This is a genomic window from Pseudomonas juntendi, assembly GCF_021560075.1.
In the GTDB taxonomy this organism is placed as follows: Bacteria; Pseudomonadota; Gammaproteobacteria; order Pseudomonadales; family Pseudomonadaceae; genus Aquipseudomonas; species Aquipseudomonas juntendi.
Genome location: NZ_CP091088.1, coordinates 4,769,896 through 4,882,475 on the forward strand (window position 1 = coordinate 4,769,896; position 112,580 = coordinate 4,882,475).

The 112,580-nt window shown below is 62.9% G+C and carries 104 protein-coding genes, 2 tRNA genes and 6 pseudogenes (1 of these 112 running past the window's edge); 52 read left to right on the forward strand and 60 right to left on the reverse strand.

The window, feature by feature from the left end:
• The 5 genes from L1P09_RS22095 to lnt all read left to right on the forward strand — a co-directional run.
• Positions 1-98 carry the 3' portion of a tetratricopeptide repeat protein gene (locus L1P09_RS22095; RefSeq protein WP_029884758.1) on the forward strand. 448 nt of this gene lie to the left of the window's left edge, so 98 of the gene's 546 nt are visible here — the last part of the coding sequence; the start codon falls outside the window, past its left edge; its stop codon occupies positions 96-98.
• A 137-nt stretch (positions 99-235) separates the two neighbouring features.
• Complete coding sequence (locus tag L1P09_RS22100; RefSeq protein ID WP_009685398.1) at positions 236-1,234, forward strand: PhoH family protein; 999 nt, start codon at positions 236-238, stop codon at positions 1,232-1,234.
• A complete protein-coding gene (gene ybeY / locus L1P09_RS22105) occupies positions 1,227-1,700 on the forward strand; it encodes an rRNA maturation RNase YbeY (protein WP_125855116.1) in 474 nt (157 codons plus the stop codon). Before L1P09_RS22100 ends, ybeY begins: the two co-directional genes overlap by 8 nt.
• 25 nt (positions 1,701-1,725) lie before the next feature.
• The gene (locus tag L1P09_RS22110; protein WP_009685396.1) at positions 1,726-2,565 is read left to right on the forward strand and encodes an HlyC/CorC family transporter; all 840 of its coding nucleotides are present in this window, start codon (positions 1,726-1,728) and stop codon (positions 2,563-2,565) included.
• Between the two features lie 8 nt (positions 2,566-2,573).
• The gene (gene lnt / locus L1P09_RS22115) at positions 2,574-4,091 is read left to right on the forward strand and encodes an apolipoprotein N-acyltransferase (RefSeq protein WP_235768120.1); all 1,518 of its coding nucleotides are present in this window, start codon (positions 2,574-2,576) and stop codon (positions 4,089-4,091) included.
• A 152-nt stretch (positions 4,092-4,243) separates the two neighbouring features.
• On the opposite strand, the gene L1P09_RS22120 is transcribed toward lnt, so the two are convergent.
• Both L1P09_RS22120 and L1P09_RS22125 read right to left on the reverse strand, forming a co-directional pair.
• Positions 4,244-5,005, reverse strand: a complete 762-nt coding sequence (locus L1P09_RS22120) for a YdcF family protein (RefSeq protein ID WP_235768121.1) — start codon at positions 5,003-5,005, stop codon at positions 4,244-4,246.
• A gap of 135 nt (positions 5,006-5,140) precedes the next feature.
• Positions 5,141-5,455, reverse strand: coding sequence for a hypothetical protein (locus L1P09_RS22125; protein WP_009685393.1), 315 nt, complete (start codon positions 5,453-5,455; stop codon positions 5,141-5,143).
• Between the two features lie 227 nt (positions 5,456-5,682).
• Here L1P09_RS22125 and leuS point away from each other — a divergent pair, with 227 nt between their 5' ends.
• From leuS to L1P09_RS22150, 5 genes are all read left to right on the forward strand, one after another.
• Entirely contained in the window at positions 5,683-8,289 is a 2,607-nt protein-coding gene (gene leuS / locus L1P09_RS22130) for a leucine--tRNA ligase (RefSeq protein ID WP_235768122.1), read from the forward strand.
• Positions 8,290-8,350: 61 nt separating this feature from the next.
• A complete protein-coding gene (locus tag L1P09_RS22135; protein ID WP_009685391.1) occupies positions 8,351-8,956 on the forward strand; it encodes an LPS-assembly lipoprotein LptE in 606 nt (201 codons plus the stop codon).
• A gap of 39 nt (positions 8,957-8,995) precedes the next feature.
• A complete protein-coding gene (gene holA, locus L1P09_RS22140; protein WP_054905912.1) occupies positions 8,996-10,033 on the forward strand; it encodes a DNA polymerase III subunit delta in 1,038 nt (345 codons plus the stop codon).
• A 171-nt stretch (positions 10,034-10,204) separates the two neighbouring features.
• Complete coding sequence (arfA, locus tag L1P09_RS22145) at positions 10,205-10,369, forward strand: alternative ribosome rescue factor ArfA (protein ID WP_009685838.1); 165 nt, start codon at positions 10,205-10,207, stop codon at positions 10,367-10,369.
• Between the two features lie 60 nt (positions 10,370-10,429).
• A complete protein-coding gene (locus tag L1P09_RS22150; RefSeq protein ID WP_009685837.1) occupies positions 10,430-11,746 on the forward strand; it encodes a lytic murein transglycosylase in 1,317 nt (438 codons plus the stop codon).
• A gap of 92 nt (positions 11,747-11,838) precedes the next feature.
• On the opposite strand, the gene L1P09_RS22155 is transcribed toward L1P09_RS22150, so the two are convergent.
• The 13 genes from L1P09_RS22155 to L1P09_RS22215 form a co-directional block, all read right to left on the reverse strand.
• Positions 11,839-12,777, reverse strand: a complete 939-nt coding sequence (locus L1P09_RS22155; protein WP_232892750.1) for a S66 peptidase family protein — start codon at positions 12,775-12,777, stop codon at positions 11,839-11,841.
• A gap of 108 nt (positions 12,778-12,885) precedes the next feature.
• Positions 12,886-13,902: a lipoyl synthase gene (gene lipA, locus L1P09_RS22160; RefSeq protein WP_232892747.1), complete on the reverse strand. Its 1,017-nt coding sequence runs from the start codon at positions 13,900-13,902 to the stop codon at positions 12,886-12,888.
• A 2-nt stretch (positions 13,903-13,904) separates the two neighbouring features.
• Positions 13,905-14,552, reverse strand: a complete 648-nt coding sequence (lipB, locus tag L1P09_RS22165; RefSeq protein WP_009685833.1) for a lipoyl(octanoyl) transferase LipB — start codon at positions 14,550-14,552, stop codon at positions 13,905-13,907.
• The gene (locus tag L1P09_RS22170) at positions 14,552-14,827 is read right to left on the reverse strand and encodes a DUF493 domain-containing protein (protein ID WP_009685832.1); all 276 of its coding nucleotides are present in this window, start codon (positions 14,825-14,827) and stop codon (positions 14,552-14,554) included. Before L1P09_RS22170 ends, lipB begins: the two co-directional genes overlap by 1 nt.
• 70 nt (positions 14,828-14,897) lie before the next feature.
• Complete coding sequence (locus tag L1P09_RS22175) at positions 14,898-16,058, reverse strand: D-alanyl-D-alanine carboxypeptidase family protein (RefSeq protein WP_009685831.1); 1,161 nt, start codon at positions 16,056-16,058, stop codon at positions 14,898-14,900.
• Between the two features lie 271 nt (positions 16,059-16,329).
• Entirely contained in the window at positions 16,330-17,331 is a 1,002-nt protein-coding gene (locus L1P09_RS22180; RefSeq protein WP_054906037.1) for a septal ring lytic transglycosylase RlpA family protein, read from the reverse strand.
• Positions 17,331-18,341 (reverse strand): lytic murein transglycosylase B, encoded by a 1,011-nt coding sequence (gene mltB / locus L1P09_RS22185; RefSeq protein ID WP_009685829.1) that lies wholly within the window; start codon positions 18,339-18,341, stop codon positions 17,331-17,333. Before mltB ends, L1P09_RS22180 begins: the two co-directional genes overlap by 1 nt.
• Positions 18,342-18,358: 17 nt before the next feature.
• Positions 18,359-19,462 (reverse strand): rod shape-determining protein RodA, encoded by a 1,104-nt coding sequence (gene rodA / locus L1P09_RS22190; RefSeq protein ID WP_235768977.1) that lies wholly within the window; start codon positions 19,460-19,462, stop codon positions 18,359-18,361.
• A 38-nt stretch (positions 19,463-19,500) separates the two neighbouring features.
• Positions 19,501-21,390, reverse strand: coding sequence for a penicillin-binding protein 2 (gene mrdA / locus L1P09_RS22195; RefSeq protein ID WP_235768123.1), 1,890 nt, complete (start codon positions 21,388-21,390; stop codon positions 19,501-19,503).
• A gap of 16 nt (positions 21,391-21,406) precedes the next feature.
• A complete protein-coding gene (rlmH, locus tag L1P09_RS22200; protein WP_054906038.1) occupies positions 21,407-21,874 on the reverse strand; it encodes a 23S rRNA (pseudouridine(1915)-N(3))-methyltransferase RlmH in 468 nt (155 codons plus the stop codon).
• A gap of 10 nt (positions 21,875-21,884) precedes the next feature.
• A complete protein-coding gene (gene rsfS / locus L1P09_RS22205) occupies positions 21,885-22,304 on the reverse strand; it encodes a ribosome silencing factor (RefSeq protein ID WP_009685825.1) in 420 nt (139 codons plus the stop codon).
• A 43-nt stretch (positions 22,305-22,347) separates the two neighbouring features.
• The gene (gene nadD, locus L1P09_RS22210) at positions 22,348-23,007 is read right to left on the reverse strand and encodes a nicotinate-nucleotide adenylyltransferase (RefSeq protein ID WP_054906039.1); all 660 of its coding nucleotides are present in this window, start codon (positions 23,005-23,007) and stop codon (positions 22,348-22,350) included.
• A gap of 1 nt (position 23,008) precedes the next feature.
• Positions 23,009-24,280 (reverse strand): glutamate-5-semialdehyde dehydrogenase, encoded by a 1,272-nt coding sequence (locus tag L1P09_RS22215; protein ID WP_235768124.1) that lies wholly within the window; start codon positions 24,278-24,280, stop codon positions 23,009-23,011.
• 328 nt (positions 24,281-24,608) lie between these two features.
• Between L1P09_RS22215 and L1P09_RS22220 the strand changes: the two genes are divergently transcribed.
• Positions 24,609-25,277 (forward strand): DNA-3-methyladenine glycosylase, encoded by a 669-nt coding sequence (locus tag L1P09_RS22220; protein WP_029885808.1) that lies wholly within the window; start codon positions 24,609-24,611, stop codon positions 25,275-25,277.
• Positions 25,278-25,279: 2 nt separating this feature from the next.
• Positions 25,280-26,596 carry a bifunctional DedA family/phosphatase PAP2 family protein gene (locus tag L1P09_RS22225; protein WP_054906040.1) on the forward strand — a complete coding sequence of 439 codons (1,317 nt, stop codon included), beginning with the start codon at positions 25,280-25,282 and terminating at the stop codon, positions 26,594-26,596.
• 78 nt (positions 26,597-26,674) lie between these two features.
• Here the strand turns inward: L1P09_RS22225 and L1P09_RS22230 are convergent.
• From L1P09_RS22230 to L1P09_RS22240, 3 genes and pseudogenes are all read right to left on the reverse strand, one after another.
• A pseudogene (locus L1P09_RS22230) lies at positions 26,675-27,252 on the reverse strand (LON peptidase substrate-binding domain-containing protein).
• A gap of 9 nt (positions 27,253-27,261) precedes the next feature.
• Complete coding sequence (locus L1P09_RS22235; protein ID WP_009685817.1) at positions 27,262-27,978, reverse strand: LrgB family protein; 717 nt, start codon at positions 27,976-27,978, stop codon at positions 27,262-27,264.
• Positions 27,975-28,337 (reverse strand): CidA/LrgA family protein, encoded by a 363-nt coding sequence (locus L1P09_RS22240; protein ID WP_054906041.1) that lies wholly within the window; start codon positions 28,335-28,337, stop codon positions 27,975-27,977. The genes L1P09_RS22235 and L1P09_RS22240 overlap by 4 nt, the downstream gene beginning before the upstream one ends.
• A gap of 142 nt (positions 28,338-28,479) precedes the next feature.
• Here L1P09_RS22240 and L1P09_RS22245 point away from each other — a divergent pair, with 142 nt between their 5' ends.
• From L1P09_RS22245 to L1P09_RS22285, 9 genes are all read left to right on the forward strand, one after another.
• On the forward strand, positions 28,480-28,935 hold the full coding sequence (locus tag L1P09_RS22245) for a MaoC family dehydratase (protein WP_009685814.1): 456 nt from the start codon (positions 28,480-28,482) through the stop codon (positions 28,933-28,935).
• 502 nt (positions 28,936-29,437) lie between these two features.
• Positions 29,438-30,316 carry a 50S ribosomal protein L11 methyltransferase gene (gene prmA / locus L1P09_RS22250; protein ID WP_235768125.1) on the forward strand — a complete coding sequence of 293 codons (879 nt, stop codon included), beginning with the start codon at positions 29,438-29,440 and terminating at the stop codon, positions 30,314-30,316.
• A 42-nt stretch (positions 30,317-30,358) separates the two neighbouring features.
• A complete protein-coding gene (locus tag L1P09_RS22255) occupies positions 30,359-31,729 on the forward strand; it encodes a DUF3426 domain-containing protein (RefSeq protein ID WP_235768126.1) in 1,371 nt (456 codons plus the stop codon).
• Positions 31,730-31,945: 216 nt separating this feature from the next.
• Entirely contained in the window at positions 31,946-32,959 is a 1,014-nt protein-coding gene (gene dusB, locus L1P09_RS22260) for a tRNA dihydrouridine synthase DusB (RefSeq protein WP_009683257.1), read from the forward strand.
• Positions 32,956-33,276 carry a DNA-binding transcriptional regulator Fis gene (gene fis, locus L1P09_RS22265; RefSeq protein ID WP_003249693.1) on the forward strand — a complete coding sequence of 107 codons (321 nt, stop codon included), beginning with the start codon at positions 32,956-32,958 and terminating at the stop codon, positions 33,274-33,276. The genes dusB and fis overlap by 4 nt, the downstream gene beginning before the upstream one ends.
• 81 nt (positions 33,277-33,357) lie before the next feature.
• Positions 33,358-34,965 (forward strand): bifunctional phosphoribosylaminoimidazolecarboxamide formyltransferase/IMP cyclohydrolase, encoded by a 1,608-nt coding sequence (gene purH, locus L1P09_RS22270; RefSeq protein WP_110676694.1) that lies wholly within the window; start codon positions 33,358-33,360, stop codon positions 34,963-34,965.
• A gap of 145 nt (positions 34,966-35,110) precedes the next feature.
• Positions 35,111-36,406, forward strand: a complete 1,296-nt coding sequence (purD, locus tag L1P09_RS22275; RefSeq protein WP_054913305.1) for a phosphoribosylamine--glycine ligase — start codon at positions 35,111-35,113, stop codon at positions 36,404-36,406.
• Between the two features lie 135 nt (positions 36,407-36,541).
• On the forward strand, positions 36,542-39,313 hold the full coding sequence (locus L1P09_RS22280) for a hybrid sensor histidine kinase/response regulator (RefSeq protein ID WP_054904928.1): 2,772 nt from the start codon (positions 36,542-36,544) through the stop codon (positions 39,311-39,313).
• A 65-nt stretch (positions 39,314-39,378) separates the two neighbouring features.
• The gene (locus L1P09_RS22285) at positions 39,379-39,975 is read left to right on the forward strand and encodes a MarC family protein (protein WP_009683262.1); all 597 of its coding nucleotides are present in this window, start codon (positions 39,379-39,381) and stop codon (positions 39,973-39,975) included.
• Here the strand turns inward: L1P09_RS22285 and L1P09_RS22290 are convergent.
• The 7 genes from L1P09_RS22290 to cobG form a co-directional block, all read right to left on the reverse strand.
• Positions 39,972-40,595 carry a hypothetical protein gene (locus L1P09_RS22290; RefSeq protein WP_054904929.1) on the reverse strand — a complete coding sequence of 208 codons (624 nt, stop codon included), beginning with the start codon at positions 40,593-40,595 and terminating at the stop codon, positions 39,972-39,974. The genes L1P09_RS22285 and L1P09_RS22290 overlap by 4 nt on opposite strands.
• Positions 40,592-41,281: a hypothetical protein gene (locus L1P09_RS22295; RefSeq protein ID WP_082414636.1), complete on the reverse strand. Its 690-nt coding sequence runs from the start codon at positions 41,279-41,281 to the stop codon at positions 40,592-40,594. The genes L1P09_RS22290 and L1P09_RS22295 overlap by 4 nt, the downstream gene beginning before the upstream one ends.
• Positions 41,282-41,342: 61 nt before the next feature.
• Entirely contained in the window at positions 41,343-42,020 is a 678-nt protein-coding gene (locus tag L1P09_RS22300; protein WP_054904930.1) for a hypothetical protein, read from the reverse strand.
• A gap of 92 nt (positions 42,021-42,112) precedes the next feature.
• Positions 42,113-43,810 (reverse strand): precorrin-3B C(17)-methyltransferase, encoded by a 1,698-nt coding sequence (gene cobJ, locus L1P09_RS22305; RefSeq protein ID WP_192441102.1) that lies wholly within the window; start codon positions 43,808-43,810, stop codon positions 42,113-42,115.
• A complete protein-coding gene (locus L1P09_RS22310; protein ID WP_054904932.1) occupies positions 43,798-44,532 on the reverse strand; it encodes a precorrin-2 C(20)-methyltransferase in 735 nt (244 codons plus the stop codon). Before L1P09_RS22310 ends, cobJ begins: the two co-directional genes overlap by 13 nt.
• Entirely contained in the window at positions 44,529-45,155 is a 627-nt protein-coding gene (locus tag L1P09_RS22315; RefSeq protein WP_009683269.1) for a precorrin-8X methylmutase, read from the reverse strand. Before L1P09_RS22315 ends, L1P09_RS22310 begins: the two co-directional genes overlap by 4 nt.
• Positions 45,148-46,479 (reverse strand): precorrin-3B synthase, encoded by a 1,332-nt coding sequence (gene cobG, locus L1P09_RS22320; RefSeq protein WP_290129257.1) that lies wholly within the window; start codon positions 46,477-46,479, stop codon positions 45,148-45,150. The genes L1P09_RS22315 and cobG overlap by 8 nt, the downstream gene beginning before the upstream one ends.
• A 143-nt stretch (positions 46,480-46,622) precedes the next feature.
• Between cobG and cbiE the strand changes: the two genes are divergently transcribed.
• The 17 genes from cbiE (at position 46,623) to L1P09_RS22405 (ending at position 64,227) form a co-directional block, all read left to right on the forward strand.
• Entirely contained in the window at positions 46,623-47,834 is a 1,212-nt protein-coding gene (cbiE, locus tag L1P09_RS22325; RefSeq protein WP_235768128.1) for a precorrin-6y C5,15-methyltransferase (decarboxylating) subunit CbiE, read from the forward strand.
• Positions 47,827-48,921: a cobalt-precorrin-5B (C(1))-methyltransferase gene (locus L1P09_RS22330; RefSeq protein ID WP_115294861.1), complete on the forward strand. Its 1,095-nt coding sequence runs from the start codon at positions 47,827-47,829 to the stop codon at positions 48,919-48,921. Before cbiE ends, L1P09_RS22330 begins: the two co-directional genes overlap by 8 nt.
• Positions 48,918-49,640 carry a cobalt-precorrin-6A reductase gene (locus tag L1P09_RS22335; RefSeq protein ID WP_029885702.1) on the forward strand — a complete coding sequence of 241 codons (723 nt, stop codon included), beginning with the start codon at positions 48,918-48,920 and terminating at the stop codon, positions 49,638-49,640. The genes L1P09_RS22330 and L1P09_RS22335 overlap by 4 nt, the downstream gene beginning before the upstream one ends.
• 94 nt (positions 49,641-49,734) lie before the next feature.
• Positions 49,735-50,172, forward strand: a complete 438-nt coding sequence (locus tag L1P09_RS22340; RefSeq protein ID WP_009683274.1) for an NfeD family protein — start codon at positions 49,735-49,737, stop codon at positions 50,170-50,172.
• Positions 50,173-50,198: 26 nt separating this feature from the next.
• Positions 50,199-51,053, forward strand: a complete 855-nt coding sequence (locus L1P09_RS22345; protein ID WP_009683275.1) for an SPFH domain-containing protein — start codon at positions 50,199-50,201, stop codon at positions 51,051-51,053.
• A 93-nt stretch (positions 51,054-51,146) separates the two neighbouring features.
• Entirely contained in the window at positions 51,147-51,536 is a 390-nt protein-coding gene (locus L1P09_RS22350) for a DUF2946 domain-containing protein (protein ID WP_235768129.1), read from the forward strand.
• A 46-nt stretch (positions 51,537-51,582) separates the two neighbouring features.
• Positions 51,583-52,068 (forward strand): copper chaperone PCu(A)C, encoded by a 486-nt coding sequence (locus L1P09_RS22355; protein WP_235768130.1) that lies wholly within the window; start codon positions 51,583-51,585, stop codon positions 52,066-52,068.
• Positions 52,069-52,090: 22 nt separating this feature from the next.
• Positions 52,091-52,522, forward strand: a complete 432-nt coding sequence (locus L1P09_RS22360; protein ID WP_235768131.1) for a DUF2946 domain-containing protein — start codon at positions 52,091-52,093, stop codon at positions 52,520-52,522.
• 66 nt (positions 52,523-52,588) lie between these two features.
• Positions 52,589-54,619 (forward strand): TonB-dependent copper receptor, encoded by a 2,031-nt coding sequence (locus L1P09_RS22365; RefSeq protein ID WP_173891230.1) that lies wholly within the window; start codon positions 52,589-52,591, stop codon positions 54,617-54,619.
• Between the two features lie 57 nt (positions 54,620-54,676).
• Positions 54,677-56,044 carry a PepSY-associated TM helix domain-containing protein gene (locus L1P09_RS22370; RefSeq protein ID WP_054904941.1) on the forward strand — a complete coding sequence of 456 codons (1,368 nt, stop codon included), beginning with the start codon at positions 54,677-54,679 and terminating at the stop codon, positions 56,042-56,044.
• A 374-nt stretch (positions 56,045-56,418) separates the two neighbouring features.
• Complete coding sequence (gene cycA / locus L1P09_RS22375; protein WP_009683281.1) at positions 56,419-57,825, forward strand: D-serine/D-alanine/glycine transporter; 1,407 nt, start codon at positions 56,419-56,421, stop codon at positions 57,823-57,825.
• Between the two features lie 184 nt (positions 57,826-58,009).
• Entirely contained in the window at positions 58,010-59,275 is a 1,266-nt protein-coding gene (urtA, locus tag L1P09_RS22380) for an urea ABC transporter substrate-binding protein (RefSeq protein ID WP_029885708.1), read from the forward strand.
• Between the two features lie 139 nt (positions 59,276-59,414).
• Positions 59,415-60,902 carry an urea ABC transporter permease subunit UrtB gene (gene urtB / locus L1P09_RS22385; RefSeq protein ID WP_029885709.1) on the forward strand — a complete coding sequence of 496 codons (1,488 nt, stop codon included), beginning with the start codon at positions 59,415-59,417 and terminating at the stop codon, positions 60,900-60,902.
• Positions 60,902-61,981, forward strand: coding sequence for an urea ABC transporter permease subunit UrtC (gene urtC, locus L1P09_RS22390; protein WP_054904942.1), 1,080 nt, complete (start codon positions 60,902-60,904; stop codon positions 61,979-61,981). The genes urtB and urtC overlap by 1 nt, the downstream gene beginning before the upstream one ends.
• Complete coding sequence (gene urtD / locus L1P09_RS22395; protein ID WP_235768132.1) at positions 61,978-62,835, forward strand: urea ABC transporter ATP-binding protein UrtD; 858 nt, start codon at positions 61,978-61,980, stop codon at positions 62,833-62,835. Before urtC ends, urtD begins: the two co-directional genes overlap by 4 nt.
• A 146-nt stretch (positions 62,836-62,981) precedes the next feature.
• Positions 62,982-63,680, forward strand: coding sequence for an urea ABC transporter ATP-binding subunit UrtE (gene urtE / locus L1P09_RS22400; protein WP_232892823.1), 699 nt, complete (start codon positions 62,982-62,984; stop codon positions 63,678-63,680).
• 31 nt (positions 63,681-63,711) lie between these two features.
• The gene (locus L1P09_RS22405) at positions 63,712-64,227 is read left to right on the forward strand and encodes a GNAT family N-acetyltransferase (RefSeq protein WP_029885713.1); all 516 of its coding nucleotides are present in this window, start codon (positions 63,712-63,714) and stop codon (positions 64,225-64,227) included.
• 68 nt (positions 64,228-64,295) lie between these two features.
• Here the strand turns inward: L1P09_RS22405 and L1P09_RS22410 are convergent, their stop codons facing one another.
• Together L1P09_RS22410 and cbpA are read right to left on the reverse strand one after the other, a co-directional pair.
• Positions 64,296-64,601, reverse strand: coding sequence for a chaperone modulator CbpM (locus L1P09_RS22410; RefSeq protein WP_009683288.1), 306 nt, complete (start codon positions 64,599-64,601; stop codon positions 64,296-64,298).
• A gap of 2 nt (positions 64,602-64,603) precedes the next feature.
• Positions 64,604-65,557 (reverse strand): curved DNA-binding protein, encoded by a 954-nt coding sequence (cbpA, locus tag L1P09_RS22415; protein ID WP_054904944.1) that lies wholly within the window; start codon positions 65,555-65,557, stop codon positions 64,604-64,606.
• 175 nt (positions 65,558-65,732) lie between these two features.
• Here cbpA and L1P09_RS22420 point away from each other — a divergent pair, with 175 nt between their 5' ends.
• A complete protein-coding gene (locus L1P09_RS22420) occupies positions 65,733-66,998 on the forward strand; it encodes an Hsp70 family protein (protein WP_235768133.1) in 1,266 nt (421 codons plus the stop codon).
• Positions 66,999-67,132: 134 nt separating this feature from the next.
• Here the strand turns inward: L1P09_RS22420 and L1P09_RS22425 are convergent, their stop codons facing one another.
• The 3 genes from L1P09_RS22425 to L1P09_RS22435 all read right to left on the reverse strand — a co-directional run bounded on the left by L1P09_RS22425 (position 67,133) and on the right by L1P09_RS22435 (position 69,481).
• Positions 67,133-68,140: an AI-2E family transporter gene (locus L1P09_RS22425; protein WP_009683291.1), complete on the reverse strand. Its 1,008-nt coding sequence runs from the start codon at positions 68,138-68,140 to the stop codon at positions 67,133-67,135.
• A 70-nt stretch (positions 68,141-68,210) separates the two neighbouring features.
• Positions 68,211-68,498 carry a PsiF family protein gene (locus tag L1P09_RS22430; RefSeq protein ID WP_029885715.1) on the reverse strand — a complete coding sequence of 96 codons (288 nt, stop codon included), beginning with the start codon at positions 68,496-68,498 and terminating at the stop codon, positions 68,211-68,213.
• A gap of 92 nt (positions 68,499-68,590) precedes the next feature.
• Positions 68,591-69,481, reverse strand: coding sequence for an esterase/lipase family protein (locus L1P09_RS22435; RefSeq protein WP_192441116.1), 891 nt, complete (start codon positions 69,479-69,481; stop codon positions 68,591-68,593).
• Positions 69,482-69,604: 123 nt separating this feature from the next.
• Between L1P09_RS22435 and osmE the strand changes: the two genes are divergently transcribed.
• A complete protein-coding gene (osmE, locus tag L1P09_RS22440; protein WP_009683294.1) occupies positions 69,605-69,946 on the forward strand; it encodes an osmotically-inducible lipoprotein OsmE in 342 nt (113 codons plus the stop codon).
• A 47-nt stretch (positions 69,947-69,993) separates the two neighbouring features.
• Positions 69,994-70,524, forward strand: a complete 531-nt coding sequence (locus L1P09_RS22445; protein WP_009683295.1) for a ferritin-like domain-containing protein — start codon at positions 69,994-69,996, stop codon at positions 70,522-70,524.
• Positions 70,525-70,876: 352 nt separating this feature from the next.
• Here the strand turns inward: L1P09_RS22445 and L1P09_RS22450 are convergent, their stop codons facing one another.
• Positions 70,877-72,943: an AsmA family protein gene (locus tag L1P09_RS22450; RefSeq protein WP_192441118.1), complete on the reverse strand. Its 2,067-nt coding sequence runs from the start codon at positions 72,941-72,943 to the stop codon at positions 70,877-70,879.
• A 336-nt stretch (positions 72,944-73,279) separates the two neighbouring features.
• On the opposite strand from L1P09_RS22450, the gene L1P09_RS22455 reads away from it, so the two are divergent.
• From L1P09_RS22455 to L1P09_RS22465, 3 genes are all read left to right on the forward strand, one after another.
• Positions 73,280-73,687 carry a hypothetical protein gene (locus L1P09_RS22455; protein ID WP_054904947.1) on the forward strand — a complete coding sequence of 136 codons (408 nt, stop codon included), beginning with the start codon at positions 73,280-73,282 and terminating at the stop codon, positions 73,685-73,687.
• Between the two features lie 121 nt (positions 73,688-73,808).
• The gene (locus tag L1P09_RS22460; protein ID WP_009683298.1) at positions 73,809-74,441 is read left to right on the forward strand and encodes a TetR family transcriptional regulator; all 633 of its coding nucleotides are present in this window, start codon (positions 73,809-73,811) and stop codon (positions 74,439-74,441) included.
• 108 nt (positions 74,442-74,549) lie between these two features.
• Complete coding sequence (locus L1P09_RS22465; protein ID WP_235768134.1) at positions 74,550-75,647, forward strand: AGE family epimerase/isomerase; 1,098 nt, start codon at positions 74,550-74,552, stop codon at positions 75,645-75,647.
• 35 nt (positions 75,648-75,682) lie between these two features.
• Here L1P09_RS22465 and L1P09_RS22470 read toward each other — a convergent pair whose 3' ends face one another.
• From L1P09_RS22470 to L1P09_RS22495, 6 genes are all read right to left on the reverse strand, one after another.
• Complete coding sequence (locus tag L1P09_RS22470; RefSeq protein WP_029885720.1) at positions 75,683-76,450, reverse strand: SDR family oxidoreductase; 768 nt, start codon at positions 76,448-76,450, stop codon at positions 75,683-75,685.
• 648 nt (positions 76,451-77,098) lie between these two features.
• A complete protein-coding gene (locus L1P09_RS22475) occupies positions 77,099-77,815 on the reverse strand; it encodes an ABC transporter ATP-binding protein (protein ID WP_009683302.1) in 717 nt (238 codons plus the stop codon).
• Entirely contained in the window at positions 77,812-78,687 is an 876-nt protein-coding gene (locus tag L1P09_RS22480; RefSeq protein ID WP_054904950.1) for an ATP-binding cassette domain-containing protein, read from the reverse strand. Before L1P09_RS22480 ends, L1P09_RS22475 begins: the two co-directional genes overlap by 4 nt.
• Positions 78,684-79,985, reverse strand: coding sequence for a high-affinity branched-chain amino acid ABC transporter permease LivM (gene livM / locus L1P09_RS22485; protein WP_054904951.1), 1,302 nt, complete (start codon positions 79,983-79,985; stop codon positions 78,684-78,686). Before livM ends, L1P09_RS22480 begins: the two co-directional genes overlap by 4 nt.
• Before the next feature lie 2 nt (positions 79,986-79,987).
• A complete protein-coding gene (locus tag L1P09_RS22490) occupies positions 79,988-80,902 on the reverse strand; it encodes an ABC transporter permease subunit (RefSeq protein ID WP_009683306.1) in 915 nt (304 codons plus the stop codon).
• A 158-nt stretch (positions 80,903-81,060) separates the two neighbouring features.
• The gene (locus tag L1P09_RS22495; RefSeq protein WP_235768135.1) at positions 81,061-82,197 is read right to left on the reverse strand and encodes a branched-chain amino acid ABC transporter substrate-binding protein; all 1,137 of its coding nucleotides are present in this window, start codon (positions 82,195-82,197) and stop codon (positions 81,061-81,063) included.
• A 467-nt stretch (positions 82,198-82,664) separates the two neighbouring features.
• Between L1P09_RS22495 and pncB the strand changes: the two genes are divergently transcribed.
• Positions 82,665-83,870, forward strand: coding sequence for a nicotinate phosphoribosyltransferase (pncB, locus tag L1P09_RS22500; RefSeq protein WP_009683308.1), 1,206 nt, complete (start codon positions 82,665-82,667; stop codon positions 83,868-83,870).
• A gap of 3 nt (positions 83,871-83,873) precedes the next feature.
• Positions 83,874-84,701 carry an ammonia-dependent NAD(+) synthetase gene (gene nadE / locus L1P09_RS22505; protein WP_009683309.1) on the forward strand — a complete coding sequence of 276 codons (828 nt, stop codon included), beginning with the start codon at positions 83,874-83,876 and terminating at the stop codon, positions 84,699-84,701.
• A gap of 64 nt (positions 84,702-84,765) precedes the next feature.
• On the opposite strand, the gene azu is transcribed toward nadE, so the two are convergent.
• Positions 84,766-85,215: an azurin gene (gene azu, locus L1P09_RS22510; protein ID WP_029885725.1), complete on the reverse strand. Its 450-nt coding sequence runs from the start codon at positions 85,213-85,215 to the stop codon at positions 84,766-84,768.
• A 349-nt stretch (positions 85,216-85,564) separates the two neighbouring features.
• Between azu and L1P09_RS22515 the strand changes: the two genes are divergently transcribed.
• Positions 85,565-86,152, forward strand: coding sequence for an LOG family protein (locus L1P09_RS22515; protein WP_235768136.1), 588 nt, complete (start codon positions 85,565-85,567; stop codon positions 86,150-86,152).
• Between the two features lie 441 nt (positions 86,153-86,593).
• Here L1P09_RS22515 and L1P09_RS22520 read toward each other — a convergent pair whose 3' ends face one another.
• Both L1P09_RS22520 and L1P09_RS22525 read right to left on the reverse strand, forming a co-directional pair.
• The gene (locus L1P09_RS22520) at positions 86,594-88,897 is read right to left on the reverse strand and encodes a YgiQ family radical SAM protein (RefSeq protein ID WP_054906296.1); all 2,304 of its coding nucleotides are present in this window, start codon (positions 88,895-88,897) and stop codon (positions 86,594-86,596) included.
• Positions 88,898-89,022: 125 nt separating this feature from the next.
• Positions 89,023-89,196: pseudogene (locus L1P09_RS22525) on the reverse strand (DUF3077 domain-containing protein); the annotation flags it as partial.
• Positions 89,197-89,489: 293 nt separating this feature from the next.
• Between L1P09_RS22525 and L1P09_RS22530 the strand changes: the two are divergent.
• Positions 89,490-89,981, forward strand: coding sequence for an ATP-binding cassette domain-containing protein (locus tag L1P09_RS22530; RefSeq protein ID WP_225624748.1), 492 nt, complete (start codon positions 89,490-89,492; stop codon positions 89,979-89,981).
• Positions 89,982-90,096: 115 nt separating this feature from the next.
• Here the strand turns inward: L1P09_RS22530 and dnaB are convergent, their stop codons facing one another.
• The 7 genes from dnaB to rnr all read right to left on the reverse strand — a co-directional run bounded on the left by dnaB (position 90,097) and on the right by rnr (position 97,286).
• Positions 90,097-91,494, reverse strand: coding sequence for a replicative DNA helicase (gene dnaB, locus L1P09_RS22535; RefSeq protein ID WP_009681285.1), 1,398 nt, complete (start codon positions 91,492-91,494; stop codon positions 90,097-90,099).
• A 113-nt stretch (positions 91,495-91,607) separates the two neighbouring features.
• Entirely contained in the window at positions 91,608-92,054 is a 447-nt protein-coding gene (gene rplI, locus L1P09_RS22540; protein WP_003249568.1) for a 50S ribosomal protein L9, read from the reverse strand.
• 20 nt (positions 92,055-92,074) lie between these two features.
• Positions 92,075-92,938, reverse strand: a complete 864-nt coding sequence (locus tag L1P09_RS22545; protein WP_029887882.1) for a hypothetical protein — start codon at positions 92,936-92,938, stop codon at positions 92,075-92,077.
• 33 nt (positions 92,939-92,971) lie between these two features.
• Positions 92,972-93,202 (reverse strand): 30S ribosomal protein S18, encoded by a 231-nt coding sequence (gene rpsR / locus L1P09_RS22550; RefSeq protein WP_003249563.1) that lies wholly within the window; start codon positions 93,200-93,202, stop codon positions 92,972-92,974.
• A gap of 28 nt (positions 93,203-93,230) precedes the next feature.
• A complete protein-coding gene (gene rpsF, locus L1P09_RS22555) occupies positions 93,231-93,656 on the reverse strand; it encodes a 30S ribosomal protein S6 (protein ID WP_003249557.1) in 426 nt (141 codons plus the stop codon).
• A 307-nt stretch (positions 93,657-93,963) separates the two neighbouring features.
• Positions 93,964-94,710 carry a 23S rRNA (guanosine(2251)-2'-O)-methyltransferase RlmB gene (gene rlmB / locus L1P09_RS22560; protein WP_029887883.1) on the reverse strand — a complete coding sequence of 249 codons (747 nt, stop codon included), beginning with the start codon at positions 94,708-94,710 and terminating at the stop codon, positions 93,964-93,966.
• Positions 94,707-97,286 (reverse strand): ribonuclease R, encoded by a 2,580-nt coding sequence (gene rnr / locus L1P09_RS22565; RefSeq protein ID WP_235768138.1) that lies wholly within the window; start codon positions 97,284-97,286, stop codon positions 94,707-94,709. Before rnr ends, rlmB begins: the two co-directional genes overlap by 4 nt.
• A gap of 272 nt (positions 97,287-97,558) precedes the next feature.
• Between rnr and L1P09_RS22570 the strand changes: the two genes are divergently transcribed.
• The 4 genes from L1P09_RS22570 (at position 97,559) to L1P09_RS22585 (ending at position 100,570) form a co-directional block, all read left to right on the forward strand.
• Positions 97,559-97,645, forward strand: a tRNA-Leu gene (locus L1P09_RS22570).
• An 87-nt stretch (positions 97,646-97,732) separates the two neighbouring features.
• Positions 97,733-97,819 (forward strand) — tRNA-Leu (locus L1P09_RS22575).
• Positions 97,820-97,991: 172 nt separating this feature from the next.
• On the forward strand, positions 97,992-99,005 hold the full coding sequence (locus tag L1P09_RS22580; protein WP_009681291.1) for an extracellular solute-binding protein: 1,014 nt from the start codon (positions 97,992-97,994) through the stop codon (positions 99,003-99,005).
• Entirely contained in the window at positions 99,005-100,570 is a 1,566-nt protein-coding gene (locus L1P09_RS22585; RefSeq protein ID WP_009681292.1) for an ABC transporter permease, read from the forward strand. Before L1P09_RS22580 ends, L1P09_RS22585 begins: the two co-directional genes overlap by 1 nt.
• A gap of 64 nt (positions 100,571-100,634) precedes the next feature.
• Here the strand turns inward: L1P09_RS22585 and L1P09_RS22590 are convergent, their stop codons facing one another.
• The 13 genes and pseudogenes from L1P09_RS22590 to L1P09_RS22645 form a co-directional block, all read right to left on the reverse strand.
• Entirely contained in the window at positions 100,635-101,009 is a 375-nt protein-coding gene (locus L1P09_RS22590; protein ID WP_235768139.1) for a hypothetical protein, read from the reverse strand.
• A 155-nt stretch (positions 101,010-101,164) separates the two neighbouring features.
• Positions 101,165-101,542, reverse strand: coding sequence for a hypothetical protein (locus L1P09_RS22595; RefSeq protein WP_033690021.1), 378 nt, complete (start codon positions 101,540-101,542; stop codon positions 101,165-101,167).
• Between the two features lie 80 nt (positions 101,543-101,622).
• A pseudogene (locus L1P09_RS22600) lies at positions 101,623-101,976 on the reverse strand (hypothetical protein); the annotation flags it as partial.
• Positions 101,977-101,985: 9 nt separating this feature from the next.
• Positions 101,986-102,312: pseudogene (locus L1P09_RS22605) on the reverse strand (Hcp family type VI secretion system effector); the annotation flags it as partial.
• A 705-nt stretch (positions 102,313-103,017) separates the two neighbouring features.
• On the reverse strand, positions 103,018-103,392 hold the full coding sequence (locus L1P09_RS22610; RefSeq protein WP_009681296.1) for a hypothetical protein: 375 nt from the start codon (positions 103,390-103,392) through the stop codon (positions 103,018-103,020).
• A complete protein-coding gene (locus L1P09_RS22615; RefSeq protein ID WP_054904833.1) occupies positions 103,389-104,360 on the reverse strand; it encodes a hypothetical protein in 972 nt (323 codons plus the stop codon). Before L1P09_RS22615 ends, L1P09_RS22610 begins: the two co-directional genes overlap by 4 nt.
• A gap of 9 nt (positions 104,361-104,369) precedes the next feature.
• Entirely contained in the window at positions 104,370-104,858 is a 489-nt protein-coding gene (locus L1P09_RS22620; protein WP_029885899.1) for an Hcp family type VI secretion system effector, read from the reverse strand.
• A gap of 249 nt (positions 104,859-105,107) precedes the next feature.
• Complete coding sequence (locus L1P09_RS22625) at positions 105,108-105,560, reverse strand: DUF2867 domain-containing protein (RefSeq protein ID WP_110676628.1); 453 nt, start codon at positions 105,558-105,560, stop codon at positions 105,108-105,110.
• Between the two features lie 186 nt (positions 105,561-105,746).
• Positions 105,747-106,262, reverse strand: a pseudogene (locus L1P09_RS26435) (methyl-accepting chemotaxis protein); the annotation flags it as partial.
• Between the two features lie 342 nt (positions 106,263-106,604).
• A pseudogene (locus L1P09_RS26440) lies at positions 106,605-107,345 on the reverse strand (HAMP domain-containing protein); the annotation flags it as partial.
• 598 nt (positions 107,346-107,943) lie between these two features.
• A complete protein-coding gene (gene ltrA / locus L1P09_RS22635) occupies positions 107,944-109,365 on the reverse strand; it encodes a group II intron reverse transcriptase/maturase (protein ID WP_222186725.1) in 1,422 nt (473 codons plus the stop codon).
• A 484-nt stretch (positions 109,366-109,849) separates the two neighbouring features.
• Positions 109,850-111,142 (reverse strand): adenylosuccinate synthase, encoded by a 1,293-nt coding sequence (locus L1P09_RS22640; protein ID WP_009681301.1) that lies wholly within the window; start codon positions 111,140-111,142, stop codon positions 109,850-109,852.
• A 56-nt stretch (positions 111,143-111,198) separates the two neighbouring features.
• A complete protein-coding gene (locus L1P09_RS22645) occupies positions 111,199-112,386 on the reverse strand; it encodes an ATP phosphoribosyltransferase regulatory subunit (protein ID WP_009681302.1) in 1,188 nt (395 codons plus the stop codon).
• Positions 112,387-112,580: the final 194 nt, after the last annotated feature.

The window sequence follows — 112,580 nt, forward strand, 5'->3', positions numbered from 1 at the left end:
TGGAGCATGCCACCCAGGTGCTCGGCCAGATTTTCCGCAAATACCTGCTGGAACTGCAGAACGCCGAAGGGCGCACGCCGTTCTCACCGTTGCCCTGACCGCCAGTACGCCAGCATGGGTACACGCGCCTTGTGCAGGGCGAACATACCCTTGATCGTTTCAGTGCTTTCGCCACTGCCATTCAAGGGTTATTCTTGAGTTCAACTCCATTGCCGTCGAGCGGCTAAAAACGACCTTGAACGCACCCATAGAACCCCATCGTTTCATCCTCGAACCTTTCGAGGCCAACCGTTTCGCCAACTTGTGCGGCCAGTTCGACGAGCACCTGCGCCTGATCGAACAGCGCCTGGCCATCGAAATCCGCAACCGTGGCAATCAGTTCGAACTGATCGGCGAACCCAAGACAACCTCTGCGGCCGAACAGCTGCTGCGCCGTCTCTACCGTGAGACCAAGGCCACTGACCTGTCGCCGGAAACCGTGCACCTGTACCTGCAGGAGTCGGCCGTCGAGCACATCGACAACCCGGCCGTCAACGAAGTCAGCGTGTCGCTGCGCACCCGCAAGGGCAATATCCGCCCGCGCGGTCTGAACCAGCAGCGCTACGTCAAGGAAATCCTCGCCAACGACATCAACTTCGGCATCGGCCCGGCCGGTACCGGCAAGACGTACCTGGCAGTGGCCTGCGCCGTGGATGCACTGGAGCGCGAGCAGGTGCGCCGTATCCTGCTGGTACGCCCGGCGGTCGAGGCAGGTGAAAAGCTTGGCTTCCTGCCTGGCGACCTGGCGCAGAAGATCGACCCGTACCTGCGCCCGCTGTATGACGCCTTGTACGAAATGCTCGGCTTCGAGCACGTGGCCAAGCTGATCGAGCGCCAGGTCATCGAGATCGCCCCGCTGGCATACATGCGCGGCCGCACCCTGAACAACAGCTTCATCATCCTCGACGAAAGCCAGAACACCACGCTCGAGCAGATGAAGATGTTCCTGACCCGTATTGGCTTCGGCTCTACCGCGGTGATCACCGGCGACATCACCCAGGTCGACCTGCCTCGTGGCACCAAGTCGGGCCTGGCACACGTCATCGAAGTATTGCGGGACGTGCCGGGTATCAGTTTCACCCACTTCCAGCCCAAAGACGTGGTTCGTCATCCACTGGTGCAGCGTATCGTCGAAGCCTATGACCGCTTCGATGCCCGCCAGGCCAAGCCTGAGGCACCCGGCAAAGATGCTTGAACTCGACATTCAACGGGCCACCGATGCCGCTGCCCCGGGCGACGATGACTTCCGCCGTTGGTGTGAGCTGGCCTTGCGCCAGCGCAGCGCCGACTCGGAAATGACCATTCGCCTGGTCGACGAAGCCGAAGGCCGTGAGCTGAACCACACCTACCGGCACAAGGACTACGCGACCAACGTGCTGTCGTTCCCTGCCGATGTACCCGATGATCTGCTCGATATCCCGCTACTGGGCGACCTGGTCATCTGCGTGGCGGTGGTGGAGCGCGAAGCGGCCGAACAAGGCAAGGCGCTGAACGCGCATTGGGCCCACCTGGTCATCCACGGCTGCCTGCACCTGCTTGGCTACGACCACATCGACGATGAGGAAGCCGAGGAGATGGAAGGCCTGGAACGAGAATTGCTGGCAGAACTGGGTCACCCCGACCCCTATGCCGATGATGAAACCGACACCCTCACACACTGATACACGAAGGATCACGAGAACCGCCATGAGCGAAGATCGATCGAGCAACGGGCAGAAGTCCTGGCTGGGTAAACTGACCCAGGCTTTTGCCCATGAGCCGAAAAACCGCCAGGAGCTGCTGGAGCTGCTGCGCGAAGCCCATCAGAACAAACTGCTGGACAGCGAGGCGCTGACCATTGTCGAAGGCGCCATCCAGGTCGCCGACCTGCAGGTGCGCGACATCATGGTCCCGCGCTCGCAGATGATCAGCATCAAGGCCAGCCAGTCGCCGCGCGAATTCCTGCCGGCGGTGATCGACGCCGCGCACTCGCGCTACCCGGTGATCGGCGAAAGCCATGACGATGTGCTCGGGATCCTGCTCGCCAAAGACCTGCTGCCGCTCATACTCAAAGAGAACGGCGACAGCTTCAATATCAAGGACCTGCTGCGCCCGGCCACCTTCGTGCCCGAGTCCAAGCGCCTGAACGTGCTGTTGCGCGAGTTCCGTGCCAACCACAACCACATGGCCGTGGTCATCGACGAATATGGCGGCGTGGCCGGCCTGGTCACCATCGAGGATGTGCTGGAGCAGATCGTTGGCGATATCGAGGACGAGCACGATGTCGAGGAAGACAGCTACATCAAGCCGCTGCCCAGCGGTGACTTCCTGGTCAAGGCGCTGACCCCGATCGAAAACTTCAACGAGTTCTTCGACAGCGAGTTCTCCGATGACGAGTTCGACACCGTCGGCGGCCTGGTGATGAGTGCCTTTGGCCACCTGCCCAAGCGTAACGAAACCACCGAGATCGGCGCCTACAAGTTCCGTATTCTCAACGCCGACAGCCGGCGGATACACTTGCTGCGCCTGACCCCGATCAACCGTTAAGGACAAACATGCGTTGGATCACCCGCCCCGGCTGGCCCGGTAACCTGCTGGCCCTGGCGGCCGGCGCATCCACCCTCCTGGCCCTGGCACCGTTCGATATCTGGCCGCTGGCCTTGCTATCGATCGCCCTGCTCTACCTGGGCCTGCGCGAGCTCAGCCCGCGCCAGGCCATGTGGCGTGGCTGGTGGTTCGGGTTTGGCCTGTACGGCGCGGGCACCTGGTGGATCTACGTCAGCATGACCACCTACGGCGGCGCCTCGCCGTTGCTGGCGATCGTGCTGTTGTTGGCATTTTTTGCCGCCCTGGCATGGTTCTTCGCCCTGCCCACCTGGTTGTGGGCGCGCTGGTTGCGGCGCAACGAAGCGCCGCTGGCCGACGCCTTGTGTTTCGCCGCCCTGTGGCTGCTGCAGGAAGCTTTCCGCGGCTGGTTCCTGACCGGTTTTCCCTGGCTCTACGCCGGCTACAGCCAGCTCGACGGGCCGTTGGCAGGCCTTGCCCCGCTGGGTGGCGTATGGCTGGTTTCCTTCGCCCTGGCCCTCACTGCCGCCCTGCTGTGCAACCTGCACCGCCTGCGCGCGCGCCCTTCGTTCCTGGCCATTGCCGCGGTGCTGTTGCTGGCGCCCTGGGCCCTGGGCCTGGCACTCAAAGGCCATGCCTGGACCAAGCCGGCTGGCGACCCGCTGAAAGTGGCGGCCGTTCAGGGCAACGTCGAACAGGACCTGAAATGGGACCCGGCGCACATCGATGCACAACTGGCGCTGTACCGTGACCTGAGCTTCAGTTCCAAGCCAGTGGACCTGCTGGTGTGGCCCGAAACCGCAGTACCGGTGCTCAAGGACCAGGCCCAGGGCTACATCGATGTGATGGGCCGCTTTGCCGCCGAACGGCATTCGGCGCTGATCACCGGCGTACCGGTACGCGAAGAGGTGCACCACCAGCGCCGCTACTACAACGGTATCACGGTGGCCGGCGAAGGCGATGGCACCTACCTCAAGCAGAAACTGGTGCCGTTTGGCGAGTATGTGCCGCTGCAGGACATGCTGCGTGGCGCCATCGAGTTCTTCAACCTGCCCATGTCGGACTTTGCCCGCGGCCCGGAAGACCAGCCACTGCTGCAGGCCAAGGGTTACCAGATTGCCCCGTACATCTGCTACGAAGTGGTCTACCCGGAATTCGCTGCAGGGCTGGCAGCGCGTAGCGACCTGCTGCTGACCATCAGCAACGACACCTGGTTCGGCACCTCGATCGGCCCGCTGCAGCACCTGCAGATGGCGCAGATGCGTGCGTTGGAAGCCGGCCGCTGGATGATCCGCGCCACCAACAATGGTGTAACCGCGCTGATCGACCCGTTCGGCCGTATCACCACGCAGGTACCACAATTCCAGCAGGCGGTGATGTATGGCGAATTGGTGCCGATGCAGCAGCTCACGCCCTACCTGCAATGGCGTTCGTGGCCGCTGGCGATTGTCTGCGTGCTGCTGCTGGGCTGGGCATTGCTGGCCGGGCGCATAGCCAAAACTGTCTAACCGGCATTACACGGTCCCTGTAGGAGCGGCCTTGCGTCGCGATGGGCTGCAAAGCAGCCCCGGCAATCTTGAGATAGAGCTGAGATCCGGGGCTGCTGCGCAGCCCATCGCGACACAAGGCCGCTCCTACAAGAAACCGCGCAAACCTGAATTCAATAGAACACCCGGTACCCCACCAGCCCCACCACCTCATTAAACAACTGCCCGCTCTGCCACATCGCCCGGCCTTCCGGCAGCAACCCGCCGAACGGCCGCGCATGCTCGCGCCCAAGGAACCCCACCGGCGCCGGCACCACCTCGAACCCCGCCTGTTCAAAGCTCCAGCGCGAGCGCTGCATGTGCCAGGCCTGGGTGACCACCACCACACGGCGAATCCCCAGCGGCTGCAGCACCTTGGCCGACAGCTGGGCGTTCTCCCAGGTCGTGCGGCTGGCCTCTTCGCGCCACCTCACCTCGACCGCGAAATCCTCACGCAGGCGATCGGCCATCAACCGCGCCTCACTCGGCGGCGTGCCATAGTGCAGCCCGCCACTGGTCAGCACCGGCAAACCGGAGGCCTTGGCCAGCCGCGCAGCAAACCGCATGCGCTCCAGCGCCGTGGCCGTGGGCTGGTCACTGCCGCCCCAGGCCGGGTCACCACGTTCACGGCCCGCGCCCAGCACCACGATGGCGTCTGCCCGCCCTGCCAGGCCCGCCCAGTCGCCCACGGCCAGTGGCGGCTCGGTCTCCAGCACGCGGGCCGTTTCCTGCACCACCAGCGGCAAGCTCATCAGCCACAAGCCACCCAGCCCCACGCCAAAACACAGCGCCGCCAGCCGTGGCCGGCGCGCACGCCACCACCATGCGGCAAGCAGCAACAGGAACAAGATGCCCGGCGGCATCAGCCATTGTTTGATGAAAAATCGTATGGGCATCGGCCACACCTCCTTGGCAGGCGTGCAGCCTAAAAGGATCGGCACCGGTCAACAAGGTAGGGCCGGTGCCGATCGAAAGCTGTATGAATGATGAATGACCGTGGCGCGATGGCCTGCGCCGGGCGCCCTGAACGACTAGCGCTGGCGCAGCGTTCTGGAACTGGCCGCGGTGGCAGCGCGCTTCTGGTCCTTGAGCCAGATAATCTTGGCTGATGCCGGCTCCGCTTGTGGGTAACTGCCGACAGCAGCATTACGGCGCCCCGGAAGGGCTTCCAGGTAGGCCTTGATCACTTCGAACTCTGCGTGGCTGAGGCCACGCAACTCCAGCTCGGCTGGCATCTCGTCGCGCAATCGCACAGAGGTCCTGGCGCTTTCGAGTGCCAGGCCAAGCCGGTCGATCAGGCGCTCGTAAAGCTCCGGTCTGATTGCGGGTAGCTGCGTCTCTCCCATCCGTTCACCTCATTGAAGATAAGAATATCTCCCCCCACACCTGAGCTTAGCGTCGTTGCAAAAAGCAGCCGGGCGCAGCGACCAGCGGCCATTCGCAACGAAGGTTTCCCACGATACGCAGCGCTGCTGTATGCTACGGCGTTCACTCTAAATGACACCGGAGTGCCGGACGCAGCGAGGTTCCGCTGCCTGGAACAAGGTCTCTTCCCTCTCAGCAAAAAGTAGCCATGCACGAACAATACACGCCCCGTGATATCGAAGCCGCCGCCCAGAACTTCTGGGACGAGCAACAATCGTTCGCTGTTACCGAACAGCCAGGCAAGGACACCTACTACTGCCTGTCGATGTTCCCGTACCCGAGCGGCAAGCTACACATGGGCCACGTGCGCAACTACACCATCGGTGACGTGATTGCCCGCTACCAGCGCATGCTGGGCAAGAACGTGCTGCAGCCGATGGGCTGGGACGCTTTCGGCATGCCCGCGGAAAACGCGGCGATGAAGAACAACGTCGCCCCGGCCAAGTGGACGTACGAAAACATCGAGTACATGAAGACCCAGCTCAAGAGCCTGGGCCTGGCCATCGACTGGGCACGTGAAGTGACCACCTGCAAGCCTGACTACTACCGTTGGGAGCAGTGGCTGTTCACCCGCCTGTTCGAGAAAGGCATCATCTACCGCAAGAACGGGACCGTGAACTGGGACCCGGCAGACCAGACCGTACTGGCCAACGAGCAGGTCATCGACGGCCGCGGCTGGCGTTCCGGCGCGCTGATCGAAAAGCGCGAAATCCCGATGTACTACTTCCGCATCACCGACTACGCCGACGAGCTGCTGGAAAGCCTCGACGAACTGCCGGGCTGGCCTGAGCAGGTCAAGACCATGCAGCGCAACTGGATCGGCAAGTCACGCGGCATGGAAGTCCAGTTCCCCTACGACCAGGCCAGCATCGGCCACGCCGGCACGCTCAAGGTCTTCACCACCCGCCCCGACACGCTGATGGGTGCCACCTACGTCGCCGTCGCCGCCGAGCACCCGCTGGCCACCCAGGCTGCCCAGGGCAACCCGGCGCTGCAGGCGTTCATCGAAGAATGCAAGGCCGGCAGCGTTGCCGAAGCTGACATGGCCACCCAGGAGAAGAAGGGCATGGCCACTTCCCTGCTGGTGGAGCACCCGCTGACGGGCGAGAAGCTGCCGGTCTGGGTCGCCAACTACGTGCTCATGCACTACGGCGATGGCGCGGTAATGGCGGTGCCGGCTCACGACGAGCGCGACTTCGAGTTCGCCCGCAAGTACAACCTGCCGGTCAAGGCCGTAGTACGCACCAGTGCGGGCGATGAAGTCGGCAACGAGTGGCAGGACGCCTATGGCGAGCACGGCCAACTGATCAACTCCGCCGAGTTCGACGGCCTGGACTTTGCCGGCGCCTTCGACGCCATCGAAGCAGCCCTGATCCGCAAGGACCTGGGCAAATCGCGCACCCAGTTCCGCCTGCGCGACTGGGGTATCAGCCGCCAGCGCTACTGGGGCTGCCCGATCCCGATCATCCACTGCCCGTCCTGCGGCGACGTGCCCGTGCCAGAAGACCAGTTGCCGGTGACCCTGCCGGAGAACGTGGTGCCCGATGGTGCCGGCTCGCCACTGGCGCGCATGCCAGAATTCTACGAGTGCAGCTGCCCGAAATGCGGCGCTGCGGCCAAGCGCGAAACCGACACCATGGACACCTTCGTCGAGTCTTCCTGGTATTTCGCCCGCTACGCCTCGCCGAACTACGAAGGTGGCATGGTCGACCCGAAAGCAGCCAACCACTGGCTGCCGGTCGACCAGTACATCGGCGGTATCGAACACGCCATCCTGCACCTGCTGTATGCGCGCTTCTTCCACAAGCTGATGCGTGACGAAGGCCTGGCCACCTCGAACGAGCCGTTCAAGAACCTGCTGACCCAGGGTATGGTCGTGGCCGAAACCTACTACCGCGTTGCCAGCAACGGCGGCAAGGACTGGTTCAACCCGGCCGATGTCGAAATCGAACGCGATGCCAAGGCCAAGATCATTGGCGCACGCCTGAAGACCGACGGCCTGCCGGTGGAAATCGGCGGCACCGAGAAGATGTCCAAGTCGAAGAACAACGGCGTCGATCCCCAGTCGATGATCGACCAGTACGGCGCCGATACCTGCCGCCTGTTCATGATGTTCGCCTCGCCACCTGACGCGAGCCTGGAATGGTCCGACTCCGGCGTCGAAGGCGCCAGCCGCTTCCTGCGCCGCGTCTGGCGCCTGGCCCAGGCACACGTCGCCCAAGGCCTGCCGGGCAAGCTGGATGTCGCCGCCCTGGACGACGCACAGAAGGTCATTCGCCGCGCCATTCACGCCGCCATCAAGCAGGCCAGCACCGACGTCGGCCAGTTCCACAAATTCAACACCGCCATCGCCCAGGTGATGACCGTGATGAACGTGCTGGAAAAAGCCCCGCAAGCCACGGCGCAAGACCGTGCCTTGCTGCACGAAGGCCTGGAAGCCGTGACCCTGCTGCTGGCGCCGATCACCCCGCACATCTCCCACGAGCTGTGGAAGCAGTTGGGCCATGATCAGGCCGTGATCGACGCTGGCTGGCCAGCGGTCGACGAAGCCGCACTGGTGCAGGACACCGTCACCCTGGTGGTGCAGGTCAATGGCAAACTGCGTGGGCAGGTCGAAATGCCGGCCGCCGCCAGCCGCGAAGAAATCGAAGCCGCCGCGCGCAGCAACGAGAACGTCCTGCGCTTCATCGACGGCCTGGCCATTCGCAAGGTCATCGTGGTACCGGGCAAGCTGGTCAACATCGTCGCCAACTGATGGCAACGCCCGCCCGCAGCCACTGCGGGCGGGCGGAACAGGCCCACAAGGGAGCAACAACATGATCAAACGCAATTTGCTGGTAATTGGCCTGGCGGTCATGCTCAGCGCCTGCGGTTTCCAGCTGCGCGGTACTGGCACCAACGAGCTGAGCATCAAGGAAATGGACGTCAGTGCGCGTGACGCGTACGGGCCTACCGTGACCGAACTGCGCCAGGTGCTCAAGAACAGCGGCGTCAATGTGCACACCGGTGCGCCGTACCGCCTGGTATTGACCAACGAACAGCAGCGCGAGCGCTCGGCCAGCTACAACAGCGGTAACCGCACTGCCGAGTACGAGCTGACCACCCAGCTCAACTACAGCATCCAGGGCTTGAACAACCTTGAACTGCTGAGTGACAAGCTGGAAGTGCGCAAGGTGTATGTGCGCGATGCCTCGAACATCACCGGTTCCGAGCAGGAAGCTGCCCGTTCCCGCCTGGAAATGCGCCGTGACCTGGTCAACGCCATGGTCGTGCGCCTGCAGCAACTGACCCCGGCCCAGCTGGACGAGCTGCAGCAAAAAGCCGATCAGCGTGCCCAGGCTGAAGCGGCCGCCCTTGAGGCCGCACGCCGCCAGCAGGCGGAAACGCCGCAGCAGTCGCCCCTGGAAGTACCGGGCAACTAAGCCCGTGCGGGGTGCCTTCGGGTACCCCGCCTACTGCCCATGAAGCTCGCCCCCGCCCAACTCAACAAGCACCTGCAAGGCGCCTTGGCCCCGGTCTACGTGGTCAGCGGTGACGACCCGCTGCTGTGCCAGGAAGCCGCCGACGCCATCCGCCAAGCTGCGCGCCAGCAAGGTTTCGACGAGCGCCAGGTCTTCAGTGCCGACGCCAACTTCGACTGGGGCACCCTGCTCCAAGCCGGTGCCAGCCTGTCCCTGTTCGCCCAGCGGCGCCTGCTGGAACTTCGCCTGCCCTCGGGCAAGCCGGGTGACAAGGGCGCTGCAGCGCTGATGGAATACTGCGCCAACCCCGCCGAAGACACCCTGCTGCTGGTCAGCCTGCCCAAGCTCGACGGCAGCGCGCAGAAGACCAAGTGGGGCAAGGCCTTGATCGAAGGTGCCCACTGCCAGTTCATCCAGATCTGGCCGGTGGATGCGCACCAGCTGCCGCAATGGATCAACCAGCGCCTGCAGCAGGCCGGCCTGTCGGCGCAGCGTGACGCTGTCGACCTGATTGCCGCGCGCGTAGAAGGCAACCTGCTGGCTGCCGCGCAGGAAATCGAAAAGCTCAAGCTGTTGGCCGAAGGCAACCAGATCACCGTCGAAACCGTGCAGTCGGCTGTCGCTGACAGCGCCCGGTTCGACGTTTTCGGGCTGGTAGACGCCATTCTCAACGGTGAAGCTGCACATGCCCTGCGCATGCTCGAAGGCTTGCGCGGTGAGGGGGTCGAGCCCCCGGTGGTTCTCTGGGCGCTGGCGCGTGAGCTGCGCCAGCTCGCCGGGCTGGCCCAGCAATTCAGCCAGGGCGTGCCGCTGGACAAGGCGTTCAGCCAGGCGCGCCCACCGGTCTGGGATAAGCGCCGGCCGTTGGTCAGCAAGGCCCTGCAGCGCCTCTCGGCGCAGCGCTGGGCGCAACTGCTGCAGGATGCCCAGCGTATCGATGCGCAAATCAAGGGCCAGGCCGAGGGCTCGCCGTGGACGGGCCTGGCGCGGTTGTCATTGTTGATGGCGGGTCAGCGCCTGGCGCTACCCCCTCTATAACGGTCACAGGCCCTATCGCTGGCAAGCCAGCTCCCACATGGAGTCCGCAGGCCTTGAAGGTTGTGCTGAACCCGTGGGTGCTCCTGTGAACCATATACACAATCAATTGGCCCACATCGCCCCTGGGCCCTAAAGTGCGCCCCGAAACCCACCCACCACGGGCCCCCCGCCATGAGCAAAAAGCCGAAAAAGCACGGCCCCAACAAGGCCAAGTCGATCATTGCCCAACCGCTGTTCCGCTGCCGCCAGGAACAACCGGAAAAAGGCAAAGGCAGCTACCGCCGCGAAGCCTTCCAATCGAGAGATTGGGAGGCTTCCTACTTTTTGGCGGCATGAAAGCATCGCGGGCGCAGGCATGATATGGTCAGCACCTGACCTGCAATTCTGGATCTGTGCATGCTCTTCCGTCTTTCTCCCCGTTGGGAAACCCGCCAGCTGATCGCGGCCTCCAGCTTCATCCTGCTGGTTGCCTGCGCGGAAAAACCTACCGCCGCCGACGCGCTGCCGCTGGCCCCTGCGCAACCTGCGCCCGTGGTAACCGTGCCCGGTGCAACGCCAGACGCCAGCACTGAAATCCAGCCTTTGCAAACCTTCGCCCAGTGGCAAGCGGGTTTCCGCGAACAAGCCCTGCAAGCGGGTATTTCGCCCAGCATCTTCGACCGCGCCTTCCTCGGGGTTACCCCCGACATGGACGTGATCAAGGCCGACCGCAGCCAGCCTGAGTTCAGCCGCCCGGTGTGGGAATACCTCGAAGGCGCGCTGTCCCCTTTGCGCGTGCGCAATGGCAAGCGGTTGCTGGATCAGAACGCCGAACTGCTGACCCGCATCGAGCAACGCTATGGCGTTGACCGCCAGGTGCTGGTGGCGGTGTGGGGCATGGAGAGCAATTTCGGCCAGTTCCAGGGCAACAAGTCGGTAATCCGCTCGCTGGCGACCCTGGCCTATGAAGGCCGTCGCCCGCAGTTCGCCCAGGACCAGCTGATCGCCGCCCTGCAGATCATCCAGCATGGCGACATCCAGCCTGAGGCCATGCGTGGCTCGTGGGCTGGCGCCATGGGCCAGACCCAGTTCATCCCGACCACCTACAACACCCATGCCGTGGACTTTGACGGCGACGGCCGCCGCGACATCTGGAACAGCACCCCCGATGCCCTGGCCTCGACCGCGCACTACCTGCAAAGCTCGGGCTGGAAGCGTGGCCAACCGTGGGGCTTCGAGGTGCAGGTACCGCCAGGCTTCGATTTCTGGCAGGCCGATGGCGCGTTGCGCAGGCCGGTGAGCGAGTGGCTGGCAATGGGTGTGAAGCTGCCAACCGGCACCCAATTGCCAGCGGGCAGCAACCAGCTGTCTGCCGCGTTGCTGTTGCCAGCAGGCGCGCGTGGCCCGGCGTTCCTGGTACTGGATAACTTCCGCGCCATCCTCAAGTACAACAACTCATCGTCCTATGCACTGGCGGTGAGCCTGCTGGCCGACCGCTTCAGCGGCTGGGGCTTCATTGCCGGCAGCTGGCCGAAGGAAGACTTGCCGCTGAGCCGCAGCGAACGCGTGGAGTTGCAGAACCTGCTTAACGGCCGTGGGTATGATGCGGGCAATGCCGATGGCATTATCGGCGCCAACACCCGCAAGGCCATACGCAATGCCCAGCAAGGGCTGGGGTGGCCGGCGGATGGTTACCCGACCCATAAGCTGCTTGAGAGCCTGCGTAGCCAGTGAGATAGCTGGGGGTTGCGGTACGATGGTGTAACGCGATCCCTGTAGGAGCGGCCTTGTGTCGCGAAAGGGGCTGCAAAGCAGCCCCGGCTATCTCAAGCCTTGAACACATCCTGCTCCAACACCAAGCTCTGCTGAACACTGTCCAGCCGTACCCGAGCCCCCAGCGGCAAGCACACATTCGGGTCACAGTGCCCACTGCGCCACCCCGCCAGCACCGGCACACCCAAGGGCCCGAAAGTTTCCTCCAGCAGTGGCGCCAACGCCGCCGTGGTAATCCCGGCAAAATCCCCTACCAGCACGCCTTTCACGCCCGCCAGCTTGCCCGCCAGGCGCAACTGCGTCAGTAGCCGGTCTACCCGGTACAGCGGCTCATTGACGTCTTCGATAAACAGGATGCAGCCCTCTGTATCCAGCTCGGCCACGGTGCCAAGCGTCGCGCCCAGCATCGACAGGTTGCCACCCAGCAAACGCCCGCTGGCAACCCCCGGCATCACCGTGCTCATGGCATAGCCCGCTGGGTGGGCAATCTGCTCCCCTGCGCGCACATGCCCACCCAGCTGGGCCAGCAAAGACGACTCGGTCGGCGCCAGCTTGCCGCCGAGCAAGTCGGCATTGAGCATCCCCCCATGGAACGTGATCAGCCCGGCATGCCGATAAAGGGCCGTATGCAGCGCCGTGATATCGCTGTAGCCAATCAGCGGCTTGGGGTTGCGCCGTATCAGCTGGAAATCCAGCTGGTCGAGCAGGCGCATGCTGCCGTAACCGCCGCGCATGCACAGGATGGCGTCGATGCCCGGGTCGGCAAAGGCATCGTGCAGGTCCTGCAGCCGCTGCTGGTCCGGGCCTGCCAGGTAACCCTGAGCCTGCAGGGCACCTGGGTAAATGCGGCAACGGTAGCCACGATCAGCGAACCACTGGTTGACCTTGTGCGTATCCAGCCGCGCCGAGCCCGCCGGCGCGATGATAGCGAAGCAGGTGTCCTGCAAGATCGCCTTGGGCAAATGTACGGGAAGGGTATCGACACAATTCATCATGCAGCTCCAGGCATCTTGTCGCTTGTAGCTTATGGCTTGTCGCCGGCAAAAAAAATGCCGATGCTGCCCTTTCGGCAAGCATCGGCATTTGTGTTTCAGCCAGGCTCAGAGCTTGATCTTGGCTTCGTGCGCCTGCTGGTCGGCATGGTACGAAGAGCGCACCAGCGGGCCGGAAGCCACGTTCTTGAAGCCCAACTTGTAGCCTTCCTCGGCGAACCAGGCAAAGGTGTCGGGGTGCACGAAACGCTGCACCGGCAAGTGGCTGCGCGACGGTTGCAGGTACTGACCGAGGGTAAGCATGTCGATGTCATGCTCGCGCATGCGGTGCATCACTTCGATCACTTCTTCGTCGGTTTCACCCAGGCCCAGCATCAGGCCCGACTTGGTGGGTACATGCGGCACCAACTGCTTGAACTTCTGCAACAGGTCCAGCGACCAGTCGTAGTCAGAGCCCGGGCGCGCGGCCTTGTACAGGCGCGGCACGGTTTCGAGGTTGTGGTTGAACACATCCGGCGGCTCTTGCGCAGTGATTTCCAGTGCCACGTCCATACGCCCGCGGTAGTCCGGCACCAGGGTTTCCAGTTGCACGCCTGGCGACAGCGCGCGGATTTCGCGGATGCAGTCGGCAAAGTGCTGGGCACCACCGTCACGCAGGTCGTCGCGGTCTACCGAAGTGATCACCACGTACTTCAGGCGCAGGTCAGCGATGGCGACCGCCAGGTTTTTCGGCTCGTCCAGGTCCAGCGGCTTCGGCCGGCCGTGGCCTACGTCGCAGAACGGGCAACGACGGGTGCAGATGTCACCCATGATCATGAAGGTGGCGGTGCCGCCCGAGAAGCACTCACCCAGGTTCGGGCAGGAAGCTTCCTCGCACACGCTGTGCAGCTTGTGCTTGCGCAGCAGTTGCTTGATGCGGTCGACCTCCGGCGAGACTGGGATACGCACGCGAATCCAGTCGGGCTTTTTCGGCAACTCGTCGGTCGGGATGATTTTCACCGGGATGCGCGCCACCTTCTCGGCGCCACGCAGCTTGACCCCGGCTTCCACCTTCTTCGGCGCTGGGCGCGGGGTGGCATCCTGGGTAGGTGTCAGGTTGGGCACGGCTTCTTGCACAGTTGTCATATTCAGTCGATTCCGCCCGTGAGGGTCGTCTGCTCAGCGTAGTCGAGGTGCTTGACCAGCTGTCCGCGCAGCCTTGTCCTGACCTCGTCGAGTTCGATCGGGCCTGCCAGGTCACGTAGCTGGGTCATCGCCAGCCCCGCATAACCGCAGGGGTTGATTCGGCGGAATGGCGCAAGGTCCATGTCCACGTTCAGGGCAAGGCCGTGAAACGAACGGCCGTTGCGAATTCGCAGGCCGAGGGAGGCGATTTTCGCTCCATCGACATAGACGCCCGGCGCATCGGGCTTGGCTGAAGCCTGCACGCCATAGCTGGCCAGCAGGTCGATGAGGGTCTGCTCGATACGGCTGACCAGCTCACGTACACCAAAACCCAGCCGGCGTACATCCAGCAACAGGTAGGCCACCAACTGCCCGGGGCCATGGTAGGTCACCTGGCCGCCGCGGTCGGTCTGCACCACCGGGATGTCGCCCGGCACCAGCAGGTGCTCGGCCTTGCCGGCCTGGCCCTGGGTAAAGACCGCAGGGTGCTCGACCAGCCAGATTTCATCCTGGCTGGCCGGGCTGCGCTGCTCGGTGAAGCGCCGCATGGCCTCCAGCACCGGTTGGTAGGGCTGCAGGCCAAGCTCGCGAAAACCGAGGCAGGCGGGCATCAGAGCACCATTTTCACGATACCGGTAGCGCGCAGGGCGCTGTTGATATCGTGCAGCTGGTTCTCGCTTTCGGCAACGATGTGCAGTTGCACGGTGGTGTACTTGCCTTCCTTGCTCTGGCGTTCGGCCAGGGTGGAAAGGTCGACTTTGGCGTGCTTGCTGAGAATCTCGATAACCGTGTCCTTGAAGCCGACAACGGTGTCACCGATGACTTTGATCGGGTAATCGGCGCAAGGGAATTCGATCTTGTGCGACTTGACGTCTGGTTCGCTCATGGCGGAAACGGCCTCGTAAGCCGTGGCAACAACACCCCCGCGTGATGCGCGGGGGTGTGCAGGTCACGTATCAGTTGAACAACCCGTAGAAGAATAGACGGATGCTATCCCACATACGGCGGAAGAAACCACCTTCCTCGACGCCATCGAGGGCGATCAGGTCGGCGCTGTGAACCACTTTCTCGTCCAGTTTGACTTCCACTTTGCCGATCACGTCACCTTTGGCGATTGGCGCGGTGAGCTGCGGGTTCATGGTCATCGTGGCGACCAGGCGCTTGAGCTGGCCTTTAGGCATGGTCATGGTCAGGTCGTCGGCCAGGCCGGCCTTGACTTGGCCAGTGGCGCCCTTCCACACCGGCGCCTGGGTCAGCTCGGTGCCCTTCTGGTAGAAGGTCTGGGTTTCGAAGAAGCGGAAGCCGTAGGTCAGCAGCTTCTGGGTTTCGGCAGCACGCGCTTGTTCGCTGTTGGTGCCGAACACCACCGCGATCAGGCGCTGGCCATCGCGTACCGCCGAAGCCACCATGCAGTAGCCTGCTTCTTCGGTGTGGCCGGTTTTCAGGCCGTCGACGGTCTTGTCGCGCCACAGCAGCAGGTTGCGGTTAGGCTGCTTGATGTTGTTCCAGAAGAACTCTTTCTGCGAATAGATGGCGTAGTGCGCCGGGTCGACGTTGATGATCGCCCGGGCCAGTACCGCCATGTCATGGGCCGACGAGTAGTGGTCTGGGTTCGGCAGGCCAGTCGGGTTCATGAAGTGGCTGTTGGTCATGCCCAGGTCGGCCGCGGTCTTGTTCATCATGTCGGCGAAGGCATCTTCGCTGCCGGCGATGTGCTCGGACAGGGCGACCGAGGCATCGTTGCCGGACTGGATGATGATGCCGTGCAGCAAGTCGCTGACGGTGACCTGGCTGCCAACCTTGATGAACATGCGCGAACCGCCGGTACGCCAGGCGTTTTCACTGACGGTAACCGGGTCGTTCTCGCCGATCTGGCCACGGCGGATGTCCAGGGTGGCGATGTAGGCGGTCATCAGCTTGGTCAGGCTGGCTGGCGGCAGGCGCTCGTCACCGTTGTTTTCGACCAGCACGTTGCCGCTGGACGCGTCCATGAGTACGTAGGACTTGGCTGCCAGTTGCGGTGGTGCCGGTGTCATCTGCTCGGCCGCGAAGGCGGCAGGCGTGATCAGCAGCAGTACAGGCAGGCAAAGTCGTTTGGCAAGGTTGGTGATGTTCATCCGTCTCTCGAAAATCGCTAATGGTCTGATGTTCCCTGGGCAACATCATGCGCCCAGCGCCAGTCAGTCTAGTTTTATGGCCAGAGGCCTGGCCCGCTACAGTGCGGCTTTATGTCGCTGCGGGCAAAAGCCGACATTGTACATGGCCGAGCCCGGCAGTTCATGACAAAACCGACAGCAAGAGTTTCAAGCTGCAAGCCGAAAGACAAAGCGGGTGGGCGCAGGGTCTTCTTGCAGCTTGCAGCTTGCAGCCGGTTGCTTGTAGCTGAGCTCAGTCTGTGACCAGCTTGGCCTGCCCCAAGTTCGCCAGGCGGATGCTGTCCTGGGCTTGCTGGATCTCGCCCTGGCTGCCGATCGGCCCCAGCCGCACGCGGTGCAGGGTCTGCTGGTTACGCACGATCGAGCTGATGAACACCGGCGCGCTGACCATGGTGCTGAGCTTGGAGCGCAGCAATTCGGCGGCATCCGGGTTGGCGAAGGCACCCACCTGCAGGAAGCTGCCGCCATTGCCACCCGGGACGTTGTTGCCCCCTACCTGTACCGGCACCACCGGCGCAGCGTGCTGCTGCGGCGGCGGCGTCCATTGCTCGACCCGCCCGGTCGTGGCCGGCACCGCCTGGGTCTGGGCCACCTGGGGCTCCTTCAGCACCATCGGTGGCGTCTGGCCACGCTGGGCCCACCATTGTTGCGGGTCGATGCCCTCGACACGCACGTGTGCGGTGCCGATTTCGGCATAGCCGAGCTTTTTCGCTGCGGCATAGGACAGGTCGATGATGCGGTCGGAATAGAACGGGCCACGGTCATTGACCCGCAGAATCACGCTACGGCCGTTGGCCAGGTTGGTCACGCGCACATAGGCCGGCAGCGGCAAGGTCTTGTGCGCGGCACTCATGCCGTACAGGTCGTACAGCTCACCATTGGCGGTGTTCTGCCCGTGAAACTTGGTGCCGTACCAGGACGCGGTACCCTCGGCGCGGTAGTTGCGCGAGTCCTGCATGGGGTAGTAGGTCTTGCCCAGCACCGTGTAGGGGTTGGCCTTGTAGTTACCGGTGTGCACGGTCGGCGTGGCGTCGGGGATCTTGTTCACATCCACGTCCCACCACGGCGCGCCATCCTTGTGTGCCCGGTTGATATCCAGGCCCGGCTGGCTGCGTACCACGTTGCCGCTGCTTTTTTGCGGGGCCGGGCGGTTGGAAGAGCAACTGGCCAGCACCAGGCCAACGGCGAGGCAGGTGAGCAGCTTGAAAGAGTGTGCAGAGATGATTGCGCGCATTACTTGACGCCCCGTACTTGAACCAGCTGTTCCGCGAGCTGATGCACCGCCATGGCATACATCACGCTGCGGTTGTAGCGAGTGATCGCGTAGAAGTTCTTCAGCCCCATCCAGTACTCGGGGCCATTGTCGCCTTCGAGCCGGAAGGCCGTAACCGGCAGATCATCGCGCAGCGAATCATGAACCGACCAGCCAAGCGCGCGCAACTCCCCCGCGGTCTTGACCGGCTCGATACCGGTGGTCAGGCCTTCGTCGGCGCGCGCACCTTCTACCCAGGCGCGGCTGACCACGCCTTCGCCGGCTACCCAGCCGTGGCGCTTGAAGTAGTTGGCCACGCTGCCAATGGCATCGTCCGGGTTGTTCCAGATGTTGATGTGGCCGTCACCGTCGAAGTCCACCGCGTAGTTGCGAAAACTGCTCGGCATGAACTGTGGAAGGCCCATGGCACCGGCGTAGGAGCCTTTGAGGGTCAACGGGTCCAGCTGCTCGTCGCGCGCCAGCAGCAGGAACTCGCGCAGCTCCTTGCGGAAGAACTCGGCGCGCGGCGGGTAGTCGAAGCCCAGCGTCGACAGGGCATCGATCACCCGGTAGTTGCCGGTGTTGCGGCCGAAGAAGGTTTCGACCCCAATGATCGCGACGATGTATTGCGCGGGTACCCCGTATTCCTGCTCGGCGCGCGCCAGCACCGCCTCGTGCTGGCGCCAGAAATCCACCCCACGGGCAATGCGCGCATCGGTGATGAACATCGGCCGGTAGTCCTTCCACGGCTTTACCCGCTCGGCAGGGCGCGAGATGGCATCCAGAATCGACTGCTTGCGCTGCACCTCACGGAACACCCCCATCAGCTGCTCCGGGGCAAAACCGTAGTCTCGGCTCATTTCGCCCACCAGCTCGGCCACCTGTGGCGAACCCTCATAGTCGCCGGCATGGGCCAGCTGTACAGCGCCGAACAGGCCCACCGCGCCGACCCACGGCGCACAACGGGCAGCCCAGTTACGCACTGCTTGCATCAAATTGTTCACCTTTTTCAAACCTGTGCGATCCATTTTCGGTGCGTATGGATCGACATGAGAACGCCAAACGCTGACAGCAGCGTTACCAAGGATGTTCCGCCATAGCTGATAAAGGGCAGCGGCACGCCCACTACGGGCAGCAGGCCGCTGACCATGCCGATATTGACGAATACGTAGACAAAGAAGGTCATGGTCAGGCTACCCGCCAGCAGCTTGCCGAACAGGGTCTGGGCCTGGGCGGTAATCATCAGGCCACGGCCGATCAGCAGCAGGTAGACGATCAGCAGCAGGCAGATACCGACCAGGCCGAACTCCTCGCCGAGCACGGCGATGATGAAGTCGGTATGGCTTTCCGGAAGGAAGTCCAGGTGCGACTGGGTGCCGAGCAGCCAGCCTTTGCCGAACACCCCGCCCGAACCGATTGCCGCCTTGGACTGGATGATGTTCCAGCCGGTGCCCAGCGGGTCGCTTTCCGGGTCGAGGAAGGTCAGTACCCGCTGCTTCTGGTAGTCGTGCATGACAAAGAGCCACATCGCCACCGCCACCGGCACCGCCGCTGCCAGTACGCTGAGGATCCAGCGCCAGCGCAGGCCACCCATGAACAGCACGAAGGCGCCCGATGCCAGGATCAGCAGTGCGGTGCCCAGGTCGGGCTGGCGCACGATCAGAATGAATGGCACGCCGATCAGCACCAGGCTGATGGCCACGTGCTTCAGGTGCGGCGGCAAGGTGCGCTTGGACAGGTACCAGGCAATGGTCGCCGGCATGATGATCTTCATGAATTCCGAGGGCTGGAAGCGGATCACCCCCGGGATGTTGATCCAGCGCGTGGCGCCCATGGCGTTATGGCCCATCACGTCCACCACCACCAGCAGCAGCACCCCGGTGAGGTAGGCCAGCGGCACCCAGCGGGCCATGAAGCGCGGCTCCAGCTGGGCGATGACGAACATCGACACCAGACCGATGCCGAACGAGGTCGCCTGCTTGAGCAGCAGGTCCCAGTTCTTGCCGCTGGCCGAATACAGCACGAACAGGCTGCCGGCGGCGAGGGTCAGTAGAATGATCAGCAAAGGGCCGTCGACATGAATGCGCTGCAGGAAGCTGGCGCGCCGACGCATCACATCCTCACTGGAGAGCATGCGATCGAAATTGTTCATCACAGGGCTGATTCCTGGGTAGCGGTAGCAGGCGCGAACTCGGGCTTGAGACGGCCATTTTCGTCGAGCAGCCAGGCGTCCATGATCTGGCGGACCACCGGTGCCGCAACACCCGAACCGGACTCGCCGTTCTCGACCATCACCGACACCACGATCTGCGGGGCTTCGGCCGGAGCGAAGGCAACGAACAGGGCGTGGTCACGGTGGCGCTCCTGGAGTTTGTTACGGTCGTACTTTTCACCCTGCTTGATCGCCACCACCTGGGCGGTACCGCTCTTGCCGGCGATGCGGTATTGGGCACCGAGGGCGGCCTTGCGTGCGGTACCGCGGGCGTTGTGCATCACCTGCTCCATGCCATGGGTGACCTTGGCCCAGTCCGACTTGTCCCGCAGCACGATGTTCGCCATGGGGTTTTCGTCCACCGGCGGCTGGCCTTCGATGGTCTTGGCCAGGTGCGGGCGGTTCCATACGCCTTTGTTGGCGATCAGCGCAGTGGCCTGGGCCAGTTGCAACGGCGTCGCCTGCATGTAGCCCTGGCCAATGCCAAGAATCAGGGTTTCACCCGGGAACCAGGCCTGGCGGCGGGTGGCGCGCTTCCATTCCCGCGATGGCATCAGCCCGGCAGATTCCTCGAACATGTCCAGGGATACCCGCTGGCCGATGCCAAACTTGTTCATGTAACTGGACAGCCGGTCGATGCCCATCTTGTGGGCAAGGTCGTAGAAGTAGGTGTCGTTTGAGCGCATGATCGCGGTGTCCAGGTCGACCCAGCCATCACCCGAGCGGTTCCAGTTACGGTATTTGTGGTCGTAGTTGGGCAGTTGGTAGTAGCCAGGGTCGAATACCCGGCTACTGGCGTTGACCACACCGCTGTCCAGGCCGGCAATCGCCACCGCCGGCTTGATGGTGGAGCCCGGCGGGTACAAGCCGCGCAACACGCGGTTGAACAGCGGCCGGTCGATCGAATCACGCAACTCGGCATACGCCTTGAAGCTGATGCCGGTGACGAACAGGTTGGGATCGAAGCTTGGCTGGCTGACCATGGCCAGAACCTCGCCAGTGCGCGGGTCCAGCGCCACCACGGCGCCCCGGCGGCCACCCAGGGCGGCCTCGGCGGCTTCCTGCAGCTTGATGTCCAGGCTCAGCACGATGTCCTTGCCCGGCTTGGGGTCGGTGCGCTTGAGCACCCGCAGCACGCGGCCGCGGGCGTTGGTCTCGACTTCCTCGTAACCGACCTGGCCGTGCAGTGCATCCTCATAGAAGCGCTCGATGCCGGTCTTGCCGATATGGTGGGTACCGCTGTAGTTCACCGGGTCGAGGGTTTTCAGCTCTTTCTCGTTGATCCGCCCCACGTAACCCACCGAATGGGCGAAGTGCGCCCCCTGCGGGTAATGCCGCACCAGCTGCGCGACCACCTCCACACCCGGCAGCCGGAACTGGTTGACCGCCATCCGGGCAATCTGTTCTTCGTTGAGCTCGAACAGGATCGGCACCGGCTCGAACGGCCGGCGGCCCTGGCGCATGCGCTTCTCGAACAGGGCGCGGTCGTCTTCGGTCAATTCCAGCACTTCGACGATGGTGTCCAGTACTTCCTGCCAGTTACCCGCGCGTTCGCGGGTCATCGACAGGCTGAAACTGGGCCGGTTGTCGGCCACGATCACGCCGTTACGGTCGAAGATCAACCCGCGGGTCGGCGGGATCGGCTGCACATGCACCCGGTTGTTCTCCGACAGCGTGGAGTGGTAGTCGTACTGGATGATCTGCAGGTAGTACAGCCGCGCGATCAGCACGCACACCAGCAGCACCACCGCGATTGCGCCGACCACGACGCGGTTACGCACCAGGCGGGCGTCTTTCTCGTGGTCCTTGAGACGGATCGGCTGCGACATCGGACGGCTTACAGGCTCATTTGTGGTAAGGGTGCCCGGACAACACGGTCCAGGCGCGGTAGATCTGCTCGCCGATGAGTATCCTTACCAACGGGTGTGGCAGGGTCAGCGGCGACAGCGACCAGCGTTGCTCGGCGCGCGCGCAAACCTCAGGCGCCAGGCCCTCCGGGCCGCCCACCATCAAATTGACCGTGCGCGCGTCCAGCCGCCAGCGATCCAGCTCGCCCGCCAGTTGCTCGGTACTCCAGGGCTTGCCATGGACCTCCAGGGTAACGATGCGTTCCCCGGGCTGCACCTTGCTCAGCATGGCCTCGCCCTCCTGACGGATCAGGCGGGCGACGTCGGCATTCTTGCCACGGGTGTTCAGCGGAATTTCCACCAGCTCCAGCGACAGCTCGGTGGGCAGGCGCTTGGCATATTCATGCCAGCCTTCCTCGACCCACTTCGGCATGCGCGAGCCGACCGCAATCAGGCGCAAACGCACGGCGCTGCCCTTATTCGCGGTCTTTGAGCTTGTCGGAATACTCGTGGGCATGGTCCGGGCTGTGGTGCTTGCCATCCGCAGCACGGCTTTGCTCGGCGCCTTGCCACAGGCGCTCCAGGTCGTAGAACTGGCGCGCAGCGGCGGTCATCATGTGCACGATGACGTCGTTCAGGTCCAGCAGCACCCAATCGCTGTCGCCCTTGCCTTCTTCGCCCAGAGGCTGTGCGCCCTTGGCCTTGACGGCTTCACGGACCTTTTCGGCCATGGCGTTGATCTGGCGGTTGGAGGTACCGGTGGCAATGATCATGTAATCGGTCAGGCTGTGCTTCTCGCGCACGTCGATGACCTGGATGTCCTGGGCCTTCACGTCTTCCAGCGCGGCCTTGGTCACTGCGACCAGTTCTTCGCCGTAAATTTTCTGCTTGGTCATATAAAACTCGTTCAACTCGTTGGATGAGGCGCCAGGGGCGCCGTCAGTTGGGCGCACGATACAGTTCGTGCGCCTCGATATAGGCCAGTACGGCGTCCGGCACCAGGAACCTCACCGATTTGCCGCTGGCCAGCAGCTGTCGGATCTGTGTAGCCGACACCGCAAGCGGTGTCTGCCAGACGAACGAAATATTTCCCGCCGGGCCGGACATGGCGGTGGGATCGCTCTCCGAGCGCGCAGCCAGCAGGTTGCGCAGCTCGTCAGGGGGTTCTACGTCGGCATCCGGGCGTTGCAGCACCAGAATGTGACAGTGTTGCAGCAATTCTTCCCAGCGGTGCCAGTTGGGCAAGCCACAGAAGGCATCCCAGCCCAGCACCAGGAACAACTGGTCGCTACCGGCCAGTTCGGCACGGACCGACTCCAGCGTGTCGATGGTGTACGACGGCTTGTCACGCTCGAGCTCACGGGCGTCGACGCTCAGGCAGGCCACCCCCTGTACTGCTTCGCGCACCATGGCCAGGCGGTCTTGCGCGGCCACCTGCGGGGTATCGCGGTGCGGCGGCCGGGCATTGGGCAGCAGGCGCAGTTCGTCCAGCCCCATGAACTCGGCCACTTCCAGCGCGCTGCGCAGGTGGCCGATGTGCACCGGATCGAACGTTCCGCCGAGAATGCCGATGCGCCGGACTGCCTGGGCCTTGCTCAACTCAGCAGGACCCCTGACCGCGCAACTGGCCGTCACCGATGACGACGTATTTTTCGCAGGTCAGCCCCTCCAGGCCGACGGGGCCGCGGGCATGCAGCTTGTCGGTGGAAATGCCGATTTCCGCGCCCAGCCCGTACTCGAAACCATCGGCGAAACAGGTTGGGGTGTTGAGCATGACCGATGCCGAATCGACCTCCGCCATGAACTGGCGGGCTTCGCCCTGGTGTTCGGTGATGATCGAGTCGGTGTGGTGCGAGCCATAGTGATTGATGTGTTCGATAGCCTGGTCCAGGCCGTCGACCACGCGAATTGCCAGGATCGCGTCCAGGTACTCGGTGTGCCAGTCGTCTTCGGTCGCCTGTTTGGCGTCGATGAGTGCCTGGGTGCGCTCGCAACCCCGCAGTTCCACGCCTTTGTCCCGGAAGCGGCGGGCCATTTCCGGCAGGAAGCGCTCGGCCACCTGCTGGTCGACCAGCAGCGTTTCCATGGCCCCGCAAATGCCGTAGCGGTATGTCTTGGCGTTGAATGCCACATTCCAGGCCTTGTCCAGGTCGGCATGTTGGCTGACATAGATGTGGCAGATACCGTCCAGGTGCTTGATCACCGGCACGCGGGCATCGCGGCTGATGCGTTCGATGAGGCCACGGCCACCCCGTGGGACGATGACATCGACGAACGCAGGCATGCTGATCAGCGCGCCCACGGCCTCGCGGTCGGTGGTTTCGACCACCTGGACAACCGCGGCCGGCAAGTCGGCGGCAGCCAGGCCACGCTGGATGCAGGTGGCGATGGCGCGGTTGGAATGAATGGCTTCGGAGCCCCCACGCAGGATGGTGGCGTTACCCGACTTCAGGCACAGGCTGGCGGCATCGATGGTCACGTTGGGGCGCGACTCGTAGATGATCCCGATCACCCCCAGTGGCGTACGCATCTTGCCGACCTGGATGCCCGATGGGCGGTAGCTCATGTCCCGGATGGCGCCCACCGGGTCCGGCAGGCTGGCCACCTGGCGCAGGCCGGTGATCATGCCGTCGATACGCGCCGGGGTCAGCGCCAGGCGATCCAGCAGCGCAGGCTCCAGGCCATTGGCACGGCCGGCGGCCAGGTCCAGTTCGTTGGCAGCGGTGAGCTCGGCGCGGGCAGCATCCAGCGCATCGGCGGCGGCCAACAGGGCGCGGTTCTTCTGCGCAGTGCTGGCACGGCCGATGACCCGGGACGCCTCGCGGGCAGCGCGACCCAGGCGGGTCATATAGTCAAGAACGGACTCGGTCATGGGTTCGGTGTCTTGGCGAAGGGGAAATCGGCTGATTATAACTGCCGCGCAGGTATACGCCCAGCGGTGGGTGGCGGATGGTCGAAAATGGCCTGGGCAATATGCAGGAAAGATGTAACCGCTCTTATCGAAATTTCACTCTCCTGCTGGGGCCCTTTCGCGGGCGCGCCCGCTCCCACAGGGATTTCACAAGGCCTTGGGCCATGCAGTACCTGTGGGAGCGGGCATGCCCGCGAAAGGGCCGGCCCCGCCAACACCACACTCGATTCAGCCTCGATTAAGCCATTCATTGCTATTATCCGGCGTCCCCAGATCGCGAACAGCCCGCATGCCAGCCCTGCCCGACAGCTTTTTCGACCGCGACGCCCAAACCCTGGCCAAAGCCCTGCTTGGCAAGGTCATCCGCCATCGCCAGGGCGACCTGTGGCTGGCGGCGCGCATCATCGAAACCGAGGCCTACTACCTCACCGACAAAGGCAGCCATGCCTCACTCGGCTACACCGAGAAGCGCAAGGCGCTGTTCCTCGATGGCGGGCATATCTACATGTACTACGCGCGCGGCGGCGACTCGCTGAACTTCAGCGCCCACGGCCCTGGCAACGCAGTGCTCATCAAGTCCGCCTATCCTTGGCAGGACGCCCGCTCGGGCCCCAACAGCCTGGCCCAGATGCAACTGAACAACCCCGATGCCAGTGGCAAGCTGCGCCCGCCGGAACGCCTGTGCGCCGGGCAAACGCTGCTGTGCCGCGCCCTGGGCTTGAAAGTGCCACAGTGGGACGCCCGGCGCTTCGACGCCGAGCGCCTATATGTGGAGGATTGTGGCAGCCCCGTGCCGAAGGTGATCCAGGCCACCCGCCTGGGCATCCCGCACGGGCGCGACGAGCACCTGCCCTACCGCTTCGTCGATGCCGAGTACGCGCGTTTCTGCACGCGGAACCCCTTGCGCCGCGGCCAAGTCGAAGGTCGCGATTTCTTCATTCTCGAACAAGGAAGCTGACCATGGGCCAATGGCTCGACAGCCTGACCGGCTGGCTCAGCGCCAACCCCCAGTGGCTTGGCGTGGCGATTTTCCTGGTGGCCTGCGTCGAATGCCTGGCCATCGCCGGCATCATCGTGCCGGGTACGGTGCTGCTGTTCGCCGTGGCGGTACTGGCCGGTAGCGGCACCTTCAGCCTGGGCGAGACCTTGCTGCTGGGTTTTCTCGGCGGGCTGCTGGGCGACGCCCTGTCGTACACGGTGGGCAAGTACTTCCATCAGAACATCCGCCGGCTGCCATTGCTGCGCCATCACCCGGAATGGATCGGCAGCGCCGAAACCTACTTCCAGCGCTACGGCATCGCCAGCCTGCTGGTCGGCCGCTTCATCGGCCCGCTGCGCCCCATGCTGCCGATGGTCGCCGGCATGTTCGACATGCCGCTGCCACGCTTCATCGCCGTCAGCCTGGTGGCCGGCGCGGGTTGGTCAGTGGCCTACCTGCTGCCTGGCTGGGCCACGGGGGCTGCCATGCGCCTACCCTTGCCAGAGGGCTTCTGGCTGGACGCCGGCATCCTCGCCGGCGGCCTGGCCGTGTTGATCGGCCTGAGCCTGAACAGCAGCATTCGCGATCAACGCCACGGCACCCGGCTGGTTGCCGGCTTGAGCCTGATCGCCCTGGCCGGCATTTTTCTGGGCTGGCCATACTTGCATGAATTCGACCAAGGCGTGATGACCCTGGTGCAGGAGCACCGCAGCCAGGCCATCGATGGCACCGTGGTCCTGGTCACCCGCCTGGGCGACTTCAGAACCCAGCTGTTCCTGGGCGGCTTGCTGACCGGCCTGTTGCTGCTGGCCCGGCAATGGCGTCACGCCGTGTTCGCCGGCGGCGCGCTGATGGGCACGGCAATCGCCAATGGCACCCTCAAATGGCTGTTTGCCCGTGCCCGGCCCGAGGTACTGAGCGACCCGCTGACCAGCTACAGCATGCCCAGCGGGCACAGCTCGGCATCGTTTGCCTTCTTCCTGGTGATGGCGGTGCTGGCCGGGCGCGGTCAGCCGCCGCGGATGCGCCTGACCTGGGTGATGCTGGGCTGCATTCCGGCGCTGGCGATTGCCCTGTCGCGGGTCTACCTGGGTGCTCACTGGCCCACCGATATCCTCGCCGGGGCCCTGCTGGCGTGCTGCGTGTGCGCCTTCAGCCTGACCCTGGTGCAGTACCGCCAGCCGCTGCCGGCCTTGCCGCAGCGGGTATGGTGGCTGGTGTTGCCGGCTTGCGTGGCGCTGCTGGCCTTTTTTGCCATGCATGCACTGCCGCAGGCGTTGGCCAGGTATCACTATTGATGTTGCCGGCCTGTTGGTGGGGCAAGCCGCTACTACACAGGCTCCGCTACCAACAGGCCGGCGCAGGCAACTCTCACCTCAGGCAAACAGCTCGCCCTGAATCCGCTCCAGCAATTTCTGGATCTCGCCCAGCCGCTGCTGCGGCGAGTCGAGGCTCAGCAGGTCCAGCTTGTCTTCTTCCATGAACGGCAGCAGGTAAGCCAGCTGGTTGGCCAGCGCCTGGCGCCCGTCCAGCGGGCGCGGCATGTCCAGCGCCTCGACCATCGGGTGCTCACCCAAGGCCACCAGCAGCGCCACCAGGTCATCGTCCGCTTCCAGCAACGGGCTGTCGGCCTGCTCGGCCAGCCACTGCACCTGCCCTACCAGCAACTGGTCCTTTTGCACCTCGGTGCTGTCCAGGTTGAAGCGCCGCACGCCTTCGACGCGAATGCCCAGCAAGCCGTTGTCCTGCTGTACGAAATCGCGGATCAGCGCCTCGCAGCCGATCGAGGCGACCGTCGGCGGCGCCTTGCCCACCTGCTGCACACCACGCCAAACCCTTCGCCCTGCTTCATGCAGCGCCCGATCATGTCGAGGTAGCGCGCCTCGAAAATCTGCAAGTCGAGAAAGCAGCCAGGAAACAGCACAGTATTGAGCGGAAACAGCGGTAGCGTCATCACCAGTCCTCAGGCCACCAGGCTTACCGCCAACGGCAGGAACACCGCCGTGGCTACGCCCATCAGGCTCATTGCAAGCGCGGCAAAGGCGCCGCATTCGTCACTTTCCTGCAGGGCCACCGAAGTGCCCACCGCGTGCGCCGTCACCCCCAGCGACATGCCGCGGGCTTCCGGGCTGTGCACGCCAACACGGCTGAGCAGCGCCGGGCCGAAGATGGCGCCGATTACCCCGGTAATCAGTACGAACACCGCTGCCAGGGCAGCGACCCCGCCAATCTGTTCGGCCACCAGCATGGCAATCGGCGAGGTGACCGACTTGGGCGCCATGGTCATCAGGATCATGTGCTCGGCACCGAACCACCAGCCCAGCAGCAGGCAACACAGGGTGGCAAACAGCCCCCCGACTACCAGCGTAGTAAAGATGGGCCAGAACAACTGCCGGATGCGCCGCAGGTTGAGGTACAAAGGCACCGCCAGGGCCACGGTGGCCGGGCCCAGCAGGGTATTCATGATTTGCGTGCTGTTGCGGTATTCGCTGTAGTCGATGCCGCACGCCAGCAGCACGCCGATCACCAGCAGCATCGACACCAACACCGGCTGCAGGAAGATCCAGCGCGTCTTGTCGTAGGCGGCGAGCACCAGTTGGTAGGCCGCCAGGGTGAGACCGATGCCAAACAAAGGGTGGTGCACGACCGCATCCAGGGCGCCTTGCCAGTCAAGCATCATGGCTGCTCCTCGCGCTTGCTCTGGCGCTGGATCAGCCTCTGCATCAGCACCCCGACGAAAACCAGGGTCAGCAGGCAGGAAATCAGCAGGGCGCCGACAATCGCCCAGAAGTCGGCAGCGATATCCCGGGCATAGACCATCACCCCCACCGCCGGCGGCACCAGCAACAGCGGCAGGTAGCGCAGCAGGCTGCTGGCCGCTTCATTCAGTGGCTTGCCAACCTCGCCGCGGGCCATGAGGAAGCCCAGCAGCAGCAACAGGCCAATGATCGGGCCCGGCAAAACCGGCAGCAACAGGTGGTTGATCGCCGTTCCCAACAGCTGGAACAGCACCAGCCAGGTCAGACCACGCAACAGCATAAGCATCTCCCTTGGGCATGGCGCCATTATAAGCACGCCGTGCTATAGATCGATATTCGCCGAAAAGCGGACAACTTGACTGCAATGGCCGAGCGTGCTGATCTTGCACTTTCGTACCAACTGACAACCTGGAGAGTCCGCGATGCCCTATGTACCGGTTACAGAGCTTTCGCAATACGTTGGTAAGGAACTGGGCCGCTCGGCCTGGCTGAAGATCGACCAGCAGCGCATCAACCTGTTCGCCGAAGCCACCGGCGATTTCCAGTTCATCCATGTCGACCCGGAAAAGGCCGCGCAAACCCCGTTTGGCAGCACGATTGCCCATGGCTTTCTGACCCTTTCACTGATCCCCAAGCTGATCGAAGACATCCTGGTGCTGCCGCAAGGCATGAAGATGGTGGTGAACTACGGGCTGGACAGCGTGCGTTTCATTCAGCCGGTCAAGGTGAACAGCCAGGTGCGGCTGAAAGTGGACCTGGCCGAGGTGACCGAAAAAAGACCCGGGCAGTGGCTGCTCAAGGCGATTGCCACGCTGGAAATCGAGGGTGAAGAGAAGCCTGCTTATATTGCTGAGTCGCTTTCGCTCTGCTTTGTCTGATGCACCACGCCCCTGTGGGAGATTCTATGGTTCCTGGCAAGGGTAGCCGGAGCATCTTCAGCGCCTGTGAGATCGAGCGCCGCCCGCGCGACGCAATCGCGAGCTGCGCTCGCTCCTACGTTTGTTTCGGGCCAGTAACGCCTGTGACAGGCGCGCGCGGCCGCCTTGTTTGTACGGCGCGATATTGAGGCATGCACCAAGGCGTTCGCGCGCGAATCCCACAGGAATAATTGGCCCGAAACAAACGTAGGAGCGAGCGCAGCTCGCGATGCGCCGCGCGGGCGGCGCTCGCTCTAACAGGCGCTGCATACCTTGTGGCAAACACCTGTCAGCCCTGATGCGATCCCCGTGGGGCTTGCCGGCGATGAGGCCCGCCCAGGCAATACAAGACAGTTGCCCCCACAAGGCCGGGGCCTTCTCTACAAACCCTGCGCACTCGCGTAAACTGCCAGCCTTCGCGCAGCCTAGGGCTGCCCCTGTCGATTTACCAAAGGTGCCCGCCATGCCCTGGCTGCAAGTACGCCTGGCCATCAGCCCGGAACAAGCCGAAACCTACGAAGACGCCCTGCTTGAAGTAGGCGCCGTTTCTGTCACGTTCATGGATGCCGATGACCAGCCGATCTTTGAACCCGACCTCAATACCACCCCGCTGTGGTCGCACACCCATCTGCTGGCCTTGTTCGAAGCCGATACCGACGCTGAGCAGGTGTTCGCCCACCTGCGCCTGCTGACCGGCGCCGAACTGCCCGAGTACCAGGCCGAAGTGATCGAGGACCAGGACTGGGAACGCAGCTGGATGGACAACTTCCAGCCCATGCGCTTTGGCCGCCGCCTGTGGATCGTGCCCAGCTGGCATGACGCCCCCGAGAAAGACGCAGTCAACCTGCTGCTCGACCCGGGCCTGGCCTTCGGCACCGGCACCCACCCCACCACCGCCCTGTGCCTGGAATGGCTCGATGGCCAGCAGCTCGAAGGCACCCAGGTGCTGGACTTCGGTTGCGGCTCGGGCATTCTGGCCATCGCCGCCCTGCTGCTCGGCGCCCGTGGGGCGGTGGGTACCGACATCGACGTGCAAGCCATCGAGGCTTCCCGCGACAACGCCCAGCGCAATGGCATCGCCGACGAGAAACTGGCCCTGTACCTGCCAGAGCACATGCCGGCGATGCAGGCCGACGTACTGGTCGCCAACATCCTTGCCGGCCCGCTGGTGTCGCTGGCCCCGCAGCTGTCCGGGCTGGTCCGCCCAGGTGGCCTGCTGGCACTGTCGGGCATCCTTGCCGAACAGGGCGAGGAAGTGGCCGCAGCCTATGCCGCCGACTTCGACCTGGACCCGATCGTCGTGCGCGACGGCTGGGTGCGCATCAGTGGTCGGCGCCGCTAAGCGGGCCTAGAATACTTTTCTGCACAGCTCCCGGATTGCCGCATGACCGACAGTTTCGTCACCCAGTGCCCGCATTGCCAGACCAGCTTTCGCGTCACCCACCACCAGCTGAGCGTAGCGCGCGGCGTGGTGCGGTGCGGCCATTGCCTGCAGGTGTTCAACGCCGCCAAGCAGTTGCTGGAGCAGAACCGCGCCGCCAGCGCCGCGCCAGCACCGGCGGCGGCGCCTGCTGCCCCGGCGGCGCCAGCGCTGCCCGACGCCGAGGCGGCAACGCCTGCCCCGCCCGAGGCGGCCAGCAGTGCGCCCACACCTGCGCCCGGGGAGGACTGGGCCGTCACCGCCGAGGCGCTCGATGCCCTTGACCTCGACAAAGAGCTGGAGCGCCTTGAGCGGCGTGGGGGGCCGGCGCAGGCACGCGCCGCCCGGCAGGATGACGGGTTGCAAGCGCGGCGCGATGAGGAGCATGCCGATGAGCCTGTGGACGACCTGTTCGGCACGGCAACCGATGACCCCCTCGAGCCGCCACTGCAGGCACAGCCTGCACCAGTGCTGCTGACGCCGGAGCCACAGGCGCCAGACCTGCAGCCTGCCCCTGGCGAGCGCACCGAACCGGTACTGGGCAGCAATTTCGACCTGGACTTCGACGACCAGCCGCCCGTGCAGCGCACTGGCGAAACCGATGAGTCTGAAACACTCGGCGAACCGCTGCACACTGACGATGACGACATCCCGGAAAAAGGCCTGAGCGCCCACGACGATGAACCGCTGCCACTGCAGCTGTCGGCGCGGGACGACGAGCTTGGCGAACCGCTGCCCGGTGAACGCCTGGAACCCGGCCTTGCCGGCAAGCCCGAGCGCACACCGCGCAAGGAGCCGCTGGTCGACGTGGTCGACGACCCCCTGCAACTGGGCTGGGAAAAGCCTGCGCCCAACTGGGGCAAGCGGATCCTGTGGGGCGTGCTGTCTTTGCTGGCCGCCGGCCTGCTGGCCTTCCAGTACGTGTGGTTCCACTTCGACGAAATGGCCCGCCAGGACCAGTATCGGCCCATGTTCCTGCAGCTGTGCCCGCTGGTCGGCTGCCAGGTGCCCACCCGTGTCGACATTGGCCGGATCAAGAGCAGCAACCTGGTGGTACGCAGCCACCCGGATTTCAAAGGCGCGCTCATCGTTGATGCGATCATCTACAACCGTGCGCCATTTGCCCAGCCATTCCCGTTGCTCGAACTGCGCTTCGCCGACCTCAATGGCCAGTTGATCGCCAGCCGCCGCTTCAAGCCCAGCGAATACCTGTCGGGTGAGTTGGCGGGGCGTGGCGAAATGCCCAGCCAGACGCCGATCCACATAGCCCTGGACATCCTCGACCCCGGCCCGAAGGCGGTCAATTACAGCCTGAGCTTCCGCTCGCCGGAATAAGCGGCAAGCTTCAAGCTTCAAGCTACAAGCTACAAGCTACAAGACGGAGCAGGCCGGCTGTCGGCTTGCTTGTCTTGTGGCTTGCAACTTGCCGCTTGTTGCCAGCCCCGGTTGTTCAGATTTTATCCAGTTCCATCTTTATCCGGTCACCGAGAGCGGGTATCATGCCAACCCTTTTTCGAACTCCAAGATTCGGCCCCACAACAGGGATCACCTATGTCGGCGGTACGCATCGGCCAATACACGCTACGCAACAACCTGATCCTCGCGCCCATGGCCGGGGTCACGGACCAGCCTTTCCGTACACTTTGCCAGCGCTTGGGCGCAGGCATGGTCGTGTCGGAAATGGTCAGCAGCGACATGAACCTGTGGAACAGCCGCAAGTCGAGCCTGCGCCGCATCCATGAGGGTGATCCCGAGCCGCGCTCGGTGCAGATCGCCGGCGGTGATGCGCAGATGATGGCAGCGGCAGCACGGGCCAATGTCGAGGCAGGCGCCCAGATCATCGATATCAACATGGGCTGCCCGGCAAAAAAAGTCTGCAACAAAGCTGCAGGCTCTGCTTTATTGAAGGATGAAGCCTTGGTCCACGAAATTCTCCACGCCGTGGTCGGCGCCGTGGACGTTCCGGTGACCCTGAAGATCCGCACCGGCTGGGACCGGGCGAACAAAAACGGCCTGAACGTGGCGAAAATCGCCGAGCAGGCCGGCATCCAGGCGCTGGCGGTACATGGCCGCACACGCGCCGACCTGTACACCGGCGAAGCCGAATACGACACCATCGCTGCCATCAAGCAGGCGGTGTCGATCCCGGTTTTTGCCAACGGCGACATCACGTCGCCCGAAAAGGCCCGGGCGGTGCTGGATGCCACCGGGGTCGATGGCCTGCTGATTGGCCGGGCTGCCCAGGGGCGGCCATGGATCTTTCGCGAGATCGAGCATTACCTGCGCACCGGCGAACACCTGCCGGCGCCGCAGCTGGACGAAGTGGAACACATTCTGCTGCAACACCTGGCCGCGCTGCATGCCTTCTATGGCGATGTGATGGGCGTACGTATCGCCCGCAAGCACGTTGGCTGGTACCTGGCAACACGACCCGGCGGCAAGGAGTTTCGCTCCCGGTTCAACGCTTTGGAAGACACACAAGCGCAGTGCGCCAACGTTCGCGCGTTTTTCAGCGAGCGTCGACAGAGCCTTGAGACAGAGGACGGACAAGGGGTGGCCGCATGACGATGATGACCGAGAATTTTGTGAGTGGAACAACGCCCGTGAGCGACAACGCCAACCTGAAACAGCACCTGAACACGCCGAGCGAAGAGGGCCAGACCCTTCGCGACAGCGTCGAGAAGGCGCTGCACAATTACTTCGCCCATCTGGAAGGCGCGACCGTCACGGACGTCTACAACCTGGTGCTCTCCGAAGTGGAGGCCCCCCTGCTCGAAAGCGTCATGAACTACGTGAAGGGCAACCAGACCAAGGCCAGCGAGATGCTCGGGCTGAACCGAGGCACGCTGCGCAAGAAGCTCAAGCAGTACGACTTGCTGTAACACAGAATCCCAACCAGAAAAGGCGGCTCCCTGAACAGAGGCGCCTTTTTTGCAGACTCCACCGCGTTATTGGAACCCGAAATGACCGACCAGACTACCCGCCTGCCAGTCCGCCGCGCCCTGATCAGCGTCTCCGACAAGACCGGTATCCTCGAATTCGCCCGTGAGCTGCAACAGCTCGGTGTCGAGATCCTGTCCACCGGCGGCACCTACAAGCTGCTCAAGGACAACGGCGTTGACGCGGTGGAAGTGGCTGACTACACCGGCTTTGCCGAAATGATGGACGGCCGGGTCAAGACCCTGCACCCGAAAATCCACGGCGGCATCCTCGGTCGTCGCGGTACCGACGACGCCATCATGAGCGAGCACGGCATCAAGCCGATCGATCTGGTTGCAGTCAACCTGTACCCGTTCGAAGCCACCATTTCCAAGCCTGGCTGTGACCTGCCGACCGCCATCGAGAACATCGATATCGGCGGCCCGACCATGGTCCGTTCGGCAGCCAAGAACCACAAGGACGTGGCCATCGTGGTCAACGCCAGCGACTACGCCGGCATCGTCGAAGGACTCAAGGCCGGTGGCCTGACCTACGCCCAGCGCTTCGACCTGATGCTCAAGGCGTTCGAGCACACCGCCGCCTACGATGGCATGATCGCCAACTACATGGGCACCATCGACCAGTCCCAGCAGACCCTGTCCACGGCTGCACGCAGCGAATTCCCGCGCACCTTCAACAGCCAGTTCGTCAAGGCCCAGGAAATGCGCTACGGCGAGAACCCGCACCAGAGCGCGGCGTTCTACGTAGAAGCCAAGAAGGGCGAAGCCAGCATCTCCACCGCCGTGCAGCTGCAAGGCAAGGAACTGTCGTTCAACAACGTGGCCGACACCGACGCCGCGCTGGAGTGCGTGAAGAGCTTCGTCAAGCCGGCCTGCGTCATCGTCAAGCACGCCAACCCGTGTGGCGTGGCCGTGGTGCCGGAAGACGAAGGCGGCATCCGCAAGGCCTACGACCTGGCCTATGCCACCGACACCGAGTCGGCATTCGGCGGCATCATCGCCTTCAACCGTGAACTGGACGGCGAAACCGCCAAGGCCATCGTCGAGCGCCAGTTCGTCGAAGTGATCATCGCCCCGAAAATTTCCCAGGCGGCGCGCGACGTAGTGGCTGCCAAGCAGAACGTGCGCCTGCTGGAATGCGGCGAGTGGCCAGCCGAGCGCGCTGCCGGCTGGGACTTCAAGCGTGTCAACGGCGGCCTGCTGGTGCAAAGCCGTGATATCGGCATGATCACTGCCGATGACCTGAAGATCGTTACCAAACGTGCGCCAACCGAGCAGGAAATCCACGACCTGGTATTCGCCTGGAAAGTGGCCAAGTTCGTCAAGTCCAACGCCATTGTCTACGCCAAGCAGCGCCAGACCATCGGTGTGGGCGCTGGCCAGATGAGCCGCGTCAACTCTGCCCGCATCGCCGCCATCAAGGCCGAGCATGCCGGCTTGCAGGTACAGGGCGCGGTCATGGCCTCGGATGCGTTCTTCCCGTTCCGTGACGGCATCGACAATGCCGCCAAAGTGGGTATCAGCGCCGTGATCCAGCCGGGTGGTTCGATGCGTGACGCAGAAGTCATCGCCGCGGCTGACGAAGCGGGCATCGCGATGGTATTCACCGGTATGCGTCACTTCCGCCACTAATTACGCGGCCCCCGGGCAAGCGGCGACCCTGTGGGAGCGGGCGCGCCCGCGAATACGATGGTGAATTCACCGCCGCATTCGCGGGCACGCCCGCTCCCACAGCGTTCCCCGCCCGCCTCGGGGTCACCTGAATCGAGGTTTTGACATGAAAGTTTTGATCATCGGCAGCGGCGGCCGTGAGCACGCCCTGGCCTGGAAAGTCGCGCAGGACCCACGCGTAGAAAAAGTCTTCGTTGCCCCAGGCAACGCCGGCACCGCCATCGAAGCCAAGTGCGAAAACGTCGCCATCGATGTGTGCGCCCTGGAGCAACTGGCCGACTTCGCCGAGAAGAACGTCGACCTGACCATCGTCGGCCCGGAAGCGCCGCTGGTCATCGGTGTGGTCGACCTGTTCCGCAGCCGCGGCCTGGACTGCTTCGGCCCAACCAAGGGCGCGGCCCAGCTGGAAGGCTCCAAGGCCTTCACCAAGGACTTCCTGGCACGCCACAAGATCCCGACCGCCGACTACCAGAACTTCACCGAGATCGAGCCGGCGCTGGCCTACCTGCAGGAAAAAGGCGCGCCGATCGTGATCAAGGCCGACGGCCTGGCCGCGGGCAAAGGCGTGATCGTCGCCATGACCCTGGAAGAAGCCGAAGCCGCCGTGCGTGACATGCTGGCTGGCAACGCCTTCGGTGACGCCGGTTCGCGTGTGGTGATCGAGGAGTTCCTCGACGGCGAAGAAGCCAGCTTCATCGTCATGGTCGATGGCCACAACGTACTGCCAATGGCAACCAGCCAGGATCACAAACGCGTCGGTGACCAGGACACGGGCCCCAACACCGGCGGCATGGGTGCCTACTCCCCTGCCCCGGTGGTTACCGCCGACGTGCACCAGCGCGTGATGGACCAGGTGATCTGGCCCACCGTGCGCGGCATGGCAGAGGAAGGCAACGTCTACACCGGCTTCCTGTATGCCGGCCTGATGATCGACAAGGCGGGCAACCCCAAGGTCATCGAATTCAACTGCCGCTTCGGTGACCCGGAAACCCAGCCAGTCATGCTGCGCCTGGAGTCGAGCCTGGTGCTGCTGGTAGAAGCGGCCTTCGCCAAGGCGCTGGACAAGGTCGAAGCCCAGTGGGATCCACGCCCGAGCCTGGGCGTGGTACTGGCCGCTGGCGGTTACCCGGGCGACTACGCCAAGGGCGACGTGATCAACGGCCTGGACGCTGCAGCGCAGATCGAAGGCAAGGTGTTCCATGCCGGTACGTCGCTCAAGGATGGCCAGGTGGTCACCAACGGCGGCCGCGTGCTGTGTGCCACCGCCATGGGCAGCACCGTTGCCGACGCGCAGCAGCAGGCTTACCGCCTGGCCAAGGAAGTCAGCTGGAACGGCAGCTTCTACCGCACCGACATCGGCTACCGGGCCATTGCCCGTGAGCGCGGTGAACACCAGCAGTAACCACTACCGGCACGCCGCGGTGCCCTGTGCACCCGGCGCCCGGCTCGTCGACAAGGCCCGCCATGGGCCTTGCCTTCGGCTTGGTGCGCCGCGCATAGTTGATACCCGGCACATCGGCCAAGAAGGGATTTCGTAGTGCGTCGGCTTCGGATTGCCTCAGCTCTTATCGTCAGCTTGCTGACCTTGCTCTGCATGTTCCCGGCTGCGGCCGATCATGGCGGGGGCTGGTCGGTGCTGCTCGATGAACAGGCCAACCTGCAACTGAGCGACGTGCGTTCCGAGCGCTACCGTAACCAGTTCAGCCCGCTGATCCTTGCCGAACTGGATGCCGCACCGGCAGAACAAGCCCTGTGGCTGCATTACCGCCTGGAACCGGGCGACCAGGAACAATTGCTGCGGGTTTTCGCCCCGGACCTGTCTGGCCTGGACCTCTACGCCCTCGAAGGCGACCAACTTCTGCGTCAGCTGCACCACGGGCGCCAGGCCGGCAATGCCAGCCCCACCCTGCGCGGCAGCGACCATGTACTCCCCCTGCCCAACAGCAAGCAACCGGTGGACATCTACCTGCGCCTGGTGTCCGAACACCAGCTGCGCCCGGCCATCAGCCTGGAGCCCGCCGCCCAGGCCGCCGCCGACCAGCGCCAGCCGCTGCTGTTCGGCATGCTGTTCGGCGGTTTGGTGATGCTGATCCTGCACAACCTGATCCGCTTCCTCTACAGCCGCTCCAGCACTTCCCTGGTGCTGGCGCTGTATCACGGCCTGATGCTGCTCAGCGGCCTTATCTTGCTGAACCTCAGCGGCCCGTGGTGGCATGTCTGGCACAGCGCACAAACGCCCGCGGCCTACCTGACCTTGGTACTGGCGGGGCTGGCCGGGCTGTATTTCACCCAGCACTTCTTCTCGCCGTGCAATTCGCCCCGGCTGAACCGTTTGCTGCAAGGTGAAATGCTGCTGGTCGGGCTCAGCGGCCTGGTGCTGCTGTTCGTCGATACCCTGCCCCTCAACCTGATGACCTACGCCTTGATGGCGCTGGGCACCGTGAGCATGCTGCTGGTCAGCAGCTACCAGTGGTACAAGGGCTATGCCCCCGCCCGGCTGTTCTGCCTGGCAATGGTGCTGTTCAACCTGGGTGGCCTGGTGCTGTTGCCGGCCCTGCTCGGCTTTACCCGCACTTCCACGCCATGGCTACTGAGCATTTTGCTGGGCCTGGCCGTGGCCAGCGGCCTGCTGCTCAACCTGGCGGTCAGCGAGCGCTTGCGGCGCATGAGTGAAGAGCGCTTCAGCGTCAGCCGGGCACTGGCTGCCAGCGATGCAGAAATCAACGCCAAAGCCGAGTTCCTGGCCAAGATCAGCCACGAAATCCGCACCCCGATGAACGGGGTGCTGGGCATGACCGAGCTGTTGCTGGGCACGCCGTTGTCGGTCAAGCAGCGCGACTACGTGCAGACCATCCACAGCGCGGGCAACGAACTGCTGACCCTGATCAACGAGATACTCGACATTTCCAAGCTCGAGTCCCGGCAGATCGAGCTGGATGATGTGCAGTTCGACCTCAACGCGCTGATCGAGGACTGCCTGAACATATTCCGCGCCAAGGCCGAACAGCAGAACATCGAGCTGATCAGCTTTACCCAGCCGCAGGTGCCGCGGGTCATCAGCGGTGACCCCACGCGGCTGCGCCAGGCGTTGTCCAGCTTGCTGGAAAACGCACTGAAAAACACCGACCAGGGCGAGATCCTGCTGGTGGTGGCCCTGGATCAGCGTGGTGAGGTGCCACGCCTGCGCATTGCCGTGCAGGACAGTGGCGAGCCGCTGCCGGCCGCAGACCGCGAGGCCCTGCTGCAGGCCGAACTGCACAGCCACCATTTCCTCTCCAGCAGCAAGCTGGGCGGCCACCTGGGGCTGGTCATCGCCAAGCAACTGATCGGCCTGATGCAAGGTGAATTCGGCATCAAGAGCAGCACCGGCATGGGCAATACCCTCTGGCTGACCCTGCCGCTGGACCCTTCGCGCCTGGAACAGCCCCTGGCCGACCTCGAAGGCCCGCTGCGCGATGCCCGGGTGCTGGTAGTGGACGACAACGATACCTGCCGCAAAGTGCTGGTGCAGCAGTGCAGTGCCTGGGGCATGAATGTCAGCGCGGTGCCGTCAGGCAAGGAGGCCCTGGCCCTGTTGCGCACCAAGGCGCACCTGCGCGACTACTTCGACGCCGTGCTGCTGGACCAGAACATGCCCGGCATGACCGGCATGCAGCTGGCCGCCAAGATCAAGGAAGACCCCAGCCTGAACCACGACATTCTGGTGGTCATGCTCACCGGTATCAGCAACGCGCCCAGCAAAGTCATCGCGCGTAACGCCGGGGTCAAACGGATACTCGCCAAGCCGGTGGCCGGTTATACCCTGAAAACCACCCTGGCCGAGGAGCTGGCCCAGCGCGGCCGCGAGCAGGCGCTACCCGCCAGCCCGCCTGGGGTCCCGCAGGCATTGGACTTGCCAGCAGATTTCCGCGTACTGGTGGCCGAGGACAACAGCATTTCGACCAAGGTGATACGCGGCATGCTCGGCAAGCTGAACCTGCAACCAGACACCGCCAGCAATGGTGAGGAAGCCCTGCAGGCCATGAAAGAAAGGCATTACGACCTGGTCTTGATGGACTGTGAAATGCCTGTGCTGGACGGTTTCTCGGCCACCCGGCAGCTGCGCGCCTGGGAAGCCGCCAACAAGCGCCAGCGCACCCCGGTGGTGGCGCTGACGGCGCATATTCTTGCCGAGCACAAGGAACGCGCGCGGCTGGCCGGCATGGACGGGCACATGGCCAAGCCGGTGGAGTTGTCGCAACTGCGCGAACTGATTCAGTACTGGGCCAGCCAGCGCGAAGCCGCGACAGACCCGGCGCACATTTCCTGACCTGCCGGCGCAGGCCCACCACAGCCCAAGCCCACGCCAACCAACTTTGCCAAGGACCCGCGCTCATGCTCCATGAGTTGTTCAGCGTCTACCTGAAAATGCTCGTGCTCTACAGCCCGTTCTTCGTGCTGTCGTGCTTCATCAGCCTGACCCGTGGCCACTCCAGCAAAGAACGCAAGCAACTGGCCTGGAAGGTAGCCTTTGCCGCGCTCATCGCCAGCGTGCTGCTGTACCTGTTCGGCCGGGCGATCTTCGGTATTTTCGGCATCACCGCCGACGCCTTCCGGATCGGCGCGGGCAGTGTGCTGTTCATTTCTGCGCTGGGCATGGCCCAAGGCAAGTCCGCGGTACAGGCCGACAACGTGCAACAGGACGTCACCATCGTGCCGCTGACCATCCCGTTGACCGTCGGGCCCGGTACCATCGGCGCCCTGCTGGTAATGGGCGTCAGCCAACCGCACTGGGGCGACAAGTTGCTGGCAATCATCGGCATAGCCTTGGCCAGCTTCACCGTGGGTGTGGTGCTGTACCTGTCGCACCGCATCGAGCGCCTGCTCGGTGACCAGGGCCTGCAGATCGTCAGCCGGCTGATGGGCCTGTTCGTCTGCGCTCTGGCTGCACAGATCATCTTCACCGGCATCAAGGGCTACCTGGCACCTTAAAGGCCGTATTCGAGAATACGGTTCAACGAGGCTTGCACCACCCGCTCCTGCACTTTGCCCAAGAAGCTGTTCTCGAAGGCCAGCACATTGAACCGCACCAGTTCCGCCCGCACCACCCGGTGGCTACGCTTGTGGCTGAGGAAGCCAGCCTTGAATGCCGCGTGGCGGTCGACCTCATGGTAAAGCACCATGTCGACCCGGCCGGCACCGGCGGGCGCACATGGCAGTAGCTGGAAATGCTGGCGCTCGTATGCACACCGTTCCAGCTCACGCAGCACCGAGGGCTGCCTCAACAGTTTCCGGATGGAGAGCCCGGTCGCCGTTGCATAGCGCTCCCCCGCCTTGTCAGCGATGGTTTCCAGAACCTGATCGGTCTGTTTGGCACGGCGCGGGTCGGGGCAATGCGCCTGCTCGGGAGACACCGAGTCCCAGCCCATGAACTTGAGCTGGTTGCGGTAGTAGTCGAACCAGTTCTCGATCAAGCCCTCCCTGTAGGCTGTTTGCGTGGCCCGCTCGGCCATCGCCAGGGCCAGCTTCACCTTGCTCGCCCGGGCTGCGTCCATTCCTGGCAAGAACGACACGATACCGGCACCGATTACCGCAGGGGCAACGTTCGTCATGGTGTTGCCCCCACTACTGGCGCATAAGGGTCAAAGCGGTAGTCACCCCGGGCATTCCTGTCCTCCATCAGCGCCTGCAGTGCAGTGCGCTGGTGCTCGAAGCGCCCGTTATCCAGTGCCAGGGAAATACCATCGAACTCGGCTTCGCCCCTGAGTACCTGCTCGCTCAGCAGCACATCCAAGGGCACGGCAGAAATACGCTCGTCGACCTGCAGCGTGATGCTGCAAAGATCGAGGGTCGGCCCGGCCTTCAGCAGCCCCACCTCCACGACCAGCCTGGAGCGCTGGCCCTGCTCCTGGGCGCTGAATTTCAGCAAATGGCCAACACCCTGGGCAGAGCGGCGCAGGCCTGCCCTCACCGTGCTCAGCAGGGCTTCGGGGCTGATCGCGCGCATTTTCAACCAGGCTTCCAGCGGCTGGGGCTGGGTGCTGCGAACGGGTTGCCCCAGCTGTTTGAGGTCGTGGGTGCTGGCCAGCTTGATCCAGCCCAATTGGCGAAATGCCTCGCGGTTGGCCGCGTACCAGGCGTCATACTGCTCGAAACGCGACCCGGCGTGCTTGTTGGCCACCAGCTGGGCGTACAGTATCGAGTCGAAAGCGGCCTGGCGCAGTATTTCGCCCGCCCTCTGCGGGTAAACCAACGCCGTGCCACCGATCAGCATCAGTTGCTCGGATGCTTTATCCATGTGTGTTGCCTCATTTCAAGGAGAGTCGAAAAGGCGGCATCGGCGAAATGCCGCCAGGCAATCAGATGTCGTACTGCAGAACGTTCTCGACGCTGCGCACGCCCAGTTTGTTTTCCACGGTTTCGCGCACTTTGTCGTAGACGAAGTTGTTGAGGGTGAGCACCGCCGTACCGGCGTAGTAGCGGCTCTTGTTCAGCTTCCACTGGATGCCCAGCACGTCGTCGTCCAGCTGCGGGGCAGACGCCTGGATGCAACTGATCACCATGACCACATCACCTTGTTCGGTCTCGATGCACGCAGCCAGGCCGACCATGCCCCGGGTCTTGTTCTTGTGCTTGTGGTCGAGCACTTTGGCGTCGCTCTCGACGGTGGCCATCTTGTCGAAGGCCTTTTTGGCCAGGCTGCCCAGTGGGGTGCCGCCCAACATTGCGTTGCCGGCAACGGCTATAGCACGTACAGCAATGGCGCCGACGGTGACCGACAGCTCAGCCGATGTTTCCTGCTCGAAGCTGCGCTTGGGGATGGTGAAGCCCAGGTCACGCATCACATCGATGAGCTTGTCATACCACTCCCTGCTCTGCTTTTCGGCATCGAAGGCTTTGTCTGCCACCAAGGTGGCAAAGTGGTATGCATTCTTGCAGTCATGGCGGCTTTGCACGGACATACCCGCGCCACAGGCAAGCAGGTTGCCTTCGACCAGGACGGCGGCGTCGCGGGTAGTGGCTTGTGTTTCAGACATCGGGAAACTCCTTGGTGGTTACCCCTGAATCAGGGGCAGCCACCTTAGCCAGCGTGCTCGCAAGACAGCGCGCTGAAGGGTTTCCGCGGCAGCTAGCTGGCCGAAGGGTACCAACGTGGCGTGTAGGCCCACACCCCACCCGTGAGGCGAGGAAACACGCAGGTTGTGGAGGAGCCCACCAGCACCATGGTGCGCATGTCGACCATTTCTGGCAGCAGCTCGGCCAATGTGACTACCTTGAGCGTCTGCCCTGGCCTACCGATATCACGCCCCAGGACTACAGGCGTGTTGCCAGCACGGTGCCGCCGAACCACCTCGAGCGCCACGCCGAGCTGATGCGGCCTCGAGCGGGAAATCGGGTTGTAGAATGCCAACACCAGGTCAGCCTGGGCGGCCAGGTCCAGGCGCTTCTCGATGATGGACCAGGGTTTGAGGTTGTCCGACAGCGACATCACGCAGAAGTCATGGCCCAGCGGTGCACCTGCCTGGGCAGCGGTCGCCAGCGAGGCGGATACCCCCGGCAGGATCTCCAGGTCGACCCGGTGCCACGCCGGGTCGGTCGACGCGTGCAGCGCTTCGAGCACTGCCGCCGCCATGGCGAACACCCCCGGGTCGCCCGACGACACCACCACCACCGAACGGCCTTGGGCCGCCAGCTCGAAGGCATGCCTGGCGCGTTGCATCTCTTCGCGGTTGTCGGTGCAGTGCAGCACCTGGTCGCTACGGAACGGCCCGGCCATGCGCACATAGGTTTCATAGCCAAGCACGTCCTGCGCCCGGGCCAATTCCGCCTTGACCGCTGGCACCATCAGCTCGGCAGCGCCCGGCCCCAGGCCGATAACGGCCAGACGGCCGCGGCGGCGGCCCAGCCGCTCCACCTCGACCGGGGCGGGTGCCACCGCGATGACCACGTCGCCCTGCCCGATCAGTTGGGCACCGGGCAATGCCGCCGCCAGCATGCTGGCAACATCGCCTGGCTGGGCCGCGAAGCGCAGGGCAACCCCCAAAGCCTGCGCCGCTTCGTGCAGGGTGGTGTCGGCCATGGCGTGCTCGCCCGCCAACACACAGGCCACAGCTGGCTCGGCGATGCCGGCCTGCTGCAAGGCAGCACGGATAGTGTGCAGCGCGCCGCTTGCAACCCCCACGACCACCGAGCGCGGGTGGATCAGCAACTCGTCGCGGCTGGCCGGGCGCGCCAGGTGCCCCACATGAATGGTGCGCCGGGCCACCTCGCTGGCGGGCAATTGCGCCTGCTGCAGCCAGGGCGCATGCCCCTCGACCCGCACCGACTCGCCAGCCAGCAGGTCGGAAACAAAGCGCTTGCCTTGCTCGACATCGGCCAGGGCATAGCCTTGCGGCGGGTTCAGCAGGCAGGTGCCGAAACGCAGTTCGCCGCTGGTCGTGATGGCGGCGGCAACACCCAGCGCCGCGCCGATTTCCCGCGCCATCACGTTCACCCCGCCCAGGCCGCCGAGCAATGGCACCACCGCACTGCCATCTTCAGCCACGGCCAGCACCGGCGGTTCGCTGCCCTTCTCGCCGAGCAGGGGCGCCAGGCTGCGAATGACGATACCGGCTGCGCACAGCGCAATGATCGGGGTGGCTTGCTGGTACAGCGCCCGCAGGGTGTCGCCAAAGGCACTGTAGTAGCAGTCGGCGCCCTCCACCCGGCCCTGCAGGCCATGGATCAAAGCCTGTGGATAACACTGCTGGATGCGCTGTGCCGTCAACAGGCTGCCTGGCCCGAGAATGACGATGGCCGGTGCCGGGTTCATGGTCAGCCCTGCCATTTTTCCCCCGGCACGATGATCAGCGAAAAGTACGGCGACGACAGCGGGTCGACCTGGTCCAGCGGCACGATTTTCTGGTTGGCCATGGTCGCCCGTTCCACGTACAGCGCGCGCCCGTCCAGGCCTAGCTCGGCCAGCACGTCGCGGACCTTGGGGAAGTTGCGGCCAAGCTTCATGATCACCGCCGCATCGGCGTCGGCCAGGCGGCGCTTCAGCTCATCGGCCGGCAGCACCCCCGACAGCACGGACAAACTCTGGTTGCGGTACACCAAGGGCGCGCCCAGCACCGAAGCGCCCCCCAGCATGGAGCACACGCCAGGAATCACCTCGGCCTCATAACGCTGTGCCAGGCGGTCGTGCAGGTACATGTACGAGCCGTAGAAAAACGGGTCGCCTTCGCAGATCACCGCCACGTCACGGCCGGCATCCAGGTGCGCGGCCACTTGCACGCTGGCTTCGTCGTAGAAGTCGCTGATGACCTGTTCATAGGACAAAGGTGCCGGCAGGGCCTCGGTGGTCACCGGGTAGACCAGCGGCAGCAGGGTCTGGGCAGGCTGCAGGTGTGCCTCGATGATGCCGAAGGCATTGCCACGCTTGCCCTTGGCCACGAAGTAGCCGACCACCGGGGCCTCGCGCAGCAGGCGCAGGGCCTTGACGGTGATCAGCTCGGGGTCGCCGGGGCCTACGCCCAGGCCCAGCAGTCGTCCACGCGGCGCCATCATTCCACCTCCGTGGCCAAGGCGTTGACCGCGGCAGCGGCCATTGCGCTGCCGCCCAGGCGGCCTTGCATGATCACGAACGGCACGCCGCGGCTGTCGGCAGCGAGCATCGCCTTGGACTCGGCAGCACCGACGAAGCCGACCGGGAAGCCGAGGATCAGCGCCGGCTTGGGCGCACCGGCGTCGAGCATTTCCAGCAGGTAGAACAGGGCGGTGGGGGCGTTGCCGATGACCACCACGCTGCCCTCCAGGTGCGGGCGCCACAACTCCAGGGCCACGGCCGAACGGGTGTTGCCGGCCTCTTTGGCCAGGCCAGGCACGCTGGGGTCACGCAGGGTGCAGATGACCTGGTTGTCGGCTGGCAGGCGGGCCCGGGTGATGCCCTCGGCGACCATGTGCGCATCGCACAGGATCGGTGCGCCGTTGCGCAGCGCTTCGCGCCCGGCATGGCCAGCGCCTGCAGAGAACTGCAGGCCATCGATGGCCTCGACCATGCCACAGGCGTGGATCACCCGCACGGCGAGCTTTTCGAGGTCTGCGGGGATCCGCTCGAGCCGGGCTTCCTCGCGGATGATCCGGAAGGAATTGCGATAGATCTCCTGACCATCGCGGATGTAGTCAATCATCAAGGTGCTCCGTCGGCAGGTCGAGCATGGCGCCTGCTTCATTCAAGGTAAGGTCGGTGCCGCGCAGGGCGCCAAAGCCTGGCTGGCACGCGTCACGCAGGTACAGGTCATAACGGCCCGGTGAACGGGCCAACAGGGTGGCCGGGGCAACGTGGGCCACGGCGCAGGAACGGGGGCAGCCAGACAAGTGCACGCTGCCCGGGGCGCCAGGGCCGAGCAGCGCGGCCAGGGCCACGGCATCGCCCTTGGTCTCGCCCAGGGCCTTGGCGCAGCCGCTGCTGCCGGTGCAGGCGCTGATACGTGCCAGCGGCTCATCCACGTGGCAAAGCAGGCCCAGGGCAGACAACCCGGCCTGGGCCTGCTCGATGTGCTGCGCCGGCAGGTTGGTCAGCACCAGGCTTTGCCATGGGCTCAGGCGCAGGCTGCCGTCGCCCAGCTCACGGCAGACCTGGGCGACGCCGCGCAGCATGGCCGGGGTCAGGCGGCCCTGCGCCGGGGCAACGCCAAGGGCCAGGCCGCGGGCCTGGGGCAGCTTGCCCAACCACACGGGAGCAGGCTGGTGCCGGCGCCAGCCGAGCACGGCAGCGTCGCGGCGGATATCCAGAGGCAGGCCTTCGACAAACTCGCCGGCCGGGCAGGCTTCCAGCAGCTGGCGCATGCGCGAATGCGCGGGGCTGGCCAGGTCGAGGAAACGGTCGAGCACGGCACGCACCAAGGCCAGGCCATCGGCCAGCGGCACCGCACCCAGCACTTGGCCATCTGCCGGGCAACCCGCCAGGCCGAACGCCAGCCAGGTTTGCCGGCCCAGGCGCAAGGCCGACAACCACAGGTCGTGAGGGTGTTCGAGCATGGCCAGGGCCTCGCCGGCATCGAGCTGCACGGCGAACTTGGCCGACAACTGGTGGAAGCGCGGGGTGCTTTCGAGCAGGTCTAGAACCTGCCCGGCCAGGGGCCGTGCATCCAGCAGCATGGCCGGATCATGCCCGGCCAGCGGGCTGAGCATCAGGTTGCGCACATCGTCGCCTGCCGCATCGCGCGGGCCCAGGCCTGCCGCGAGCAAGGTCTCGACCAGGGCGTGGTGTGCATTGCCGATGCCGCGGATCTGCAGGTTGCCACGGTTGGTGGCCTCGATCACGCCGCCGGCGAATCGCTCGGCAGCGGCGGCTACTGCATCGGCCTGGTCGGCCAGCAGCAGGCCGCCCGGTAGTTTGATCCGGCAGATACCGCCATCCCGGGCACTGACGATGCGCCACAACCCCGGGCAAGCCGAGGGACGTGGGGTAACAGCGGGGGCATCGGCCTGGGTCAATGGAGTATCCGGCAATCTGTGAAAATGCGCTTGAGTGTAGAAGGCGCGGTATTATGCCTGCTTTGGCCGGCGGCATGAAAAGCCGGTGGTCGAGCATCATTCGGGTTTGAGCAGAAATTCTGGTGCGCTGTGCGCCCCAGAATCTTTAAGAGGTATGAATGACACCCTGGCTGACAGTAGTAGGCATCGGCGAAGACGGCTTCCCTGGCTTGGGCAAACAAGCCCGGCGCGCCCTGCTGGGTGCCACGAAGATTGTCGGCAGCCCCCGCCAGCTGGCCCTGCTGCCGCACTGCACGCGCGCTGAACAACTGCCCTGGCCCAGCCCATTCTCGCTGAACCCGGTACTGGCCCTGCGTGGCGAGCCGGTGTGCGTGCTGGCCAGCGGCGACCCCATGTTCTACGGCGTCGGGGCCAGCCTGGCGCGCCTGGTGCCCGCGGCCGAAATGCGCGTGCTGTCGATGCCTTCCTCCTGCGCCCTGGCAGCGGCCCGCCTGGGCTGGCCAGTGCAGGACCTGCACGTGGTGTCACTGGTGGCGCGGCCGCTGGCTGCCCTCAACGCCAACCTGTACAGCGGGCTGCGCCTGCTGGTGCTGAGCAACGATGGCGACAGCCCGGCGGCCATCGCTGCACTGCTCTGCGAACGTGGCTTCGGGCCCAGCCGCCTGCAGGTGTTCGAGCACCTCGGTGGCGAAGCCGAACGCACGCTGGTCGGCACTGCCCAGGACTGGCCGCACACCGATATCGCTGCGCTCAACCTGGTGGCCATCGATTGCCAGGCCACGCCCCACGCCCCCCGTCACCATCGCTTGGCCGGGCTGCCCGACAGCGCCTTTCGCCACGACGGCCAGCTGACCAAGCGCGATGTCCGCGCCATGACCCTGGCGCGCCTGGCGCCGCAGCCAGGCGAACTGCTGTGGGACGTGGGTGCTGGCTGCGGCTCGATCGGTATCGAATGGATGCGCGCCCACCCGGCCTGCCGCGCCCTGGCCATCGAGGCCGACGAAGGCCGCCAGGGCTTCATCGAACATAACCGCGATGCGCTGGGTGTTCCCGGCCTGCAGCTGGTTCGCGGCAAGGCGCCGGCAGCGTTGCATGGGCTGGAGCCGCCCGATGCCATTTTCATCGGCGGCGGCGTCACCCGCGAAGGGGTGCTCGACCTGTGCTGGGCCAGCCTGCGCCCTGGCGGGCGCCTGGTGGCCAATGCGGTGACCCTGCAAAGCGAACTGGCCTTGGCGCATTTTCGCCAACGGCACGGCGGCGAACTGACCCGCGTGCATGTCGCCCATGCCCAGCCACTGGGCGCGTTCGACACCTGGCGCCAGGCGCTGCCGATCACCCTGCTGGAAGTGCAGAAACCCGTCGATGCGTGAAGAAACCCGCGAACAGCCCGCCCCACTGCGCAGCGGCCTGACCACCGGCAGTTGCGCCACCGCCACCAGCCTGGCGGCAGCCAAGCTGTTGCTCACCGGGCAGCGTGACGACGCCGTGGCTATCACCCTGCCCAAGGGCAAGGTGGTGCAGATGCGCCTGGAATTCTGTCGCCTGGTGGGCGAATGCGCCGAAGCCGGGACCGTCAAGGATGCCGGCGATGATCCCGACGTGACTCATGGTGCGCTGCTGTACACCCGGGTGCGCCTGCTGGGCGACCCGGGCGTGCGTTTTGTCGCTGGCAGCGGCGTCGGCACCGTGACCCGCCCGGGGCTGGTGCTGGCGGTCGGTGAACCTGCCATCAACCCGGTGCCCCGGCGCATGATCAGCGAGCACCTGCAGCGCCTGGCCGATGAGTGTGGCCACCCTGGCGGCTTCGAGGTCACGGTCAACGTGCAGGGCGGTGAACAGCTGGCGCTAAAGACCATGAATCCGCGCCTGGGCATCCTCGGCGGCCTGTCGATCCTCGGCACCAGCGGTATCGTGCGGCCATTCTCCTGCGCCGCCTATATAGCGTCGATCCACCAGGGCATCGACGTGGCTCACACCAACGGCTACACCCACATCGCCGCCTGCACCGGCAACGCCAGTGAAGACACCATGCGCCGTGTCTACGGCCTGCCGGAAATCGCCCTGATCGAAATGGGCGACTTCGTCGGCGCGGTGCTCAAGCACCTGCGCAAGGTGCCGGTGCCGCGCCTGACCTTGTGCGGCGGCTTTGGCAAGATCAGCAAGCTGGCTGCCGGGCACATGGACCTGCACAGCCGCCATTCCAGCATCGACCTGCCGCAGCTGGCCGGCTGGGCAGCGGCGATCGGTGCTGACACAGCCCTGCAAGCCGCGATCATCGACGCCAATACCAGCCAGCAGGCTCTCGCACTGGCGCATGCGGCCGGTATCGCGCTGGGTGATGCGGTGTGCGCCCATGCCCTGGCGTTTGCCCGCAGCGTGGTGCCGGCGGCAGTGCAGGTTGAGGTGTTCGCCATCGACCGCCAGGGCGGCATTGTCGGCAAGGCTGGCGTGGCATGACCGCCCGTATCCTGCTGCTGGGTGGCATCACCGAGGCCCTGGCCATCGCCCGCCGCCTCGGCCCGCAGCATGTCTACAGCCTGGCCGGTATCGGCCGTGTGCCCCAGGACCTGCAATGCCAGGTGCGGGTCGGTGGCTTCGGTGGCGCCGAAGGCCTGGCGCGCTACCTGCGCGAGTCGGGCATTACCCTGCTGATCGACGCCACCCACCCCTATGCAGCACAGATCAGCGGCAATGCCGCCCAGGCCGCACGCAGCGCCGGCATCCCCTGTTGGGCCCTGCGCCGCCCGGCCTGGCAGGCGCAAAAGGGGGATGACTGGCGCGAAGTGGCAGACTGGGCGCACTTGATCGCAGCACTGCAGCCGTTTCGCCGGCCGCTGTTCACGCTGGGCCGTGAGCCGCTGCAGCACCTGGACGAAATTCCGCCACAGCAGTTCTGGACCTTGCGGGCATTGGAGGCCTGCCCCGGCAATGAGCGCTGCGAGGTGATCGGTGCGCGCGGGCCGTTTGTTCTCGAGGATGAACGGGCATTGTTCCAGCGGCGCAGCATCGACGTGTTGATCAGCAAGAACAGCGGCAGCGTGGCGACCGAACCCAAACTGGAAGTGGCGCGTGAGCTGGGGGTGCCGGTGCTGGTCCTGAAACGCCCGGCGTTGCCAGCGGTGGATCGTGCATTCGACACGCCGTTGGCGCTGCTGGCCGCGCTGGGCCTGCACTGACAGCTTTTTCAGATTTTTCCGTACGCCCTGCAAGTGGCCCAGTAGCGCCCCGCTGCCTTACACTCAGCACCTCCCCCTGGAAGGCGCAACCCATATGGAAATGCAATGGTGGATCTGGCTGCTGTTCGGCATCGGGCTGATCCTGCTGGAACTGGTCCTGCCGACATTCTTCATCCTCTGGTTCGGCATCGGTGCCGTGCTGGTCGCGCTGGTTGCCCTGGCCGCGCCCACCCTGGCCCTGGACATGCAGGTACTGCTGTGGGTAGTGCTGTCATCGGCCACCACCGCGCTGTGGTTCAAGCTGTTCCGGCGCAAGCAGCCGGATGTGCGCTGGACCGCCGACAGCGTGATCGGCGAAGTGGGCCTGCTGACCGCCGCGGTGTCGGAGTTCCACAAGGGCCGCGTGCGCTTCCAGAAGCCGATCCTCGGCAATGAAGAATGGACCTGCATCGCCGACAGCGAAATCGCCGCCGGCGAGCGGGTGCGCCTGACCGCCATCGAGGGCAATACCGCCCGCGTCATCCGGGCCTGAAACCGCACAAAAAGGAATTTTGCATCATGACCAGCCTCATCGTCGTTGGCGCCATCGCACTGTTCGTGCTGATCACCGTGTTCAAGGGGGTTCGCATCGTGCCCCAGGGCGAGGAATGGATCGTCGAGCGCCTGGGCCGCTACCACAGCACCCTCAAGCCCGGCCTGAACATCGTCATCCCGTACATGGACGTGGTCGCCTACCGCCTGCCCACCAAGGACATCATCCTCGATGTGCAGGAGCAGGAAATCATCACCAAGGACAACGCGGTGATCGTCGCCAATGCCCTGTGCTTCGCCAAGGTGGTGGACCCGCAGAAAGCCTCGTATGGCGTACAGAACTTCTCCTTCGCCGTCACCAGCCTGACCATGACCTCGCTGCGCGCGATCGTCGGTGCCATGGACCTGGACGAAGCGCTGTCCAGCCGCGAGCAGATCAAGGCACGCCTGCGCGAGGCGATGTCCGAGCAGACCGAAGACTGGGGCGTGACCGTGCGTTCGGTGGAAATCCAGGACATCAAGCCCTCGGAAAACATGCAACTGGCCATGGAGCGCCAGGCTGCCGCCGAACGGGAGCGCAAGGCCGACGTGACCCGTGCCGAAGGCGCCAAGCAGGCGGCCATCCTGGAAGCCGAAGCGCGCCTGCAAGCCGCCAGGCTGGACGCCGAGGCGCAAATCAGCCTGGCCGAGGCTTCGGCCCGGGCTATTTCGTTGGTCAAGGAAGCCGTGGGCAACGAAACCGTGCCGGCCATGTACCTGCTGGGTGAGCGCTATGTCGGGGCGATGGAAAACCTGGCCGGGAGCAACAATGCCAAGGTGGTGGTGTTGCCGGCGGACCTGCAGGAAACCGTGCGTGGGCTGATGGGGCGTGGCAAGGCTTGATAGCACCACGCGCTGCGTCACTTCACCGCACCCCGCGTATTTACCTATACTCCGCCTTACAATACCCACCACGATTCCTGACCGGATCTCTCCATGCCCCCACGTCGGCACATCGCCTGGATAGCCTGCCTTGCAGTGCTGTTCAACCTGCTGGCCATGCCGCTGTCCTCTGCCGCGCCCAAGGGCCCGGCCGAGCAGCTGCTGTGGGGGACCTTCTGTTCCAGCATGGCCAACAAGGCCAAGGTCGATGTCCAGGCACTGGCCAAGATCGACCTGGGCCCGCAAAGCGACGACAGCGCCGCCTTGATGAACTGCTGGTGCTGCTCTGGCGCCGCGCCGCTGTTGGCCCTGCCCGCATACCCGCCGCAATTGCACAACCCGCCGACACTGTTCGCCGGGCTGTTGCCGCCACCGGCTGACTACCAACCCACGCCGCGCCAGCTCTGGCCTGCGTTAAACCCTCGTGCCTCTCCGCTGGCCTGAGTTCCGTCGTTGACTGCCTGAACCTGAAACAGAACGGAGATTCACCATGCTCAAGCACGCCCTCGTCCTGGCCGCCCTTATGCTGCCTGGCGCTTTCGCCAATGCCCACGAATACAGCGTGGGTGACCTGCACATTGCCCACCCCTGGTCGCTGCAGTTGCCACCCAATGCGCCCAACGTGGCGGCGTATTTCGTGGTGCACAACAACGGCCAGGCCGACGACCGCCTGCTCAGCGTCGACAGCCCGATCAGCGATGATGCGCAACTGCACGAACATGCCATGAGCGACAACGGCGCCATGAAAATGCAACAGGTACCCAGCGTGGTGGTGCCCGCCGGCAAGGACCTGACCTTCGCCCCCAGTGCCTACCACGTGATGCTGATGCAGCCCAAGGATCGCAGCCTGCTGGTCGATGGCAAGCGCTTCCCGTTGACCTTGCACTTCGAGAAGGCCGGCGATGTCACCGTCGAAGTGGCCGTGCAGAAGCAAGCGCCAGCGAACCAGCCGCAAGCGCACGAACACGCACACTGACCGCAGCTGACAGGCGCTGGCCATGAGCCTGCCCTCCCCCCGCATGCGCCGTACCACCCGCCCTGACCGCAGGCGCGCCGGTGGCGGATGGCTGAGCCTGTTCGCCATGTGGATGATCTTCATCGGCCCGCTGATTTCCCAGGCGATGCCGATGAACCACCACGCCGGCATGGCCATGCCGATGGACATGCCCATGCCGGCTGCCCATCAGCACGCTGGCGACAGCCATCACGGCCACGGCAGCGACGGCCAGCTGCATGTGATGTGGGAAAAGTGCGGCTACTGCAGCCTGTTGTTCAACTGCCCGGCCCTGCCCCAGGCCCTTAGCCCACTCAGCGCCGGCAGCGTCGTCCCCACCAACCACCTGATTGCACCCACGCACCAGGGCCATGCCCGGCAGGCTGTATTCCCCGGTGCGCGCAGCCGTGCACCGCCTTCCTCGATCAGCACCTGAACCGACATTTTGTGCACGAAGCCAGCGGGCTTTGTGCTACCTCATGACTGATCGACTGGAATCATTATGTCTGGCTGCACCCCTGTTTTTGCCTTGTCCCTGCGTGGGACCATCGCCGCACTGTGCGGCTCGCTGCTTGCGCCGGTAGCCCTGGCCGCCGAGCTGAGCCCGACGGTCGTCACCGCCGTGGCACCGAGTTCGCCGTTGACCGTGGTCACCAACCCGAAAGACCCACGCCAGCCGGTGCCGGCCAGCGATGGCGCCGACTACCTGAAAACCATTCCCGGTTTCTCGGCGATCCGCGCCGGCGGTACCAACGGCGACCCGGTCCTGCGCGGCATGTTCGGCTCGCGCCTGAACATCCTCACCAATGGCGGGCTGATGCTCGGCGCCTGCCCCAACCGCATGGACGCGCCGACCTCCTACATTTCCCCCGAAACCTATGACCGGCTGACCGTTATCAAGGGCCCGCAGAGCGTGATCTGGGGGCCAGGCGGTTCGGCGGGCACGATACTGTTCGAACGCGAACCCGAGCAGTTCGGCAGCCTCGGCAGCCGGGTCAATGCCAGCCTGCTGGCCGGCTCCAACGGCCGTTTCGACAAAGTGCTGGATGCCGCTGCCGGGAACAGCCAGGCCTATGCACGGTTCGTCGGCAACCAGTCGCGCTCGGACGACTATCACGACGGAAACAACGACACCGTGCCGTCACGCTGGGACAAGTGGAACGGCGATGTCGCCCTGGGCTGGACGCCCGACCAGGACACCCTGCTGGAGCTGACTGCCGGCAAGGGCGATGGCGAAGCCCGCTACGCCGGGCGTGGCATGGACGGCTCGCAGTTCAAGCGCGAAAGCCTGGGCCTGCGCTTTGAAAAGTCCAACCTCGGCGAGGTGCTGGACACGCTTGAAGCGCAGGTCTACTACAACTACGCCGACCACGTGATGGACAACTACAGCCTGCGCACGCCCTCGGGCAGCGGCATGATGGGCATGCCCATGGTCAGCAACGTAGACCGCCGCACCCTGGGCGCACGCATCAAGGCCACCTGGCGCTGGGCCGACGTGCAACTGATCAGCGGCCTCGACGCGCAAACCAACGAGCACCGCCAGCGTGGCGGGATGGGCGTGGACGCGCACAAGGGCCAGGCCTGGACCAAGGACGCCGACTTCCACAACTACGGTGCCTTCAGCGAACTGACCTGGTACGCCACGGGTGAGGACCGCCTGGTCAGCGGTGCCCGCCTGGACCGCGCCTCGGCCCGCGACTTCCGCCAAGGCAGCGCCACCCAGGGCGACACCCGTGCGGCCACCCTGCCCAGCGGCTTCGTGCGCTACGAACACGACCTGGCAGGCCTGCCGGCCACCACTTACATTGGCCTGGGCCATGCCCAGCGCTTCCCCGACTACTGGGAGCTGTTTTCGCCCAAGCTGGCACCACCCGGTGCGGCCAACGCTTTCGACGGCATCAAGCCCGAGAAGACCACCCAGCTGGACTTCGGCATCCAGTACCGTAGCGAACGCCTGGAAGCCTGGGCCTCGGGTTATGTCGGGCAGATCCGTGACTACATCCTGTTCGACTACCGCCCCGGCATGATGGGCATGAGCACCTCGCAGGCCCAGAATGTCGATGCGCGTATCATGGGTGGCGAACTGGGCGCGGCCTACCAGCTGACCGAGCACTGGAAGGCCGATGCCAGCCTGGCGTACGCGTGGGGCAAGAACAGCAGTGACGGCAAGGCGCTGCCACAGATGCCCCCGCTGGAAAGCCGCCTGGGCCTGACCTACAGCCGTGATGTGTGGAGCGTCGGTGCGCTGTGGCGGCTGGTGGCGGCGCAGAACCGCATCGCCGAGAACCAGGGCAACGTGGTCGGCAAGGACTACGAAAAAAGCGCCGGCTTCGGCGTGTTCTCGCTCAACGGCGCCTACAAGGTGAACACCAACCTCAAGCTCAGCGCCGGGGTCGACAACCTGTTCGGCAAGGCATACGCCGAGCACCTGAACCTGGCCGGGAACGCTGGGTTCGGCTACCCGGCAAGCGACCCACAGCCGGTCAACGAGCCAGGCAGGACCTTCTGGACAAAGGTCGATTTCAGCTTCTGACACTAACCACGGGCGCAGCTTCGGTTGCGCCCATCTGCGGGTCAAAAGGAGGTTCCCATGAGAGGAACACGCATCAGTTTCTATAACCTGGCCTGGCGTTGGCACTTTTATGCGGGGCTGTTCGTGGCCCCCTTCATGATCCTGCTGGCCATCACCGGGATCATCTACCTGTTCAAGCCGCAACTCGACCCAGTGCTGTACCGCGATCTGATGGTGGTCGAAGCCGGCCATCATCGCCAGGCCGCCGATACGCTGCTGGCCGAGGTGCACCAGGCCTACCCCAAGGGCCACGTGGGCCAATACCTGCCACCGTTGAATGCCGAGCGCAGCGCGCAGTTCGTGGTGCATGACGGCGGGCGGGAATTGAACGTCTTCGTTGACCCTTACAGCGGCAAGGTCCTCGGCGAACAGGACGGCAAGCTGAACCTGCAGGCCATCGCCCGTGCCCTGCATGGCGAACTGATGGTCGGCACCGTCGGTGACCGTCTGGTGGAACTGGCTGCCGGCTGGGGCATCGTGCTGGTGGTCTCGGGCCTGTACCTGTGGTGGCCGCGCGGGCGCACCGGCGCAGGGGTAGTGTGGCCCCGGCTGTCGGCACGTGGCCGCCTGCTGTGGCGCGACCTGCATGCGGTAACCGGGTTCTGGGGTTCGGCCTTGCTGCTGTTGATGCTGCTCAGCGGCATGACCTGGACCGGCCTGTGGGGCAAGCAGTACGCCGAGCTGTGGAACCGCTTCCCGGCGGCCATGTGGACCAACGTGCCCAAGTCGGACCAGCAGGCAGGCGAACTGAACGACGCGCACCGCCAGACCGTGCCGTGGGCCATGGAAAATACGCCCATGCCGCAGTCTGGCGCGCATGCCGAACACGCCGGGCACCACATGATGTCGGCCAAACCGGCAGCGCCGCAGGTAAGCCTGCAGCAGGTCGAAGACATCGCCACCGCGCGGCAGGTCGAGCCGGGCTACAGCATTACCCTGCCCACCACCGCCGATGGGGTGTTCACCGTCGCCGTGTTCGCCGATGACCCGCGCAATGACGCCACCCTGCATGTCGACCAGTACACCGGCAAGGTGTTGGCCGACGTGCGCTGGCAGGACTACAGCCCGGTCGCCCGCGCCACCGAACTGGGGGTGATGCTGCATGAAGGCAGGATGTTTGGCGTGGTCAACCAGGTCATCATCCTGCTGGTGTGCCTGATGATCCTGCTGGGCTCGGTGAGCGGGCTGGTGATGTGGTGGAAACGCCGGCCCGAGGGCGGCCTGGGCGTACCGCCGCTGCGCCATGACCTGCCGCGCTGGAAGGCAGCGGTGGCGGTGATGCTGGTGCTGGGGGTGATGTTCCCGCTGGTGGGGGTGTCGATGGTAGTGATGTGGGCGGTGGACAGCCTGGTGGTGAGGCGCCGCCGGGTGTTGGCCAGCGCCTAATTGTGCGTGAGCGGTGAATGACAAGCTGAATGCCGTAGGTGCCTAGAGCACGAGTAGGAGCAGAAGCTGCCATTCACCGCTCCACTTGTGGGAGCGGGCGTGCCCGCGAACACCGGCGCAGCCGGTGCCAGACACCGCGTCGCCTGCTTCGCGGGCTTGCCCGCTCCCACAATGAATCGCGCAGGCTTGTCAAATTTTGGGAAAGACCGTTGCTCCTACAACGAACTGCGTTGGCTTTGTAGAGAGGGCGGCACAGGCATCACACTGCTACCCAAATGCAGAGTCGATCTGTCACGCCCCGAATTGGGACGCCCGTGTTAGCCTAGCCGGCTACCTCTGACAAGAAGACTGACCTTTACAAGGGAATGCTGCCTATGACGCAAACCTCACCCACAGCGCCAGATGAACCGCATCTGCAGCGCAACCTGACCAACCGCCATATCCAGCTCATCGCCATCGGCGGCGCGATCGGCACCGGCCTGTTCATGGGCTCGGGCAAGACCATCAGCCTGGCCGGCCCATCGATCATCTTCGTCTACATGATCATCGGCTTCATGCTGTTCTTCGTCATGCGCGCCATGGGCGAGCTGCTGCTGTCGAACCTCAACTACAAGTCTTTCATCGATTTTTCCGCCGACCTGCTCGGGCCCTGGGCTGGCTACTTCACCGGGTGGACCTACTGGTTCTGCTGGGTGGTCACCGGCATCGCCGATGTGGTCGCCATCGCCGCCTATACACAGTTCTGGTTCCCCGACCTGCCGCAGTGGATACCCGCGCTGACTTGCGTGGCGCTGCTGCTGTCGCTGAACCTGGTAACGGTGAAAATGTTCGGTGAGCTGGAGTTCTGGTTCGCCCTGGTCAAGATCGTCGCCATCCTCGGCCTGGTCGCCACCGGCCTGTACATGGTCATCACCGGCTTCACCTCGCCCAGCGGGCGCACGGCGCAGCTGGCCAACCTGTGGAATGACGGCGGCATGTTCCCCAACGGGGTGATGGGCTTCTTCGCCGGCTTCCAGATCGCCGTGTTCGCCTTCGTCGGCATCGAGCTGGTCGGCACCACCGCTGCCGAAGCGAAAAACCCCGAGCGCACCCTGCCGCGGGCGATCAACTCGATCCCGGTACGCATCATCGTGTTCTATGTGCTGGCACTGATCGCGATCATGGCGGTGACCCCGTGGCGCGACGTGGTACCGGGCAAGAGCCCGTTCGTCGAGCTGTTCGTGCTGGCCGGCCTGCCGGCCGCGGCGAGCATCATCAATTTCGTGGTGCTGACGTCGGCCGCCTCGTCGGCCAACAGCGGCGTGTTCTCCACCAGCCGCATGCTGTACGGCCTGTCGCAGGAAGGTGATGCGCCCAGGGCGTTCGAGAAACTGTCCAGCCGCTCGGTACCTGCCAACGGCCTGTACTTCTCCTGCACCTGCCTGCTGCTAGGGGCGGTGCTGATTTACCTGGTGCCGAACGTGGTCGAGGCATTCACCTTGGTGACCACGGTGTCGGCGGTGCTGTTCATGTTCGTCTGGACGCTGATCCTGCTGTCGTACCTGAAGTACCGCAAGCAACGGGCGGCGCTGCACCAGGCGTCGAAGTACAAGATGCCGGGCGGGCGCTTCATGTGCTACGTGTGCCTGGTGTTCTTTGCCTTCATCCTGGTGTTGCTGAGCCTGGAGGCCGACACCCGCTCGGCGCTGGTGGTAACGCCGATCTGGTTCCTGTTGCTGGCATCCACTTACCAGGGCGTGCGCAGCCGCCGTCAGCCGCGTTCCACAGTGCGCAACGGTTAATGACCTTGGGGGCTGCGTTGCAGCCCCAATCCTGTGCACGCAAACCCCACAAGCACTATGCTGGCCCGCGCCAACGCCCCAACACCTCGCACCACGGCTCTATCCCGCCCGTTTCGCCGTTAGGCACACCCCTTGCAAAGCTCCTCCCGCTTGCCCAACACATAAAAACCAGCGGAGAGAGCACATGAAGCGTCGCAGTCTGATCAAGGCCTTTACCCTCAGCGCATCGATTGCGGCAATGGGCCTGAGCTGGAGTATCCAGGCCGCCGAGACCATCAAGGTCGGCATCCTGCATTCGCTGTCGGGGACCATGGCCATTTCCGAGACGTCGCTCAAGGACATGGCGCTGATGACCATCGAGCAAATCAACGCCAAAGGCGGGGTCAACGGCAAGATGCTCGAACCGGTGGTGGTCGACCCGGCCTCCAACTGGCCGCTGTTCGCCGAGAAGAGCCGCCAGCTGCTGACCCAGGACAAGGTCGCGGTGGTGTTCGGCTGCTGGACCTCGGTGTCGCGCAAGTCGGTGCTGCCCGTGTTCGAGGAACTCAACGGCCTGCTGTTCTACCCCGTGCAGTACGAGGGTGAAGAGATGTCGCCAAACGTGTTCTACACCGGCGCCGCCCCCAACCAGCAAGCCATCCCTGCGGTGCAATACCTGATGAGCGAAGACGGCGGCAGCGCCAAGCGCTTCTTCCTGCTGGGCACCGATTACGTCTACCCTCGCACCACCAACAAGATCCTGCGGGCTTTCCTGCACAGCAAGGGCGTGGCCGACAAGGACATCGAAGAGGTGTACACGCCGTTCGGCCACGCCGACTACCAGACCATCGTCGCCAACATCAAGAAGTTCTCCGCAGGCGGCAAGACGGCGGTCATCTCCACGGTCAACGGCGACTCCAACGTGCCGTTCTACAAAGAACTGGCCAACCAGGGCCTGAAAGCCACCGACGTGCCGGTGGTGGCGTTCTCGGTGGGCGAAGAAGAGCTGCGCGGTATCGATACCAAGCCGCTGGTGGGCCACCTGGCGGCGTGGAACTACTTCGAGTCGGTGGATAACCCGGTCAACCAGAAGTTCGTCGCCGACTGGAAAGCCTACGCCAAGGCCAAAGGCCTGCCCGGTGCCGACAAGGCGGTAACCAACGACCCGATGGAGGCCACCTACGTGGGCATCCACATGTGGGCCCAGGCGGTCGAGAAAGCCAAGTCCACCGACGTGGACAAGGTCCGCGAGGCCCTGGCCGGCCAAACCTTCAAGGCACCGTCAGGCTTCACCCTGACCATGGACAAGACCAACCACCACCTGCACAAGCCGGTGATGATCGGCGAGATCCAGGATGACGGGCAGTTCAGCGTGGTCTGGGAAACCGAGCAGCCGCTGCGGGCGCAGCCATGGAGCCCGTTCATTCCAGGCAATGACAAGCGGCCAGATTACGCCGTGAAAGGTAACTGAGTGCAGGGGGGCTGCTTTGCAGCCCATTCGCGGGCTTGCCCGCTCCCACAGGATCCCCACTGCCCTCTGGACCGGTGAAATCCCTGTAGGAGCGGGTTTACGCGCGAAGAATCCAACACCGATTTCCAGGATTGCCCGCATGCTCAGACTCCTGCTCACACTTCTGCTGCTAATGCCCTTGGCAACCCACGCCAGCGAGGGCGAATTCTTCCTCACCGCCAAGCCCGCGGAGCAGGCCCAACTGCTCGGAAACTGGGCAGCGCAACCCGATGCTGCACGCCTGCCGCTGTTGGAAAACCTGCGCCAGGGCCGCATCGCACCCGACGACACCCGCAAGCTGCGCCTGAACAACCGCCTGCGCGGCTTGATCGACAATGCCCTGGCCAGCCACCAGTTGCTCAGCGACGACAGCGACACCCGCCTGGCTGCCGCCCAGCAACTGCAAAAAAGCGCACAACCGGCGCAAATGGCGTTCCTCGACCGGCGCTTCGCCAGCGAGCCGGACGCTGCCGTACACGCAGCCCTGGGCCTGGCCCTGGCCAATTTGCAACTGGGCGCCAGCGACCCCGCCGTACGCCTGGCCGCCGTACGCCTGCTGGGGGAAACCGGCGACCCGCTGGCCCGCACCCGCCTTGAAGCGCTGCTGCAACCCAACGCGGAAAGCGACCCGGGCGTGCGCACCGCTGCCGAAACCAGCCTGGCCCAGGTGCAGCGCAAGCTGCTGTTCGGCGAGCTGCTCGGCCAGGCGTTCAGTGGCCTGTCGCTGGGGTCGATCCTGCTGCTGGCGGCGCTCGGCCTGGCGATCACCTTCGGCCTGCTGGGCGTGATCAACATGGCCCATGGCGAGATGCTGATGCTCGGCGCCTACAGCACCTATATGGTCCAGGTGCTGGTGCAGCGTTATGCCCCGGGTGCCATCGAGTTCTATCCGCTGATCGCCCTGCCGGTGGCCTTCGCTATCAGCGCCGGGGTCGGCATGGCGCTGGAGCGCACGGTCATCCGCCACCTGTACGGCCGCCCACTGGAAACCCTGCTGGCCACCTGGGGGATCAGCCTGATCCTGATCCAGGCCATCCGCCTGCTGTTCGGCGCGCAGAACGTCGAAGTCAGCAACCCGGCATGGTTGTCGGGCGGCATCCAGCTGCTGCCCAACCTGGTGCTGCCCTACAACCGCCTGGTGATCATCGGCTTCGCCCTGGCGGTGGTGCTGCTGACCTGGCTGCTGCTCAACCGCACGCGGCTGGGCCTGAACGTGCGGGCGGTGACCCAGAACCGCAACATGGCGGCATGCTGCGGTGTGTCTACCGGGCGCGTCGACATGCTGGCCTTCGGCCTTGGCTCGGGCATTGCCGGGCTGGGCGGCGTAGCCCTGAGCCAGGTGGGCAACGTCGGCCCGGACCTGGGCCAGAGCTACATCATCGACTCGTTCCTGGTGGTGGTGCTCGGCGGGGTCGGGCAACTGGCCGGTAGCCTGTGGGCGGCGTTCGGCCTTGGCATTGCCAACAAGCTGCTGGAACCCCAGATCGGCGCCGTACTCGGCAAGATCCTCATCCTTGCGTTGATCATTCTGTTCATCCAGAAGCGCCCGCAAGGCCTGTTCGCCCTCAAGGGACGGGTAATCGACTGATGAACCAGCCACTGCTAGTCACCGCTACGCAAAAGGCCGGGCCGCGCCTGTCGCTGGCCATCGGCGCCGTCGTCACCCTGCTGCTGGTCGCCCTGCCGCTGTTGTCGCTGCTCCCGGCGGACCACGCCTTGCAAGTGTCGGCCTATACCCTGACCTTGGTCGGCAAGATTCTCTGCTACGCCATCGTCGCCCTGGCCCTGGACCTGGTCTGGGGCTACGCCGGCCTGCTGTCACTGGGCCACGGCCTGTTCTTCGCCCTGGGCGGGTATGCCATGGGCATGTACCTGATGCGCCAGGCGGCCGGGGACGGCCTGCCCGGGTTCATGGCTTTTCTGTCGTGGACCGAGCTGCCATGGTACTGGGCCGGAACCCAGCATTTTGTCTGGGCCCTGTGCCTGGTGGTGCTGGCCCCCGGGCTGCTGGCGCTGGTGTTCGGTTGGTTCGCCTTCCGCTCGCGGATCAAGGGTGTGTACTTCTCGATCATGACCCAGGCCCTGACCTTCGCCGGCATGCTGTTGTTCTTCCGCAACGAAACCGGCTTCGGCGGCAACAACGGCTTCACCAACTTCCGCACCATTCTGGGCTTCGACATCACCGCGCAAGGTACCCGCGCCGTGTTGTTCCTGCTGACGGTCGGCCTGCTGCTGGCCAGCCTGTACCTGTGCTGGCGGCTGACCCGCAGCAAGTTTGGCCGCCTGTTGACCGCAGTGCGCGACGCCGAGAACCGGCTGATGTTCTGCGGCTACGACCCGCGCGGTTTCAAGCTGCTGGTATGGGTGCTCAGCGCCGTGCTGTGCGGCCTGGCCGGGGCGCTGTACGTGCCCCAGGTGGGCATCATCAACCCCAGCGAGATGTCACCGACCAACTCCATCGAAGCCGCCGTGTGGGTAGCCCTTGGTGGCCGTGGCACGCTGATCGGGCCGTTGCTCGGCGCCGGCTTGGTCAACGGCATGAAAAGCTGGTTCACCGTGGCCTTCCCGGAGTTCTGGCTGTTTTTCCTCGGTGCGCTGTTTATTCTCGTCACCCTGTACCTGCCCAAGGGCGTGGTCGGCCTGTTGAAAAAAAGGAGCCAGCCATGAGAGGCGTGCCCCCGGTGCATCCCGAATTCATGCTTGAACCGGTATTCGACCCGCTCGGCGCCGGCCGCGACGCCATTAGCCTGGGCCACACCCGCAAGGCGGGCCTGGATACCCGCCACGGCACGGTGCTGAGCCTGGAAGACATCAGTGTCAGCTTTGACGGTTTCAAGGCGCTGAACGCGCTCAACCTGTACATCGGGGTGGGTGAGTTGCGCTGCATCATCGGCCCCAATGGCGCCGGCAAGACTACCCTGATGGACGTGATCACCGGCAAGACCCGCCCAGACAGCGGCACGGCCTACTTTGGCGACACCCTCGACCTGACCCGCCTGGGCGAGTACCAGATCGCCCAAGCCGGGATTGGCCGCAAGTTCCAGAAACCCACGGTGTTCGAGGCGCTGACGGTGTACGAGAACCTGGAGCTGGCGCTGAAGACCGACAAATCGGTATGGGCCAGCCTGGCTGCGCGCCTGAGCGGCGAGCAGCGCCAGCGCATCGAAGAGGTACTGACCACCTTGCGCCTGCTGCCGCTGGCCCAGCGCCAGGCGGGCCTGCTGTCGCACGGGCAGAAGCAGTTCCTCGAAATCGGCATGCTGCTGGTACAAGAGCCGCAGTTGCTGTTGCTGGATGAACCCGTGGCGGGCATGACCGATGCCGAGACCGAGTTCACCGCCGAGCTGTTCAAGGGCTTGGCCGGCAAGCATTCGCTGATGGTGGTCGAGCACGACATGGGGTTCGTCGGCAGCATCGCCGACCACGTGACCGTGCTGCACCAGGGCAGTGTGCTGGCAGAAGGGTCGCTGGAGCAGGTGCAGGCGGATGAGCGGGTGGTCGAGGTGTACCTGGGCCGCTAGACAGGGATACCTGTGCCGGCCTATTCGCGGGTAAACCCGCTCCCACAGGTAATGCACAAGTCTTGAAATCTGTGCGGTCCCTGTAGGAGCGGGTTCACCCGCGAATAGGCCGGCACAGGCACAGCAACACTTTCAGGAACACCAACATGCTCAAGATCGACGCCCTGCACCAATACTACGGCGGCAGCCACATTCTGCGCGGCCTCTCCTTCGAAGCCAAAGTCGGCGAAGTGACCTGCCTGCTGGGCCGCAACGGGGTCGGCAAGACTACCCTGCTGCGCTGCCTGATGGGGCTGGTGCCCGCCCGGGATGGCAGCATCGAATGGGAAGGCAAGCCGATTACCGCGCTCAAACCCCAGCAACGCGTACACGCCGGCATCGCCTACGTGCCCCAGGGCCGTGAGATTTTCCCGCGCCTGACCGTCGAGGAGAACCTGCTGATGGGCCTGTCGCGTTTCCCCGCGCGGGAGGCCCGCGAAGTGCCAGCCTTCATCTACGAGCTGTTCCCGGTGCTTGAGCAAATGAAGCAGCGCCGGGGCGGCGACCTGTCTGGCGGGCAGCAGCAACAGCTGGCCATCGGCCGCGCCCTGGCCAGCCGGCCGCGCCTGCTGATCCTCGACGAACCGACCGAAGGCATCCAGCCGTCGGTCATCAAGGAAATCGGCGCCGTCATCCGGCGCCTTGCCGCACGGGGGGACATGGCGATCCTGCTGGTGGAGCAGTTCTACGATTTTGCCGAAGAGCTGGCCGACCAGTACCTGGTCATGGCCCGTGGCGAGATCGTGCAGCGCGGGCGCGGCGAAAACATGCAAGCCGAGGGTGTGCGCGGCCTGGTAACCATTTAACCTGCAAGCACCGTACTTGCGAGACCCTGTCATGAGTTACCAGCTGCGCGATGCCCTGCCCGCCGACGTGCCGGGCATCCTCGATATCTACAACGACGCCGTGCGCACTACCACGGCGATCTGGAACGAAACCCCGGTAGACCTGGCCAACCGCCAGGCCTGGTTCGAAGCACGTGCGCAGCAGGGCTATCCGATCCTGGTGGCTGTGGATGACACGGGCGTGCTGGGCTATGCCTCATTTGGCGACTGGCGGCCGTTCGAGGGTTTCCGCCTGACCGTGGAGCACTCGGTGTACATCCGCGGCGACCAGCGGGGCAAGGGGCTGGGGGCGGTGTTGATGGCGGCGCTGATCGAGCGTGCACAAGGCTGCGGCAAGCATGTGATGGTCGCGGCCATCGAAAGTGGCAATGCGGCGTCGGTCCGCCTGCACGAGCGGCTGGGTTTCGTGGTGACCGGGCAGATGCCCCAGGTTGGCGTGAAGTTCGGCCGCTGGCTGGATTTGACCTTCATGCAGCGGGTACTGAACCCGGGAGCTGAACCAGGCTGAAATGCGGCCGCTTGTGGGAGGGCCCTTTCGCGACACAAGGCCACTCCCACAAAGGCCGGCGCGCAAGCCTACATCTGGGTAAACCTGCCCAGCCGCTGCTTCAACATGCTGTTCTCGCTGCGCAGCTGCTGCACTTCCTGCAACAGCTCCAGCGCCAGCGCCACCCCTTCCCACTCCAGCTCCAGTTCCCGGTGCAGCTTGGCCGCGCGCTTGGCCAACAACGGCGCCTGATCGTCAAACAGCCAGTCCTCTGGCGTTCGGCCAGAAGGCTCGACAATGCCGTGTTCGACGATTTCGATCACGCAGTCCGCCGTGACATCGGCTTCCTGACACAGGGTACGCATGTCCAGTTGAACGATCAGGGTGCTGCTCATGATCACTTACTCCATTGTGTCCTCGGGTTGAACGCCGCTTTCTCGGCGAGCTTTGCCCACAGTTCGCGGGCAGACTCGTCGGATGCCGGCGGCATCACCACCTTCAGCTGTGCATACAGGTTACCGCGCTCACCGTTCTTGCTCGCCAGGCCTTTGCCCGGTACACGCAGGCGCTGGCCGCTCTGGCTGTCCGGGCGGATGGTGAGGTTGATTTTGCCGTCCAGGGTGGGTACCGCAACCTTGGTGCCCAGCGCAGCCTCCCATGGCGCCAGCGGCACGGTGATGATCAGGTCATGGCCTTCAACATCGAATAGTGGGTGCGGTGCCATGCGAATGGTCAGGAACAGGTCGCCATTGGCCCCGCCGCCACTGCCCGGCGCGCCCTGGCCCTTGAGGCGGATACGCTCGCCATCGGTGACCCCGGCCGGAATCTTCACGTTCAGGGTTTTGGTGGTGAAACCGGTGCGCTGGCCCATGGCATTGGTTTGCGGCACCTGGAAGCTGATCTGCTTGGACTCCTTGCTCAGGGTTTCTTCAAGGAATACGGCCAATTCAAGTTCCACGTCCTGCCCCCGCCTGCCGGCACTGCGTTGCTGCTGCCGGCCACCACCGAAGGGGTTGCCACCACGGTTGCCGAATATCGAGCTGAAGAAGTCGGAGAAATCGCCGCCCTCGAAGCCGCCACCGCCACCGCGGTTTTCCCAGCCCGGTGGCGCCTGGAATGGCCGGCCGTGCTGGCCGCCATACTTGCGGATCTCATCGAACTCGGCGCGTTTCTGCGCGTCGCCCAGCACCTCGTAGGCCTCATTGGCCTCTTTGAATTTTTCCTCGGCGTCGCGTTCCTTGCTGACATCGGGGTGGTACTTGCGTGCCAGCTTGCGGTACGCGGCCTTGATCGCCTTCTCGTCCGCCGTGGGCTCTACGCCAAGTATCTTGTAATAGTCTTTGAAGTCCATCTGTGGATCACCAATGTGAAAGTGCGTGTTGCAACTGAAGATGCTACTGAAGATAGGGGTCAAGCATAGCCTTTCAAGACCGCCTTGGCTTTGCTCCATCGCAGACGACTGGTCTTGATTCTGTAGCCAACTGGCATAAACTGCGCGGCCGTTTTGCCTCCGGAAGCCTTTTCCCATGTCTGACGTAACCCCGGCCCGTGCCCTGGGCATCGACTTTGGCACCTCCAACTCCACGGTTGGCTGGCACCGCCCTGGGGTCGAGTCGCTGATCGCCCTGGAAGATGGCAAGATCACCTTGCCCTCGGTGGTGTTCTTCAACATTGAAGAGCGGCGCCCGGTCTATGGCCGCCTGGCACTGCACGAGTACCTGGAAGGCTACGAAGGCCGCCTGATGCGCTCGCTGAAAAGCCTGCTGGGCTCCAAGCTGATCAAGCACGACACCAGCGTGCTGGGCAGTGCCTTGCCGTTCAAGGACCTGCTGGGCATGTTCATCGGCGAGCTGAAAAAGCGTGCCGAGGCGGCCGCGGGCCGCGAGTTCGACCAGGTCGTGCTGGGGCGCCCGGTATTCTTCGTCGACGAAGACCCGGCCGCCGACCAGGAGGCCGAGGACACCCTGACCGAGGTGGCACGCAAGCTCGGCTTCAAGGACGTGTCGTTCCAGTACGAACCGATTGCCGCCGCGTTCGACTACGAGTCGACCATCAGCCGCGAAGAGCTGGTACTGATTGTCGACATTGGCGGGGGTACCTCGGACTTCACCTTGATCCGCCTGTCGCCAGAGCGCCACCTGCTGGCCGAGCGCCAGGGCGACATCCTGGCCACGGGCGGCGTGCACATCGGCGGTACCGACTTCGACAAGCAGCTGAGCCTGCAGGGCGTGATGCCGCTGTTCGGCTACGGCAGCCGCATGAAAAGCGGCGCCCTGATGCCGACCAGCTACCACCTCAACCTGGCCACCTGGCACACCATCAACGCGCTGTACTCGCAGAAGTCGCAGCTGGCGCTGGGCAGCATGCGCTACGACATCGAGGACAGCTTCGGCATCGACCGGCTGTTCAAGCTGATCGAGCAGCGTGCCGGGCACTGGCTGGCGATGGAAGTGGAAGCCAGCAAGATCGAACTGACCGAGCGCGACAGCCGCCGCATCGACCTGCACCGGGTCGAGCCTGAACTGTCTGCCGAACTGACCCGGGTGCTGTTCGAAGAGGCCATTGAGGGGTTGCTGGAGCGTGTGCGCGGCAGCGTGAGCGAGCTGCTGGCCAAGGCCGGGGTGAGCGAAGGCCAGGTCGACACGGTGTTCTTCACCGGTGGTTCCAGCGGGATTCCGGCATTGCGCAACAGCGTGTCGGCGATGTTGCCCAATGCGCGGCATGTGGAGGGCAATATCTTTGGCAGTATTGGTAGTGGGCTGGCGATCGAAGCGCGCAAGCGGTACGGATAAGCTACAAGCTACAAGCTACAAGCTACAAGCTACAAGCTGAGAGGTGTTAGTGCATCTATAGGTGCTCAGCTTGCAACTTGCAACTTGCAACTTGCAACTTGCAACTTGTAGCTTGCCGCTTGTAGCTTGCCGCTTCAAACCAGCTCGGCCCGCTTCAGCTCACTTTTCAGGTAGGCATAGTAGATCGGCCCCGCCACCACTCCAGGGAGCCCGAACGCCGCCTCGAACACCAACATCGCCAGCAGCAGCTCCCACGCCTTGGCGCTGATCTGCCCACCCACGATACGGGCGTTGAGGAAGTACTCGACCTTGTGGATGACGATCAGGTAGCCCAGCGCCGCCGCCGCCACCCAGATCGACAGCGACAAGCCGACGATGGTGATCAGGGTGTTGGACATCAGGTTGCCGATCACCGGCAGCAGCCCCAGCAGGAAGGTCAGTACGATCAGCGTCTTGGTCAGCGGCAGGTGCACCCCGAACAGCGGCATCACCACTGCCAGGAAAATGCCGGTAAAGGCCGTGTTGAGCAGCGAAATCTTGATCTGGGCGAAGACGATGTTGCGAAACGCCTGTACCAGCAAGGCCAGGCGCTCGAACAATGCCGCCGCCAACGGCTTGCGCCGGGACACATCGGGAATGCGCTGCAAGGCAATGATGGCGCCGAGGATCATGCCGATCAGCAGCGTGACGAACATGTGCGCCATGCCCTTGCCGACCAGTTGCAGGTCGCTGAGGTGGCTTTTGATCCAGTCGCCGATGGCGACCTTGAATTCGGCAGCACTGGCGGGCAGGTAGGCTTCGATGAACGGCGGCAGCTGGCTGCGGGCCTGTTCGACCAGGGCCATGAACTTGTCCAACGAGGCGCCGGGGTTTTCCGCCTCGTGCAGCAGGAAGCTGAACGCGCCGGCAATCAGCAGGCTCAGGCTGAGCACCACCAGCGTGCCCAGCAGCGCCACCGCCAGCCAGCGCGCGCGTTGCCCGGCCAGCAGGGGTTGCAGGCGCGGGGTCAGCATGTTGACCAGTTCGAACACCAGCAAGCCGGCCAGCAGGCTGGGCAATAACTTCAGCGGCAAAGCCAGCAGCAGGCCGGCCATGACGATGATCAGGCTGGCCAAGGTAATCTGACGCGGGGTAAAGGTCATACAGCCTCGAAGGCAGACAGCGGGAATGCCCGCAGTCTGCCAGCCTTGACGGCGCAGGCATAGGCGCAGGTCACTTCTTCTTCAGGCAGTCACTCATGAACGCTTTGCGCTCGTCCCCCTTCAGGGCTTTGGTGGTGGCGTCGGCGTTGCAGGTTTTCATCTTTTCCTGCTGGGTTTGCGGGGCGCTCTTCTTCAGGCAGGTGCTCATGAAGGCCTTGCGCTCATCACCCTTGAGGGCCTTGGCGGTGGCGTCGGCATTGCAGGTTTTCATTTTTTCCTGCTGCGCGGTGTTGGCAGCGAAGCCTTGGGCGCTGAACATCAACGCCAGGGCCAGTAACGGGATGTGCAGCACTTTCATGGAGTGGTCTCCTGGGCTCCGTGCCCGATGCACGGGTGTCGAGGTGAGAGTGTAGCCAAGAATTTCAGCCCCCAGCCCCCCCACATCCGCCGTTAAAGGCCTGCCGCCTTGAGCCGCGCGGCGTGTTCGGTGAACAGCCGCACCGGCTCGGCACCCCGCCCTACGGCGCCGAACTGCTGGTTGACGATATCCAGGTGGTCGAGCGGGTAATCGTCACCGATCACCTGCCCCAAGTGCGAGCTGAAGCGCCCCACCATACCGTCGCACTGGCCCTTTTCCCTGACGAAGCTGCGGGCGAACAGGCGGCAGAAACGGTTGCTGCCATCGAAGCGGTTGCGCCCCCGGTCGGTCAGCCCGGGCTGCAAGGTGCCGGACCATGAGTAATAGCGCACTCCGTTGACTTCATGGGCACCTTCCCCGCCCCAGGTGGCCGGCAAGCCCTGTGGGTAAGCCTGGTTGAACAGTGCCACCCCGGCGCTGGTCAGCGACTGATGCGAGGCATGCACATCCACCGGCAACGGGTCGCGTCGCCAACCGGTTTCCAGCCACCCCAGCACCACGGCAAGGGCATGCAGCACCGCCCTCAGCATACGCCCCTGGGGCGAATCCCCCGGCGCTGTGCGTTGCAGGTGGTCGGCCAGCTCCGAGCCATGGTTGGGCCCGGCCACCGAGGTGACCGATGCCACCCTGGCTGGTCGCCTGGCGGCGGCGTAACGCGCGCTCAGCGCGCCTTGGCTGTGGCCGATGAGGTTGACCCTGGCAGCGCCCGTGCGCTTGCAGATGTCTTCGATGATGCCTAGCAGTTGCTCGCCGCGCACCTCACTGCTGTGCAGCGGCGAAACCTGTACCGGGAACACCTGCGCGCCCCCTTTGCGCAAGGCCGGGACAATGCCGAACCAGTAGGGATAGAACCCGGCCCGAACGAACCCGAGCATCCCTGGCACCAGTACCAAGGGGTATTGCGTGGCCAAATCCTGCTGCATTGCCCCTGACCCTTTGCGTGGAGGTTTGGCCAACCCTACAGCGGCTTTCGTGGGCATCGCAATCGAACTCCTGGCGCGCGCTGTTGTTCAAAACCACACAGACCCTTTGCAAGGAGCGGGACCATGTACAAGCAGACCCTGGCAATCCTTCTGGCAAGCGCCACCCTGGCCGCCTGCGGCAGCCGCCCGGAAAACCCGGTCGACTACGTCACCTACCGTGACGAACCGCTGGTCAAGCAGGTGGAGCACGGCATGACCATGCAGAAGGTCATCGCCATTGGCGGTAGCCCATCGAATGTGATCGACCTGCCGCACGGGGGCACCTGCAACGACTACATTCTTAACCACGATGGCAAGCAACAACCGTATTACGTGCGTTTCGACGCCACCGGCCATGTTGATGCCAAGGGCTTCAAAACCTGTAAACAACGCGAAGAAGACAGCGAGGCCGTTCACGGCGCGTAAGTCTCACCCTGCATGCCACGACCACCCTGATGCTTTCGGAGATGAATATGAGTGCTACAGAACTGACCGATGTAAAAACCCTGCGCGAACGTGCCCGCCAGCATGTTGAGCAAGGCGCCGTGACCGAGGGTTACCACGCCGACCGCGAACAGATCCTGCGCTTGCTGAACGAGTCCCTGGCGACCGAGCTGGTGTGTGTGCTGCGTTACAAGCGCCACTACTTCATGGCCAGCGGTATCAAGGCAAGCGTTGCCGCGAGCGAATTCCTCGAGCATGCCAACCAGGAAGCCGAGCACGCTGACAAGCTGGCTGAGCGCATCGTGCAGTTGGGCGGCGAGCCGGATTTCAACCCCGACAACCTGACCAAGAACTCGCATGCTCAGTATGTGGCCGGTAACTCCCTGAAGGAGATGGTGCTGGAAGACCTGGTCGCTGAGCGCATCGCAATCGACAGCTACCGCGAAATCATCCAGTACATCGGCGACAAAGACCCTACCACCCGCCGCATCTTCGAAGACATCCTGGCGCAGGAAGAAGAGCACGCAGACGACATGTCCGACTTGCTGCAAGGCTTGTAAGGACCAGGGGGCGCTTAGCGGAATGCCAGTCAGTTAAGCGTTACTGGGGCTGCTTTGCAGCCCTTCGCGGGCACGCCCGCTCCCACAGGTTTGGCGCTGAAATCAAGACATGCGCGATTACCTGTAGGAGCGGGCGTGCCCGCGAAGGGTCGCAAAGCGGCCCCAAATTACTTAACTGACTGGCATTAGGTGCTTAGCGCCCCTTGTAAGGGCGGGTTCACCCGCGAAGAGGCCGGGCCTACCGGCGGCTATCTCCTGGCCATTCACCGTCGCCTCCGCTACCGCATTCGCGGGTAAACCCGCACCTCAAACAGCGCCCGCGGGTGGCAATGGCCGGCAACACAGCTGGCTGCTATTTACGCCCTTTCACCGCAGCGGGGGCCTTGCCCGCCTTCATCTGCTGCAACAACGGTGTGCACTGGTTCGGATCATCGCCACTGCTGGGTGCAATCAGCGCCAGCAAACCGGCTGCAGGCCCTGCCACAACCCCCAACGCCACCATGCCCGCACCGCGCAACGCCAAGGGCACCGCCTGTACACCCGCATTGGGTTTGGCAAATGGCCCGCGTACATACAGCGGCGAACGCAGCGAGAACAGCCGCAGCCCTTTCGATTCAGGGGTGATCTTCAGGTCCAACTGCTCACTGGCAAAATTCGCCGTGCCATTGATATAGATGATCGCGTTCTCGGTGTCGAAGATGAACAGCCGGGTCGAGGCCAAGCCGTCCTTGATGCCAACATCGGCCGCCGCGCAGTTGATCTGCACGTCCTCATCGCCAAACAGCTTGCCGACCACATAGTTGCCCACGTTCAAACCCGCAATCTCCATCAGGCTGCGGCTGATGGCGCCATCGTTGACCAACATGCGCAGGTCGCCATTGGCCGTGCCTAGCAGGGCAGCGACGGAATTGCCACGGCCACTGATATCGGCATCGCCATTGAGCTCACCAAAACTGGTCTGCATGGGCGCGAAACCGGGGAACAATTGCTTGAGCTTGAAGCCACGGGCGGTCAACTGTGCCCGCCCTTGCAGCGGCACGCTGCGCCCATCCAGGCGAATGTTGGAGGCCAGGTTGCCACCGGCCACGCCAAACCGCAGCGGCTCCAGGCGTAGCAGCCCGTCATCGAGAATCACATGCGCCGCCAGGTCGTTGAACGGCAGTTGCGCACTGTGCACGATGCGCTTGCCGGCAAAGGTGACGTCGGCGTCCATGGCGCGCCAGCGATCGGTGCGGAACTCTTCGACCGGCAGCACCTTGCCGGCCGGTTGCTTGCTGGCCCCGCCACGGGCCTTCTGCTCGGCATTGGAGTCAGCGCCGATCAGCGGCGCCAGATCCTTGAACAGCAGCTGGTTGGACACCAGCTTGCCCGTCAGCTTGGGCCGTGGCTGGCTGGCGACGAAGGCCAGGTCGCCGTGGATGTCGCTGTCGCCGATCTTGCCGTTGAAACCCTCGTACTTGAAACGCGCACCTTCGGCTGCATGCAGGTTGGCGCTGAGCCGGCCGTCCGTGGAATAGGCCGGGGTGTCGGGCAAGGTCACCCCCGTCAAGGGGTAGAGGTTGCCCAGGCTGGCGCCCGACAGGCGCAGGCGCAGGTCAAGGGCACCCAGGTTGCGTGGGTCGGTCAGGGTGCCGGCAAGTACCACGTGCGTATCGGCAATGCGCACGTCGGCCTGCAACGGGAACGGCTGGGTGGCGTCCTGCAGCGCCAGCAGGCCACCGATCTTGCCGGTGCCAGACACCGGCTGCCCCTTGTAGCGGCCCTGGGCCTTGAAAGCAAAGGCGTAATCCTGCGCTCCGCCGGCTTTTTCAGCGCTGGCCTTGCCAACGATTTCGCTGAAGGGGATTGGCTTGCCCAATGGGTCAACCTGCACCTTCATGCGGGTTTTCAAGGTCTGGTCGTCGAAGCTGACATTGCCTTGATCAAAGCCGATGGCACCAATGTCCAACTGCCATTTGGACGGTGCCTCGTTTTGGTCCTTCGGCCCGAAATCGAATGTCCAGTTGGCCCGGCCATCTGCCAACCGGGTCAGGCTGGCCGTGGGCTTGGTCAGGTTGATGCGCGGAATGCTGATCTTCTGCACCAATAGCGCAAGTGGCGCCAGGCGGAACTCTACGCGCTCCAGGCCCACCATCTTCGGCTCCTGCAACCACTCAGGGTTGCCCATGGTCAGGTCTTCGGCGGTGAAGTGCGGCCATGGCACCCAGGCACGCCAACCGCCTTCTTCTGGCTCGGTACGCCAATGCACGGCGAGGTTGCCGTTGATTGCGAACGGCCGATGCAAGGCCTCGGACACCTTCTCGTTGAGCAACGGCTTGACGCGGTTCCAGTCGAAGGTGGCGATCACCACTACCAGTATTGCCAGCAGCGTGAGCAGGGTGGCGAGGGTCCAGACGAGGATTCTGGCGGGACGCGTCATTGCGTGATTCTCCTTGCGGGGCTCGAAACAGGCGCGGCGGGGCACTTAGTATCTGGGACTGATGAAAACCCGTGGGGTTTTATCGGGAGCGTCATCTTAGCGAAGTTTTTCCTGGCCATTCGCTCAGCAAATCGTGGCGCGGCCGCGCTCATGTTACCCCACAACAGCCTCGGCATTTTGCCATCAACGAGCCTGCAAGGCGCTTAACAGAGCGCTCGCCGAGCTCTATCAATATGGTCGATTGTTACCATTACCCGTATGAACTTCTCTCTGGCGTTACCCGGCGTAGCATTGGCTTCGTACCCACTTTCCAGCCCCCGAAAGGAGCACCGAATCATGAAACGCCAACTGCTGACCCTGACCCTGTCCATCCTGGCCGCCAACGCCTTTGCCCTGCCAGCGGCAGAACAACACCTCACTGCGGAATCGCGTTCGAGCGCTGTCGAAATTGCCCAACCGCTGAAAACAGTCGCCGAAGGTGGCTCGGACCGCCTGATCGAACAATCCGGCCGCGTGGCCGAAGGTGGTTCGGACCGCCTCATCGAACAGTCCGGCCGCGTGGCCGAAGGTGGCTCGGATCGCCTGATCGAACAATCTGGCCGCGTGGCCGAAGGTGGTTCGGATCGCCTCATCGAACAGTCCGGCCGCGTAGCCGAAGGTGGTTCGGATCGCCTCATCGAACAGTCCGGCCGCGTGGCCGAAGGTGGTTCGGATCGCCTGGTTGCAATCAGCCACGTGAGCTGATTGCCATGGCTGAAAAGAACAACCTGTGTCACACCGCTTGCTCCCCTCCCAGCCCGGTCATTGACCGGGCTTCGTTTTTTTAACTAGAGTGCCCAGCCTCACCGTCACAGAAGCCCGCACCATGCTGCCGCGCGCCGAACAGAAGCTACAGACTCGCCAGGCCCTGCTCGATGCCGCCTGCCAGCTCATGGAAAGTGGCCGGGGCTTTGGCAGCATCAGCCTGCGCGAAGTGGCGAAAACAGCCGGCATCGTGCCAACCGGCTTCTACCGGCATTTCCCGGATATGGACGCCCTGGGCCTGGCCCTGGTGGCCGAGATCGATACCACCTTCCGCCAGACCATTCGCCTGGTCCGCCACAACGAATTCGAGCTGGGCGGCATCACCGACGCCTCGGTGCGCATCTTTCTCGATGTAGTCGCCGCCCACCGCGCACTGTTTCTGTTCCTGGCGCGGGAACAGTATGGTGGGTCACAGCCGGTGCGCCAGGCCATTGCCCGCCTGCGTCAGAACATAAGCGACGACCTGGCCACCGACCTTGCGCGCATGAAACGCTGGCAGCACCTGGACAGCGCGGCGCTGACGGTGATGGCCGACCTGGTGGTGAAAACGGTGTTCGCCACCCTGCCCGAGCTGATCGACAGCCCAGAAGCGGGTTATCCACAGGCCCTGTCGCCACAGGAAAAGATCACTCAGCAGTTGCGCTTCATCTTCGTCGGGGCGCGGCATTGGCAAGGGTTAGGCAACCCGGGCTGATCGCCTTTCGCTCAACCCCGCCCGGCCAGCCGGGCAAGCGCACCACCGGCTACCGAAAACCCCACTTCTGCTACCATGGCGCCCTGCCCGACAGCCACGAGCGCCGACATGTCCGACCCCCGCCCTACCCTGCCCGCACTGGCCCGTTTCATCCAGCACTTCGCCGAGCGCATCGTGCCAATGTGGCAAGGCCCTGGCTGGAATGCCGACATGGCACTGCCCTACGAAGCCCTCGACGCCCAGCACCGGCCGTTACCGGTACAGCGCTACCGGGCCATGGCCTGCGCCCGCCAGTTGTACCTGTTCAGCAGCCGCATCGAACAACCGGGCGCCGCCGAGCGTGCAGCCGCGCTGTTCCGCTCGTTGCAGAAGCACTTTCACGACGCGGAGCACGGGGGCTGGTTCTACAGCATCGATGCCCAGGGCAACCCGCTGGACCGGCGCAAGGACCTGTATACCCACGCCTTCATCGTCTTTGCCTGCGCGCATTACTGGGGCAAGGTCGGCGAAAGCCTGGTGGAATCCACACTCAATGCCGGCCTCGACATCATCGACCAGCAGTTCGCCAGGGACGATGGCCTGTACGAAGCAAGCCTGGGCGAGGATTGGGCAGACCTGGGCAGCGGGCCCCTGCAGAATCCACAGATGCACCTGGCCGAGGCCTTCCTGCAGGTACTGGCTGTTCGCGACGACGAACATACCCGGCAGTCACTGCTGCAACTGTGTGCAGCACTCCAGGCGCATTTCGTCGAACCGGCCCATGGGCTGATGCTGGAGAAACCGCGCGGGGCTGTGGATAACTGGTACGAGCCTGGCCACCAGTTCGAATGGTTCTACCTGTTGCACACCTCCCCGCTGCTGCGAGATACGCCGCTGCATGCCTCGATCGACCGGGCGTTCAGCTACGCCGAACAACAAGGGGTGCAGGGTGGCGCAGTGCTCGCCATGCTGGGCGTGGACGGCCAGGTGCTGGACGCCACCCAGCGCATCTGGGCACAGGCGGAGTACCTGCGTGCGCTGGTGCTGCGCGCTGGCGGTGAAGCCAGGTTGCCTGAACAGTTGCAGGTGCTGGAAGCGCGGTTCCTGCGCGAGGCTGGCTGGTACGAATGCCGGGATGGCGAGGGTGCCGTCAGCCGGCATGACATGCCTTCGACTACGCCCTACCACCTGGCAACTTGCCTGGAAGGCTTGCAGCGCCTGAGCTGAAGCCTTCGCGGCTGTGGCCGCCGAGCGGCCCTGGCTCAGCCCTTGACCGACCGGTCGATCGAGAACCCGGCCCAGTCCTGGCTCACCGGCATCAGCTCAAGGCTGTTGATGTTGATGTGCGCGGGCTGGTTGAGGATCCAGAAGATGGTCTCGGCAATGTCCTGCGGCTGGATAGGCTCGGCGCCTGCGTAGGTGGCGTCATACTTGGCCTGGTCACCACCAAACCGTACCAGCGAAAATTCACTTTCGCACAGGCCCGGCTCGATGTTGCTCACGCGCACACCTGTGCCACGCAGGTCGCAGCGCAGGCTCAGCGAGAACTGCCCGACAAAGGCCTTGGTGCCGCCATACACGTTGCTGCCCGGGTACGGATAGTTGCCGGCCACCGAACCGACGTTGAGGATCGACGCCCCACGGCCATGGGCAATCAACCGTGGCAGCAGCAGGCGGGTGGTGTACATCAAGCCCTTGATGTTGGTGTCGACCATGGTTTCCCAGTCGTCCAGGCTGCAGTTCTGCGCCGCATCCACGCCCAGCGCCAGGCCGGCGTTGTTGACCAGGCCCTGCAGCTTGTCGAAGCCGGCTGGCAGGCTGGCAATGGCCTGCTCCATGGCTTTGCGGTCACGCACATCGAGTACCAGGCCATGTACTTCGGTCTTGGCAGAAAGCTCGGCGCACAAGGCGTCCAGGCGCTCCTTGCGACGACCGGTTAGCACCAGCTTCCAGCCGGCTTCGGCGAAACGGCGGGCTGTGGCCTCGCCGAAACCCGACGTGGCGCCAGTGATGAATACGGTGGATGACATGCTCTGTTCCTCGCAGTGGGTGGTCATGGCAGCTTTGCAGCATGCCCGTGGCCAACGCTGGCGGCAAGCCGAAAAGGCAGCTGGTCATTTTTTGTTCATGTGCGGCAAACCCTTGTGGCAGAAGCCTCCGCGCCAGCTATGCGCATGTTATCCACAGGGCTTTCCCCACGGATTGGGGGCAACTTCGCTGTCCGGCGGAACCCTTTCAGCCCGTCCTGGTCGGCGGCATTCTTTTCGGTGGTGGCGCAAGGCTTTCAAGCATGCCGCCTGTAGCGGGGTGTCCAAGGCTTTTACACAGAGTTATCCACAGAATTTGCGCAGTGCTGGCAGTGGTTGGAATGACGTGATTTGCCTAGGAAAACAATCCACAGGGGTGCACTGATCAAAAAATGATCAAGAGGCTGTAGGGCTTGATGGTGTTGGGTTGGAGGGGGATACCACCATGTTTTCCACAGGCGGTTCCACATTATCGGTGGAAAAGATTTGGCTTGCGGGAAGCGGGGTTGGGTAGCTGTGGGTGAACGGGTTGAGCGCCCGGTTAGGTTGAGTTGTCCACATGGGAAGGGGGCTGCATTGCAGCCCATCGCGACACAAGGCCGCTCCTACAGGGGACCGCGACCGGGCATGGATCGCGGCCCCTAGGGGGAACTAATGCCCTCCCAGGTAAGCGCTGCGCACTTCTTCGTTGACCAACAACTCTTGCCCAGTCCCGGTCATGCGAATTTGCCCGTTGACCATCACGTAGGCACGGTCCGACAGTTTCAGGGCGTGGTTGGCGTTCTGCTCCACCAGGAAAATGGTCATGCCGGTCTTCGCCAGTTCCCGCAGGGTCGAGAAGATCTGCTTGACCACGATGGGTGCCAACCCCAGTGAGGGCTCGTCCAGCAACAGTAATTTTGGCCGGCTCATCAGCGCCCGGGCAATCGCCAGCATCTGCTGCTCGCCACCGGACATGGTCATGGCCCGCTGGTTACGCCGCTCTTTTAGGCGCGGGAAGAGTTCGTACATGCGCTGCATGTCTTCGTCGGCATGCTTGTCGCCAATGGGGATGGTCCCCATCATCAGGTTTTCCTCGACGCTCATGTCGGGGAATACCCGGCGCCCTTCCGGCGACTGGGCGATGCCGTTGGAAGCAATGTAGTGCGATGACTTGCGGGTAATGTCGGTGCCACGGTAGACGATCTGCCCGGAAGCCGCCCGCGGCTGCCCGAAGATCGACATCAGCAGGGTCGACTTGCCGGCCCCGTTGGCGCCGATAAGGCTGACCGTCTCACCTTCGTTGATGTGCATCGATACCTTTTTCAGCGCCTGGATCGGCCCATAGAACACGTCCAGGTCCTTCAGCTCGAGAATGGGTGCACTCATACCAGTTCCTCTTCGTCTGCACCCAGGTAGGCAGCGATCACCGTCGGGTTGTTGCGGATGTCCTGTGGCGCACCCTCGGCAATCACGTTGCCGTGGTCCAATACCACGATATGGTCGGAAATGCTCATGACCATGCCCATGTCGTGTTCGATCAGCACCACGGTGATGTCGTGCTCGTCACGCAGTACACGAATCATCTGGCTAAGTGCCTCGGTTTCCTGCGGGTTCAAGCCCGCCGCCGGTTCGTCCAGGCAGATGATCTTCGGTCGCGTGCACATGGCGCGGGCGATTTCCAGGCGGCGCTGCTGCCCATACGACAACTCACCGGCCAGGCGGTTGGCGCAGTCGACCAGGTCGACCACCTCCAGCCAGTAGAAGGCGTGGTCCAGCGCATCGCTTTCGGCCTTGCGGTAGGCCTTGGTATTGAATACCCCTGCCAGCAGGTTGCGGTTGACCCACATGTGCTGGGCCACCAGCAGGTTCTCCACCACCGACATTTCCTTGAACAGGCGGATGTTCTGGAAGGTGCGCGCCAGGCCCGCGCGGTTGACCAGGTGGGTGCCGCCGAACATCTTGTAGTACAGGCGGCTGGCAAAGCGTGCCGGCGAAACGAAGTCGACCGCCTGGAAACGCTCGCCCAGCAGCTGGATCACATTGGTGTGGCTACCGCGCACGTTCAGTTCGATGCGCCCGCCACTGGCCTTGTAGAAACCGGTCAGGCAGTTGAATACCGTGGTCTTGCCGGCGCCGTTGGGGCCGATCAGGGCGAAGATCTGGTTGCGCCTGACCTTCAGGCTCACGTCGCTGAGCGCCTTGATGCCGCCGAACTGCATCATCAGGTTGTCGACCGACAGAATGATTTCGTCGCTCATGGCGCCACTCCTTTACGCGGGGTCACACCGGTACGGCTGATGCGGATCAGCCCCCGCGGTCGCCAGATCATCATCAACACCATCAGTACACCGAAGAGCAGCACCCGGTACTCGGAGAAGCTGCGCAGCAACTCGGGCGCCACGGTCAGCACGAATGCCGCAATGACGACGCCCACGGTGGAGCCCATGCCACCCAGCACGACGATGGCGAGAATCAAGGCCGACTCGAAGAAGGTGAACGACGAGGGGTTGACGAAGCCTTGGTAAGTGGCAAAGAACACGCCGGCCAAACCCGCGGTGGAAGCACCCAGGGTGAAGGCCGAGAGCTTGACCAGCACGTGGTTCAGACCCATCGAACGGCAGGCGATCTCGTCTTCGCGCAGCGCTTCCCAGGCCCGGCCGACCGGCATGCGGGTCAAGCGGTGCTTGATGTAGAGCACGGCCAGCACGACCATGAACAGCACCGCATAAATGAACACGAACTTGAGGTTGGGGTTGTAGGCAAAGCCGAAGAACTCATGGATGGGCACCCCACCGTCTTTGGCCCGGCGGCCGAACTCCAGGCCAAGGAAGGTCGGCGACGGCGCCGGCATGCCGTTGGGGCCGCCGGTGAACGACAGCCAGTTGTTCAGCACCAGGCGAATGATCTCGCCAAAGCCCAGCGTCACGATTGCCAGGTAGTCACCGTGCATGCGCAGCACCGGGAAGCCCAGGATGCACCCGGCAAGGGCCGCCGCAATGGCTGCCAGCGGCAGCACACTCCAGAAGCCCAGGCCAAGGTACTGGTAACCCAGTGCAAGGCCGTAGGCGCCAATGGCGTAGAAGGCCACGTACCCCAGGTCGAGCAGGCCGGCCAGGCCGACCACGATGTTCAGGCCCAGGCCCAGCAGCACATAGATCAGGCCGAGGATGACCACGGTCAGCAGGTACTTGTTGGCGAAGATCGGGAAGACGATGGCAATCACGATCAGCGCCGGGATGATGTAGCGCAGCCGCGACACATGGTTCGGCGCCCGCACATGCACGCCCGAGCCACCGCTGTCGAAGCCTTCGAGCATGCGCCGGCCGGCAGCGGTCTGCACATACAGGCTGAGCAGGAAACGCCCGAGCATCACGCCACCTACCAGCCAGGCCACGCGGCGGGGTTCGGCGTTGAAGGTATAACCGTCGAGCACCACGCCGACGATCGGGCCGAACACGATCAGCGCCAGCAGGCCGGCGACGAGGGTTTCGAGCAGGCTGCGTTTGATATCGAAACCTTTGGTTTCAGAAGCAGAAGCAATTTTGGCAATCGACATGTTCACACCTTAGCCACGAGCGGGCGACCCAGCAGGCCTTGTGGGCGGAAGATAAGGATCATCACCAGCAGCGAGAAGCTGAACACGTCCTTGTAGTCGGAGTTGATCAGGCCGGAGAACAGCGATTCGGAGATCCCCAGGATGATTCCGCCGAGCATGGCGCCCGGCAAGGAGCCAATGCCACCGAGCACTGCAGCGGTGAATGCCTTGATACCGATGATGAAGCCGGCATAGAAGTCGAAGGTGCCGTAGTTCATGGTGATCAGCACACCTGCCAGGGCGGCCATCACTGCGCCAATGACGAATACGTAGGAAATGACCCGGTCGGTGTTGATGCCCAGGATCGAGGCCATCTTGCGGTCTTGCTGGGTAGCGCGGCACATGCGACCGAGCTTGGTGTACTTGATCACATAGGTCAGCAGGCCCATGCCCAGGAATGCCGCCACCAGGATGAAGATCTTGGTGTAGGTCAGTTGCACGAAGCCGGTGCCGACATCGATGCGCATGGCGCCTTCGAGCAGGGTTGGCACGCCTTGTTGGCGAGCGCCCTGGCTGATCTGTGCGTAGTTCTGCAGGATCAGCGAAATGCCGATGGCGCTGATCAGCGGTGCCAGGCGGGTAGAGTTACGCAGCGGCTTGTAGGCGATGCGCTCGATGGTGAAGCCGTACACCCCCGTGACGACGATGGTGAACAACAGCGTGCCCAGCATCAGCAGGGGAAACGACTCGACGCCAAAATAGGCCAGCAATGCCAGGCTGATCGCCGCCAGGTAGGCGGAAATCATATACACCTCGCCGTGCGCGAAGTTGATCATGCCGATAATGCCATAGACCATTGTGTAGCCGATGGCGATCAGGCCATAGACCGACCCGAGGGTCAGGCCGTTGACCAGTTGCTGCAGGAAAATACCATCCATAACGCAATCTCACTGAGCGAGACTGCACGCATGCCGACCACGCAAGGCCACGGACAATGCGGCCCCAGCAGTGCACGACCGTGCAGGTCTCCGAATAAGGACAGGTACCGCAGGGGCTCAGGCCCGGGCGCATGCGCAACCCGGGCGGGTGGCCGTTATTATTTTTGTTTGTCCAGCTGGTGGTACTTGCCGTCCTTGTCCCACTGGTAGACCACGTAGTCGGACACGGTCAGGTCGCCCTTGCTGTCCCACTTCTTTTCGCCCATGACGGTCTGCACCGGGTTGGCCTTGAGCCACTTGGCAGCGTCTTCGCCCTTGTTCGACTTGGCGCCGTTGAAGGCGGCGGCGAGCGCCTGCAGCGAGGCGTAGGCGTACAGGGTATAGCCTTCCGGTTCGGTGCCCGCCTTGCGGAACTCCTCGACCACGGCCTTGCTGTCTGGCAGCAGGCGCGGGTCGGCGCCGAAGGTCATGTACACGCCATCGACGTACTGCGCGCCGCCGGCGGTAGACACCAGCTCATCGGTGACGATGCCATCATCCGACATGAACTTGACGTCCTTCAGGCCCTGTTCGCGCAGTTGACGCACCAGCGGGCCGGCTTCCGGGTGCAGGCCGCCGAAGTAGACCACATCGGCACCGGCAGCACGGATCTTGGTAACCACGGCGCTGAAGTCTTTCTCGCCACGGGTCAGGCCTTCGTACAACACAGGCTTGACGCCGCGTTTTTCCAGCTGTGCCTTGGTGGCATCAGCCAGGCCTTGGCCGTAGGTGTCCTTGTCGTGCAGCACCGCGACTTTCTTGCCCTTGAGCACGTCGACAATGTAGTCGCCGGCGACCACGCCCTGCTGGTCGTCACGGCCACACATGCGGAACATGGCACTCAGGCCGCGCTCGGTGACCTGTGGGTTGGTCGAACCGGGCGTGATGGCGATCACGCCGGCCTCGTCATACACCTCGGAGGCCGGGATGGTATTGGACGAACAGAAGTGGCCGACCACCCCGATCACCTTGTCCTGGTCGACCAGGCGGTTGGCTACGGCAACGGCCTGTTTCGGTTCGCAGGCGTCATCGCCTTTGACCAGTACGATTTTCTCGCCATTCACGCCACCCGCGGCGTTGATCTTGTCGGCCGCAGCTTGCGCACCTTTCATGTATTGCTCGCCAAACGCTGCGTTGGCCCCGGTCATTGGCCCCGCTACGCCGATCTTGACGTCGGCCTGGACATACGAAGAAACACCCAGTGCCGTGGCTACGGCAAGCGCCAGGAAATCTTTCTTGTAAAACGTCTGCGACATGAGGTGGTGCTCCTAGAGTTTTTTTGGTTGGCACTACAACTTCTCAGCCCAATGCTCAGAGCAAGGGCCGTGCCATCGGTTTTGTCTTACGGAAAATCACACCACCACCGGCGCGCACAGGCGACCGACGGCCTTTTCTTTATTGAGCGTGCAACCGTCTGCCACGCGCCGGGCGCCACCACCCGTACAGACAAGGAGCAACCACTGAGTGCCATCATTGCAACCCTGCCATGTGTTTACGTGCAACCGGCCTGTAACAGCAGACGTCACCGAACTGCACACCCGTGGTGCGTGACTGCTACAGGCAGCACCGTTTCAAGGCTGGCGGGTGCACCGAAAAACACGCGGATTTGGCAGATACGCGGCCCTGCAGGCGCGGGTTCACCGGCGAACAGGCCAGCGCAGACACAACAAGGCCGAAAAGGCTGGCACAATGTCCCCCATTCGCCGCCTCCGGAGCCCCTTTGATGAGCGAGAGCGCATTCGCCGAGCGCATCGTGCACAACCTGCTCGACACCGATTTCTACAAACTCACCATGATGCAGGGTGTGCTGCACAACTACCCGGACGCCGATGTCGAATGGGAATTCCGCTGCCGCAACGGCGAGGACTTGCGGCCGTATCTAGGCGAAATCCGCCACCAGCTGGAGGTACTCAACGACCTCACGCTCGATGATGGCCAGCTGGGGTTTCTGGAGCGCATCAGTTTCCTCAAGCCCGACTTCCTGCGGTTTTTGCGGCTGTTTCGCTTCAACCTGCGCTATGTGCACCTCGGCATCGAGCACGATCAGCTGTTCCTGCGCCTCAAAGGCCCTTGGCTGCATGTGATCCTGTTCGAAGTGCCTTTGCTGGCGATCATCAGCGAGGTGCGCAACCGCCACTTGCACCCACATATGCGCCTGGCCGAGGCACGCGACCAGCTGTACCGCAAGTTCGACTGGCTGCGCGCCCACGCCAGCGACGACGAACTGGCCGAACTGCAGGTAGCCGACTTTGGCACCCGCCGGCGCTTTTCCAGCCGCGTGCAGGAGGAAGTGGTCCGGGTACTGCGCGACGACTTCCCTGGCCGTTTCGTCGGCACCAGCAACGTCGACCTGGCATGGAAACTGGATATCAAGCCGCTGGGCACCATGGCCCACGAGTGGATCATGGCGCACCAGCAGTTGGGCCCGCGGCTGATCGACAGCCAGATCGCCGCACTGGACTGCTGGGTGCGCGAGTACCGCGGCCTGCTCGGTATCGCCCTGACCGACTGCATCACCATGGATGCCTTCCTCGGCGATTTCGACCTGTACTTCGCCAAGCTGTTCGATGGCTTGCGCCACGACTCCGGCGAGCCGGTAGCCTGGGCCGAGAAAGCGATCGCCCATTACCAGAAACTGGGTATCGACCCGATGACCAAGACTCTGGTGTTTTCCGACAGCCTCAACCTCACCCGCTCCCTGGAAATCTTCCGGGCCCTGCGCGGGCGCATCAACGTCAGCTTTGGCATCGGTACCAACCTGACCTGCGACATACCGGGTGTGGTCCCCATGAGCATCGTGCTTAAAATGACCGACTGCAACGGCGCACCGGTGGCCAAGATTTCCGACGAAGCGGCCAAGACCCAGTGCCGCGACGCCAACTTCGTTGCCTACATGCGTCACGTATTCAAAGTCCCCAGCAAGGAGTAACCCATGCAAGCGGTTCAGCAAGAAATTGCCCAGGCGCTGAAGGTCCAGCCGCCGTTCGCCGACGCGGCCGCGCTAGAGGCAGAAGTTGCCCGGCGCGTGGCGTTCATCAAGGACTGCCTGGCCAACGCCCGGCTCAAGACCCTGGTACTGGGCATCAGCGGCGGGGTCGACTCGCTGACCGCCGCCCTGCTCGCCCAGCGCGCCATCAACGAACTGCGCGCCGAAACCGGTGACCAGGCTTATACCTTCATCGCCGTTCGCCTGCCGTACCAGGTGCAGCATGATGAACATGACGCCCAGGCCTGCCTGGACGTGATCAGGGCCGACGAAGTGCACACCGTGGACATCGCCCCGGCAGTGCGCGCCTTGGCGGCTGAAGTGGTGGAATTGAAAAGCGGCTCGCCGGCGCTGGTGGACTTCGTGGTAGGCAACGTCAAGGCACGCACGCGCATGGTGGCCCAATACACCATCGCCGGCGCGCGCGCAGGGCTGGTGATCGGTACCGACCACGCCGCCGAAGCGGTGATGGGCTTCTTTACCAAGTTTGGTGATGGTGCCTGCGACCTGGCGCCGCTGAGCGGCCTGGTAAAAAACCAGGTGCGGGCCATTGCACGCAGTTTTGGCGCGCCGGAGTCACTGGTGGAGAAGGTGCCGACTGCAGACCTGGAAGACCTGGCACCGGGCAAACCGGACGAAGCCTCGCATGGGGTGACCTACCAGCAGATCGACGCGTTCCTGCATGGGCAGCCGGTCGACCAGGCAGCGTTCGACATCATCGTGGCCACCTACCGCAAGACCCAGCACAAGCGCGAATTGCCGTTCGCCCCTTGATCAGGCTGTAACAATGCCTGTAGGAGCGGGTTTACCCGCCCCTACAGGGCTCGGCGTCAGCTGATTACTTGACGACAACCTTGCCTTTCATCATCGAGATGTGGCCCGGGAAGGTGCAGAAGAAGCTGTAGTCACCACCGGCTTCCAGCTTGGAAGGGTCGAACTTCACTTCGGTTTCTTTTTCCGGCGCGCCGATCATTTTGGTATGGGCAATGATCGCGGCGTTGTCAGCCTTGATGTAGTCCTTTTCCAGGCCCTGGCTCATGCCTTCGGTCGCAATGCCCTGCATGTCGGCAGTCTTGCTGATCACCAGGTTATGGCCCATGACGTTCTTCGGCAGGTTGCCGGAGTGGGTCAGTTTGACCGTGAATTCCTTGCAGCTTTTGTCGACGGTGATTTCCTTGGTGTTGAAGGACATCTGGTCGGTGGAGTCGACAGTTACCGAGCACTCGGCGGCGAAGACAGAGGCGCTGGCGAGGGTCAGCAGGGATACCGCTACAGCTTTCGCAAACATCATGAATCTCCTTGGCAGGGTTTTATCAATTGCGAGACTGCCTGAAACCGTTCAGCACCCTGCTGATATGGGTCAAGGGGGTGTCAAGTGGCCAGTCAGTTGAATTGTTCAATGGATTGTATACAACCAATCTAAGAGCACATCATGCCCTTTTATTGGACGATGGGACAACCTCTCATTTAGGAGCAATACCAAATGCCCATCTCCCAGTTTCTGAACGGCCTGCTCGCCGCCTACGCCCACGGCGCTACCGGCGCCATCTGCGAGTTTTCTCGCCCGGAATGAACACGGCCTTGGAGGCGACGGTCAGCCACCGTACCCTGTCACCCTGAATGACTGGAGGTGAGTAATGCCTGTACGTTCCGTTTGTGTGTTTTGTGGTGCCAGCATTGGCAGCAACCCCGCCTACCGTGAGGCGGCGGTCGCGCTGGGTGAGGCGATTGCCCGCCGAGGCTGGACGCTGGTGTATGGCGGTGGTGCAGTTGGCTTGATGGGTGTGGTAGCCGACGCCGCGATGGCAGCAGGTGGCGACGTGGTAGGGATCATCCCGCAGAGCCTGCTGGACGCCGAGGTCGGCCACAGAGGCCTGACGCGGCTGGAAGTGGTCGATGGCATGCATGCGCGCAAGGCTCGCATGGCCGAGTTGAGCGACGCGTTCATCGCCTTGCCGGGTGGCCTGGGTACGCTGGAAGAGCTGTTCGAGGTTTGGACCTGGGGGCAACTGGGCTACCACGCCAAGCCGCTGGGGCTGCTGGATGTGAACGGCTTCTACGACAAGCTTGGCGGGTTCCTCGACCATATCGTCGAGGAGGGTTTCGTGCGCCCGCAGCACCGGGATATGTTGTTGCTGGGGCAGCAGCCGGATGAACTGCTGGGCGCGATGGACCGCTTTGTCGCGCCGGTGGCGCCGAAGTGGGTCGACAAGAAGCCTGACTAAACCAGATTCAGGGGCTGCTTTGCAGCCCAGGGTCTGCACAAAATCCTAAAGCGAGCATTGTACCTGTGGGAGATTCTATGGTTCCTGGCAAGGGTAGCCGCTGCATCTTCAGTGCCTGTGAGATCGAGCGCCGCCCGCGCGGCGCATCGCGAGCTGCGCTCGCTCCTACGTTTGTTTCGGGCCAGTAACGCCTGTGACAGGCGCGCGCGGCCGCCTTGTTTGTACGGCGCGATTTTGAGGCATGCGCCAAGGCGTTCGCGCGCAAATCCCACAGGAATAATTGGCCCGAAACAAACGTAGGAGCAAGCGCAGCTCGCGATGCGCCGCGCGGGCGGCGCTCGCTCTAACAGGCGCTGCATACCTTGTGGCAAACACCTGTCAGCCCTGATGCGATCCCCGTAGTGGCTTGCCGGCGATTGGGCCGCAAGGCGGCCCCCGAAATCAGCGCGGAATGACTGGCTGGCGCGGCTTCTTGCCCTTGCCGCCACCACCCTTGCCCGCTTCCTTGCGCTCCTTGGCCGCCTGCTGATTACGCGCAAACGCTTCGGCTTTGGCCTTTTCGCGCTTGTCCCACGGCTTGCTGCCATCGCTGCCACGCGGTGGCAGGCCCGTGTGCTGGGTCAGGATTTTCTGGTCCTTGCCCACTTTGTGGCTGCCCGGCGGGGTCGAGTTCTTGCGGCGCGCGCTCTGGTAGCTGTCGGTCTGCGGCTGGTGCGCCGGAATCAACTGGTGCTTGCCAGGCCCGATCAGGTCGGCGCGGCCCATGCGCTGCAGCGCTTCGCGCAGCATTGGCCAGCCTTTTGGGTCGTGGTAGCGCAAGAAGGCCTTGTGCAGACGGCGCTGCTCGTCACTCTTGACGATTTCCACACCTTCGCTCTTGTAGGTCACCTTGCGCAGCGGGTTCTTGCCCGAGTGGTACATGGCGGTGGCCGAGGCCATCGGCGACGGGTAGAACGCCTGTACCTGGTCGGCACGGAAGCCGTTGCCCTTGAGCCATAGCGCCAGGTTCATCATGTCTTCGTCGGTGGTACCCGGGTGCGCGGCAATGAAGTACGGGATCAGGTACTGCTCTTTACCCGCTTCTTTCGAGAACTTCTCGAACATGCGCTTGAAGCGGTCGTAGGTACCAATGCCGGGCTTCATCATCTTGTCCAGCGGGCCACGCTCGGTGTGCTCCGGGGCAATTTTCAGGTAGCCACCTACGTGGTGGGTGACCAGCTCCTTGACGTATTCCGGCGACTCCACGGCCAGGTCGTAGCGCAGGCCCGAGGCAATCAGGATCTTCTTCACCCCTGGCAGGGCGCGAGCCTTGCGGTACAGCTCGATCAGCGAACTGTGGTCGGTGTTGAGGTTCTCGCAGATGCCAGGGAACACGCACGAGGGCTTGCGGCAGTGCTTTTCGATATCGTGGCTCTTGCACGCGATGCGATACATGTTCGCAGTCGGGCCGCCAAGGTCGGACACCACGCCGGTGAAGCCTGGCACCTTGTCACGCATCTCTTCGATTTCGTGCAGGATCGACTCGTGCGAGCGGTTCTGGATGATGCGGCCTTCGTGCTCGGTGATCGAGCAGAAGGTGCAGCCGCCGAAGCAGCCACGCATGATGTTGACCGAGAAACGGATCATTTCGTAGGCCGGGATACGCGCCTTGCCGTACGCAGGGTGCGGTACACGGGCGTAAGGCATGCCGAACACGTAGTCCATTTCCTCGGTGCTCATCGGAATGGGTGGCGGGTTGAACCACACGTCCACGTCACCGTGTTTCTGCACCAGTGCACGGGCGTTGCCCGGGTTGGTCTCCAGGTGCAGCACGCGGTTGGCGTGGGCATAGAGCACCGGGTCGTTACGCACCTTCTCGAACGATGGCAGGCGGATGACCGACTTTTCCCGCGTGACCGCCGGGCTGTCGAGAATCTGTACCACCTTGGCTTCGTTCGGGTCTTCCTGGTCGCCCTTGGCCTGCTCGATGGCACAGGCCTGGGTGTCCTGGGTGTTCACGTAGGGGTTGATGATCTTGTCGACACGGCCTGGGCGGTCGATGCGGGTCGAGTCGATTTCGTACCAGCCCTGCGGCGTGTCACGGCGCACGAAAGCGGTGCCGCGCACGTCGGTGATGCTTTCGATGCTTTCGCCACTGGACAGGCGCTGGGCCACCTCGACCACCGCCCGCTCGGCGTTGCCGAACAGCAGGATGTCGGCGCTGGCGTCGATCAGGATCGAATGGCGAACCTTGTCCTGCCAGTAGTCATAGTGGGCAATGCGACGCAACGATGCCTCGATGCCGCCGAGTACGATCGGCACATGCTTATAGGCTTCCTTGCAGCGCTGGCTGTACACCAGGCTGGCGCGGTCTGGTCGGCTACCGGCCAGGCCACCCGGGGTGTAGGCGTCGTCGGAACGGATTTTCTTGTCCGCGGTGTAGCGGTTGATCATCGAGTCCATGTTGCCGGCGGCCACGCCGAAGAACAGGTTGGGCTCGCCGAGCTTCATGAAGTCGTCTTTGGACTGCCAGTTCGGCTGGGCAATGATGCCCACGCGGAACCCCTGGGCTTCCAGTAGCCGGCCGATGATGGCCATGCCGAACGAGGGGTGATCGACGTAGGCATCCCCGGTCACGATGATGATGTCGCAGGAATCCCAGCCGAGCAGATCCATCTCCTCCCTGCTCATTGGCAGGAAAGGTGCTGGCCCGAAGCATTCGGCCCAGTACTTGGGATAGTCGTAGAGTGGTTTGGCTGCTTGCATGTCAGTGACCGGTTCTGGTGTGCAGGAAAATCGCGGGCGCGAAATATAGCACAAATTTTGACCAAATCCGACTGTCTTCGTGGGGATTGGTGGGTCGGGTGACGGTTGGCTGACTTGGGGGTTGTTTCATCCATCAACCCGATCATGGTCAATTGGCGCTCATACCCCATCAACGCCGAAGACTGGTCGCGAGCGTCCTGGCATGGGACTCCGGGCTCGATGCGGAACGACGGGTAGGTGCCATTATCGCCTTGATAGAACGTGGTCTTGCCGACGGTGAACTGAGTGTTCATTCCCATGATAATTCTCGGCTGCCTGGACGGGCCCTTTCGCGGGCACGCCCGCTCCCACAAAGTCACCACAAACTTCGCGACTTGCACCGTACCTGTGGGAGCGGGCATGCCCGCGAAAGAGCCCGCCCAGGCGACATCAAAAAAAGCCTTGAAAAGGCATCTGCACTCGCAGCGGGTTGCCTTGAACAATCCGAATAGCGGTATTAATCGTCTGCGGGCTTACAGGCCCGGTCACCCTGGTGAGCGGATTGCTGAGGCTTGGCGATTGGTAGATCAGTTTCGGCTAGACAAGCAGGTGCCTGGCGTCGCTCGACGCGAGAGAACAGTTCAGTCGCTTACGACTTTGTCCTCAGGATACGCATTTCATACCCGGCTCCCTGCCCCGCGCGGTGCTGTTCGAGCAAGCTCATGATCGCGCTCAAATCGAGCGGTGGCTTGAACGGTTGGGCCTGGGCAAAGACTGGTACGAACTTGATCTGGATGCACGCGCAGAATCGATTTCCGGCGGCGAAGCACGCAGGCTGACGCTGCTACGCCTTCTTAATCAGCATGGGGAATTCAATTTCTTTGATGAACCTACAGCTGGGCTCGATGCCGGGTCGGCAGAGCGCACTTGGGATCTGTTGTTTGAGGCATTCAACGGAAGAGGGCTGGTTTGTGTAACGCATGATCAGAGCGTGCTGTCGCGGTTTGACCGGGTTATCACCATGAGCGAGGGTCGGATCATCGGCCAAATGCAAACGAACATCGCTCAGAATCCCCCGCTAGCCGGCGCTCCTTACACCTTGTAGGAGCGGCCTTGCGTCGCGATGGGCTGCGCAGCAGCCCCAGGATTTCAGTGCAAATACAAACAGTGTGGGGGCTGCTGCGCAGCCCATCGCGACGCAAGGCCGGTCCTACAGTGAGTTATTCATCATCATCGAAGTTGTACATGCCCGGCGCGAGGTTTTCGAAGCGGGTGTACTTGCCGATAAACGCCAAACGGACAAAGCCGATCGGGCCGTTACGCTGTTTACCGATGATGATTTCCGCCACGCCCTTGTGCTCGGTCTCGGGGTGGTACACCTCGTCGCGGTACACGAACATGATCACGTCGGCGTCCTGCTCGATTGCACCGGACTCACGCAAGTCGGAGTTCACCGGGCGCTTGTTCGGGCGTTGTTCCAGCGAGCGGTTCAGCTGCGACAGCGCGATGACGGGGCAGTTGAATTCCTTTGCCAAGGCTTTGAGCGAGCGGGAAATCTCGGAAATTTCGTTGGTGCGGTTATCACCGGCCGAACCCGGAATCTGCATCAGCTGCAGGTAATCGACCATGATCATGGCGATTTCGCCGTGTTCACGGGCCAGGCGGCGGGTGCGCGCGCGCATTTCCGAGGGGCTGATGCCCGCGGTGTCGTCGATGAACAACTTGCGGTCGTTGAGCAGGTTCACCGCAGAAGTCAACCGCGGCCAGTCATCGTCGTCCAGCTGGCCGGAACGGACCTTGGTCTGGTCGATGCGGCCCAGCGACGACAGCATACGCATGATCAGCGACTCACCTGGCATTTCCAGCGAGAACACCAGCACGGCCTTGTCGGTACGCAGTACGGCGTTTTCCACCAGGTTCATGGCAAAGGTGGTCTTGCCCATCGACGGGCGGCCAGCAACGATGATCAAGTCGGCCGCCTGCAGGCCGCTGGTCTTCTCGTCCAGGTCGGTAAAGCCCGTGGATACACCGGTAATGTCGCTGTCGGAGTTGAACAAGGTGTCGATACGGTCGATGGCCATGGTCAACAGCTCGTTGACCCCCACCGGGCCACCGGTTTTCGGCCGGGCCTCGGCAATCTGGAAAATCTGCCGCTCGGCATCGTCGAGGATTTCTTCGGCGTTGCGCCCTTGCGGGTTGAAGGCGTTGTCGGCGATGTCGGTACTGATGCTGATCAGCTGGCGCAACGTGGCGCGCTCGCGAATGATCGCGGCATAGGCCTTGATGTTCGCCACCGACGGCGTGTTCTTGGCCAGTTCTGCCAGGTACGCCAGGCCGCCAACTTGCGAAGACAGGCCTTCCTTGTCCAGTTGCTCGTGCAGGGTAACCACGTCGAATGGCTGGTTGGCGTCGGCCAACTTGTGCACGGCACGGAAGATCAGGCGGTGGTCATGCCGATAGAAATCGCCGTCCGATACCTGATCCAGCACCCGCTCCCAGGCGTTGTTGTCCAGCATCAGGCCACCGAGCACGGCCTGTTCGGCCTCGATGGAATGCGGCGGCACCTTGAGGGCTGCGGTTTGCAGGTCTAGCTGTTCGGAAGTGGTGATCTCGTTCATGGCCACGAAAGAATTCTGGAGGACGAAAAAGACAAAGGGCACGGCCTGTAGGAAACAGGACCGTGCCCGATGTTAACTGCCTGGCTCGCAGGGAGCCAGCCAGTCAGCGCAGCTTAGGCAGCTACGACAACCACACGTACAGTGGCTTCAACGTCGCTGTGCAGGTGCACGGCTACGTCGTATTCGCCAACCTGACGGATAGTGCCGTTCGGCAGACGAACTTCAGCTTTGGCCACTTCAACGCCAGAGGCGGTCAGGGCGTCAGCGATGTCGTGGGTGCCGATCGAACCGAACAGCTTGCCTTCGTCGCCAGCGGTGGCAGTGATGGTCACTTCCAGCTCGGCCAGTTGGGCAGCGCGGCTTTCAGCCGAAGCTTTCTTGTCAGCGGCTGCTTTTTCCAGCTCGGCACGACGCTCTTCGAACGCAGCCAGGTTGGCGGCGTTGGCAACGGTGGCCTTGCCGAATGGCAGCAGGAAGTTACGGCCGTAACCAGCCTTAACTTTTACTTTGTCGCCCAGGTTGCCCAGGTTAGCGACTTTTTCCAGCAGGATCAGTTCCATTTGGTAAAACCTCTTAACTTTTAACCTTCACCGTTCGCGGAGTCATTCCCCTTGGGGGACTTGCGACCGCGAAAATCAATCAGGCTGTCGACAATGGCCAAGACCACCAGCAACGGATAAATCAGCTGCATGATCAGCGGCAACGTCACGTACATGCCCACCAGCCAGAAACCGGCCAGTCGCCCCTGTGCCACCAGCCCGTGCATCAACGCGATGCCGGCCAGCACCAGTACCAGGCTGGAAGCCGATGCCAGAATGATGAACTGCGGACCGATAAACGGCGCCACCACCATCACTGCCACCAAGACCGCCATGGTCTGTTTCGGCAACTTCAGCTCGCGAAACTCGCGACCGAAGCCTCCAGGGTTGTACAACGCTGCTTGCCAATAGCGCGCCAGCATCAACGCCAGCACACTGAACAATTGCACCGTCACTGCTGTGGAGGCGACCAGCACAGGGCGGATCAGCTCACCGGAGAGCACGGGTTCCCCTTCGATTTTCGGCATGGCTTCGGCAAACGCCTTGGCCAGCATATCGAAGGTCTGCGCCAGCGCCAGATCAAGCACGAGGCTGAAAGCCACGGCGAACACGGCACTGGCGAGCAACACCCGGCTCCAGGGATGCTCGGCACGCAACATGGCGGCCAAGGCCAGGGCACCCGCAATCACCAGAAAGGTGATGGGATCGCCCATGACCCACACAGCCAGCCCGGCGAGCAAGCCGCCGACGATGACCGATGTAGCATCCCTGAACCCACGCCGCAGCAGCACAAGGCTGCCGGCAGCGGCACTCAACCAGAACAGCAGCGGCAGTACCGCGCTGATGACCACCACCAGGGTGGCCTGCATACGACCGCGCATGATGAAACTTGCTAACGCTCGCATGCTAGTCCCTTACTGCTTGTCGACGACCCGGTCTCAGCGGCCGTGGCTGTCGGTGTAGGGCAGCAGGGCCAGGAAGCGGGCGCGCTTGATAGCGGTAGCCAGCTGACGCTGATAACGAGCTTTGGTACCGGTGATACGGCTTGGAACGATCTTGCCGGTTTCGGATACGTAAGCTTTCAGGGTGTTGAGATCTTTGAAGTCGATCTCTTTCACGTCTTCAGCAGTGAAGCGGCAGAATTTACGACGACGGAAGAAACGTGCCATTTAATAGGCTCCTCTAAAGGTCCGTGGATTACTCGTCAGCGTTATCGCTGGAGTCGCTGTCATTGCTGTCGTCGCCTTCGGCGGAGTCAGCATGCTCAGGACGCTCGCGACGCTCACGGCGCTCGCTGCGGTTCTCTTCAGCCTTCAGCATCTCGGACTGGCCGGTAACGGCTTCGTCACGACGGATGACCAGGTTACGGATCACGGCATCGTTGTAGCGGAAGTTGTCTTCCAGCTCGGCCAGGGCCTTGCCGGTGCACTCAACGTTCAGCATCACGTAGTGAGCCTTGTGAACATTGTTGATTGCGTAGGCCAGTTGACGACGGCCCCAGTCTTCCAGGCGGTGGATTTTGCCACCATCTTCTTCGATCAGCTTGGTGTAACGCTCAACCATGCCGCCGACTTGTTCGCTCTGGTCCGGGTGAACCAGGAAGATGATTTCGTAATGACGCATGAATGCTCCTTACGGGTTAGTAGTCTGCCAGTGAATCTGGTCAGACAAGGAGTGAATGACACTGTATGTCTTGCACGGAGGGGAGGCACATGAGCGCCTGCCAGCTCGGCAAGGGGCGCAATTGTAGAGAAGGCGTTGCGCACAAGCAAGGCAATTGGCGAATATTTGAACAGCCTGAAACATATTCACATGGCGTCAAGCGCCCTTCGCGGGCACGCCCGCTCCCACAAGAAAGCTGCGTTGCCAGAGGCAGCAGCGAACCTGTGGGAGCGGGCGTGCCCGCGAAGGGGCCGGTACAGGCTTAAGATCAGCGTTTGGCCTGGCGCTGACGCACGGCCTCAAACAGGCACACGCCCGTGGCGACCGATACGTTAAGGCTGCTGACGCTGCCGCTCATCGGCAACTTCACCAGGAAGTCGCAATGTTCACGGGTGAGGCGGCGCATGCCCTTGCCTTCAGCACCCATGATCATCACCAGCGGCCCGGTCAGGTCTTGCTGGTAGATCTCCTGCTCGGCCTCACCCGCGGTACCGACCACCCACAGGCCACGTTGCTGCAATTTCTCCAGCGTACGCGCCAGGTTGGTGACAGCCACCAGCGGAATGACCTCGGCAGCGCCGCAGGCCACCTTGCGCACCACCGGGGTCAGGGTGGCCGACTTGTCCTTGGGTACGATCACTGCCGTGGCGCCGGCCGCATCGGCAGTACGCAGGCAGGCGCCAAGGTTGTGCGGGTCGGTCACACCGTCCAGCACCAGGATCAGCGGCGGGGTTTCCGTGCGCTCGAGCAACTCTTCGAGCATCAGTTCGCCCCACACCTGGCTAGGGCTGACCTCGGCGACAACGCCCTGGTGCACCCCCTCGACCCAGGCATCCATTTCGCGGCGCTCGGCCTGGCCAACCGCCACGCGGTTTTCCGCGGCCAGTGCCAACAGCGCCTGCAGGCGTGGCTCGCTGCGCCCTTCCGACAGCCAGATCTGCTTGACCCGCTTCGGATGGTGCTGCAGCAATGCCTGCACGGCGTGCACGCCGTAGATCTTTTCCAGCTGACTCATGACTTGCTCTTGCTCTTGCGTGGCGCACCGGACTTCGGTGGGCCTTTACGGTGCTTGGTCGGTTTGCCGGTGGCCTTGCCACCTTTGTCCGACTTACTGCTGGCGTGGCCGCCCGTGCGCGCCTCGCTCATCAGCGCCTTTTTCATCTCGCGGCTCTTGCGCACTTCGGCATTACGCTGCACCGCGTCTTTCGGGAAGTAGGCTTCGGCAGCCTCGCTTTTGCGGCTGCGCGGCTTTGGCGTGGCCTTCGTCTCGCTCAGCGGCGGCTGCTCGGCCTGGTCAGCTGCTGGCGCGGCGCCGCGCTGCTTGCGACCGATAGGTGCCGCCAGGGTCGACTGGGCCACTTCGAAGTCGATCTTGCGCTCGTCCAGGTCTACCCGCATGACCTTCACTTCGATGGTGTCGCCCAGGCGGAAACTGCGCCCGGTGCGCTCGCCGGACAGGCGGTGGTGCACCGGGTCGAAGTGGTAGTAGTCGCCCGGCAGCGCACTGACGTGCACCAGGCCTTCCACGTAGATGTCGGTCAACTCGACGAACAGGCCGAAGCCGGTCACGGCGGTGATCACACCCGGGAAGGTCTCGCCCACGCGGTCTTTCATGAACTCGCACTTGAGCCAGTTGACCACGTCGCGGGTGGCTTCGTCGGCCCGGCGCTCGGTCATCGAGCACTGCTCACCCAGTTGCTCGAGGGTGTTCTCGTCGTACGGGTAAATGCGCGCCTTGGGAATACTCATGGCACCAGCCCGCTTGACGTGCGGGGTGTCGACCTTGGAGCGGATGATGCTGCGAATGGCGCGGTGCACCAGCAGGTCCGGGTAACGGCGGATCGGCGAGGTGAAGTGGGTGTAAGCCTCGTAGTTGAGGCCGAAGTGGCCATTGTTCTCGGTGCTGTACACGGCCTGGCTCAGCGAGCGCAGCATCACCGTCTGGATCAGGTGGAAGTCCGGGCGCCCGGCGATGCTCGCCAGCAGGGCCTGGTAATCCTTCGGCGACGGGTCCTTGCCTTTGTGCAGGCTGAGGCCCAGCTCGCCAAGGAAGGCGCGCAGTTTTTCCAGGCGCTCCGGCGGCGGGCCGTCGTGCACACGGTACAGGGCTGGCACGCCGTGCTTCTGCAGGAACTCGGCAGTGGCCACGTTGGCAGCCAGCATGCACTCTTCGATCAGCTTGTGGGCATCGTTGCGCACGGTCGGGCGGATTTCCGCGATCTTGCGCTCGTCACCGAAGATGATGCGGGTTTCCTGGGTCTCGAAGTCGATGGCGCCACGGGTGTGACGCGCCTCCACCAGCACCTTGTACAGGTTGTACAGGTTCTTCAGGTCTGGCACGACCGCCTTGTACTCTTCGCGCAGCGCCTTGCCTTCACGGGTGCGCGAGTGCTCGAGCATGCTGCTGACCTTGTTGTAGGTCAGGCGGGCGTGGGAGTGGATAACGCCTTCGTAGAACTGATAGTCGACCATCTGGCCGGCCTTGTTCATGGTCATTTCGCAGACCATGGCCAGGCGATCAACGTGCGGGTTCAGCGAGCACAGGCCGTTGGACAGCTCCTCGGGGAGCATCGGCACCACGCGCTCGGGGAAGTACACCGAGTTGCCACGCTGCTGCGCTTCGACGTCCAGGGCCGAACCCAGGCGTACATAGCTGGACACGTCGGCAATGGCCACATACAGGCGCCAGCCACCGGAGAACAGGCGCAGCTTGCCCAGCGGCTCGCAATACACGGCGTCGTCGAAGTCGCGGGCGTCTTCACCGTCGATGGTGACGAACGGCAGGTGACGCAGGTCGATGCGCTTCTCTTTGTCCTTGTCTTCGACTTCAGAGCGGAACTTGCGCGCTTCCTTGATCACGTCCTTGGGCCACACATGGGGGATATCGTAGCTGCGCAGGGCAACGTCGATTTCCATGCCGGGGGCCATGTAGTTGCCAATGACCTCCACCACGTCGCCTTGCGGCTGGAAGCGCGGGGTTGGCCAATGGGTGATCTTGATCTCGACGAACTGGCCGATCTTGGCACCACCGTTGCGCCCCGCAGTCACCAGCACTTCTTGCTGGATCTTGGGGTTGTCGGGGGTCACATAGCCGATGCCGCCTTCTTCGAAGTAGCGGCCGACCACGCTCTCGTGGGCGCGGGAGATGACCTCGACCAGCACGCCTTCGCGACGGCCGCGGCGGTCCACACCGGACACGCGCGCCAGGCCGCGGTCACCGTCGAACACCAGGCGCATCTGCGACGGGCTGAGGAACAGGTCTTCGCTGCCGTCATCTGGAATAAGGAAACCGAAGCCGTCGCGGTGGCCAGAGACGCGGCCGCAGATCAGGTCCAGCTTGTCTACCGGGGCATAAGTGCCGCGCCGGGTATAGATAAGCTGGCCATCGCGCTCCATGGCACGCAGACGGCGGCGCAAGGCTTCGATCTGGTCTTCTTCATACAGACCAAATTCTTTCGCCAGCTCCTCGCGTGCGGCGGGCTCGCCACGGTCGGCAAGGCATTGCAGGATCAGCTCACGGCTGGGAATGGGGTTATCGTATTTTTCCGCTTCGCGAGCGGCCTCGGGATCGAGGGATTGCCAATCGGCCATCAGAAGGGGTTCACCTTGGGGTATATAGATAGGAATTCTGGCATAGGCGTATTGAAACCGGAAATGTCGGCCTTGGACAGCCCCCGCTGCAGTGCGTAAACAGCAGGAATAGGCCAGTGGAATCAACAAGTTGAAATTTTTGAATTTTTTTTTGCCAAGGGGGTTTACAGCCCCCCAAGCCGTCCGTATAGTGCGCACCACAACGACGGACTAGCCCGAAGTTGTAATAGAGATTAGCGGCGCTGTAAAGCACCAAATAATCTTGAATGTGTGCCCAGGTGGCGGAATTGGTAGACGCGCTGGTTTCAGGTATCAGTGACCGCAAGGTCGTGGAAGTTCGAGTCTTCTCCTGGGCACCAAGTATTTCAAGTAACAGATGACCAAGGATCTGTTACTACTGTGTGAAAGCGAACGATTTTCGCCTTCTCCAGATGATGTAAAGCTTTGCCCAGGTGGCGGAATTGGTAGACGCGCTGGTTTCAGGTATCAGTGACTTAACGGTCGTGGAAGTTCGAGTCTTCTCCTGGGCACCATACAAAAACCCACTAGCTTGCTAGTGGGTTTTTTCTTGCCTGCGATTTTTGTACCCTCCCCCACCCCTTGCACCATGGTCTGACGATGAATTTATCGTCACCCGGCCACATGAGAAACGATTTCGTTTACCATTGTTTCCAAATATGTTGCCGTAAGCGAGGAAGTACCCGCATGACGATCCGCCCGCAACCGCTGATGCGTACCTTGGCCGCCGCCGTGCTGAGCCTGGTCATCGGCGCTCCGGCCGCCATGGCTGACGCACCGGTCACCCTGACCATGTACAACGGTCAGCACAAGGAAATCGGCGAAGCCATCGCCAAGGCCTACGAGGCCAAGACCGGTATCCACATCAATATCCGTAAAGGCAGCAGCAACCAGCTGGCCAGCCAGATCATCGAGGAAGGCGATCGCTCGCCGGCCGACATCATCTACACCGAAGAATCGCCACCGCTGAACAACCTGGGCGAGCTGGGCCTGCTGGCGAAGATCGACGACGCCACGCTGAACATGCTGCCCAAGGAATATGTGGCTGCCAACGGCACCTGGATGGGCGTTACCGCGCGCACCCGCGTGGTGGTCTACAACCCGAAGAAGATCGACGAGAAAGACCTGCCGACCACCGTCATGGACTTCGCCAACCCTGACTGGGAAGGGCGCGTAGGCTATGTACCGACCAGCGGTGCGTTCCAGGAGCAGGCCGTTGCCATCCTGAAGATGCACGGGCGTGAAGCCACCGAAGAATGGCTGACCGGCCTGAAGGCCTTCGGCAAGACCTACACCAACAACATGGTCGCGCTGAAGGCCGTGGAAAAAGGCGAAGTGGCTGCCGTACTGGTGAACAACTATTACTGGTACGCCCTGGAGCGTGAGCGCGGCAAGCTCGATTCGAAACTGTACTACCTGGCCGACGGCGACGCCGGCAATCTGGTGACCATCTCGGGCGCCGCGGCCGTGAAGGCCAGCAAGCACCCGAAAGAGGCCCAGGCCCTGCTCAACTGGATGGCCAGCGAAGAAGGCCAGCGCGTGATCACCCAGACCACCGCGGAGTACCCATTGCACAAAGGCATGGTTTCGGACCGCGGCCTGAAACCGTTCGATGAACTGCGCCCGCCGAAGATTTCGCCAGCTGACCTGGGTAATGCCGAAGAAGCCATCGAGCTGGAACGCGAGGTCGGCCTGCTCTGATGACCGCCGCCCTGTCCACCCCGCTGCCGGTACGGTTCGTACCGCGCCGCAAGCGCCCTTCGATCTGGGTCGTGCTGCCTGTGCTGTTCCTGGTGGCGATGAGCTTGCTGCCCCTGGCCTATGTGGCGATCAAAGCCTGGGAAGCCGGCTGGCACGAAGCCCTGTACCTGCTGTGGCGGCCCTTTGTCTGGGGGCTGATGCGCAATACCCTGCTGCTGATGGTCGGTGTAACGCTGACCTGCATGGTGGTCGGTCTGGCGCTGGCCTGGCTGCTGGAGCGCAGCAACCTGGCCGGTCGCCGGCTGTGGGGGGTGGTGCTGTGCCTGCCGTTTGCCGTACCGTCGTTCGTCAGCAGCTTCACCTGGGTATCGCTTAGCTCGGACTTCGAAGGGTTGGGCGGGGCGATCATGGTCATGGCCCTGTCCAAGTACCCGCTGGTGTTCCTGCCGGTGGCCGCGACCCTGCGCAATCTCGACACCTCCCTGGAGGAGTCGGCGCGCACCCTGGGTTGTAGCCGCTGGGGCGTATTCACCAAGGTGACCCTGCCCCTGCTGTGGCCGTCGATGCTTGGCGGTGCCCTGCTGATTGCCCTGCACATGCTGGTGGAGTTCGGTGCGCTGTCGATTCTCGGCCTGCAAACCTTCACCACGGCGATTTACCAGCAGTTCGAACTGGAGTTCAGCAACGCCAACGCGGCCATGTTGTCTGCCGTCCTGTTGGCGATGTGCCTGGTGATGCTGTGGCTGGAGCTGCGCGTGCGCGGCAAGACCCGCCATGTACGCATCGGCCAGGGCGTGGCACGCCGTGCACAACCGGTGCGGCTGCGTGGTTGGGCGGTGCCGGCGCAGCTGTTCTGCCTGGGCCTGGCAGTGCTGGGCAGCGGCATTCCCCTGGCGATGCTCGGCTACTGGCTTGGCGTAGGTTCGTCAGCGGCATTCCCGGTGTCGGCCATTTCCAAGGCGCTGTTCACCTCACTGTCGGTGTCACTTGGCGGTGCCGGCTTCTGCGTGCTGTTGGCGCTGCCGATCAGCTTCCTGGTGGTGCGCTACAAAGGCCGCCTGGCGATCTGGGCCGAGCGCCTGCCGTACCTGCTGCACGCCCTGCCCGGCCTGGTGATCGCCCTGACCCTGGTGTTCTTCGCCTTGCACTATGTGCCGGCGCTGTACCAGACCACGGCGCTGTTGCTGCTGGCCTATGCACTGCTGTTCCTGCCGTTGGCGCAATCGCCGGTGCGCACCGCGCTGAACAAGGCTTCGCCAACGCTGGAAGAAGCTGCGCGTACGCTGGGTGCGAGCAGTTTTGCCGCGTTCTGCCGGGTGACCCTGCCGATTATCTTCCCGGCCATGGCGGCAGCGTTTGCCCTGGTGTTCCTGGATGCCATGAAAGAGCTTACGGCAACGCTGCTGCTCAGCCCGACCGGCATGACCACCCTGGCGACCGAGGTGTGGGCGCATACGGCAAACGTCGAGTTCGCGGCGGCGGCGCCTTATGCGGCATTGCTGATTGTGGTGTCGGGGTTGCCGGTGTATTTGCTGACTACGCGGATGTATCTGAACAAGGCTTGAAAGCTTGCCCAGGCTGCCATGTGGCCTGGGCACAAGCCTGAGTACTTGAGACTTCATCACAAGTTCACTTTAAAACTCCCACCAGCCAGTTGAAAGCAAAGAACAAGGTCGTCGACACTACAAGCCCCATCCAAGACGGCAACAAAACTCTTTTAATAGGCCTTGGAAAATTCTCGAGATCTGAAACATCTGCCACACCTTTTCGAACAAACAACCCTAGAATCATCAGCATATTTGCCGCCAGGCAAGTACGCATTAATTTTCCAACAAGACCAGCCGCTGAAAAGTTTTCCCTGTTACTCTGAATATACTTGCATTTCGCTAAAGCTTTTTCGATAGCCTCTATAGATCGACAAGCTAAGTAAACCATCACACACACGCTAATTGCCATACAAGCGAGCAGGATAGACGCGATTATCGTCAAAGCTACGGCACTCATTCTCGCGCTCTTCCTTCAGGCCCGGCTGACACTATACCCCGGTGCCTGGCACTGCACTAGTAGGTAACTAACCAAGACTATTGTGCGAAATTCCTTACAAATTTAACGATGAAGACAGCTCGCTTCTGCTCACCGCAGGCTCCAGCCGAAAACTACTAATAGCCTACCAATTTCAACCACACCCAAAGACCAATGAGCGATAAAAAAACAGCCACATGAACAAACCACAAGCCAACTAGCATACGCCGCAAACCACCAGGAAACCTCTTTACATCCTGACGATCCAGAAGGCCTTTACGAATACAAATCGCCCTCATCGACAACATGACGGACGCCGAACCGGTACGCATCACTTTACCTAGCAAGCCGGCGGAGCTAAAAATCCTTTTGTTACCCGAAACCATTGAACTATTAGAAAGTAACGATTCTATGTAATTTACATAACGAACTGAAATATAAATCCACACAAATATGACTATAAACATAGCTACCATCAAAGGAAGACCTAACCACCTCGTGTCGAAGCTAGTCATTGCGGCACCTCATATAACAACTCACCAACCATCTCACCGATATCACCTACGGCCGTACCGCCTATAGCACCACCAACAGCAAGGTATCTGCTCCAGCCGTCGCTCACAGCGCCAGCTCCCATGGAAGCATGGGCGAGCAGGCTTTTCAAAAACTCGTAGTTATCCAGAAGAAAGTCATCTACCCCTGCGCCGTTAATCTCAAGCTGATGATGTATTCCCGCCGCCTTCGCCATCAAGAGTGCTTCATGACCTGTGCACATGGGCGTGCTGGGATCACCAACAATCACAAGCTCCCCGCCGACAACCACACCATTGGCGATATGTGCATTCAGCACATCAAACTTGGCCCGCTGATTGGCCGACATGGGCGTGCCAGCCTTCAGCGACTCATACGATTGCGCCTGAGGATTGATAAAGCTGCGTGCCTCGGACATGGTCGCACCTCACGCGTACTTCTTGTTGTTGATGCGGTCCCAACCCCCAGTGACATTACCGCCGGCGCTGCCATCGAGACGTTTCTGCCGGGTGTAGGTTGTCTTGATGCGGCCGTAGTTCAATTGAATCACTTCTATCGGCACCCCGGCGCTGGCGCTCTGGGCGTAATCGGCGATGATCACTTCTTCGAGAACGACTTCGTAGTACTTGAGCTTTTCGGTACCGGCACGGCACACCACTAGCTTCACTTCCTTCAGGTGCTGGCCGGCACAGCTGGCCTCGAGCAGCTTGCAGCTGGCTCTGTCCAGATACTTGGTGAAGGTGAAATTGCTGAGTACGCAGATTTACTCGAACAAAGCTTGAAATCAAGTCCAGGCTGTTGGTCAGCCTGGACCACCATCAGACTTCACGCTATCTGATTCCCATAGCAACTAATTTGCATTTACTGCAAACTCAGGTACGTCCATGCTCGGAATGCGACCATCATCGAAAAACAGATAATGAGGATTAACACCCCACCTACAATGATCCGCTTCATCCCCACGGGGAAACGCTCGACCTCGCTCAAATCGACTAGCCCCCTGCGGGCATAGGGGCCCGGGAACATCAGTACGCCTCCAATGACGCACGTCCGTAAAACCTTCCCAATCAAGCCCCCCCCGGAAAAAGTAATTTTCATATTTCCAATGTACTTGGAGTTAATCAATAACGCTTCAATCCCATCAGTATGCTTGTGAGCCACGTATATCAGTACCAACATAGCCAGGCAACCCGGCCCTAAGATGGACATCCATACCAGCGCTGGCTCAATACTCATTCCGCCACCCTCCGATACAAATACTCACCAATAACTTCACCTCCTTCTGCTCCAATATTCCCACCAACGACACTACCCATCGCCCCTCCCAAGACTGCGCAGGCAAGCGCACCAGGCCCCGTGGTAACTCCCAACACAAAAGTACAGCCAGCAGTAGCAAGGAAACTCCCCACAGAGCCTCCTATGCTCCCTCCACCCAACCCCAATGCCAAAGGGCTATGGGCTATTGCCAATACAGCAGCCAAGTAAAAAATAGTACGATCAGTGTAATTAGTAGAATCTGAGCAACCCATAAACGCACTAACAATTTCTTCAGATCGACTGGAGTCTTGCGGACGTCTTCGCCATCTAACATTCCTTTACGAACGCTAAAGGATCTCATTGTTAACATTGCTGAAATTGAGCCGAGGCGCATGACCCTTCCAAACAGGCCAGAGCTGCCGTACATCTCCCTATTAACGACCACCATGCGACTATTCGACAAGTATGATTCGATACGACCCAAGCATCGATGCGCAACAAAGGCCAGTACAGCGAACATCAAGAAGGGTGAAATAATCAAAAAAACACCGAGCACAGCCACCTGCTGGCTATTCATCGTACGGCCTCATAAAAAATCTCACCCAAAGTCTCGCCTCCCATTTTTCCTAGCGCCCCACCAGCCATACCACCAGCGGCCCCCCCCAGCACTGCGCACGCGATAGTTGCCGTTCCTCCCGTGGGAATACCGACCGCAACACAGACCATTGGGCCCAATGCTGCCCCAACATATCCAATCGCACCTCCAATCCCCCAGCTAGCGGCCAATGAACTTCGCTCGATATACTTAACTCTTCGACAATCATCCTCTCGACCGAGCATGCAAGCTTGACGAATCGATAACTCCGTTGACGCCAAATCCAGCGCCATGCCCACATACGCCCCCTTTTTAATCCAACTAGCGGCCCTCGCCACACCCGCTATCTTTTCTGAGTAACCGCTAATTTCGCCAGTATGCAAAAAACTTTTTGTAGATATACCAAGCGCCCTCTTGATCTTGCCCCTGCTTCGCAACCCTGACCCATATGCGGCCATGCCATCCAATTGCGCCTCCAACTTCAGAAACAAAGCTGTGCGCTTCGCATAAAAATCATTACGCTCTTTCAACGTACCGTGATTCAAATACTCTCTATGAAGCTGCTCAATCTCTTCAAGCGTTTTCTTGATAGCTTCGACGTGCTTACTCCAGGCGTCACTGGCTACGCCTGCGCCTATGGAAGCACGGACCAGCAAACTCTGCAGCAACTCATAGTTCTCCAGTAGGAATCCATCAATTCCCCCTCCGCCCAACTCAATGTCCAGGTGTATTCCAGCCGCCTTCCCCATGAGGAAAGCTTCATGACTGGTGCAGGTCGGAGTGCTTGGGTCACCCAAGATTACAAGCTCGCCAGGGAACACCACACCATTGGCGATATGTGCATTCAGCACATCAAACTTGGCCCGCTGATTGGCCGACATGGGCGTGTCAGCCTTCAGCGACTCATACGATTGCGCCTGAGGATTGATAAAGCTGCGTGCCTCGGACATGGTCGCACCTCACGCATACTTCTTGTTGGCGATGCGGTCCCAGCCGCCGGTCACGTTGCCGCCCGCGCTGCCGTCGCGGCGTTTCTGCCGCGTATAGGTGGTCTTGATGCGGCCGTAGTTCAATTGAATCACTTCTATCGGCACCCCGGCGCTGGCGCTCTGGGCGTAATCGGCGATGATCACTTCTTCGAGAACGACTTCGTAGTACTTGAGCTTTTCGGTACCGGCACGGCACACCACTAGCTTCACTTCCTTCAGGTGCTGCCCGGCACAGCTAGCCTCCAGCAGCTTGCAGCTAGCACTGTCCAGGTATTTGGTGAAGGTAAAGTTGGTGAGTGTGGTGCGGCCTGATGATGCGCCACCCGCTGAGCTTGCGGTGGCAGAGGTGCTCTGATTGGCACCGAACTTGTAGCCGATGATTTCGATCCAGTTGGCGTACTGCTCGTCCAGTGCTTCGCCAGTGATTTCCGCGATTTGAATATAGGCATCGAAAGCCATGCTTACCTCTCCTTGGTAAAAATTGGGCTGATAACGACGATGTTCCGACATCGCCGTACTGAGGTTGTTCCTGAAGAAAGCGGCGAAGTTTGCCGAGCGCCTTCAGGCAAGATCGACACTAGCTCCCTGCGTCTAGCGCTGCAACAGCAAACATTCTAACGAGACCTATTTGGGAAATACCCTACAATTTTGAGGAAGATGCAGACTTGATCACGTAAATGAATGTTTCACCTTCATATTCAGCGCTGTCTACAAATTCGCCAACATCCGACGCACGATCAGACCATGTACCTGGCCAACCGGCAGCATGTACAGCCGGCCAAAGGCATTGAAACACCGCACCGACGTGGTCACTTTCAAGCGCTGCCCATTCACATCCATGCAGACCATCACCGCCAAGTGCGTATCGCGCGACGTCAGCACCAGTTGCTGGTCGCTGATGGCCTCGACAGTGAAGAAGTCCAGATGCTCGCCGTCGGCTGGCACATGCCCAGGATTCTGGGGAGTGAAGCCATGGATATCGGCGACATTGAATCGACGCGAGATGAAGTCACGAATGCGGAAGGCCTTGGCCAGCCAGGCGGGAACATCCGAGGTCATGGCGCAGTAGGCTTGCAGGGCGGTCATCGGGGCAGTGAGCTGTCTGCTGGCACTGTGGAGAAAATCGAGGTCTGCCTGGGCGGCGACCAATTGGGCGGACATGAGCAACTCCCTTTGTCATGTGTCGCTGACAGCATAGCAACATGACTCGCTGTAGGAGCGGCCTTGTGTCGCGAAAGGGCCGCGAAGCGGCCCCAGCAATGGATGTGTTTACGCGAATATCCTGAGACCGCTTTGCGGTCCTTTCGCGACGCAAGGCCGCTCCCACAAGAAGAGACTGCGCAGGATTCAGGCCCGGAACTGGCCCAGGCTGGCGCGTAGCTGAGCCGCCAAGTCATCCAGCACCTTGCTGCTGGCCGTGGTCTGCATCACCACCTCAGCCGAGCGTTCGGCCTGGGCATGGATGTTCTCCACCCGCCCCCGCACCGCCTGTGCGCCATGGGCCTGTTGTTCGGCAGCGCGAGTCGCCAAACCAATGGCCGCGTGAACTTGCTCCACCGCAGCCTGCACCGACTGCTGGCGACGTTCGTTGTCGCGCAGCACCAACAGGCCTTCACTGGCCTTGAGCCCGGCCTGGCTGATAGTAGCCACGGCCTCCTTGGCGCCCTTCTGTAACGCGGCGATGTGCGACTGTATATCGCCAGTGGAGCTTTGTGTCTTGCTCGCCAGCGCCCGCACCTCATCGGCCACCACGGCAAACCCGCGCCCGGTCTCGCCTGCCCGGGCCGCCTCGATGGCGGCGTTCAAGGCCAGCAGGTTGGTCTGCTCGGCGATGCCGTGAATAACCGTCAGCACCACTTCGATCTGCTCACTCTGCTTGGCCAGGCGCTCGATCACCTGGGAGCCCGTCTCCACTTGGCCGGCCAGGTTCTCGATCAAGCTCGCCAGCTGGGTCGAGCTGCGGCTGTTCTCGTCGGTGGCCTGGCGAATATCCACCACCTGCTGCAGAGCCGCCTGCATCGCATGGCTTTCGGCCTGGGCTTCGTCAGCCATGCTCGACAGGTCGCGCAGGCTGGCTGCCACTTCATCACGCTGCAGCGCGGCAGCAGCATCGGCGCCGGCATTGCGCTGGGCCATCGCGCCTATTTCTACGCCGGTACGCTGCGCCACTTCGCCCGCCTCCCGCACGATTGGCTGCAGCTTGTCGACAAAACGGTTCACCGCCGAGGCCATGTCGCCAATTTCATCGCGGCTGTCGAGCGACACGCGCTTGGTCAGGTCGCCCTCGCCGGCCGCAAGGTCATTCAGGGCAGTTATCAACAGGCGCAACTTGCTCAGCACCCGGCGCCCCAGCACCACGGCCACGACCAGCAATACACCTAGCCCCACCACCGCCAAGCCCAGACCGATGCGCCAACGCAGCTCGGCAGCGGCATCGCGTACGGTCTGCGCGGTATTGGCCTGCATTGCCGCTGCACTGCCCTGTGCTTTCTCCAGACGTTCGCGCAGGGTGTTGCCGCTGTCGGCGGCAGCACCGTTCAGGCTGTCGCCAACCAACTGCTCACCACTGGCAATCAGCGCCGAAAAGCGCTGGTCAAGGGCCTTGAGTTCCTGGTCGATGCCTGCGGTGGAAACCCCCATGACCACTTTGCCGATTTCCGCACCATTGGGGTTGATCGGCGCTTCCACGAAGTACACCGCCGGGTCGCGCCGGGCGGCGTCGATCACCTTGTCCAGCGCGCGCTCGCCTTGGCCTTTCGCCATCAACGCCTGGTTGATCGGGTTTTGCCGGTTCAGGTAGCGGGTCAGGTGCTGCCCCTGGGCGTCGTCGTAGATCACGAACAGCACATTGGGATTGCGCTGGGCGCGGCGGGCGAAGTCGGAGAGTACCGGCACGTCGTTATCCCAGATCGCCCGCGGGGCGACCGAGGCCAGTAACTCGGCCATGTCGCTGGCCGAATCCTTGAGGTTCTTCTCCAGGGTGCTGCGCAGTTGCTGCTGCTCGCTTTGCAGGCGCGTCGCCAACCCTGCGCTGAGGCGCTGGCGAGTGCTACTGGACAGGCCGTCGAGGCCCGAACGTACATCCTGCCCGGCTTGCTCCAGCTCGCTGGCGAGTTGGCGGCTGTCATTACCCAGCCGCTCGCCAAGGTCGGCCTCAAGGGCAGTCACCGTGCTGCGGGTGAGGGCAACGGCAACCAGTACCTGCACCAAAAGCGCGATACCAAGGGCAACAAACACAGGCCGCAGAAGGCGGCTTCGTAACAGTGAGAGGATGGCAGACACGTTGTAACCCTCGTGTTTTCTGGCGCCACTATTTTGATGGCATCGTCAGATGTTTCTTACAGCAAGGGTTGTGCCGGGGGGAGCAGGGATATGCGCCAAGGTTGAGCAACGGGGTTGCCTGGGCTGGTCCTATCGCCGGCAAGCCAGCTTCCACAGAAAGCCCACAGCGCTCAAGGCAGGCATACGCCACAATCGAGTAGGAGGCGGGTTCACACCCGCCGTCCTCTCACACCACCGTGCGTACGGTTCCGTACACGGCGGTTCAGGCTATGCGGCTAAGCCGGTTGATCGTATCCAGTATCGAGACCAGTCCGAGTCGATCCCATAGCTTCTTCGGCAGCGCCTGATTCATATGAGATGCTCCCGAGTTCCACCATGGGCCTCGACCATTAGAGGCTGATTTGCAGGCACGCTCTTCACTTAGACCCAGGCGCATCAGGTTGCGCACCCTCGTAGAGGGCTGCTTCCATTGGCGCCAGATGGCACAGCGGAGTTTGTGCCTGAGCCAGCCATCCAGTTCCTCAAGTGGCCGTTTGCTCTGGCTGAGCTTGAAGTAACCCGCCCAGCCTCGTAATACAGGGTTTATCCGCTCGATGGTATTTGCCATCTTGCGACCCCGTGCACCGCGTAGCAGCTCTGCGAGCCGGTCGCGCAGGCGACCCAGGCTCATCGTTGCCACCCGCAGCCTTGGCTGCTGATGCCAGCTCATCCCATAGCCCAAGTAGTCACACTTCCAGGCTCTCGCGACTCGACTCTTCTTCTGATTCACCGTCAGTTTCAAACGTTGGTTCAGGAAGCGCTCGACACTGACCAGTACTCGCTCGCCAGCCCGAGGACTGCGCACATAAATGTTCGCGTCATCGGCATAGCGCACGAAGCGATGGCCCCGCCGCTCCAGTTCGCGGTCAAATTCATCGAGCAGGATATTCGACAGCAGCGGCGAGAGCGGGCCGCCTTGCGGCGTCCCTTCCTGCCGTGGGCTAACGACACCACCTGACATGACTCCCGCTTCAAGGTAGCGACGGATAAGCCTAAGTACGCACTTATCTTTGACCCGGCACTCGATACAGGCCATGAGGATGTCGTGGTTGACTCGATCGAAGAACTTTTCCAGATCGATTTCCACGCACCACCGATGTCCCGATGCCACATGGGCACGGGCCATCTCGACAGCTTGATGTGTGCTTCTGCCCGGACGGAAGCCATAACTGTAGTCCGAGAACAGTGGGTCGAAGATGAGCGTGAGCTGTTGCTGCAAGGCTTGCTGGATCAAGCGATCCACGACGCTGGGGATTCCCAGTTGCCGTGTGCCGCCCTGCGGCTTGGGAATTTCAACCGCTCGCACTGCTTGTGGATGGTATTCACCGGCCAGTAGCCTGGCCTTGAGGGTTGGCCAATACTGTTTCATGTAGCCCGCCAAGTCAGCGACCGTCATGCCATCGGCACCCGGCGCTCCCTTGTTGCTGACCACGCGTTGATACGCACGTCTGAGGTTGGCCGGTGCAAGCACCCGCTCCATCAGCGTGTCCGGCTCCGCGTTCGTCCACGTCGCTGACGCCGCCGGCACCTTTGCACTGTCAGGCATCACCCTCGGCTTCTGGCCGGGATTCGGGATGACAGTTTCCGCTGTGGGAAATTTCTGCATTACGGCTACCAACGAGACAGTGACGCCTACTAGCGGCATAACCTGTTCGGCCCTTGGTGGCGCGGTTATCCGCCACTTACTACGGCTTCGGCTGACTTCTGCACGCTCATCCCGTCGCCTTTCGACGCGCGGTAGCACAATGGCAAACGTACAGATCTCCCAGGGTAATTCGCGTGACCTTCCTGCTTATGCCTGTCGGATTTACGTCACAGCGTTCCGTGCAAGTATTGGGCTTTGGCGATTGTTGCCGCCTAACCCCGCTGTGCCGCCTGATCCGCTTCCTGTTCGTCAGGCCAGCATTTTGCCTCGGGCTTCCTTCAGATTCGCAGTCGCCCGCGACACCCTTGCCTCCGGCTAACACTTCCCCTTGCCGGGTGTGTAGAGGACTTTCACCTCCAAGTCACCCGCTTGGCCACCACAGCCAAGCAGGTTGCGCTTACGCGCAACGCGCCATGCCTGGCGCACAACAAAAACGCCGCAGCCCCTTTCAGGGCCACGGCGTCAGATCAGCCTGGAGGGCAGATCAGGCGAACGGATGGCGCAGGACGATGGTCTCGTTGCGGTCCGGGCCGGTCGAAATGATGTCGATCGGGGCGCCGACCAACTCTTCGATGCGCTTGATGTAGTTACGTGCAGCCTGCGGCAGCTCTTCCAGGGTTTTAACGCCCAGGGTCGACTCGCTCCAGCCTGGCATCGCTTCGTACACCGGCTCCAGGCCGATGTAGCTGTCGGCATCGGAAGGTGCGTCGATGACGGCACCGTTCTCGTTCTTGTAGCCAACGCAGATGTTGATGGTTTCCAGGCCGTCGAGCACGTCCAGCTTGGTCAGGCAGATGCCCGAGATGCTGTTGACGTCGATGGCGCGACGCAGGATCACGGCGTCGAACCAGCCGCAACGGCGAGCACGGCCGGTGGTGGAGCCGAATTCGTGGCCACGCTTGGCCAGGGTAGCGCCGGTTTCGTCGAACAGCTCGGTCGGGAACGGACCGGAGCCCACGCGCGTGGTGTAGGCCTTGGTGATGCCCAGGATGTAGTCCAGGTACATCGGGCCCACGCCGGAACCGGTGGAGATACCACCAGCCGTGGTGTTGGAGCTGGTGACGTACGGGTAGGTACCGTGGTCGATGTCCAGCAGCGAACCCTGGGCGCCCTCGAACATGATGTCCTTGCCGGCGCGGCGCAGGTTGTGCAGCTCGGCGGTGACGTCGAGCATCATCGGCTTGAGCTGTTCGGCGTAGGCCATGCACTCGTCCAGAGTCTGCTGGAAGTCGATGGCCGGCTCTTTGTAGTAGTTCACCAGCTGGAAGTTGTGGTAATCCAGCAGCTCACCGAGCTTGGCAGCGAAACGCTCGCGGTGGAACAGGTCACCCACGCGCAGGCCGCGGCGGGCGACCTTGTCTTCGTAGGCTGGGCCGATGCCGCGGCCAGTGGTGCCGATCTTGGCTTCGCCACGGGCTTTTTCACGGGCCTGGTCCAGGGCTACGTGGTACGACAGGATCAGCGGCGCTGCCGGGGAGATGCGCAGGCGCTCGCGCACCGGTACGCCCTTCTCTTCCAGCTTGGTGATTTCACGCATCAGCGCATCCGGGGCAACGACCACGCCGTTGCCGATCAGGCACTGTACGCCTTCACGCAGGATGCCAGACGGAATCAGGTGCAGAACGGTTTTTTCACCGTTGATCACCAGGGTGTGGCCCGCATTGTGGCCACCCTGGTAGCGCACTACGGCGGCAGCATGTTCGGTCAGCAGATCGACGATCTTGCCTTTGCCCTCATCACCCCACTGGGTGCCCAGGACGACGACATTCTTACCCATTACATTGGTCCTCATTCACGCAAACTTGGTTGCCGGCCTGTTGCCGACGCAGAAACTCACTGGGCCAGCGGCAGAACCTGCCAGCGCCCATCTTGCTGAATCAATTGCCGATCACAATCCGCCTCGAGAGCAGCACTCAACGGCTGGCCAGGCAGAGCCTGAACCACACGCTGGCCCTCGCTGCGCAACTGGCAGACTTGCTGCCAGAGGGCCGCGTCGCCACTGTCGGGCATCCAGATGCCGCCAGTCGGCAATACGACCTCCGCTCGCCCCAGTGTGACCAGGGTCTTCAAATCCGTGGAGAAACCTGTGGCTGGGCGTGCCCGGCCAAAATCGGCGCCGATGTCGTCATAGCGCCCGCCCTGGGCAATGGACTGCCCCTCGCCCGGCACGAACACGGCGAACACCACACCGGTGTGGTAGTGGTAACCGCGCAGCTCACCGAGGTCGAAGTACAGCGGCAGTTCCGGGTAGCGCGACGCCAGCCGGTCCGCGATCGCCAGCAGGTCGTCCAACGCGGCCAGCACGCTGGCCGGGGCGCGCCCCAGGCGCACGCGCGCTTCGTTCAGCACTTCACGGCCACCGCACAGCTCGACCAGCGCACGCAACATGTTGCCCAGGTCCTTGGGCAGGTCGGCAGTCAAGGCTTGCACCTCATCGACCGACTTGCGTTGCAGCGCGTCAAACAACTGCTGCTCCACTGCCCCGGACAGGCCGGCCGCACGGGCCAGGCCGCGGTAGATGCCGACGTGGCCAAGGTCCATGTGTACGTCCGGCACGTCAGCCAGTTGCAGCGTGGCGAGCATCAGGCTGATGACTTCGACGTCGCTGGTAGGGCTGGCATCGCCGTACAGCTCGGCACCCAGCTGGATCGGGCTGCGCGAGGTGGACAGTGCGCGCGGCTGGGCGTGCAGCACGCTACCGGCATAGCACAACCGGCTTGGGCCTTCACGGCGCAAGGTGTGCGCGTCGATACGGGCCACCTGCGGGGTGAAGTCGGCGCGGAAGCCCATCAGGCGGCCGGACTGCGGGTCCACCACCTTGAAGGTGCGCTGGTCCAGGTCCTGGCCGGCGCCGGTCAGCAGCGACTCCAGGTACTCGATATGCGGGGTGACGACCAGTTCGTAGCCCCAACCCTGGAACAGGTCCAACACCTGGCGGCGCGCGATCTCGATACGCGCAGCCTCAGGTGGCAGTACTTCCTCGATGCCATCTGGCAGCAGCCAGCGGTCTACCGTTGCCATTACGCCATTTCCCCTCTGGTCCGGGCGGCTTGCCAGCAGGCGAGCCGTCAGTAAAGCCGGTATCGCGCACAGCAGCGGGCAGCACTGATCCCAGCGCAGCCACCGTACCCGATACCCTCGAATTGCCTTGCGAGCTGAGCAAACCGTCAACCGGCGCTGTGCCAATCAACCTTGCAGACGCAAAAAAGCCGGGA

What these genes read in the sequence shown, in the direction of transcription:
- ybeY (WP_125855116.1), top strand. Translation starts at nt 1,227, where the DNA reads ATGCTTGAACTCGACATTCAACGGGCCACCGATGCCGCTGCCCCGGGC.
- L1P09_RS22110 (WP_009685396.1), top strand. Translation starts at nt 1,726, where the DNA reads ATGAGCGAAGATCGATCGAGCAACGGGCAGAAGTCCTGGCTGGGTAAA.
- lnt (WP_235768120.1), top strand. Translation starts at nt 2,574, where the DNA reads ATGCGTTGGATCACCCGCCCCGGCTGGCCCGGTAACCTGCTGGCCCTG.
- L1P09_RS22120 (WP_235768121.1), bottom strand. Translation starts at nt 5,005, where the DNA reads ATGCCCATACGATTTTTCATCAAACAATGGCTGATGCCGCCGGGCATC.
- L1P09_RS22125 (WP_009685393.1), bottom strand. Translation starts at nt 5,455, where the DNA reads ATGGGAGAGACGCAGCTACCCGCAATCAGACCGGAGCTTTACGAGCGC.
- leuS (WP_235768122.1), top strand. Translation starts at nt 5,683, where the DNA reads ATGCACGAACAATACACGCCCCGTGATATCGAAGCCGCCGCCCAGAAC.
- L1P09_RS22135 (WP_009685391.1), top strand. Translation starts at nt 8,351, where the DNA reads ATGATCAAACGCAATTTGCTGGTAATTGGCCTGGCGGTCATGCTCAGC.
- holA (WP_054905912.1), top strand. Translation starts at nt 8,996, where the DNA reads ATGAAGCTCGCCCCCGCCCAACTCAACAAGCACCTGCAAGGCGCCTTG.
- arfA (WP_009685838.1), top strand. Translation starts at nt 10,205, where the DNA reads ATGAGCAAAAAGCCGAAAAAGCACGGCCCCAACAAGGCCAAGTCGATC.
- L1P09_RS22150 (WP_009685837.1), top strand. Translation starts at nt 10,430, where the DNA reads ATGCTCTTCCGTCTTTCTCCCCGTTGGGAAACCCGCCAGCTGATCGCG.
- L1P09_RS22155 (WP_232892750.1), bottom strand. Translation starts at nt 12,777, where the DNA reads ATGAATTGTGTCGATACCCTTCCCGTACATTTGCCCAAGGCGATCTTG.
- lipA (WP_232892747.1), bottom strand. Translation starts at nt 13,902, where the DNA reads ATGACAACTGTGCAAGAAGCCGTGCCCAACCTGACACCTACCCAGGAT.
- lipB (WP_009685833.1), bottom strand. Translation starts at nt 14,552, where the DNA reads ATGCCCGCCTGCCTCGGTTTTCGCGAGCTTGGCCTGCAGCCCTACCAA.
- L1P09_RS22170 (WP_009685832.1), bottom strand. Translation starts at nt 14,827, where the DNA reads ATGAGCGAACCAGACGTCAAGTCGCACAAGATCGAATTCCCTTGCGCC.
- L1P09_RS22175 (WP_009685831.1), bottom strand. Translation starts at nt 16,058, where the DNA reads ATGAACATCACCAACCTTGCCAAACGACTTTGCCTGCCTGTACTGCTG.
- L1P09_RS22180 (WP_054906037.1), bottom strand. Translation starts at nt 17,331, where the DNA reads ATGCGCGCAATCATCTCTGCACACTCTTTCAAGCTGCTCACCTGCCTC.
- mltB (WP_009685829.1), bottom strand. Translation starts at nt 18,341, where the DNA reads ATGCAAGCAGTGCGTAACTGGGCTGCCCGTTGTGCGCCGTGGGTCGGC.
- rodA (WP_235768977.1), bottom strand. Translation starts at nt 19,462, where the DNA reads ATGCGTCGGCGCGCCAGCTTCCTGCAGCGCATTCATGTCGACGGCCCT.
- mrdA (WP_235768123.1), bottom strand. Translation starts at nt 21,390, where the DNA reads ATGTCGCAGCCGATCCGTCTCAAGGACCACGAGAAAGACGCCCGCCTG.
- rsfS (WP_009685825.1), bottom strand. Translation starts at nt 22,304, where the DNA reads ATGACCAAGCAGAAAATTTACGGCGAAGAACTGGTCGCAGTGACCAAG.
- L1P09_RS22215 (WP_235768124.1), bottom strand. Translation starts at nt 24,280, where the DNA reads ATGACCGAGTCCGTTCTTGACTATATGACCCGCCTGGGTCGCGCTGCC.
- L1P09_RS22220 (WP_029885808.1), top strand. Translation starts at nt 24,609, where the DNA reads ATGCCAGCCCTGCCCGACAGCTTTTTCGACCGCGACGCCCAAACCCTG.
- L1P09_RS22225 (WP_054906040.1), top strand. Translation starts at nt 25,280, where the DNA reads ATGGGCCAATGGCTCGACAGCCTGACCGGCTGGCTCAGCGCCAACCCC.
- L1P09_RS22235 (WP_009685817.1), bottom strand. Translation starts at nt 27,978, where the DNA reads ATGATGCTTGACTGGCAAGGCGCCCTGGATGCGGTCGTGCACCACCCT.
- L1P09_RS22240 (WP_054906041.1), bottom strand. Translation starts at nt 28,337, where the DNA reads ATGCTGTTGCGTGGTCTGACCTGGCTGGTGCTGTTCCAGCTGTTGGGA.
- L1P09_RS22245 (WP_009685814.1), top strand. Translation starts at nt 28,480, where the DNA reads ATGCCCTATGTACCGGTTACAGAGCTTTCGCAATACGTTGGTAAGGAA.
- prmA (WP_235768125.1), top strand. Translation starts at nt 29,438, where the DNA reads ATGCCCTGGCTGCAAGTACGCCTGGCCATCAGCCCGGAACAAGCCGAA.
- L1P09_RS22255 (WP_235768126.1), top strand. Translation starts at nt 30,359, where the DNA reads ATGACCGACAGTTTCGTCACCCAGTGCCCGCATTGCCAGACCAGCTTT.
- dusB (WP_009683257.1), top strand. Translation starts at nt 31,946, where the DNA reads ATGTCGGCGGTACGCATCGGCCAATACACGCTACGCAACAACCTGATC.
- fis (WP_003249693.1), top strand. Translation starts at nt 32,956, where the DNA reads ATGACGATGATGACCGAGAATTTTGTGAGTGGAACAACGCCCGTGAGC.
- purH (WP_110676694.1), top strand. Translation starts at nt 33,358, where the DNA reads ATGACCGACCAGACTACCCGCCTGCCAGTCCGCCGCGCCCTGATCAGC.
- purD (WP_054913305.1), top strand. Translation starts at nt 35,111, where the DNA reads ATGAAAGTTTTGATCATCGGCAGCGGCGGCCGTGAGCACGCCCTGGCC.
- L1P09_RS22285 (WP_009683262.1), top strand. Translation starts at nt 39,379, where the DNA reads ATGCTCCATGAGTTGTTCAGCGTCTACCTGAAAATGCTCGTGCTCTAC.
- L1P09_RS22290 (WP_054904929.1), bottom strand. Translation starts at nt 40,595, where the DNA reads ATGACGAACGTTGCCCCTGCGGTAATCGGTGCCGGTATCGTGTCGTTC.
- L1P09_RS22295 (WP_082414636.1), bottom strand. Translation starts at nt 41,281, where the DNA reads ATGGATAAAGCATCCGAGCAACTGATGCTGATCGGTGGCACGGCGTTG.
- L1P09_RS22300 (WP_054904930.1), bottom strand. Translation starts at nt 42,020, where the DNA reads ATGTCTGAAACACAAGCCACTACCCGCGACGCCGCCGTCCTGGTCGAA.
- cobJ (WP_192441102.1), bottom strand. Translation starts at nt 43,810, where the DNA reads ATGGCAGGGCTGACCATGAACCCGGCACCGGCCATCGTCATTCTCGGG.
- L1P09_RS22310 (WP_054904932.1), bottom strand. Translation starts at nt 44,532, where the DNA reads ATGATGGCGCCGCGTGGACGACTGCTGGGCCTGGGCGTAGGCCCCGGC.
- L1P09_RS22315 (WP_009683269.1), bottom strand. Translation starts at nt 45,155, where the DNA reads ATGATTGACTACATCCGCGATGGTCAGGAGATCTATCGCAATTCCTTC.
- cbiE (WP_235768128.1), top strand. Translation starts at nt 46,623, where the DNA reads ATGACACCCTGGCTGACAGTAGTAGGCATCGGCGAAGACGGCTTCCCT.
- L1P09_RS22330 (WP_115294861.1), top strand. Translation starts at nt 47,827, where the DNA reads ATGCGTGAAGAAACCCGCGAACAGCCCGCCCCACTGCGCAGCGGCCTG.
- L1P09_RS22335 (WP_029885702.1), top strand. Translation starts at nt 48,918, where the DNA reads ATGACCGCCCGTATCCTGCTGCTGGGTGGCATCACCGAGGCCCTGGCC.
- L1P09_RS22340 (WP_009683274.1), top strand. Translation starts at nt 49,735, where the DNA reads ATGGAAATGCAATGGTGGATCTGGCTGCTGTTCGGCATCGGGCTGATC.
- L1P09_RS22345 (WP_009683275.1), top strand. Translation starts at nt 50,199, where the DNA reads ATGACCAGCCTCATCGTCGTTGGCGCCATCGCACTGTTCGTGCTGATC.
- L1P09_RS22350 (WP_235768129.1), top strand. Translation starts at nt 51,147, where the DNA reads ATGCCCCCACGTCGGCACATCGCCTGGATAGCCTGCCTTGCAGTGCTG.
- L1P09_RS22355 (WP_235768130.1), top strand. Translation starts at nt 51,583, where the DNA reads ATGCTCAAGCACGCCCTCGTCCTGGCCGCCCTTATGCTGCCTGGCGCT.
- L1P09_RS22360 (WP_235768131.1), top strand. Translation starts at nt 52,091, where the DNA reads ATGAGCCTGCCCTCCCCCCGCATGCGCCGTACCACCCGCCCTGACCGC.
- L1P09_RS22365 (WP_173891230.1), top strand. Translation starts at nt 52,589, where the DNA reads ATGTCTGGCTGCACCCCTGTTTTTGCCTTGTCCCTGCGTGGGACCATC.
- L1P09_RS22370 (WP_054904941.1), top strand. Translation starts at nt 54,677, where the DNA reads ATGAGAGGAACACGCATCAGTTTCTATAACCTGGCCTGGCGTTGGCAC.
- cycA (WP_009683281.1), top strand. Translation starts at nt 56,419, where the DNA reads ATGACGCAAACCTCACCCACAGCGCCAGATGAACCGCATCTGCAGCGC.
- urtA (WP_029885708.1), top strand. Translation starts at nt 58,010, where the DNA reads ATGAAGCGTCGCAGTCTGATCAAGGCCTTTACCCTCAGCGCATCGATT.
- urtB (WP_029885709.1), top strand. Translation starts at nt 59,415, where the DNA reads ATGCTCAGACTCCTGCTCACACTTCTGCTGCTAATGCCCTTGGCAACC.
- urtC (WP_054904942.1), top strand. Translation starts at nt 60,902, where the DNA reads ATGAACCAGCCACTGCTAGTCACCGCTACGCAAAAGGCCGGGCCGCGC.
- urtD (WP_235768132.1), top strand. Translation starts at nt 61,978, where the DNA reads ATGAGAGGCGTGCCCCCGGTGCATCCCGAATTCATGCTTGAACCGGTA.
- urtE (WP_232892823.1), top strand. Translation starts at nt 62,982, where the DNA reads ATGCTCAAGATCGACGCCCTGCACCAATACTACGGCGGCAGCCACATT.
- L1P09_RS22405 (WP_029885713.1), top strand. Translation starts at nt 63,712, where the DNA reads ATGAGTTACCAGCTGCGCGATGCCCTGCCCGCCGACGTGCCGGGCATC.
- L1P09_RS22410 (WP_009683288.1), bottom strand. Translation starts at nt 64,601, where the DNA reads ATGAGCAGCACCCTGATCGTTCAACTGGACATGCGTACCCTGTGTCAG.
- cbpA (WP_054904944.1), bottom strand. Translation starts at nt 65,557, where the DNA reads ATGGACTTCAAAGACTATTACAAGATACTTGGCGTAGAGCCCACGGCG.
- L1P09_RS22420 (WP_235768133.1), top strand. Translation starts at nt 65,733, where the DNA reads ATGTCTGACGTAACCCCGGCCCGTGCCCTGGGCATCGACTTTGGCACC.
- L1P09_RS22425 (WP_009683291.1), bottom strand. Translation starts at nt 68,140, where the DNA reads ATGACCTTTACCCCGCGTCAGATTACCTTGGCCAGCCTGATCATCGTC.
- L1P09_RS22430 (WP_029885715.1), bottom strand. Translation starts at nt 68,498, where the DNA reads ATGAAAGTGCTGCACATCCCGTTACTGGCCCTGGCGTTGATGTTCAGC.
- L1P09_RS22435 (WP_192441116.1), bottom strand. Translation starts at nt 69,481, where the DNA reads ATGCAGCAGGATTTGGCCACGCAATACCCCTTGGTACTGGTGCCAGGG.
- osmE (WP_009683294.1), top strand. Translation starts at nt 69,605, where the DNA reads ATGTACAAGCAGACCCTGGCAATCCTTCTGGCAAGCGCCACCCTGGCC.
- L1P09_RS22445 (WP_009683295.1), top strand. Translation starts at nt 69,994, where the DNA reads ATGAGTGCTACAGAACTGACCGATGTAAAAACCCTGCGCGAACGTGCC.
- L1P09_RS22450 (WP_192441118.1), bottom strand. Translation starts at nt 72,943, where the DNA reads ATGACGCGTCCCGCCAGAATCCTCGTCTGGACCCTCGCCACCCTGCTC.
- L1P09_RS22455 (WP_054904947.1), top strand. Translation starts at nt 73,280, where the DNA reads ATGAAACGCCAACTGCTGACCCTGACCCTGTCCATCCTGGCCGCCAAC.
- L1P09_RS22460 (WP_009683298.1), top strand. Translation starts at nt 73,809, where the DNA reads ATGCTGCCGCGCGCCGAACAGAAGCTACAGACTCGCCAGGCCCTGCTC.
- L1P09_RS22465 (WP_235768134.1), top strand. Translation starts at nt 74,550, where the DNA reads ATGTCCGACCCCCGCCCTACCCTGCCCGCACTGGCCCGTTTCATCCAG.
- L1P09_RS22470 (WP_029885720.1), bottom strand. Translation starts at nt 76,450, where the DNA reads ATGTCATCCACCGTATTCATCACTGGCGCCACGTCGGGTTTCGGCGAG.
- L1P09_RS22475 (WP_009683302.1), bottom strand. Translation starts at nt 77,815, where the DNA reads ATGAGTGCACCCATTCTCGAGCTGAAGGACCTGGACGTGTTCTATGGG.
- L1P09_RS22480 (WP_054904950.1), bottom strand. Translation starts at nt 78,687, where the DNA reads ATGAGCGACGAAATCATTCTGTCGGTCGACAACCTGATGATGCAGTTC.
- livM (WP_054904951.1), bottom strand. Translation starts at nt 79,985, where the DNA reads ATGTCGATTGCCAAAATTGCTTCTGCTTCTGAAACCAAAGGTTTCGAT.
- L1P09_RS22490 (WP_009683306.1), bottom strand. Translation starts at nt 80,902, where the DNA reads ATGGATGGTATTTTCCTGCAGCAACTGGTCAACGGCCTGACCCTCGGG.
- L1P09_RS22495 (WP_235768135.1), bottom strand. Translation starts at nt 82,197, where the DNA reads ATGTCGCAGACGTTTTACAAGAAAGATTTCCTGGCGCTTGCCGTAGCC.
- pncB (WP_009683308.1), top strand. Translation starts at nt 82,665, where the DNA reads ATGAGCGAGAGCGCATTCGCCGAGCGCATCGTGCACAACCTGCTCGAC.
- nadE (WP_009683309.1), top strand. Translation starts at nt 83,874, where the DNA reads ATGCAAGCGGTTCAGCAAGAAATTGCCCAGGCGCTGAAGGTCCAGCCG.
- azu (WP_029885725.1), bottom strand. Translation starts at nt 85,215, where the DNA reads ATGTTTGCGAAAGCTGTAGCGGTATCCCTGCTGACCCTCGCCAGCGCC.
- L1P09_RS22515 (WP_235768136.1), top strand. Translation starts at nt 85,565, where the DNA reads ATGCCTGTACGTTCCGTTTGTGTGTTTTGTGGTGCCAGCATTGGCAGC.
- L1P09_RS22520 (WP_054906296.1), bottom strand. Translation starts at nt 88,897, where the DNA reads ATGCAAGCAGCCAAACCACTCTACGACTATCCCAAGTACTGGGCCGAA.
- dnaB (WP_009681285.1), bottom strand. Translation starts at nt 91,494, where the DNA reads ATGAACGAGATCACCACTTCCGAACAGCTAGACCTGCAAACCGCAGCC.
- rplI (WP_003249568.1), bottom strand. Translation starts at nt 92,054, where the DNA reads ATGGAACTGATCCTGCTGGAAAAAGTCGCTAACCTGGGCAACCTGGGC.
- L1P09_RS22545 (WP_029887882.1), bottom strand. Translation starts at nt 92,938, where the DNA reads ATGCGAGCGTTAGCAAGTTTCATCATGCGCGGTCGTATGCAGGCCACC.
- rpsR (WP_003249563.1), bottom strand. Translation starts at nt 93,202, where the DNA reads ATGGCACGTTTCTTCCGTCGTCGTAAATTCTGCCGCTTCACTGCTGAA.
- rpsF (WP_003249557.1), bottom strand. Translation starts at nt 93,656, where the DNA reads ATGCGTCATTACGAAATCATCTTCCTGGTTCACCCGGACCAGAGCGAA.
- rlmB (WP_029887883.1), bottom strand. Translation starts at nt 94,710, where the DNA reads ATGAGTCAGCTGGAAAAGATCTACGGCGTGCACGCCGTGCAGGCATTG.
- rnr (WP_235768138.1), bottom strand. Translation starts at nt 97,286, where the DNA reads ATGGCCGATTGGCAATCCCTCGATCCCGAGGCCGCTCGCGAAGCGGAA.
- L1P09_RS22580 (WP_009681291.1), top strand. Translation starts at nt 97,992, where the DNA reads ATGACGATCCGCCCGCAACCGCTGATGCGTACCTTGGCCGCCGCCGTG.
- L1P09_RS22585 (WP_009681292.1), top strand. Translation starts at nt 99,005, where the DNA reads ATGACCGCCGCCCTGTCCACCCCGCTGCCGGTACGGTTCGTACCGCGC.
- L1P09_RS22590 (WP_235768139.1), bottom strand. Translation starts at nt 101,009, where the DNA reads ATGAGTGCCGTAGCTTTGACGATAATCGCGTCTATCCTGCTCGCTTGT.
- L1P09_RS22595 (WP_033690021.1), bottom strand. Translation starts at nt 101,542, where the DNA reads ATGACTAGCTTCGACACGAGGTGGTTAGGTCTTCCTTTGATGGTAGCT.
- L1P09_RS22610 (WP_009681296.1), bottom strand. Translation starts at nt 103,392, where the DNA reads ATGAATAGCCAGCAGGTGGCTGTGCTCGGTGTTTTTTTGATTATTTCA.
- L1P09_RS22615 (WP_054904833.1), bottom strand. Translation starts at nt 104,360, where the DNA reads ATGTCCGAGGCACGCAGCTTTATCAATCCTCAGGCGCAATCGTATGAG.
- L1P09_RS22620 (WP_029885899.1), bottom strand. Translation starts at nt 104,858, where the DNA reads ATGGCTTTCGATGCCTATATTCAAATCGCGGAAATCACTGGCGAAGCA.
- L1P09_RS22625 (WP_110676628.1), bottom strand. Translation starts at nt 105,560, where the DNA reads ATGTCCGCCCAATTGGTCGCCGCCCAGGCAGACCTCGATTTTCTCCAC.
- ltrA (WP_222186725.1), bottom strand. Translation starts at nt 109,365, where the DNA reads ATGCCGCTAGTAGGCGTCACTGTCTCGTTGGTAGCCGTAATGCAGAAA.
- L1P09_RS22640 (WP_009681301.1), bottom strand. Translation starts at nt 111,142, where the DNA reads ATGGGTAAGAATGTCGTCGTCCTGGGCACCCAGTGGGGTGATGAGGGC.
- L1P09_RS22645 (WP_009681302.1), bottom strand. Translation starts at nt 112,386, where the DNA reads ATGGCAACGGTAGACCGCTGGCTGCTGCCAGATGGCATCGAGGAAGTA.